We start from the raw sequence: 109,485 nt of genomic DNA, 5'->3' as shown, positions 1-109,485 counted from the left end.
GTCGGGGGGCCCGGCGGGGGGGGGGGGGGGGGGGGGGGGGGGGCCCCGGCGCCCCGCCCCCGCGCCCCCGCGCCCCCCCCCCCCCCGACCGTGTTCTCGGAATCTTGTGGCGGCAGTGGCGCGGGGCTTGTCCGGGGCAGCCCGAGACGGTCGGCGGCCGCACCGACCTCGGAGGTTCTGGTACTGCTGGGGCGTTCCGCGGCCGGAGTGACTGAGGGGGCGGCCGAGGCGATGGATTGCCGGCCGGCGGGGACGTCTGCGGTACAGGCCCGTGACTGCGCGGGGTGGGCAGTGTTAGAAAGGCCGGATGGCAGACCGTTTCGCCCGAGTTCGGCATATATCGCCGTGGTCGCTGGTGCGAAGGAACACGCGAAGCGTCGCGGGGCAGATATTCCTCCTGCAGGTGGCGCTGGTGGTGCTGCTCGTGGCATTCGCCGTCTTCGCCCTCGTCCTGCAGTCACGGCGGCACACCAATGCCGAGGCCGAACGGCGCTCCATAGCCGTCGCGCAGACATTCGCGCACTCCCCGGGCGTGCTGAACGCACTGCAAGCCCCCGATCCCTCGAAGGTCCTTCAGCCGCTGACCGAGGCGGGACGCAAGTCCGCGGGCGTCGACTTCGTCGTGGTGATGGACACGAACGGGACCCGCTACACCCATCCCCTGCCAGACCGGATCGGGAAGCGGTTCGTAGGAGAGATCGAGCCGTCGCTGGCGGGGAGGGTCTATACCGAAAGCGTGCGCGGCCCCCTCGGCCAGGAAGTCCAGGCGACCGTGCCCATCCGAGATTCCCGGGGCGAGGTGGCGGCCCTCGTCTCCGCCGGGCTGAAGGTCAAGAACGTGACCAGCCTGGTGGACCGGCAGATTCCGATCATCCTGACCGCCGGGGCGGGCGCACTCGGGGCGGCCACCGCCGCAACGGTGCTGGTGGGCAGACGGCTGCGACGGCAGACGCACAGCCTGGCCCCCAACGAGATGACCCGCATGTACACGCACCACGACGCGGTGCTGCACTCCGTGCGCGAAGGGGTGCTCATCGTCAATGGTGAGGGGCGACTGCTGCTGGCGAACGACGAGGCGAAGCGGCTCCTGGAGCTGCCCCCTGACGCAGAGGGGAAGCATGTGTCCCAGATGCCGACCCTGGAACCTGAGATGGCGTCGTTGCTCGGCTCCGGCCGCGAGGCCGCCGACGAGGTGCACCTGGCCGGGCCGCGGCTGCTGGTGGTCAACCAGAGGCCCACGGACTGCGGCGGAGGCCCCAAGGGCACCGTGGTGACGCTGCGGGATTCCACGGAGCTCCAGGCGGTCTCCGGCAGGGCCGCGATCACCGGTGAGCGGCTGAAACTCCTCTACGACGCCGGACTGGGCATCGGCACCACCCTGGACGTGGTCCGGACAGCCGACGAACTCGCCCGGATCGCTGTCCCTCGTTTCGCCGACTTCGTCACCGTGGACCTGGCCGACGCGGTACTGCACGGCGAGGAACCGGCGACCACGGCACAGGGCATGAGACGCGTCGCCGTATGCGGCATCCGCGACGACCAACCGCTCTACGAGAAGGGCCGGCTGATCGACTTCCTGCCGTCCACGCCCCAGGCACGCGGCTACGGCACCGGCCGCTCGGAACTGGTGACCGACTTGTCCGCCGAGACGGGCTGGCACCTGCAGGACCCCCAGCGCACCGAGCAGATAGTGGACTACGGCATCCATTCGCTGATATCGGCTCCGATCCAGGCCCGCGGTGTCGTGCTGGGCATGGTCAACTTCTGGCGCTCCAAGGAGCACGAACCCTTCGACCAGGAGGAGCTCTCACTGGCGGAGGAGCTGGTGGCTCGTGCCGCGGTCAGCATCGACAACGCCCGCCGGTACACGCGCGAGCACGCCCTGGCGGTCACGCTCCAGCGCAGCCTGCTGCCGCGAGGTCTGCCCGAGCAGAGCGCCCTCGATGTCGGTTACCGGTACCTCCCGGCCCAGTCGGGTGTGAGCGGGGACTGGTTCGATGTGATCCCTCTGCCGGGCAGCCGCGTGGCGCTGGTCGTCGGTGACGTGGTCGGCCACGGCCTGCACGCCGCCGCGACCATGGGGCGGCTGCGGACCGCGGTGCACAACTTCTCCTCGCTCGATCTGCCGCCCGACGAGCTGCTGAGCCATCTGGACGACCTGGTCGGGCGCATCGACCAGGACGAGACGTCCACGGACAGCCCCGCCGCCGTCGTGGGCGCCACCTGCCTGTACGCGATCTACGACCCCGTGACGTGCCGCTGCACCATGGCACGAGCGGGGCACCTGGCGCCTGCGCTGGTCCAGCCCGACGGGAACGTCACCTTCGTCGACCTCCCGCCGGGTCCGCCCCTGGGTCTCGGCGGCATGCCCTTCCAGGCCGCTGAGCTGGACATCGCCGAGGGCTCCCGGCTCGTCCTCTACACCGACGGCCTCATCGAGGACCGGACCCGCGACCTCGACGAGGGAATGGAACTCCTGCGCAAAGCACTGGCGGGTCACCCGGAGCGCTCGCCGGAGGAGAGCTGCAAGGCCGTGCTGAAGTCGCTGCTGCCCGGACGCCCCACGGATGACGTGGCTCTGCTCATCGCCCGTACCCGTGCGCTGCCGCCGGATCGGATCGCCGAGTGGGACGTGCCACCCGATCCGGCCGCCGTCGCGGGGGTGCGCGCGGCGGCGACCGCCAAGCTCGACGAGTGGGGCCTGTCCGAGCTGGGCTTCAGCATGGAACTGGTGCTGAGCGAGCTCGTCACCAACGCCGTTCGCTACGGCTGCGAGCCGATCCGCATGAGGCTCATCCGCGACCGCACGCTGATCTGCGAGGTGGCCGACGGCAGCAGCACCTCGCCCCATCTGCGGTATGCCGCGACGACCGACGAGGGGGGCCGGGGCCTGTTCCTGGTGTCGCAGCTGACCGAGCGCTGGGGAACCCGGTACACGCCCCAGGGCAAGGTGATCTGGGCCGAGCAGGCGCTACCGGACGACGGGGCGGTGCGCGGAGAGGCCCCGGGCCTGTGACGGTGCCGGGGGTCGCCTGCCGCATCCCGTCCCGCACCCCTGCCGGCCGTGCCCTTCGTCCGGTCCGGAACCAAGATCGATTGTCAGTGGTGGGTGGGACGATAGGAGCATCGAGTCGGAACGAGGGGGGCTGTCATGTCCGGAAGCCAGAACTACATCAACCACGTCGCTCTTGTGCTGGATGCCAGTTCGTCGATGTCGCACCTGAGCCGCAAGGTCGTCGAGGTCGCCGACCAGCAGATCGCCTATCTCGCCCGCCGGTCGCGGGAGCTGGACCAGGAGACCCGCGTCACGGTGTACGTCTTCGCGGACAAGGTGGAGTGCGTCATCTACGACAAGGACGTGCTGCGGATGCCGTCGCTGAAGCAGCTGTACCGGGTCGGTGGAATGACGGCTCTGCTGGCGGCCGCACTGAAGTCGCAGCGGGAGCTGGCCCAGACCGCTCAGCTGTACGGCGACCACAGCTTCCTGACGTTCGTGCTCACCGACGGTCAGGAGAACGCGAGTCATCGCTGCCCGGACGCCCCTACCAGGGATGCGCGTGCACTGGTCGCGGCCGTGGCCGAGATGATCGAGACGCAGGACGACAACTGGACGCTGGCCGTTCTCGTGCCGGACCAGATGGGCAAGCGCGAGGCCATGCAGTGCGGTTTCCCGAAGGACAACATCGCCATCTGGGACGCCACGAGCACGCAGGGTCTGGAGGAGGCCGGACAGGTCATCCAGCAGGCCACCGAGAAGTTCATGGTGGGCCGCACGAAGGGCATCCGGGGATCGCGGGCGGTGTTCTCCACGGGTGCGGAGGCGGTCAACGAGGACACCATCAAGGCGGCCGGCCTCACGCCGGTGAACCCGTCGGAGTACCAGCTGATACCGGTGGCTCGTGACGCGTCGATCCGGGACTGGGTCGTCGAATCCGGGCACACCTACCGGACCGGTGGTGCGTTCTACCAGCTGAGCAAGTCGGAGAAGATTCAGGCGCGGAAGCAGATCGCGGTGCTGGAGAAGAAGACGGACCGGGTGTACACGGGTCCCGAGGCCCGGACGCTGCTCGGCCTTCCGGATGTGGAAGTTCGCGTCAGGCCGGACCACAACGACGACTTCACGATCTTCGTGCAGAGCACCAGCGTGAACCGGAAGCTCGTGCCGAACACGCGGCTGCTGCTCATGGTGCCCAAGCCCGCCCCGCAGCCGTAGCCGTAGCCGTAGCGCCCATGCGCCAGGTGCCGCGTGACGTGCGGAAACCGTGACCTTGAAGATCTTGACGTGGGTCAGTGCGGTGGACCATCGTGCGGCATCTGGACGACCGGGGTGGGATGTGGAAGCGAAGCAATACGCGGATCAGTGTTCGGAGCTCTTCGCGGCGGGCGGCTACGCGGCCGTGCGCCGTACCGCGCAGGCCGGACTCGACGAGGTCGGGCCGGATGCGGCGCTGTACCGCTGGCTCGGTCAGGCGCACGCCGCCGAGGACGAGGACGATCACGACGCCGAGGCGGAGCGTGCGTACAGGCAGGGCCTGGCGCTGGCTCCCGATAATCTCGGACTGTTGGTGTGCTACCTCGAGCTCTGTGTCCGAGCCGACGCCTTCGACCATCCTGCCCGGGCCGCTCGCGCCCGCTCCCTCCAGGCCAGGGTCGACGAACTGGCACCGCCGGGCTCGCCGGCCCGTGAACGAGTGGACGCGGTCCTGGGCTGGGCCGGCCGCGGCTACTGGGACGACGTCGCGGCCGCCGTCACCGCGCGCCGGACACAGTACGAAGAGAATGCCGAACTGAGTCGGCACGTCACCGACGCACTGCGCACGGGCGGCGGCAGCCACGTCCCGTCGGGCGCGGCCGACGAGGACATGCGGGCCGCGGAACTCGCGGCAGCGCTCGAGATTCTGCAGGGTCCGGCCAACGCGCCTCTGCGTTTCCTATTGGCCCACCGCTTCGGCGCGTACGTCACCGCGGGTCTGGCAGCCTTCGCGACGAACCGCTTGCTGGTCGAGACCGGTACGGTCTCCTTCAGTCTCTGGGGCTGGCTGCTGTGGATCCCGCTGCTCGCCGCCGACGCCAAGCTGAGCGCGGCTCGCCGACTGGCCCGTCGGCGGGTGATCGCCCGCATCGAGGAACGCCATGCCCGCGAAGCCGCCGCGTCGGCGGCCGACTGACCGGCGGAACTCGTAGCGCACGTCGATACGGTGGTGTCCCTCGCGTAGTTCGGCAAGGGCTGCCCTGTCGGTGCCGTGGATCCGGGCGGGCCGGCGAAGGCTCCCGGTGGAACACCTCGGCTGTCCCCGCACGCAGGTAAGCGTGATCAGGTCGATCTGCTCGTTGCCGCCGTGCTGGTGACGGCTGTGGGCCCGGATGGAGCCGAGAGAGCAGCCGGGTGGATCTTCCGTCGGGCTTCGGCGAAGTTCTGCGTCGCCCGCCGCCCCGAGAGGGCGGCGCAGAACGACGCCCCTGCCGTCTTCGGGAGCCGGGGTGCGTTCCGCACAGCCGCGTGAGCGGACGGCTCGAACCGAGGAACGAACGAGGAGAACAGCGGTGGACTGGTTGACGGGAGTCCTCGGTTTCGCCGCAGGTGTGCTGATCGCGCTCGTCACCGCACCGGTGGGAGTCTCCGGCGCCGTGCTCCTGCTGCCCGTCCAGCTGAGTGTGCTCGGCGTGCCCAGCCCGCCGTCACACCGACGAAGCTGCTGCTCTACAACGTCGTCGCCGGGCCCGGAGCCCTCCTGCGCTACCGACGCGGCGGCCTCCTGTACTGCCCGCTGACCCGTCGTCTGATCGTCGGCACACTCCCAGGAGTCGTCCTGGGCGCGTTGATCCGCGTCTTCGCCGTTCCGGGGCCGGCTGTCTTCCGCTTTTTTGGTCGCCGCCCTGCTGCTCCCCCTCGGCCTTGGCTCGTCGCCCGCACCCTGCGTCCCACCTCCACCGACCCACCGGCCGCGCCGTCACCGCGGACGGCCACCGCGCTCGCGGTGGCGATCGGCGCGGTCGGCGGCGTCTACGGCGTCGGCGGCGGCTCGATCCTCGGGCCCATCCTCGTGGGCCGTGGCGTCCCCGTCGCCCAGGTCGCCCCCGCCGCGCTCGCCTCCACCTTCCTGACCTCACTGGTGGGCGCCGGTACCTACGGACTGCTGTCCCTCACCGGGGGAGACGACATCGCCCCCGACCGGCTCCTCGGGCTGGCCTGCGGACTCGGCGGGCTGACCGGCGGCTACCTCGGCGCTCGCCTCCAGCCTCACCTGCCCGAACGGCTGCTGCGGCTACTGCTGGGCACCCTCGCCACTTCCATGGGCGCTCTCTATGCGGCGCTGGCTTTGTCCACGAGAACGGACAGCAGATGTTCACCACTTCGGGAGGCATCAGAGTACGCCGAGGATTCGAACGGTGATGCTCAACGTCGTGGCTGTGCTTCGGTCCCCGCAGTGGATCAAAACACGTTGGCCAGTCTGCCACGAAGCTGCGACGATGCCCTCTGTTGCTAGCGGAGGGCATTTGTTCGTTTTCGTGTGTGTGGGGTGCGGCGCTGAGCTGACCAACCCGCTGTCCCGGGTCGCCCTGCCGGCCCACGCCCATCAGAAGTACGGGAACGGGATTCAGCTCCCGGTGCTGATGGAATCGGGCACGTTCGCCGTGGACCCGGAGCCCTGGGGGCCGCCGTGGCGGAGATGGGAGGAGATCCATCCGGACGAGGCTGTGGCCCGCGGCATCTACGCGCCGGTCCACGCCCTCTCCGACGGCGCCCCCGGCTCGATCGTCATCGCACCTGGCGACGCCCGCGGCACCCTGCTGATCCCGGAGCGGGCCGGCGGCTACTGTTGCGGCCTCGACGGAGCAGACGGTCCCAACATGGCATGCGAGGGGTGCGGCCTGCCCGTGGCGAGCCGGATCGACGACTGCTCACTCTGGCAGGCGGTATGGCTTGCCCCCAACGCCGTGCGCCGCCTCCTCGTCGACGGCGCCGACTCCGCACCACTCTCCTGGGCAGAGCTGTTGGAGGAAGGGAAGAGCACGCCTCCGTTCGAGCCGGTCGCCACATGGGGGTCGCGGCTCGGGCCGAACCACTTCTGGTCGTGGAGCCCGCAGTGGGAGGCCGCAGTCGGCCAGGCACTCGCTCACCTGCTAGCGGCCTCGGAGGGCCGGCCGGTGACCGTCCCGGACGGTCTGAGTAAGGAAGTGTTCCAGCGCGCCCTCGACGCCCTGTTGCCCGCGGGTCCGCCGGCACGGCGCGCTGTCCTAGCCGGACCAGGACGGCCCACCCCCAACGCGGACGCTGACATCGTCCTCGTGCCGACCCATCCGCAGACCGGAGAGACTTGGGAGCCGGCCGGCCCTGCCACTACGGCCTACCCGGTACCTGTGCCGTTCGGGGTGTGGCTGTGGCTGGCCTTCCCCAAGCCGCACCTGCCAGTTCCCGCGTCGGGCGGCATGCCCGATGGCGTCCTCCGCGACGACCCACCCGCACCGCGTCCACGGTACTTGTTCCGGGCCGATCCGGGCGCGTTTCAGCACACCCTGGTCCGGCTGCCAGCCGTCCGCAGTCCGTGGTTGCGCGAGATCCTCGAAAACCTCACGCAGCACATGCACGCTGGCCTCTTCTAGCGGACTGCCCAAGGTGCCGGTAGCCGGTCTCCGACTTGCTCCGCAATCGAACAGCGCCGGACAGCGGTGCCTCCCGAAGTAGTGAACATCTGCTGTCCGTTCTCATGAACAAAGCCACGGCGCAGACCCTCATGTGAAGAGGGCGTCGTCCGATGCCCGCCCCTCCGTCTGGCGGCGTGGTGGCAGCAGCGCAGATCCGTGTCCGTGGGGTGCCATGGCCGGCGGGGCGGCAGGTGTCATGGTCGGCGTGGCGCCGCGTGCGGGCAGGGCGGGACCGCGACCGACCCCCCGATCCGGTCGCAGCCCCGCCCGCGGGCTTGAGGAACGTCACGAGCCGCAGCAGCCCCCGGCCGCGGGGGCCTCGCCGACGGCTACCGCGGCGGGTGCGCCGATCTGGACCAGTTGCGGTGCCGGGGCGCAGCAGCCGCCCGCTGCCTGGTCGGCCTCGGGGGCGTCGAACAGCCCGGCCCCGCCGCACACCCCGGTCTCCGGGAGGGTGAGTTCGACGCGGTCGGCGGATTCGAGGTCACCGGCGATCGCGGCGACGACGGAGCGGACCTGCTCGTAGCCGGTCATCGCCAGGAACGTCGGGGCACGGCCGTAGGACTTCATGCCGACCAGGTAGACGCCCTGCTCCGGGTGGGCGAGCTCCCGGTGGCCGTGGGGGTAGACGGTGCCGCAGGAGTGCTGGTTGGGGTCGATCAGGGGGGCGAGCGCGACCGGGGCCTGGAGGCGCTCGTCCAGGCCGAGGCGGATCTCCGAGAGGAAGGACAGGTCCGGGCGGAACCCGGTGAGGACGATGGCCTCGTCGACCGCGTCCAGGCGGCGGCCGTCCTCGGCGATGAGGACCAGGCGGCCGTCGGCGTCGCGCTCGACGGTCTCGGTGCGGAACCCGGTGACGGCGTCGACGTAGCCGTCGTCGACAGCGGCCTTCGCCGCCAGTCCGAGTGCCCCGCGGGCGGGCAGTTGGTCGGCTTCGCCGCCGCCGAAGGTGGAGCCGGAGATGCCCCGGCGGAGGACCCACACCGCCTTCGTTCCAGCGTCGTCGGCGCCCTTGGCGAGGTCGGCGAGGTAGGCGAGCGCGGTGAAGGCGGAGGCTCCGGAGCCGATGACGGCGGTGCGCTTGCCCGCGTAGCGGGTTCGTACGGCCGGGTTCTTCAGGTCCGGGACGCGGTAGGTGATCCGGTCGGCGGCGGCGCGCTCGCCGAGGGCGGGCAGGCCGCTGCCGCCGGCGGGGCCGGGCGTGGCCCAGGTGCCGGAGGCGTCGATGACCGCGCGGGCGAACAGGCGCTCCTGCCGGCCGTCGGCGTGAGCGACGTGGACGACGAACGGCTGGGTCTCGCGGTCGGCGTCGACGATGCGGTCGCGCCCGGCGCGGGAGACGCCGGTCACCAGGGCGCCGAAGCGCACGTGGTCGGCGAGGACGTCGGCGAGCGGCTGGAGGTAGTGCTCGGCCCAGTCACCGCCGGAGGGGTAGGTCGCCGGGTCGGGCTTGATCCAGCCGGTGGGGGCGAGGAGCTTCTCGGCCACGGGGTCGGTGAGCTCGCCCCAGGTGGAGAACAGCCGGACGTGCGACCACTCGCGTACCGCCGCCCCGGCGGCCGGGCCGGATTCCAGGACGAGCGGGGTGAGGCCGCGGCCCGTCAGGTGGGCGGCGGCGGCCAGACCGGTGGGGCCGGCTCCGATCACGACGACGGGCAGCTCGGTGGTGGGCGCGTTCACGGCGACTCCTAGCGTGTTTCGACATGTGTCGATGGCTTGCCCGCCCAGCATGACGCCTGTTTCGACAAGCGTCAACATAGACATCCATCGAACTCAGTTCGGAGCGGAGATGGGAACCGCTACCCGCGCCGTGACGAGGTCGCCGCCTGCCTGACCGCGCACGCCGCCCGACTGGACGCGGACGTCCGTATCGGCCGGCCGCCGGGTGGTCGCTGTCCGGCGCGCCAGGCGGGCTCGGGGTGGCCGTGAAGGGCGGTGAGCAGATGGCGGCACGGGGCGTTGTCGCGGCATCCGGCACGTTCGGGCGCCCGTACGGGCCCGCCCTGCCCGGCGAGCTCATCGGCGCGGCGCTGCACGTAACGCGCGCAGTACCGGAACCCGGCACGTTCGTCGGACTGGAGTGGCACCGCAGCCTGGCGGCCGACTCCCTGCGCGGCGTCGGCCGGGACGCCGACCGCGCGGCGCGGCGCCTGGCAGCCCACCTCGCGCACGGCAGAGTCATCCGCCCCTCGCCCACTGGTTCGACGTATGTCAACATAGACGCATGTCGAACGTCGAGGTGCTGCCGCTGCTCGAGACCGCGTCGGATGCCGTGACGCCGTGCTGCCCGCCCCTCACCGAACGCCCGTTCACCGCGGAGGAGGCCGAGACGGCCGCGCGGATGTTCAAGGCGTTGGGCGATCCGGTGCGGCTGCGGCTGTTCTCCGCCGTCGCCTCGCACGAGGGCGGCGAGGCGTGCGTGTGCGACATCTCCGACGTCGGCGTCTCCCAGCCGACCGTCTCCCACCACTTGAAGAAGCTCAAGGAGGCCGGCCTGCTGACCTCCGAGCGGCGCGGCACCTGGGTCTACTACCGGGTCGAGCCGTCAGTGCTGGCCGCGATGGGCAAGCTGCTGACCAGCGCGCCCGGCGCGGCCTGACGGCGACCGGCACGCGCCCCGCGGCCGCGTCATTCGTGCGCAGGCTCCAGGACGAGCCGCTTACGCGAGCAGGCCGGCGATCGCACAGGCCGCTTCGCGTGCGGGCCGGCCGACGCCGATGAGAGTGGCGGAGGCGGGGCCGGTCCAGTCTCCGTAGCCGAGCAGATGCAGTCGTGGCTCGTCCACCGCCCGCGTGCCGGCGGTGGCGATGTGGCCGCGTCGGCCGCGAAGCCGGAGCGGCGCGAGGTGGGACAGGGCGGGCCGGAATCCGGTGCACCAGATGACCGCGTCCGCCTCGGCGCGGGTGCCGTCGGCCCATTCGACACCGCCGGGTACGAGGCGGGCGAACATCGGGCTCGCCTTGAGCAGGCCGCGGTCCCGGGCCTCCCGGACAGGCTCCACGGCGACGATGTCGCCCAGGGCGGCGACGCCGCCGGTGTCGGTGCCGCCCCGGTCGAGGGCGCGGCGGCGGGCGGTGGCCGCGCCGAAGAGGGCACGGCCGTCGACGTCGTCGGCGAGGAAGCGGGGCGGGCGCCGGGCGACCCAGGTCAGCTCGGTGTCGTACGCCAAATCCGCGGCGATCTGGGCGCCGGAGTTGCCGCCGCCGACCACGATCACACGGCGGCCGGCGAAGTCCTGAGGCCGCCGGTACTCGACCGTGTGCAGTTGCTGTCCGGCGAAGTCCCCGCCTCCGGGGACGGCGGGCAGGAATGGACGCCAGGTGCCGGTCGCACTGATCACCGCGCGGCCGTGCCAGGTACCGGAGTCGGTCTCCACGCGCAGGAGTCCGCCGTCCCGGTACACCCCGAGTGCGCGGACCGGCCGCCGCACGGGCAGCTCATACCGCTTCTCGTACTCCCGCAGGTACGCCACCACGTGCGCTGCGTCCGGGTGCTCCTCCCCGGTCTGAGGCGGCATGAGCCGTCCGGGCAGCGAGGAGTAGGCGGCCGGGGAGAACAGGTGCAGGGAGTCCCAGGTGTGCTGCCATGCGCCGCCGGGTTCGGTCCGGGCGTCGAGGATGACGAACTCCAGGCCGAGACGGCGCAGGTGGTAACCGGCGGCGAGCCCGGCCTGTCCGCCGCCGATCACCACCACCTGGGCCGTCCGGGTCACTCGGCTGTTTCCCGGCCCGGCATGAAGATCAGCGCCACCAGCGCCAGCCCGACCACCGCGCCGAGCAGTTGCATGCCGATGAAACCCGCCACCGAGCCGGGCGCGATGCCCGCGAAGGTGTCGGTGAAGGCGCGGCCGATGGTCACCGCCGGGTTGGCGAAGGACGTGGAGGACGTGAACCAGTACGCGGCCCCGATGTACGAGGCGACGGCGACGGGCGCGAAGCGGAGCCGGTCGGTGCGGGCCAAGCCGAAGATCAGCAGGATCAGGCCGGCGGTCGCCACGACCTCGCCGAGCAGGAGATGGCCCGCCGACCGGTCATGGGTGGACCACTTCACCAGCGGTTCGCCGAACATGGCGTCGGCCAGGACCGCGCCCGCGATCGCGCCCACGACCTGGGACGGGACGTACACGGCCGCCTCGCGCAGGCTGACCCCGGCGCCGCCACGGCGGGCGGTCCACCACTCGGCCAAGGTCACGGCCGGGTTGAAGTGCGCACCCGAGACCGGACCCAGCAGGGTGATCAGCACGCCCAGGCCGAAGACCGTGGCGGTGGAGTTGGCCAGCAGTTGCAGCCCGACGTCCTCGGTGAGGTCGGTGGCCTGGATTCCGGAGCCGACCACCACCGCGACCAGGGCCGCGCTGCCCACCAGTTCGGCCGCGGCCCTGGCGAGCAGCGGAGGAGCCTGGGGCGGGGTAGCACCCGGAGCGGGCTCCGGCTCCGCGCCGGGGGCGCCGGGGGCCAGGTCGGACTCCCCGGTCCTGTCGTGCTCGGTGGCCTCGCTGGCCTCGGTGGCGGACAAACGGCACTCCTCGGGTGCGGGTGGAAGGCGACAGGCGCCACATCAGGGGCAGGACCGCTTGACGTTGTTCTCGGCGGTGACGCGCGCGGTCTCCGCGAGGGCGGCGACCTGACCGGCAAGCGAGGCGATGACGTCGGGCTTGAGCCGGTAGTAGGTGAACCGGCCGCACGGCTCCGTCTCCACGACCCCCGCCTCGCGCAGCACCTTCAGATGGTTGGAGAGGTTGGTCTGCCGGGCCCCCGTCTCCTCGATCAGGTGCGTGCTGCAGAGCGTCTCCTGGGCGAGCAGGGTGACGATCCGGAGCCGGAGCGGGTCCGCGAGCACCCGCAGCAGATCAGTGTCGACCGACGTCATCATGGACTGATACTGTCACATCAGTCGGAGCTGATACCAGCCCGGACTGATCCTTGGGACCGCATCTCCACTCCCGTCAGGACCAGGCCGCGAGTGGGTTCCATGACCGCATCCCCACCCCCCCTGCCCAGCCGCATCACCTGCTTGATCCACTGACGAAGGAAGAACCGATGTCCCCCAGCCCCGTCGCCTCCGTCCTGTTCGTCTGTGTCCACAACGCCGGCCGTTCGCAGATGGCCGCCGGCTTCCTCAGCCACCTCGCGGGCGACCGCATCGAGGTCCGCTCCGCCGGCTCCCTCCCGGGCGACCAGGTCAACCCCGCCGCCGTCGAGGCCATGAAGGAAGTCGGCGTCGACATCTCCGCGGCCACGCCGAAGGTCCTCACCACCGAGGCCGTCCAGGCGTCCGACTACGTCATCACCATGGGCTGCGGCGACGCCTGCCCGGTCTTCCCCGGCAAGCAGTACCTCGACTGGACCCTCGAGGACCCGGCGGGCAAGGGCGTCGAGGCCGTACGCCCGATCCGCGACGAGATCAGGACCCGCGTCGAGGCGCTCGTCGCAGAGATCGACGCCAAGCAGCAGGCGTGACTCCGGTTGGGACGCCTTCTTCTTCGGCGTCGTCGCCGTCGCGAGGTCACTGATCACCGGCGCCACCGGGGACCGAGCCCTGCGCCGCAGTACCGAGGCCGATGCCGCCCGCCTGGGATCGTCGGTCAGTCGCTCTCCCGGTAGTTCATGAACCAGTGGGTGTCGAAGTAGCGGGCCATCGTGAACGGGTGATGCGGGTCGACGAGGATGCGGCAGACGAACTCCGCGGCCTGGCAGTCGAAGGGGACGTACTCGCCGTCGAAGGTCCGCACCACCACGGGCCAGCGGTCGGGGTCGTCGCCTGCGACCCGCCAGCAGTACAGGTCCTCGTGCTCCGTGCCCGCCCAGCTCAGCAGGCCGTCCTCCCTGGAATCCGCCCACGGCTCCTGGTGCAGGTCCAGCCATGCGTCGAAGGCGCCCTCGCCGAAGGTTTCGACCATGCGCTTGTAGTCGCTCGGCAGCGCGGTGCCCAGGCGCGACTCCACCTCCGCCCAGTCCACGTCCGGCCGCTGGGCGGGCTGCGTCCAGCCCGTGATCCGCTTGAGTCGCTCCGTCCAGTCGACGTCCCCGTCCTCCTCCGGAGTGACCGCCAAGGGTTCCGGCACAGCCCGGTGAGCGACCACCAGCACCGGCCGCTCGATCCCTTCGGCGTCCCGCGCCGTACCGGTGCCGACCCACCGGTCCCCGTACGCCCACGCCCGTATCTTCACGGCCCGGTCCTCGAAGGGGACGAGGAGAGCCGCGCCTCCGGCCTCGTCGACGGTCGGATCGGTGAAGCCGTCGAGGACGAGGGTGCGCGGTGCGCCGTACCTGCCGCCGAGCAGGTCGGTCAGGTCCTGCGGATCCAGGTCGTCGGGCAGGTACATGTAGCCGTTGCCCGGGCCGAGTCGGGCCAGCAGGTCGGTGACGGTCGCTTGCGTGAGCTCCATGGCGGACAGTGAAGCGCACGGCACTGACAATGACGTGCTGACAGACGTCCTGGAGTCACCTCGCGCTCGTAGCCGCGGTGGGGACGCCGAGGGCACGCCGACAGCACGCCGTCAGGACCGACGTAACGCGGCCACCTGCCCACAAGCCTGCGCCGCGGCTGGTTCGCGCTGAACGTCGCCCATGACACGCACCGGCGGTAATTCCCTCGCGTCGTGGTCGGAAGAGGCCCAGACTCGGCTCATGGCTGACATGGGGGCGTTCCGGGACGCGGTCACCGCGTGGGCGGCGGGTGGCCCCGGCGGTCCCGCGCACGAGCTGGCCGAGCGGCTGTCCGTCCGGGCGGCCGTCCTGCTCGAAGGGCCGAGCGACGTCGCCGCGGTCGACGCGCTGGCAGAGCGCCGCGGCCGGAACCTGGCGGCCGAGGGGGTCTGCGTCCTGCCGATCGGCGGTGCGATGAGCATCGGACGCTACGCCCGGCTCCTCGGCTCCCCCGGCCTCGGCCTCCGCCTCACGGGACTGTGCGACGAGGCGGAGCGCCCCTACTACGCCCGCGGCTTCGAGCGGGCCGGTGCGGCACAGCAAGGCTTCTTCGTCTGCGCGGCGGATCTCGAGGACGAGCTCATCCGCGCGCTGGGCATGACACGGGTGGAGGAGCTCGTCCGGGCGGAGGGCGATCTGCGTGCCCTGCAGACCTTCCTGCGCCAGCCCGCACAGCAGGGCCGCGCCCCACAGCGGCAGTACAGGCGCTTCTTCGGAACGAAGAAGGGGCGCAAGATCCACTACGGCCGCGTCCTCGTCGAGGCCCTCGACCCCGACCACGTCCCGGCCCCGCTCGACGGTCTGCTCACCAGCCTCTGACCGCCGGGCGACGCCGGTCCGGGCGGACACGACACGCATGCCCGCCACGGGGGTCTCCGGTCAGGCGTTCAGCCCGCGGCGACGGGCTGACGATGCGGTGGCCCGCCTCGACGTCCGCTCTGCACACAGCAGTTCAGCCCCGCCAGGTGGTGTCACCGAGCGGGGCTGACCCGTGTGCGCGGTCGTGAAGGGCGGTCGCCTACGCGGCGAAAGGCTCTGCAGGGCTTCAGCCGAACGATCGTACCTGCAGGCTGTAGATGAGGCCCCGGGACACTGTCCCCTCCACAACCACGTACCTCCCAACACAGCCGGCCCTGTCCGCAATCCCGGCGGTGCGCCGCGTTCTTCTGCCCGGCCGGCCGGGGCCGCGCGGGATCTTTTGCGGATCAGACCTTGGGGACGCGCAGGGCAAGGAGGGCGACGTCGTCGTCGTTCCCGGCGGGGCGGACACGGCGGAGCAACTGGTCGGTGAACGAGGCGAGGGGGCGGTGGGCGAGGGCTGCGGCGTGCTGGCGCAGTTGGTCCAGGCCCGTGTCGAGGGTGTGCCCGGGTGCTTCGATGAGGCCGTCGGTGTACAGCAGCAGCGTGGATCCGGGCGGGAGCAAGGCTGTGGCGTCAGGGCGCGGAATGCCCGTCTGGGTGCCCAGGAGGATGCCGTGGCCGTCGGTGAGGTAGCCGGCCAGCCCGTCCCGGCTGATCAGGAGGGGCGGAGGATGGCCGGCGTTGGTCCAGGACAGCTTCCAGTGACCGTTGTCGGCCGCTTCGGCCCGGGCGAAGATCATCGTGGCCATGGTGACGTCGGTGATGTGCTGGATCGCCTCGTCGAGCCGTTCGACGATCCGGCTGGGGGGTTCCTTCTGGGACCAGGCGTAGGCGCGGAGCATGTTGCGGACCTGCGCCATTCCGGCCGCCGCCTCCAGGTCGTGCCCGACGACGTCTCCGATGGCCAGGGCTGTGGACGCGTCGGACAGAGGGAAGGCGTCGTACCAGTCGCCGCCGACCTGCGAGGCGTGGGGTGCGGGCACGTAGCGGACGGTCAACTGCAGGCCCGGAACGCCCGGCATCTGGGGCAGCAGATGGTTCTGCATGGTCTCGGCCACCTTGCGCTGGCGCTGGTAGAGGCGGGCGTTGTCCAGGGCGAGACCGGCGCGGCGTGCGATGTCCTCGATCAGGGGAAGGTCGGCGGGGGTGAAGTCCGCCGGATTGTCGGCGCGGCCCAGGGTCAGGGCCCCCAGGACTTCGCGGGTGCTGCGGATGGGGGCGATGGCCGCGGAGTGCATCCCCGTGGCGTCGAAGAGGCGGCGCTGCTCCACCGCGATCCCGGAATCCGGTGTTCCCTGGTAGGTCTTCGGGCCCGCCAGGGTGGAGGCGACGCCGCGCAGGGCTCTGGACAGCGGCATGGGTGATTCCTCGGGGACCGGCGGCATCGGTCCCTGCAGGTCCTCGTGGGGTACGAGCGTGTCACCGTCGGCGTGGACCACGACGGCACGCCACACCTCGTCGCGCTCGGTGATGAGGTCGACGACCGCCCAGTCCGCCAGTCGGGGCACGACAAGGCTCACCAGCCGCTGCAGCGCCTCGTCGACGTCGAGGGTGGACGTCAGCTGCGCGGTGGTCTCGGCCAGCAGAGCGAGCCGTTGCAGTTCCGACAGATGCTGGGCCATCGGCTCCGGTCGCGGACCGGCCTCCAGCGGGTGCTCGGGGGTGTGGAAGACGACGAGCGTGCCGACCTGGCGGTCGCCGATGTCGTACGGGGTGATCAGCCAGGAGATGTGCAGCAGGGAACCGTCGGCGCGTGCGAAGTAGTCCTCGTCGGCCTGGGCTGTGCGCCCGGCGTGGAACGCCTGCCGCATGGCGCACTGGGTCCTCGGCAGCGGCTCCCCCTGCGGACCGCGGTGCAGCAGGTCGTGCGCGTCGTGGCCGAGGATTTCCGCGGCGGGCCGGTCCAGCAGGTACTCGGCGTGGGCGTTGACGGCGACGATGCAACCTTGCTCGTCGACGACGTAGGCGCCGGCGCCGATGGCGTCCAGCGCCCCGGTCAGCGCGGCGGAGGCTGTCCGTACGGACGCCCCGTGGGCGGTCTCCGCATGCTCCGACCCCGCCATCGCGGCCTCCTTTGTCGATCGGGCCGGCACCGCGTTCGCCGTCGGCGCGTCTGCCCGTGTCCGCTTCTCTGCTTGCCTGCCTCCCGTATGCCCCTGCGCCTGCGAATTCCACGTCGGGGGCACCGAGGATCGCCGCTGCGGGGCCTCCGGGGGTGCCTGTGAACTGGCTCCGTGATCGCCGTCAGGCCGTCACCGGTTGTCGGGCGCGGCCCAGGAGACGAGTTGGAGGACCACACCGTTCGGGTCGGTGACCTGGAAGAGGCGCTCGCCCCACGGCTCTTCGCGCAGCGGCAGGGTGATGGAGACGCCTTCGTCCTGCAGTCGCTCGTACTCGGCCTCCAGGTCGTCCACGGTGAAGGCGATGATCACACCCGCGGCGTGCTGGTCCCTGAAGCCGTCGGGCAGGACCTCGATGCCGCGCTGCAGAAAGATCACGTTGGCGGCGTCCTCCCGGACCAGTGAGGCGAAGCCTTCGGCGGCCATGGCCTCCTGGAAACCGAAGTGCCTGGTCAGGAATGCGGCGGAGGCGGGAACGTCATCGACGGTCAGGGAGACGGCGGTGGAAGCGATCTTCATGGTTCTCCTGAGGTCGGAAACAATCTCTGTACGTTGTACAGTATACGTCGTACAGAGTAAAGGGTTCGCGCAGAACCAGAGCCCTCGCGGAGAGGATGGGGCGCATGGCGAAGGAACGAAGCGGCGCGGTCGACCCGGCCCGCACCCTGGAACTGCTGTGGCGCGAGCCGGGACAGGGCGGCCCCCGGCGCGGCCCCAGGCAAGGTCTGACGGTCGACGCCGTCGTCCAGGCCGCCGTCGACCTCGCCGACTCCGGGGGACTGGACGCCCTGACCATGCGCAGCGTCGCCCAGCGACTGGGCGTCACTCCGATGACGCTCTACACGTATGTCCCGGGCAAGGCAGAGCTGCTCGACCTCATGGTGGACGCCGTCTATCTGCGGATGCCGCGCACCGATCACGCAGCCGCTCCGTGGCGTACGAGGGTGGAGGCCGTCGCGCACGAGAACCGCGACCTCTGTCGGCGCCACCCGTGGGTGGCGACTCTGCCCACCACACGCCCTCCGCTCGGCCCCGGACTCATGACCAAGTACGAACACGAACTGGCCGCATTCGACGGCCTCGGGCTCGATGACGTCGAGATGGATGCCGCCCTCACCTTCTTGCTCGGCTTCGTCCAGTCCGTCGCACGTGCCGACCTCGACACCCAGGCCGCCCCCCGCGACAGCGCCATGTCCGACGAGCAGTGGTGGGCCGTCAACGCGCCGCTTCTGGACAGGGTCTTCGATCCCGCCCGGTTCCCTCTCGCAGCCCGGGTCGGAAGCGCCGCGGGCGCGGCTCACCAAGGCGTGTACAACCCTGAACACGCCTTCGACTTCGGGCTGCAGCGCATCCTGGACGGCCTTGCCCACCTCATCGAGAGCCGGTCCCGATAGCTATCTCATCGGCCGACCCGCCAACGTTCTCGTTCACACCCAATGGCCGCCGACGGCGACCCCATGTGCGGTCCCGAGCTGGCCGGTTCGCACCCACGACCCTGACCTGCGGTCGATCGACCCCGGCCTCCGGTCGACTCGGTCGGTGGCTCCAGGGCCTCGCCGATGCCGGACCCCACGATCACCGGATCTGTGAAGGCCAGCCTCAAGAAATGTCGTTTCTGCAGGTCAGGGGCCCGCCTTCACCCGCGCGGGCGATCCCCGACGGGAGGGAACCGCGATTGAATCACATGAGCCGCGGGCGACGTCCCGCGACTCCCAGAGGAAGGGGCAACTCTCCCATGACCCTGCCGATTCGACAGCGCATCGTCGGCCTCTGCGCCGCGGTCGCGGCGCTGGCCGGCCTCACCCTCAGCAATCCCGCCCAGGCGGCGCCCGCCGCTCCCGCCGCCCCCTCGGGCCCCGTGGTCGTCACCAGCGTGGCCCACACCAACTACCTCATCCCCGACGACGGTTCAGGCGGCAAGGACACCTACCTGCAGGTGTACTACCGGGCGGACCACCCGTTCCCGCGCACCTTCCGCTTCGCCCCCACGCGGACAGCCCAGGGCGAAAGCGTCTACGAGTGGACGATCACCACCACCGGCAACTGCGCGGAGGTCCGAGGTGACGCAGGCTCCTACGTCTACCTGGCCCCGTGCCAGTCCACCAAGAAGGCTCAGTGGTGGCGGCTGCGGCCGACCGTCGACGGTAACGCCTGGGCCCTGGTGCCCTACCTCAACGAGGACCTCGCCGTCACCGCTACTTATGGCGACGACAACGTTGCGCCCCTGCGGGAGATGCCCGGCGGACACGCCACCGCTTCTCAGCTGTGGTTCCTGACGGGCTGACACATTCGCAGGACTCACTCCAGCCCCGCCGCACTTCCCGCCGCGGGGCTGAACGGTGCCCGGTCGCTGAACGGTGCCCGGCCGCTGTCAGCGCGGGATCCCGTCGAACACAGCCACCCCATACCGACCGCCGTCCTGAGCGGCGGGCGCATCGGGATGCCGGACGGCCCGTCCGAATCCCCCAACATCCGGCACTTTCTTCGTAAAGATGTGTGAATCGCCTCAAAGCAGACACTCGGGCTGAGCAGGGTCCCATGAGGTCCATGGGACTGCGTGGCTAGGAGGGTTGCCGATGAGCGAGTCCGTACATGACAGGGGCGGAAGGATCCAGCAGACCGGAGAGACGGTCAAAGCTGAGACGGCGGCCACCACCGGTCAGACACGACAGGCCGCGGGCCAGGTGACGGCCACGGCGGCGCAGCAGGTGAAGGCGGTCGCGGGAGAGGCTCGGCAGCAGGCCGGCTCGGTCGTCGGCGAACTGCGCGGCCGTGCCATGGACGAGGCCGAAGGACAGACCAGACGAGCCGCCGGGGTGCTGCGGCAGTGGGCACAGGACCTGGCCGAGCTCGCGGACAACGCTCCGGGCGACTCGCCCGCCCGCAGCCTCGCGTCCCAGGTGGCCGACCGCGGGCACCGGGCGGCCGACTACGTGGACAAGCAAGGCATCGACGGCATGGTCGACGACCTGCAGCGCTTCGCTCGTCGGCGCCCAGGGCTCTTCCTGGGCGGGGCGTTGCTGGCCGGGCTCGCTGTCGGGCGCCTTGGGAAGACGGCGGGCAAGGCCGCGCAATCCACCGAGGCCGGACAGGAGCAGTCCCCGGGAGCCGTGGGGCCACAGGGCTCGATCGAGCCCGACATGCCGACGCCCGCGCCCGGGACCGGTCAGTGGACACCGCCGCAGCCGCCGGTGTCCCCACCGGCCGCGTCGTCGGCCCCGCCGCCCGGCCCGCCCACAAGTGCGGCTCCCGGTGACATGCCGGAGCCTCCGCGTCCGGGGGTGTGAGGTGTCGTCGTTCCAGCCGAACCAGGGCAGCTCCTACGGGCAGGACCCATCCATGGGTGAGCTGCTGTCGCATGTGACCTCGGACATCCAGACCCTCTTCCGTCAGGAGGTCGAGCTGGCCAAGACCGAGGTCAGGCAGGAAGCCACCAAGGCGGGCAAGGCGGCGGGAATGTACGGCGGCGCAGGGTTCGCCGGCTACATGGCCCTGCTGTTCCTGTCGCTGGCCGCCGTCCTCGGCCTGGCCAACGTGATGGACGGCGGCTGGGCCGCCGTGATCGTCACTGCCGTGTGGGCCGTGGTGGCAGCCGTCCTCTATGCGCGGGGCCGCAGCCGGATGCGCACCGTCACTCCGAAGCCCGAACAGACCGTCGAATCGATGAAGGAGAACACGCGATGGGCACGTCACCCGACCAGATGAGGGCGGAGATCGACGCCACCCGCGACCGTCTGTCCACCGACGTCAACCGGCTCGCCGACCGGGCCAGCCCCCGGCACGCGGTGCGCCGTCGCACCGACCGGGTGCGGGGCAGGGTCATCGGCCTCCGCGAGCGGATCATGGGCTCCGCCTCCGACACCGCGCACAGTCTCGCCGACAGCACCCGGTCGGCGGCCGGTTCGGTGCAGGAAGGCGCCGGACAGGTGACCGACACCGCCCGCGACGCCGCCCAACAGGCCGGTGAAGCGGTCAGGCGGACGCCCGAACAAACGATGCGGAAGACGCAGGGCCATCCGCTGGCAGCCGGCCTGATCGCCTTCGGCACCGGGGTGCTGGCGTCCTCCCTGCTGCCGACGTCGCAGACCGAGCAGCAGGCTGCCTCCGGTCTGGTGCAACAGGGCCAAGAGGCCCTCGAACCGGTGAAGCAGGCCGCGCTCGAGTCCGCGCAGAGCCTCAAGGAAGGCGCGAAAGAGGCGACACAGAGCGCGGCCGAAGAGGTGAAGGGCACCGCCGAACAGGCCGTCCGCACCACCCAGGACGAAGCCCGCGATCAGGCCGGCACCGTGGCGGACCAGGCCCGCGGCTCCGCTCAGCACATCACCGACAAGAGCCGGGGACAGTGAATGCTCCGTTCAGCCCCGCGTGGCCGGTCCGTCCCGGCGGCGAGCGCCGCCGACGGGCGAAAGGCCTTCTCTTGGGTACTCGCCGCGGTGTGGGAGACCCGTGGCGGGCGCGCAGCCGTACCGCGGCGGGTCGAACAGCGAGAAAGGTGAGGTCATGAGCACGGTGAAGGAAGCAGTCGAAGTCGAGGTCCCCGTCCACACCGCGTACGACCAGTGGACCCAGTTCGAGGAATTCCCGAACTTCATGGAGGGTGTGGAGGAGGTCCGGCAGCTCGACGACCGCCACAACCACTGGGTCACCAAGATCGGCGGCGTACGGCGCGAGTTCGACACCGAGATCGTCGACCAGCTCCCCGACGAGCGGATCACCTGGCGTAGCACCACCGGAGAGACGCAGCAGAAGGGCATGGTCCGCTTCCAGCGCGTGGACGACACGCACACCCGGGTGGAACTCGTGATGGACGTCGAGCCCAGCGGCGCCGCGGAGAAGGCGGGGGACATGCTGGGGATGATCGACCGACGCGTCAAGGGGGACATGCGACGGTTCAAGGAGTTCATCGAACAGCGCGGGGACGAGTCCGGCGCGTGGCGCGGCCGCATCAAGCCCGGATGACCTGAGGGGCACGGTTCACCGGCCGCGCGTTCTCCGTCGCCCGCGGCCGGTGACCGGCCCGCCGCCCGGCGCCGGTCCGCCTTCGCCACCTCCTGGACCGGACGGCCCCGCACGCCGATCTCCGGCGCTGGGAGTCGTCCGGGCACCGGGCGGTGTGCAGGCGCAGGGCGCCCATGCGGAGAGAACCGGCCTCGCGGCGTCCGTCCGCGGGCCGGTTTTCGGCGCACGGCCCCGGGAACGTGGACGGTGTCCGCGCGTCATGACGCACGGAGGTGAGGTCCCATGCCCGGACGAGAGGAACTCCCCTCGACTCTGGAGCGCTCCGCCGAGGACGCCCAGCGCACCTGGATCAAGGCGCACGACTCGGCAGTGGAGCAGTACGGCGAGGGAGAGCGCGCCCACCGGGTGGCCTACGGCGCGCTGAAGCACAAGTACGAGAAGGTCGGCGACCACTGGGAGCGCAAGGAGGGCGGCCGTATGGGGCCCTCGGACCCGCGGTCGGCGCGGCCCCGGGGACGCGGCGGCCGCAGTGGCGAGGGTGTCGACGAGAGCGCCTCGAAGGAGCACCTGTACGACATCGCGAAGCGGCTGGACATCGGCGGACGGTCGCGGATGACCAAGGGGGAGCTGATGGAGGCGATCCGCAAGGCCAACCGTTCGAGGACGCGGGCCGCTCGCGGGTGAGTCGGTCACCGACCGGACGCGCGGCGGGCTCCTCTCCGTGGGGGCGGCGTCATGCGCCCCCGCGCAGGACGCACGGGCTGCGTCGCGCCGAGCAGCCACCGATCGGCGCAACATCGGGTTTCCTCCGCCCAGTCCCGCATACGGCGACCCGCGAACCGGATCGGTCCTGTGCCGCGGTCGGGTCGCCGAACCGGAGCCTCGGCGTCCAGCAGCGTACTGTCTGATATGTGCGAGATATCCCCTACGGCAGTTTGGACGGCGAAGAGGCCCTGGACGAGGCGCTGAGCGCCACGGTGCGCCGTACGGGGGCTCTGGCAGGGGGCGTGTACCTGCTGTCCGTGAGCGAGCCGGTGCTCGGCCTGGCGGCGGTGTGCGGAGTGCCGGTGGTGGCCATCACGCTGCCGCATCGGACGGCACTGTCGGCCGGGGGTCCGCTGACCGAGGCGGTGCGGGAGGACCGTCTGGTGTGGGTGGGACGGCAGGAGGACATGGCCCGCCTGTATCCGAACATGGCGGCGGCGTTCCCCTACCAGCTCGCGCTCGCCTGCGCCCCGCTGCACGGCGTCCGCAGGTGGGGCGCGCTGGGGCTGCTGTGGTCCGGAAACCACCCGCCGTCCCTGACCCGCCGTGAGCACAACCTGCTCATGTCCAGCGCGCGCAGCCTGACCCGGGCGCTGGACGACTCCCCCGCTCCCCCGGCGATCCCCGAGACACCCCGTGCCGTGACCCTGGGCCGGCGGCCCGGCCCGGATCCGGCCCAGACCGGGCTCGCCGCCGCCGACCTGGTTCAGCGGCTGCCCGTGGGAGCCCTCAGCCTGGATCTGGAAGGGCGCATCACCTACCTCAACGACGCCGCGGCCCGGCTGCTGGGCAGCACCGTCGACCGCCTCATGGGCACCGTGCCGTGGCAGGCCCTGCCCTGGCTCGACCACCCCGTCCACGAGGACAACTACCGCACCGCCGTCTTCAGCCGTGAGCCTGTGGCCTACACCGCGTTGCGCCCACCCGACAGATGGCTCGACTTCCGGCTCTACCCGGACGACAGCGGCATCAGCGCTCTCATCGTCCCCAACCAACAACGGGATCCGGCCGATGCGCCGCCGCCCCACATCACCGCGCACCTGGACAGCGCGCCCGAGGGGCTTCGCGCGGGGCGGATCCACCAGTTGGTCCACCTGGCGGCCGCCCTGAGCCAGACCGTCACCGTGGCCGACGTGATCAACGTGGTGGCCGACCAGGTGCTGCCCGCCTTCGGCGCCCAAGGCATGGTCGTCTCCGTGGCCGACGCCGGACGCCTGAAAATCATCGGGCACCGCGGCTACGACCCGCGCATCATCGCCCGCCTGGACGGTCTGCCGCTGGACACCCGGCTCACCCCGGCGGGCCAGGTCCTCCAGGGCGGCGTCCCGGCCTTCTACGCCGACCCCGCCGAGCTGGCCCGCGCCCACCCCCGTGCACCCGCACTCAGCGGCAAACAGGCATGGGCCTTCCTGCCCCTGGTCGTCTCCGACCGGCACGTCGGGTGCTGCGTGCTCTCCTACGAGCACCCGCACGTCTTCAGCGCCGGCGACCGCGCCGTCCTCGTCTCGCTGGCCGGCATCATCGCCCAGGCCATGGACCGCGCGCTGCTCTACGACGCCAAGCACCGGCTCGCTCACGGGCTCCAGCAAGCCCTGCTGCCCCACACCCTGCCGACCATCCCGAAGCTGAACGTCACCGCCCGCTACCTGCCGGCCGCCCAGGGGATGGACGTCGGCGGCGACTTCTACGACCTGATCCGCCTCAGCGACACCACCGCGGCCGCCGTCATCGGGGACGTGCAGGGGCACAACATCACCGCCGCCGCGCTCATGGGCCAGGTCCGCACCGCCGTCCACGCCAACGCCACCGTCGGCGCGCTGCCCGGTGAAGTCCTGGCCCGCACCAACCGGGTCCTGGTGGACCTCGACAACGACCTGTTCGTCTCCTGCCTCTACGTCCACATCGACCTGGCCGAACGGCGCATCTACCTGGCCAGCGCGGGACATCCGCCCGCGCTGCTGCGGGACCCTCACCCCGAACTCGCAACCCGTGTGCTCGACGTGGAGCCCGGGCCTCTGCTGGGCATCGGCATGAGCGTCGAGTCCGTCTATCGGGTCACGACCGCGGCGCTGCCCGTGGGTTCGGTCCTGGCCCTCTACACCGACGGCCTCGTGGAAACCCCTGACGCCGACATCACCGAGTCCATCACCACCCTGGCGCACCACCTCACCCTCGGCGGCGACCGACCGCTCGACGACCTGGCCGACCACCTCATCCACCACGCCGTCCCCCACCACACGCACACGGACGACACCGCCCTGCTCCTGCTGCAGAGCCGGTGACGGACCGGCGCGCACCCCGCCCGCCGTCGGCTTCGCACCGGGGCGCCCGGGGCCGCCGGGCGACCGGCCGCAACAGTGGCGGAGCCGGCAAGATCCTGTCACCAAGCTGTGAAGCATCTGGGAGACGCTTGTGCGCAGTCCGGCACACTTCGTGCCTCTCGATCGGGGGAACACCACCATGAGCACCGTTCACAGAGCTGCCGTCGTCCTCGCCGCCGTCTCCGCTCTGGCGCTGACCGCCTGCGAGCCTGCCGAAGACGGCGCGGCGAGCGGGGCCGGGACGGCACCGGCGGCGAGTCCGTCCGTGTCGGCCGCACCGGCGACGCCGTCCACGCCGCCCGGTTCCTCTGGGGCGTCGGGCGAGGGCCCGTCCGGCACGGAGGACCGCTCGTCGGCCGATCACGACGTCTTCCCGTGCAGCACGTACGACGTGAAGTTCACCGCGACCATGGCGGAACCCACGACCAGCAGCTACCTCCTGAAGATCACCAACAAGAGCACGAAGGCGTGCCGGGTACTGGGCCATCCGGTCGTGACCTTCGGCGACCTGGACGGACAGGCCACGGAGCGGGGCGAGGCCCCCGGGATCGAGGAGGCGCTCAGGCTCGAGCCGGGGGCGTCGGCCTACGCCGGTCTCATGGGCGGCGCCGACGACGGCAAGGGGAAGACCGTGCAGTTCATCGCGATGACCATGAACACCGAGTCCGATCTGGAACAGCCGCCGCTCAAGGCCAAGACCCCCGACCTGTACGTCTCGCCCGACACCAACTCCGTGACCGCCTGGGTGAACAACGTGGAGGACGCGCTCAGCCTGTAGGCGGGCTCGCTCGGCCGGGTCCCCGCCGACATCGGCCGGCCGGGCAACACCGCTGCCCCTGCCCCTGCCCCTGCCCCTGTCACTGTCACTGTGGGTAGCGATCGTCCCGCAGGCGGAAGCGCGCCTCGGAACCTACGGTGGTCGGAAGAAGGCCGGTAGGCCGGACCGCATGGAGGAGGCCGCGGTGGAGGAGCATTTCGTGTGGGTGACGACGCGCCGCATTCGGCCGGGCGCCCTGGAGGAGTTCGAGCGGGCATGGCGTCCTGACCCCTCGCCGCAGGGCATGCGCCGCGCGTTCGCGTACTGGTCGGAGGACGCGCAGGAGGTCACCGGAGTGTCCTTCTGGGACTCGAAGGAGGCATGCGACTCGTGGCGGACCTCCGAAGCGGAGGCGCAGCGGCGCGCGAACATGGCCGCGTACGTCGTGGAGGAGCGGGAGGGCTTCTACCGCGGCCGTGAACTCGCCGTCCCGCAGCGGTAGGCAGGGCTCCGGATCAGGTGCGGCGGGTGGCGGGCCCTCGGCAGGTGCCGGCGGGTTCTGGCGGGGGTGCGATGGACGTACCGCCGTGGTACGGCTGCGCGGGTACGGCCCGCGCAGCCGTGCACACCGCTGAAGCCCAGGCCGGGAGAGAGGCGCCCGACGTTCTGCGCGAGGCGGCTGCCGTCAGGTGTGCTCGTGCACCCTTTCCGCCGCTGCCTGTCCCCCGTCGGCCCGGGCGTCCCGGCGAAGACGGACTTCGACGTGTCCGTCGAGGACGCGGGTGTCGAAGGCGGGCTGGGGTGCGGTGGCGGGTCCGCGGACGTTCCATCCGTCCGAGAGCCGGAAGACGCTGCCGTGCCACGGGCACTGGACACACCCGTCGGCGACCGTTCCCTCGGACAGCGGGCCCGCGAGGTGGCTGCATCGTTCGGCCAGTGCGTGGATGGTTCCGCCGGATGCGCGGTACACCAGGACCGGCACGTCGTCCACGAGGCGCCGTACGGGCTGCCCGACCGGGAACTCGGCCACCCCACCGATCCGGTGCCAGCCCTCACGGACCACGTGCGGGACCTCTTCCGCATGGTTGGCGCCGGAGGCCTGACGGTAGGCCAGGTGACCGCCCAGCATCCCGCCGAGCCCCACCGCCGTCAGGCCCAGGAAGCCGTACACCCGGCCGGCCGCCGTACGCCCCTTGAGACGGCAGGCGAGCGAGGTCGCGTACAGCCCCACAGCCGCCCAGTTCGCCGCCGCGTGCACGAGTCCGACACGCGCCTGCTCACGGTGCAGCTCCGCCCAGTCGACCGCGCCCGCCAGCGCGGACGGCGCGGCGGCGGCCAGCCCGACCCCGACGAGCAGGCCCGCCTCCCGCGAGCGGCCGGGCCGCGTGTCCAGCACGGCCGCGGAAAGCCAGCTTCCGATCGGGACCTGCACCATCAGCGGATGGACGGGGTGTCCCAGCCACCTGCCGTGCAGCACATCCCGTACGGGCCCCAGTGGCAGGGACCGTACCCCCGCCTGAAGGCGGTCGATCACCGGGTCGGCCTGGGGCATGCGCTCCAGACGGTCCAGGAGCCACAGGACCCGGTTCTGCTGAAGGCGACGGCGACGCGGCGTTGCACTCATGGGCGCCGAGTCCCCGCCCGGTCACAGGACAAACGACGCGCGAAGGCCCCCCGCAGGTCGTCATCACGGGCCGGGCCCACGCAGGGTCGTCCTCACGACAGGTCCTCCTTGCGACAGGTGTGGACGAACCCCCACCACCCGGCCTTCGCGCGTGCGGCAGCGGGCATCCGCGGAACCTCCGTACCCCCCGGTGGCAGGTGTCCGGGCCGGGTGAGAGCGTGCATGTCCGGGGGCCGTTCGCCGCTGGACCTGCCCGGCTTTCCGGCGCGTCCCCGGGCGCCCCCTGGCGGCCCCGTCGGCGCCCCCGGAAGGAGGCAGGCATGTCGTCCTCCTCGGACCCTCGCGGCTCCGCGCCGCGAAGGCGGACGTGCACCGGCCCGGGGCCGACCCGAGCACGGATGCGGCGACCGCGACCGAAGCTGCGGCTGCGCTTCGACGGCCGGATCGCCGGAATGGGCACCTCGTCCGGGACGCGCATCGTCGTCGGCCACTGGCAACGGTCGCCGTTCGGGCCGTTCAGTGACGTGATGCTCGAACGCGCCGACGGAGAGCGCCTGCTGCTGGCCCGTTCGCGGGAGACGGCGGACTTCATCAGCGACACCTACGCCTTCGACGCCGTGCACGTCGTTCCGGTCGACGTGCGGGTCATCGGTGACACCTGGACCGTCTCCGCCGGGCCACTCGACCTGCGCTTCACCACCGGTCGTCGAGGACTCCTCGGACTCCTGCTGTGCGCCGTGCCCGCCACGCGCGCCCGCCGCCCCGCGTGGTGCGCGCTGACGGACTGGCCCGCCCGCCTGCTGCTGCGCGGCGTGCGCACCCGAAGCCCTGTCGGCGACGGCCGTAGGGAGTGGTACGGCGCCCGGGACCTGCGGCCGGTCCGCACGGTGACCGCGGCCTACGAGGGCACCGACCTGGGTGCGGCGGCCCAGGTGGAGCCGCCGGTGCGCTTTGGGTTCGGCTCGGTGCCCCGGAAACCGTCCGTCACACGGGTCACGACGACGGTGGCACTGGCCCCGGAGTGAACCCATCCTGCCGGGGTACCCGGCCGGCCGCCGAAGGGGACGGCTGACGCGGCCGTCGCCGAGGCCCCGGCCGGAAGGCGCCTACCCGCACGACCGCTTCGCAGCGGAGTGCAACGGCCCCGGAGCCGAGGACGAGGCGGAGGAGAGGAGCCGGGAATGGCGGTGAGGTCCGTCCGGTCCTTGAGCGGTCTCGTCCGGCCGCGTCACGGTGCCCCGGCCGGGGAACGACGACGCGGGCCGACGACCAAGTCCCGGCTCCTGACGACGACCGAAGCCGGTTTCCGCCTGATGAGCAGGCTGCGCCGGGCCCCGGCTCTGCATCCGCAGGGCCTGACGTGCACGGCCGACCTGGAGATCCTCGCCGACCCGGGCGAGCCCTGGAACGCGGCGTGGCTGGACACGCCCCGGCGGTACACCGCGACCGTGCGCCTGTCGCGCGCGGCCGGCCTTCCTCGACGCCTGCCCGACGGGCTGGGCCTGGCCATCCGCGTGGAGCAGGCCGACGGCTTTGACCGGATCCTCGACCTGCTCCTCACGAGCAGCGGCCCGGGCCGGCTCACCCGGCATCTGCCACTGCCCCGCGCCGACGCCCTGGCAGGCCCCTACTCCAGCCTCCTCTCCTACCGGGTCGGTGGCCGAACGCGCCTCCTCGCCGCTTTCCCTCGGCGCTCCGGTCGGGCACCGGTGTCCGGCGATCCCGCGAGTCTGCGCAAGGCCCTCGCCGCCGCCCCGCTCGTGTTCGACCTGTGCGCCGAAACCTCGGACCGAACGTGGCGTGCGTTCGGCGTCCTCACGGTACGGACGCCTCTGCCCCGCGGGCAGGAGGACGGCATCGCCTTCGACATCTATGGACACAGCGCTCCCGGCCTCACTCCGGGCGGCACCCTGGCCGCGACACGCCGCGCCGCTTATCGGGGCTCCCGGGCAGGCCGTCGATAAGCCTCCCGTCCCCACATCCCGACCTGCCACTCGGGCGGGCGGATGAATCCGCCGTTCAGCCGAAAAAACCAGGGAAACCAACGAGCGGCGGCCCATCACCAGGCTTAGTTTCCGCTGAGTCGGCTACACACTGGCCAGCACTCCATTTCTGCCGATTTGAGGAATCGATGGCAACACACACCGAGCCCGTCGCCCCGGTACCGACGGCAGAGCGCCGCAGCCGCGGTCAGGTGATCGTCACCTGGCTGACCACGACCGATCACAAGAAGATCGGCCACCTCTACCTGATCACGTCGTTCGGGTTCTTCCTGGTCGGCGGAGTGCTGGCGATGGCCATCAGAGCGGAGCTGGCCCGGCCTGGGCTGCAGCTGCTGTCCAACGAGCAGTACAACCAGGCGTTCACCATGCACGGCACAGTCATGCTGCTGCTGTTCGCGACGCCGACGTTCGCCGGATTCGCCAACGCGATCATGCCGTTGCAGATCGGCTCCCCCGACGTCGCCTTCCCGCGCCTCAACATGTTCTCCTACTGGCTGTTCCTCTTCGGCGGCCTGATGGTGATCAGCAGCCTGACGGTTCCCGAGGGCGCAGCCGACTTCGGCTGGACCGCCTACACGCCCCTCAGTGGCGGCGAGCGCACCACTCAGCTGGGCGGCGACCTGTGGGTCATGGGGCTGGCACTTGCTGGCTTCGGCACGATTCTCGGCGCCGTCAACTTCATCACCACGATCATCTGTATGCGCGCCCCCGGCATGACCATGTTCCGGATGCCGATCTTCACGTGGAACGTGCTGCTCACCTCGGTGCTGGTGCTGCTCGCCTTCCCGGTCCTGGCCGCCGCGCTGTTCGCCCTGGAGGCGGACCGCAAGTTCGGCGCGCACATCTTCGACCCGGAGAATGGCGGAGCGATCCTCTGGCAGCACCTGTTCTGGTTCTTCGGCCACCCCGAGGTCTACATCCTCGCCCTGCCCTTCTTCGGCGTGGTCACCGAGATTCTTCCGGTGTTCTCCCGCAAGCCGATCTTCGGCTACATGGGCCTGGTCGGCGCCACCATCGCCATCACCGGCCTTTCCGTGACCGTGTGGGCCCACCACATGTTCGCCACCCAGGCGGTGCTGCTGCCGTTCTTCTCCTTCATGAGCTTCCTGATCGCCGTGCCGACCGGCGTGAAGTTCTTCAACTGGATCGGCACGATGTGGAAGGGCTCGATCTCCTTCGAACCACCGATGCTGTGGGCGGCCGGCTTCCTGGTCACGTTCCTCTTCGGCGGCCTGACCGGCGTGCTGCTGGCCTCGCCGCCCATGGACTTCCACGTCACCGACAGCTACTTCGTCGTGGCCCACTTCCACTACGTGCTCTTCGGCACGATCGTCTTCGCCATGTTCGGAGGATTCAGCTTCTGGTGGCCGAAGATGACAGGAACCATGCTCGACCACCGTCTGGAGAAGATCCACTTCTGGACGTTGTTCGTCGGCTTCCACACCACCTTCCTCGTCCAGCACTGGCTCGGCGCGGAGGGCATGCCCCGCCGCTACGTCGACTATCTCGCCGCCGACGGCTTCACCGCGCTCAACACCATCTCCTCCATCGGCTCCTTCCTCCTCGGCCTGTCCACCCTGCCCTTCCTCTACAACGTCTGGAGGACCGCCAAGGAGGGCAAGCGGATCGAGGTCGACGATCCCTGGGGCTACGGCCGGTCCCTGGAGTGGGCCACATCCTGTCCGCCACCCCGCCACAACTTCGTCAGCCTGCCCCGCATCCGCTCCGAATCCCCCGCCTTCGACCTGCACCACCCGGACCTGGCGGAAATCGAGTACCGCGAGCACGCCGGCAGGCGCGACGCACTGGACGCGGAGAGCCACAGGGGCGAACCGCAGTGAGACACGGCAGACACCGCACCGCGCACGACGACACCGACGCGCCGACCCACACGGTCGAGGGCTAACGCACTTCGGGAGGCCAGGGCCCTGTGCGCCCGGAAGCCCTGGTTGGCCACCGCTCCCTCACGCCACCTGCTCAGTCGTCAGGGCCGTGGGCATCTGTGCGAGGAAGGGGCCCACGCCGGTGCGGCGGCCCGGCCGGAGGACGGCGTGGCGTTGCCCGGAGCCCGGTCCGCCGCGGGCAGCGAGAGCGTCGGCCACGACGCCGGTGGTGAAGGCGTAGACGGCCTGGTGGACCAGGTCCACGACGAGTTCGGTGCGGAGCCGGGTGGAGGGCGGGGCTCCCCCACCGGCCGCGTTCTCGAGGATCCGGTCGCTGGTCAGCCGCACGACGGTGCATTTGGCCGAGGCGACCGGTCCCCGCGGTCCGATCTGTGCAATGGCCGAGCGCAGCACGCCGAGAACGGCCGCCTGGCCGTAGTGCATGGCCCAGTTGACCATGAGTGGCTGGGTGGCGGGGCGTTCGGGCGGGCCGGTCAGCCGCTGGAGGACCTGCGCGGGCACATGGGAGTCGGGCCGGCGGTCCCGGCCTGCTCGACCTTCTCGCCGAGGGTCATCACGACACCTCCGGCCGTACCGGCGCCCGTCCCTTCCCCAAAGCACGCTTGATCATGCCCCGACAAGTACCCTCTGCCGGTCCCGCCACCCGCGTGAGCTCGTGACAGGACCATCATTCACCGGTGGTCTTTGCCACCAGCGCGCCGTACGTCAGTTGCAGAGCGTCCGCCCCGGCCAGGGCGGCCAGCGCGCCCATCACCGTGCGCGTGGCGCGCGGCCAGAGAAGCTGCCCGGCGGTCAAAGTCGATGCCACCCACACGCTCATGCAGAAGGGGCAGGTCAGCAGCTCCCCCACGGTGTCCTTGCCGGGCTCGGACCGCGCTTCCTCATGCAGTTCCGACGGCCCCTGAGGCCCCACGTACCGTGTGAAGGGAGCCCGCAGCGGGCTGGTCACCGATGCTTTGCTCAGCAGTCGGCTGAGTCGGAAGGTGGCCACCGAGGTGAGCGCCACGTCCCAGGGCTCCGGCCGGTCGGGCAGCGGCCGCCCGCGGACTCGGACAGCCGTCGCCCATGCGGCCGTGTACAGACCGAACCCCGCCATCGCTCCGAGATAGCCTCCCAGGGGCCGCTCCTGCCCTGCCGAGTAGTTTCGTCGCGTACGTCGCAGTAGCCCGTTCACTCGTGGTGCGAGCCGGCTGCCGGCTGAAGTGCCCATGGGCGAGCTCCGTTCCCTTCTGCGCCCTCGGCGGTTCTGATCCGTTCTGCGGCGTGCTGCCGTGCCCACGGCGCCGGCGCGCGCTTCTGCGACGGTGCCGTCGCCTTGCTTCGTTCGTGAGCCGCCGGGTTCCCCCTGCTCATCTGGATAACCGCGAAGTCGGCCCGCCCCGGGGCGCCGCCCCTCGTCGTCGGACGCACGTGAGGCCCACAGGCCACGTGAGGCCCACAGCCCACGTGAGGCCCACATGCGGAGCGAGGGCGGCACCCTGCGACGGACACTTAACACTTTGCCCGCTTTGTTGCAGTTTGCCATGAAACGGGCACGGCACTCGGTCATCCACGAGCCTGCGCTCCTTCCCGAGAGGACAGTGGGGACCCATGACGACGATCGGTGTGGAGGAGGAGTACCTGCTGGTCGACCCGGTCACGGGTCTGCCCGTGCCGCATGCGGACAAGGTGCGCGCCGCGGCGGGACTGGCGTCTCTCGCGACCGACCAGGAGGTGCAGTGCGAGCTGCTGCAGGCGCAGGTGGAGGTGGCCACCCCGGTGTGCGGCACGCTGGAGGAGGTCGGGGGGCATCTGCTGCGCCTGCGCCACGCCGTCGGCGCCGCCGCCGAGACGCACGGCTGCCGGATCGCCACCTGCGCGACCCCGCCGCTGCGTCACGGTCGTCCCGTTGCCATCACCGACCGGGCCCGTTACCGGGCCATGGCCGTTCAGGCGCCGCAACTGGTGGCGGAGCAGATGGTCAACGGCATGCACGTCCACGTCGCCGTACCCAGCCGTGATGCGGGTGTGCAGGCCCTGAACCGGATCCGGGTGTGGCTGCCGACGCTGACGGCGATCTCGGCGAACTCCCCGCTGTGGGACGGCCACGACACCGGCTTCGCCAGTTGGCGCACGGTGATCTTCAGCCGCTGGCCGGTCAGCGGTATGCCGCCGTCCTTCCGGGACGCCGCGGATTACGACCGGCGGGTGGGGCAGCTCCTGGAGAGCGGTCTGATCTCGGACACCGGTCAGTTGTACTGGCAGGCCCGCCTCTCGGACCGGTACCCCACTCTCGAGGTGCGCTGCCTGGACGTGCAGCTGCGCGCGGACGAGGCGGTCATGCTCGCCGGGATCGTCCGGGCCCTCGTCGAGATCGTCCTCGCGGACGCGACTGCCGGGGCTCCCGTGCCGCACTGCGCCCCGGAACTGCTGCAGGCTGCCATGTGGCACGCGGCCCGCCACGGCCTGAGCGACACCTTGATCGATCCCAGAGGCGGTCGGCGGCGGGCCGGCGACGTGCTGTACGAGCTCCAGCGGCACATCGCTCCCTCACTCGAGACCACCGGCGACAGCCGGCAGGTCACCGCTCTGGTCCACCGGCTCCTGCAGAACGGCACCGGGGCGGACCGGCAGCGCGCCGCCCTCGCCCGGGGCGGAATCCGGGCGGTCACCGACCTGGTCACCGTCGAGAGCACCACGCCGTGACCCGGCTGCCGGCGAGCCGGCAGGAGCCCGTGCCGGTGTCGATGGTGACGGCGCCGTTCCTCCCGAGGCTCAGCCGCGAAGGTGCTCCTGCGCGACCGCCAGCGCCGCCGCCATGATGCTCAGCTGCGGATTCACCTGGGGGCAGCTGGGCAGGACCGAGGCGTCCGCGACCAGTACTCCCCGCACCCCGCGGAGCCGGCCCGCCGGGTCGGCCGGGCAGTGCTGCGGGTTCGCCCCCGCGGCGACCGTGCCGGTGGGGTGGTAGGCCGAGAGGTGCAGCTGCCGGGCGCTCGTGCCGGCCAGGACGGCGTCCAGTTCGGCGAGGTCCCGCACGCGCGGGGTGCGGGGGATTCCGGTGAGCACCTCCTCCGCGCCCGCGGCGAACAGCAGCTCCCCCATGGCGCGCACGGCCCGCATCAGCCGGGCCGCGTCGCGGCGGTGCACGTCGTAGCGGAGCAGCATGCGGTCGCGGCCGAGGACACGCCCGGAGGGACGGTCGGCGATCATGGCGCCGAGCGTGGCGAGCCGGTCGGCGCACTCCAGTTCGCGACGCAGCTCGCCGCCCAGTCCGGGGAGGACGAAGGAGCCCATGCCGGGCGGGGTGGCGGTGGCCTCGATGAGGACGCCGTCCCTGTGGTGCTCCTCCACTCCGACGCTCTGCAGCACGCCCTCCCAGGCGGTGACCGGATCCGCGAAGCGGCCTGCGACGCTCGTCGCCGGGTGGACGCTGAGGTTGCGACCGAGACGCGGATGGCCGCCGAGGCCGGAGCGCCGCAGCAGCGGCGGGGACTGCAGGGCGCCCGCCGCGACGACGACCAGAGGGGCGAGGATCTCGAAGCCGCCGCCGGGCCGGCGTACGCGCACGCCTGAGGCGCGCGCGCCTCCGGGGTGGTCCGGGTCGACGAGGACGCGTTCCACCCGCGCTCCGGTGACGATGCGGGCGCCCGCCGCGCAGGCGTCGGGCAGCACGGAGAGCTGCACGCTCTGCTTGGCGCCGGTGGGACAGCCCACCACGCACTGGCAGGAGCCCCGGCAGCCGGGCGCGTTGCGCCGCAGGGGCGCGGCCTGCCATCCGAGTGCGCGGGCACCGGCGAGCGCGAGCCGGCCGTTGCCGCCGAGCACGTCCAAGGGCTGGGTGGCCACGCGCAGGGTGCGTTCCACCTCGTCCAGATGCCGGTCGAAGCCGTCGGCGAGGGTGAAGCCGAAGTCCTTGCTCCACTGGGCGAGGACGTGGCCCGGGGTGCGGTAGCAGGTACCGGAGTTGACGACCGTGGTGCCGCCGACGGCTCGGCCCACCGGCAGCAGCAGGGGTGGTGCGCCCACCGCGACCGTGGCCCCGCCGTCCCGGTAGAGCTCGGTGAACCGCTCGAGGGGCGCGCGCCGGCCGAACGACTCGGTCGCATGGTGCTGTCCCTCTTCGAGGACGACGACGTCCAGCCCGGCCCGTGCCAGGGTTCGCGCCGCCATCGCCCCGCCGGCGCCGGAGCCGATGACCACGGCGTCGGCGGTGGAGCGGGCGGGCCAGGCGTGGGCGGGCGTCAGGTCGAGCGGCGGGTCCTTTCGTATCGGTCCACGCGGGGCCGAGCCGCCCTCCTGGAGCATCCGCTCCGTCCCGGCCGACAGGAGGACGGGGACTTTGATCAGGTCCAGGAGCGGGAGGAGTGCGGGCCGTGCGGCCAGTGCGCCGAGTACGGACTCCCGTTCGCGCGGGGTGAGCGCGGCCAGGGTGCGCCCGGTGCGCGCCATGGCGTAGGCGTCGATTCCGTGGGCCGCCGCGCGCAGGCCGGCGCGGGCGGCGAGCGGCATCGTGGCGAGGAGCGTGTCCAGTCGGGTGGGAACGCGCCGGGGCCAGTCGGCGGTGCCGTCGTCGGCGAGGAGGGCGGCCACCAGGCCGTCGAGGCTCATCGGGTGCCCACCTCCGCGTGGGCCGTGCCGTCCAGTGTCCAGGCGGCCTCGGTGCGCCAGCCCCCGAACCACCACCGCTCCACCAGGACGTGGGCGTCGGCGCGTTCGCTGTTGCGGCACGTCGCGTGCCCGCCGTCGGGGTCGGTGTAGTCCAGGGCTAGGGTGCGGTCCTCGGGCTGGGTGACCTCGACCCGGATCCGGCGCAGACCGCAGCGGCCGGTGACCGTCCACGTGGGCAGAGCGATGTCGGCCCGGAATCGGCCCGCTCCCGCCCACCCGACGGCCGACCGCTCGGGGCGGCGGGGCCAGGTGCGGCCGCTGCGGCGCAACCGGAGGAAGACCAGGGGCGGAAGCCTGCGCAGCCCCGGACGCGTGGAGACGGCGGCGACGATCTCCAGGACGTCCCCGCCGCCCAGGTCGGCGTGCAGCCAGGCCCAGCGGCGGGCGTTGCCGTGGCCGTAGATCCGGGCCGACGCGCCGGACGCGGCGGTGAGGGTCAGCGTGCTGCCGTCATGGGTGACGGTGCCGTCGTACGAGGCCCGCGCGGCCGGGAGCATCTGGGCGGCCGGCAGCAGCGGTCGGCGCCAGGCCCAGCGGGGGAAGGTGAACAAGGGCTGGTCCGTGGGTACTTCGGAGAGGTCCCAGCGCAGGGCTCCGTCCCCGGCCGAGCCGGTCAGGCGGCCGGGCCGGACCGCTGTCCCGTCGCCGCTGAAGCCGGACTCGTCACCAGTCCACGGGGCGGGACCGAAGCGAGCGTGGCGCACGGGACCGTCCTTGGGGAACACAGCGGCCCAGCCGTGCCCGTACGGTGCGGATCCGTCGGCAGGGGCGGTCAGTTCGTGGTGCAGCCACAGGCCGGTTCCGGTGGCCGGGTCGGTGACGGTGGTGTACCACACCTCGGTACGGCCCGGCTCGCCGCGCCAGCGTGGCGCGAGGTGGGCACCGGCCTCCTCCTGCCGCGGGAAACGGAAACTCGCGAGGAACGGCAGGAGTTGCGTGCCGAGCGCGAACCGCAGGGTGCCGGTGCCGATCCGCGCGCCGTCCTCCCAGAGGGTGTACGGCAGCACGGTCATCGAGGCGACGGGTCTGCGCGAGGTGACGGACTTCCAGCCGTCGAGGGTCAGCCGCCGGCCGTCGGCGGTGAACCTGATGCGGTAGCGGATACGGCGTCGCGCCCACGGCGAGATCTCCAACTCGCCTTCCGCGCGAGGATCGTCGGCCCACCCGGCGATCCGCATCCGGCCGGCGCCACGGGCCTCGGTCGTGCCGGACAGCCGCAGGAGGCGGTCGGCGGAGACCGTCAGATCGAGACGGACGCGGCGCGTGCGGTCCTCGGCGTCGAGCCGCAGTGCGCCGAGCATCGTCTCGCGGAAGACGGTGCCGCGAGCGGGGGCGACGTCCGCGCTCATGCGAGGCCCTCCAGCATGATCCGCTCGGTCGCCGTCAGATACCCCTCGGCGGCCCGCCGGGCGCCCGCCTCGTCACCGGACACCACCGCGTCGACCACCGGCTCAAGTCGCCCGCGGGCGACCTGGGGATCCGTGAACGGCGCCCTGAGTGCGGCGCGTACCGGCAGGTAGGCGTTGAAGAGCGTGTTGGTCAGCAGGACGTAGACGCGGTTGCCTGTGGCCCGTGCCAGGGCCCGGTGGACCTCGATGTCCGCGAGCTGCACGGCGTCGGCGTCCGTTGCGTCCCCGACGGCCGTCAGCAGCGTCCGCAGCTCGGCTCGTTGCCGGTCGGTCGCCCGGGCCGCGGCACGCTCGGCGATCAGCGCTCCGATACCGCGCCGCACTTCGAATACCTCCCTGATCCAGTCGGGGCTGTGCCGTACGAGCATCGGCAGCAGGTCGGCTCCGCCCAGCCGGAGGTAGTCGCGCACGCGGGTGCCGACGCCGTGCCGGGTCTCCAACAGACCGGCCTGCATGAGCCGCCCGAAGGCGTGCTTGAGGGTGGTGCGGGTGACGCTGTATCCGTCGGCGAGCGTGCGCTCGGGCGGCAGGTAGCTGCCGACCGGGTGGCGTCCGCTGAGGATGTCCTCACGCAGCCGGCTCTCCAGAACATCGACGATCGTCTCGCGGGGCAGTGCCTCCACGCCGTCCTCCCAGTGGCTCAGTGGATGAGCCACTCAACCAACACACGTGCGCGCAGTCAACGGGTTCGGCACGCCCAACTCCCTTTTCACGTTGCCGAATTGCCCACGCCATCGTTCCGGCACCCATGGCGCCCGCCCGCTCGCCGCCCGGCAGTTGGCGCCGACTCGCAGGCAGCCGGCGGCCGGGGCTGCCTGCCACCGCGAGCGGAACCCCACCTCGACACCCGAAAGTTGAACGTGTTCAATTGGCGTGCCGGGGTGCGTGAGGGAGGGGGCCGGAGATGGGGAAGCCGAGGACGGGCAGGTGGGGCGTCGCCCTGGGGAGCACCGCCATCGCGCTGACCGTGACGAGCGGGTGCAGTCCGTACGGGTTCTACTCGGGTACCGGCGTGCACGACGCGACGGTCGCGGAGCTCGCGGGCACATGGAACTGCATCGAGGGCACACAGGTCACCCTCCGCCGCGACGGCACGGCGGTCTTCCAGCGGCTCGACGGAGCGGACTTCGCCTTCGACGACGGCTGGCGCCTGTCGGGCAACGGGACCTGGAGACTCACCGATGGCGACGACGGCCAGGAGATCCGCCTTGCCTTGAACGACCGGACCGGCATCGAATACCGCACGGACCACACGAGGGACGCCACGTCGGTCTCCGTGCCGCCGCCCACGACGTACACCTGGGACCTCTACGTGGACCGGGACAAGGACAGAAGACTGTGGTTGTTCTTCTTCTACAGCGACCCGGACGCCGGAAACAGATACGTCCTCTCCCGCCCCCGCGCGTGACCCGGCTCCCGGCAGTGCCCCGCGCCGCCCCTCCCGAGAGAGACGGCACCCGGGGCCGGCCCCGGCGGCACCGCAGCCGGCCGGGGCGGGCCCTGGGGACGGTCACTTGCGCCAGAAGAGGTGGTGTGTCACGCCGCTCGGGCTGGGCACGACCTCCAGGTGGAACCGGTCGAGCAGTTCATCGGGGGATTCCCAGAGCCGCAGTCCAGAGCCGAGCTTCACCGGCGAGACCGCCACGTGCAGGGTGTCGACGAGGTCGGCGTCGAGGAACTCCCGGATGGTGGTGACCCCGCCGCCGAGGCGGACGTCCTTGCCCTGCGCTGCCTCGCGCGCCTGCTCGAGGACCGTGGCCGGGTCGCCGTCGACGAAGTGGAACGTGGTGTCGGAGAGGGTGAACGAAGGCCGCTTGTGGTGGGTCATGACGAACACCGGGGTGCGGAACGGGGGTTCCTCACCCCACCAGCCGCGCCACTCGTGGTCGTGCCAGGGCCCGCGCTGGGGCCCGAACTTGTTGCGGCCCATGATCTCGGCGCCGATGTTGCGGGCGTAGTCCCGGGTGAAGTAGTCGTCGAGGCCCCGGCTGCCGCCGGGGTCGGTGCGCATGGGCCAGCTCGCCGTGGCGCCGGCCCAGGCGAACAACCTCTCGGGATGGTCGTGACCGAACGGCCGCTCGAAGCTCTGGTCCTCGCCGGCGGCGATGCCGTCACTCGAGACGTTGAAGTTCTGGACTCTCAAGAGTTGAGCCACATGTTCCTCCAGTGGTGATCTGACAACGACGGGGTGACTCTCCGGGCCGGCAAAACTCACCGCTACGCCTTGACCGATCGGAGAACGGGCTACCCCATGAGGACCTCGTTCCTCCGGATCCGCGACTCGGGCCCGGCCTCCCTGCCCTAACCTGACGTGCATGAACGTACCGGGGGACGTGATCGACGCACGCTTCGAGCTGATCGAGCGGCTCGGCAGTGGGGGGATGGGCACGGTGTGGCGGGCCCGCGACACCGTGCTGGGCCGGGAGGTCGCCCTCAAAGCCGTACGCCCCGACGCGGAGGCCTCCCCCGCCGTGCGTGAGCGGGTCATGCGTGAGGCGAGGGCGCTGGCCCGGCTCAACGACCCGCACGTGGTGACCGTCCATCAGATCGTCGAGGCGCATCCGCACCCGTGGATCGTGATGGAGCTGGTGCCCGGCCGGTCACTCCAACAGCGGTTGTCCGAAGGCTCGTTGAGTCCGGCCGAGGCCGCGGCGGTCGGACGTCAGGTCCTCACCGCGCTGCGCGCCGCCCATGCGGCCGGCGTCCAGCACCGGGACGTCAAGCCGGCGAACGTCCTGCTGCGCCCGGACGGCACGGCGGTGCTCACCGACTTCGGCATCGCGGCTTTGCAGGGGACCTCCGCGCTCACCGCCACGGGTGAACTCGTCGGCTCTCCCGAGTACATGGCCCCCGAGCGCATCCGTGGCCACGACGACCCGGCCTCCGACCTGTGGTCCCTCGGGCTGGTGCTGTACGTGTGCGTGGAGGGCGTGAGTCCGCTGCGCCGGGAGACCACACTCGCCACTCTCGCCGCCGTCCTCGACGACCCCGTTCCACCGCCCGTACGCTCCGGCCCCCTGGCACCGGTCCTGCAGGCCCTGCTCGTACGCGATCCCGCCGCCCGTCCGGACGCCGTCCGGCTGGACGCTCTGCTGGCCCAGGTCGAGAGGGGCGCCCAGCCGAGGTGGGACCGGCCGACACTGACCGCGGCACCGGTCCCGGCTCCGACGGCGCCGCCGGCGCCGCCTGTGCCGGGGCCGCCGACGCGGACCGACAGCGCCCTCCCGGGATCTGACCACCGCCGTCGCAGCCCGGCTCTCACCGCCGCGCTCGCCGTCCTGGCCGTCGTCGGGGTTGCCGGCCTCGTCCTCAGCCTGCGCCCGTTCGACGACGGCGCGTCCGCCGACCGGGCGGGCGGTCCCCCGGCGAGCACGTCGGCCACGCCCGTCACTCCGCCCCGGAGCACGGCAGCGGAGGAGAGCCCCAGCGCGTCCGCGCGTTCCCGCCGGCCCTCGCCCTCCACGCCGGTCACGGCCGAGTCCACGCCGTCTCCGGCCGCGAACGGCCGCTGGATCGCCCAGCTCTACTCGGAGCCGGTCTCCTCGGGCACCGCGGCCCGCGACCGGCGCCTCGAACGCATCCGCGCCACCGTGCCCGAGGCACTGGTCCTGCGCAGCGACGACTACGCCTCGCTCCGCCCCGGCTTCTGGGTGATCTACGCACCCGGCCCCTTCACCGACGGCCGAGCGGCCCTGTCGTTCTGCGCCGAACGTGGCCACACGACGGCGGTCAGCTGTATCGGGCGTTTTCTCAGCGTCAGCTCGGACGACTTCGCGCTCCAGTGCCGCCCTCCGGCGTCGAGTCCGACGGGCCGGTGCACTCGAGGAACGTAGGGGTGCGTGCCGGGGCGGGCAGCGGGCTGCCCCGGTCGAGCGATGCCCCCCGCAGCCGGCACCGGACGTGGCCGCACCGGGACGGGCCCTGGTGCCGGGCGTTCAGCACAGCACCGGCAGCGAGGCCGGCAGCACCCTCGCGGTGACGGGGAGGACGGCGTCGACCTCGCCGTCGGTGCCGTAGGGCACCGGCTGTTCGGCCTCGATGCGGATCTCGCGGCCCCGCAGGGTCCGCACTTCCGGCCGGCGGATGTGCGCGCCCGTCGTCAGCTCGTTCATCAGGGTGAAGAAGAGGCGCCGTGGCGCGTGACGGATCATCACCACCTCGAGGAGTCCGTCGTCGATCCGCGCGTCGGGGGCGATGATGCGGCCGGAGCCGTAGTAGGCGGAGTTCGCGGCCACGACGGTGTAGCCGCGGTGGGTGTGCTCCTCGCCGTCGACGGTGACCCGGTAGTCGGCCGGGCGCCATGTGGCCACCGCGCGCAGTCCGCCCATGTAGTAGGAGGCGGCTCCGCGCAGTACTCGGGCGTGGTTGGCGTGGCGGTTGGCGAGGGCGTCCACGCCCGCGTACACGCTGCCGAGTGCGACGGTGCGGCCGTGGGCGGACTCCACCTCGATCGTGTCGACGAGGCGGGGGGCGTGGTCGAGCAGGATCCGGGCCAGCGCGGCGGGGTCGGTGGGCAGTTCCAGCGCTCGGGCGAAGTCGTTGCCGCGGCCGGCCGGGACCAGTCCGAGGACGGTGTCGGTTCCGCTGAGGGTCCCGCCGATGCCGCCGGCGATGCCGTCGCCGCCGACGGCGAGGACGACGCGGTCCCGTGCCCCGGCCTGCCGGGCGAGGTCCTGCGCGTGGGTCAGGCTGCGGCTGTACTCGGTCTCCAGCCCGGCCCCGGCCTCCCGCAGCAGCCGGGCCACCCGCAGCAGTGCCGCCACCCCGGTGGATCCGCCGGCGGTGGGGTTGACGATGGCGGTGAACTGTCGCATCGGTGTGCCTCCGAGGGCGGCTGACGGGATCGTGCACGGAGTGGGGAGGGGGTGGCTGAGGCGGGGATCGGCCGGGGGGTGGGTGGACGGGCCGGTCAGTCGGTGGGCAGGAGGATGCCCGGGTTGAGCAGGCCCGCGGGGTCGAGCTGTCGCTTGACGGCCTGGAGGGCGCTGATGCCGAGTGGGCCGGCTTCCCGGACGTACCAGTCCCGGTGGTCGCTGCCCACGCCGTGGTGGTGGCTGATCGTGCCGCCCGCGGCCATGATCGCCTCGTTCGCGGCGTGCTTGGCGGGCTCCCAGTGCGCCACCGGGTCGTCGCCCTGGGCCGACACGACGGTGAAGTACAGCGAGGCGCCGTTCTCGTAGACGTGGGAGATGTGGCACATCACGAGCGGCGGGGTGCCGGACTCCGTGAGGGTGGTGGTGAGCGCCGCGCGGACGGAGGCGTACAGCTCGGGCAGGCGGGACCAGAAGCCGGCGGTCTCCAGCGTCTCGGCGAACGCCCCCGCGTCCAGCAGCGCGTCCCGCAGGTAGGGCGCCGAGTAGCGGCCGTGGGCCCAGCGTTCGCCCGGCTCCTCGCCCAGCCAGGTGCCGCCGCAGTCGCGCAGTACGGCGGCGGCCCGCTCACGGCGGTGGGCGGTGTCCTCCTCCGTGCCCTCGTAGCCCGCGATCGCCACGCATCCCGCGGGCTGGGAGAAGCCGGAGGAGCCGATGGCGTCGGGCTGGGCGAGGCCGATGAGCGTCTCCGTCTCGTCCGACAGCCGCAGGACGGTCGGACGCGGCCCGTCCTGGGCCAGGCGGCGCAGGGCGGCGGCGCCCTCTTCGAAGGAGGCGAAGCGCCACCCTTCGTACACACGGGTCTCGGGGAGGGGGCGGATCCGTACGGTCACCGAGGTGATGACGCCGAACGCCCCCTCGGAGCCGAGGACGAGCTGGCGCAGGTCGGGGCCGGCGGCCGAGCGCGGTGCGCGGCCGACGTCGAGGGTGCCGGCGGGGGTGGCGAGGGTGAGGCCGAGGACCATCTCGTCGAAGCGGCCGTAGCCGGCGGACGCCTGTCCGCTGGAGCGTGCGGCGGCGAATCCGCCGATGGTGGCCCACTCGTAGGACTGGGGGAAGTGGCCGAGGGTGTAGCCGTGTTCGGCCAGGAGCGCCTCCGCGTGCGGGGCTCGCAGTCCGGGCTGCAGGGTGGCGGTACGGGAGACCGGGTCGAGGGCGAGCATGCCGTCCATGCGGGCCAGGTCCAGCGCGACGAAGGGCCGTCGCGGCTGCGGGGAGAGTCCCCCGACCACGGAGGTGCCGCCGCCGAACGGGACGACGGCGAGGCCGTGTTCGGCACACGTCCGCAGGACGGCGAGGACGTCGTCGTGACCGGCGGGGAGGACCACGGCGGCCGGGACGGCCGCCACGTCCCCGGTACGGATGCGCAGCAGGTCGGGGGTGGACTTGCCGCGGGTGTGCCGGATGCGGGTCTCTGCGTCGGTGCGGACGTGGGCTTCGCCGCCGACGACGTCGGCGAGGGCCTGGAGTGCGGCGGTGTCCAGCGCCGGCTCGGGGACGGTGATCTCTTCCAGGGCGACCGGCTCGGCGCTGCGGGGCTTGACCCCGAGCAGGTCGCGCAGCAGCCCGGTCACCGTGTCGGGCAGCGGCGTCGCCCTGGCCGGGTCGCCCCAGCCGCTCCACAGCATGTCCATGCGCTTGTCCTCACCGGTCGTCGCGGAAGAGTGCTCTCTCCTGCACTGCCGTGCAGGCGTTACACTGTGACACATGACGCCTATTCGTCACAACGCCTCGGACAGCGATCCGGTGCTCGACGCGGTGCGCGACTGTGTCCTGGCCGTCGGTGTCCGGCGTACGACTCTCACCGACGTGGCCCGCCGTGCGGGCGTCTCCCGGATGACGCTGTACCGCCGCTGGCCCGATGTGCGATCCCTGGTCGGCGACCTGATGACCCGTGAGTGGATCGACGCGGCCACCGGGGCGATGCCCCCACCGGTACCGGGCAGCGGCGCGCGCGCCCGCATCGTCGACGGCCTGGTGAGCGGAGTGGACGCCTTCCGCGCCCATCCGCTCTTCCGCAAGATCGTCGACGTCGACCCCGAGTTGCTCCTGCCCTATGTGCTGGACCGGCGCGGCGCGAGCCAGGACGCCCTGCTCGGCCTGCTCGCCGAGGCCCTGCGGGAGGGGCACGCCGACGGCTCGGTGCGCCCCGGCCACCCCGAACGACAGGCGCGGTCCCTGCTCCTGGTCGCCCAGGCCTTCACCCTGTCACTGCGCACCATGACCGACGAGGACGACCCCGACCTGACGAGCGAGGCCTTCTCCGCGGAACTGCGCACCATCCTCGAGAGGACCCTGACGCCATGAGCCCCAGCAGCACGGCCTCCTCCCCCACGGCACCGGGCTCGTCGCTGTCCGCCGCCCGCCGCCGCAGCGAACTGGCCCGGACCGTCGGCGGTCCGACCGTGGACGTGCTGGTCGTGGGTCTCGGCGCGACCGGCGCCGGAGCCGCGCTGGACGCCGCCGCCCGAGGACTGACGGTGGTCGCCGTCGACGCCCACGACCTGGCTTTCGGCACCTCGCGCTGGAGCTCCAAGCTCATTCACGGCGGACTGCGCTACCTCGCGTCCGCCCAACTCGACGTCGCCCACGAGAGCGCCCGCGAACGCGGCATCCTCATGGAGCGCAGCGCGCCCCATCTGGTGCGCGCCCAGCCCTTCGTACTGCCCCTCACCCCGCTGGTCTCCCGCGGACAGGCCGCCCTGGCCTGGGCCGGCTTCCGCGCCGGAGACACCCTGCGCCTGGCGGCCCGCACCGGGCGGGCCACCCTGCCCGCACCCCGCAGGCTGTCCGCGGCCGAGACACGCCGGCTCGCTCCCGCGCTGCGCGGCGCCGGACTGCGCGGAGGCCTGCTGTCCTGGGACGGCCGCGTCACCGACGACGCCCGACTGGTCACCGCGATAGCCCGTACGGCCGCGGCCCACGGCGCGCGGATCCTCACCCGCGTACGGGCGCTGGAGCTGACTCGCTCCGGCGCCCGGGTACGGGACGAACTCACCGGCGAGGAAGGCGAGATCAGGGCCCGGGCCGTCATCAACGCATCCGGGGTGTGGGCGGGCGGTCTGGTGGACGGCGTCCGCATCCGCCCCTCGCGCGGAACCCACCTCGTACTGCGCTCGCAGCACCTCGGCACCCTCCCCGCCGGTCTGCACATCCCGATCCCCGGCGAGACCAACCGGTTCGTTCTCGTCCTGCCGCAGGGGGACGGCCGGACCTACGTCGGCCTGACCGACGAACCCGTCGACGACGACATCCCGGACACCCCCGAGGCGCCCGAGACCGACATCGGCTTCCTCCTCGACGTCCTGGGCTCGGCCCTGGACATCCCCGTCCACCGCCACGACGTGGTGGGCGCCTTCGCAGGCCTGCGCCCCCTGCTGGACACCACGCCGGGCGCGGGTTCCGGCGCGGCGGCCCGCACCGCGGACATCTCCCGCAGACACGCGGTGATCACCTCGCCCGACGGCGTGGTCACGGTGGTCGGCGGCAAGCTCACCACCTACCGGCGGATGGCCGAGGACGCCGTCGACGCCGCCGTCGCCACCCACCGCCTGTCCGCGCGGCCCTCCCCCACCGCGTCACTCCCCCTGATCGGCGCCGCACCGCCCTCCGTCCTCACCACCCTCCCCGCCCCTCGCCGCCTGGTCCACCGCTACGGCACCGAAGCGCCGGCCGTCCACGCGCTCAGCACCCAGGATCCCCGGCTCGCCGAACCCGTCCTGGCCGGTCACCCGGTCACCCGCGCCGAACTCCTGTGGGCCGTACGCCATGAAGGCGCCCTCGACACGGCGGATCTCCTCGACCGCCGCACCCGCATCGGACTCGTCCCCGACGACCGCGCCACGGCGCTCGACACCGCCCAGGAGCTGTTGGCGGAGGGAGGGGCGACAGGCTGACGATCGGTCCCGGCGACAAGCCGGTACCGTGCGGGTCGGACGTGGTTCCTCATGGCTGAGGGACGGCCCGCGACACGGTCGGCAGAGAGTGACGTCGGTTCGGACGGGGGCAGCGCCCAGGGCTCCAGCGTGCCGTCGCAGTACTCGGGGAGGAACTGGACGGCGCCGCCCTCATGGTGCCACCAGTCGCCGTTGCGAGAGGCGACCGTGACGAGCCACTGCTCCGGGTCGTCCCCGGACGTGCTCCAGGGGAACTTGTCGCCCTCGTCGGACTCCGCCAGGGCAGGAGGCCGCCCGGTGCCGGATGTGGACGCAGGCCTATCTCGAAAGGGCCGGACTCCTGGAGGCGACCGCCGCGCTCTTCATCGGGTTGTGGGTCGGAGAGGGAGCGGACGTCCAGGCCGTCGCACCTCCGCCGGCCTGTGCGGCCGGACCGGGCCGTGAGCCAAGGAGAAGGCCGCGAGAGGGCGTCCTCCCCTGCCGGCGACGGGGCCTCCCAAGGGCTGCTCCCGCACGGAAGGGAGGCACGGGCTCCCCGTGCAGCTCAGGCCGGGAGCGCGTGGGCGTCGTCGGCGGGCAGCCAGACGTGCGGGGCGTGGAGGCCGAGGTCGCCGACGCCGTCGCACAGGGCGTCGACGACGGCGAGAACGGCGGTGCGGTCCTCCTTCTCACGCCGGACCAGGGACCAGGTCCAGTAGACCTTCGGCCCGACGATCTCCCGGCGCACCAGGTCGGGCGGGAGCGGTGTGGTCTGCCCCTTAGGCGAGTTGACGATCGGGCGGCGGCAGCGGCGGACGTGGTCGAAGAAGGCGGGGCCCGTGATGGCGCCGTCGGAGATGCGCACCGCACGCGCCCCGGTGGTCCGCGCCAGTTCTTCGGCGTACACGTTCCAGGACTGCCAGGAGGTGATGTCGTCGTCGATGAGGACGTCGGTGTGGGCGGCCGGCACGTCACCGGTGTCGGTCCCGGTGGCGACGGCGTAGAGCCGGTCGGCGCCGACCAGCCGGGCCCGCAGTCCGTGACGGTTCAGGTCCTCGTTCCGCACCCAGCACACGGCGAGGTCCAGGCTGCCGTCGGCGACCCGGGCGGCCTGGGTGTGGGAGGGGGCGACCCAGGCGTCGACGTGCACCCTGGCCACCGCGGCCGTACGTGAGATCAGGTCCCGGGGAAGCCAGTTGACGTAGCCCAGCCGTACCGATTCCGAGCCCGCCAGCCGGCCGGCCCTGCGCTGCAGGTCGTCGGCCTGCTCCAGCAGGGCACGGGTGTGCTCGAGCAGGGCGGCGCCGGCCGGGGTGAGGGAGACCGAGCGGCGGTCCCGGTCGAACAGCCGGACGCCCAGGTCCCGCTCGAGCGCCTTGATCTGCTGGGACAGCGAGGGTCCCGCGATGAGCAGCCGCTCGGCGGCCCGGCCGAAGCTCAGTTCCTCGGCGACCGCGACGAAGTACCGCAGCTGACGCAGTTCCACGCTGGTCATGCTACGCGGGCTGGGAGGCTGCGCCTATCAGCGGCGAGGACGCCGGCCGTGGCATCGGCGCTGGTCATGGGCGCGCACTGGGTCCCGGCGCAGCGGGACGGCCCGGCACCGCGACCGGCGGTTGAACGGAGAGCGGGCATGCGGAAGTTCCTCGCACGGCAGGCGTCGGGCGCCCTCGTGGTCCTCGCCGCGACCGCGGCCGCCGCGGTGCTGCGGATCCGCTTCCCGCACCACATGCTCGTAGCACGACGCACAGCTCCCGAACGGCGGCGAGAATGCACGGGGAACACCCCCTTGCGTACCCGCCCCTCCCCCGGCCGACCGACGTGGAGCCGCTCATGACCACCGCACAGGATCTCGCCATCGTCGCCCTGAGCGCGGCAGCCCGCCGCCCGCTGGAACAGGGCGACCTGTCGCTCGCGCTCGCCGGGGCCGAGATGCTCGACCTGATCCAGGCGCGGGCCCTGGTCGTGGAGGGCGACCGCATCCTGCCCAGTGCGCAGTCACCGACGGGCGAGCGCATGTTGGACGAGGCCGCCTCCTCTCTCGTACGACAGGAGCCGTACGAGTCCGTCGAGGACTGGTTGTGGCGCCGGGGACGCGGGCTGTTCTCCGCCTATGTCGCGGATCTGGAGCGGGTGGGGCTGGCTACCCGGCCGCGCGGTCGCCTGATCCCGTTGAGGACCGGGCGGCCGGTGCCGGTCGACTCGCCGGCCCGGCGCAGTGCCGAAGAGCGCCGGGCGTCGGGCGAACCGGTCCTCGCCACTTTGGCCGCGGCGGCCGGGATCCAGGAGGTGTCGGACGACGCTGCGGCGGACCTCGACGACGAGAAGGTCGCTACGGTCCTGGCCGCCGTCGGCGGCGCGGTGATGGAGCTGGAGGCACTGCGGCAGCGACGGGCGATCGAGAACGCCGCGTTCGACAACGTCTGGCGCGGCCAGTAAGGGCTGCGGCGGTCAGCGGGCGCCCAGCAGGGCCAGGCAGTTGTCCCACAGGGGGGTGAGCCGCTGCGGGCTGTTGTAGAGCTTGGCGAACATCACCTGGCCCTCCAGCTGCGCCACCACGGCCCGGGCCGCCTCCCGCGTGTCTGTCACGGTGACGTCGCCGCGCTCCGGCGCCTCGGTGACGACCGCGTGGACCATCTCCACCTGCGCATCGAAGATGTCCTGCAGGCGCTCGCGGACGGGCTCCGTCTGGTTGCTCAGTTCAAGGGCGAGGTTCCCGAACAGGCAGCCCGACACGGTGCCGCAGCCGTCGTGCACGGCGCGCTGGCCGGCCTCCGTCTCCTCGAACAGATGCCGAATCCGCTGCAGCGGTGACCCCTCGCCGTCCAGGACACGCACCCAGTCGCGCCGCTGCGCCGCCCAGTGCTCGTCGACGACGGCGAGCGCGAGGGCCTCCTTGGACTCGAAGAAGTAGTAGAACTGCCCTTGGGCACTCCGGCCGCCTTGCATATGTCGGCCACACCCAGGGCCGAGTAGCCGCGCCCCTCGATGAGCGAGCGTGCGGCACCGAGGATCTTCTGCCTCGCGTCACTGGTGCGTCCCACCCGGCAGTGCAGCAAGCATTCGACCGGTCGACTAGTAGCCACGACCGAGCGGGCCCCAACGGTCGCCGGCACAGCCGCAGGGCTCATCGGCGTCGCCGTCTTCGCAGTGCGCCGACGCACGTCCCCACACCACCGCGCTCAGCACACCACCGCACGTCAGTGCGCCGAGTCCGCGGCTATGACGGCCGGGATCAGGCCCGGAAAGCGGCGGTCCAGGTCGTCCTTGCGGAGGCGCATGTACAGCCCGTTCCCGGCGTCGCGCTGGTACACCAGACCCGCCTCACGCAGCACTCGCCAGTGACGGGTGCGGCTGGACTTGCTCACCGGCAGGTCGAAGGAAGCGCACAGCCGCTCTTCGTCCGGCCGTTCCGCCAGTTCGGCCACGACCCGACGCCTGTTCGCGTCGGCGAGCGCCAAAAGGATGGGCCCGACCTCGAGCTCGTCGGCGCGGGGGTGTTCCAACTCGCCTGCCGCCATCACTCCACCTCTCGACAAGGTACGCCTGGATGCGTACCTTACTGGAGGTACGCATCCAGGCGTACCTTACCGCTGTTGGGGGAGCCATGCCCGCACCTGCATCGCCACGCCGCCGCGTTCTGTCCCGCATCCGCACGGCGCTGCGCAAGCTCCTGCGCATCGAGCATTCACCCTTCATGACTCTCTGACCCCCCGCTGGGGCCGATCGCGAAGCAGCCGTCGACTGTGACGCCGACCCGTCCACCGGTTCCACGTCGGGCTTGTCATGGCGGGATGCCTCGGCTCGGCTTACGGTGCCTCAGCACGCGTTCTTCCGCGGGCGCTTCCGATTCCTTGCCCGTGGGGGACCATCGTCATGTCCGCATCCAGTGAGCTGCGCCCGCGTCCTTTGCTGCCCGGCGGGGCGCCGCGCTCCTCGCGCGTCCTCCTGGCCGCCGTCGCGGCGCTGCTGGCAGTCGTGACCCTCAGCGATCTGTTCGCCGTGTTCGCCGGAGTCCGGATCCACCTGCTGATCGATGGGGACCACGGCTTCGCCACTGCTCCCCAGCAGGAACTGGACAACGCGTACTCGCTGTACGAAACGGCCGGGAACCTCCAGGGCATGACGTACGTGCCCTGCGCGGTGCTCTTCGTCGTCTGGTTCTTCCGGATGCGCCGCAACACCGGGCTGCTGGCGCCCGACCGGTTCCGAAACGGACCCGGCTGGGCCGTCGCGGCCTGGGTGATCCCGCTGGCGCATTTCTGGATGCCGTACCGTGTCGCCGTCGACATGTGGGGGGCGAGCACACCCCTGCCGGATGACGACGAGCCGTACCGGACGTCGATCTGGCCGGTGAACCTGTGGTGGGGCCTGTTCGTCTTCAGCACCCTGTTCGGCCGGTACGCCGGATCACGCTATGAGGACGCCGAAACACTCGGTCAGGTCCGGGACCGTGGTGCAGTACGTAGCGGCCGACGTCCTGGACATCGCCGCCGCCGCGGCCGCGGTGTACTTCGCCGTCCGGCTGACGACCATGCAGCGGCTGAAGGCGTCCGAGGGACCGTACCGCACGGCGGTTCCGGGATGACCAGGCACCGTCCAGGGGGCACGCCGGGAGCAGTCACGTCACGTGGCCGACAAGCATGGAATCAGTCGTGGCGACCGGTGTTTCCCTGCGCGAAGCGCTCCCCCGAGACAAGTACGTCCGGGATCATGAGACATGCTCTCGGACGACTGGCAACTCACCCAAGACGTCGACGACTTCCTCGCCCGGGCCGGAGACTTCCTGCGCTCGCGGCCCGCTCTGCACAACACGCCGCTGACGGACATCGAGAAACTGCGCACACGCACGGCGGACGCACGCGGCGCCGAAGACACCTTCTTCGGCCGACTCGAGTCAGGAGGCGAAATCCGCGCCCTCTGCTATCGCACTCCGCGCGGATACCTGAGCGCCACCCCCCTCTCCGCCGAGGAGGCCGGCACCCTCGCCGCCCACCTTGCCGGCCTCGGCCACTCCCCCTCCGGCGTCATCGCGGACCACGACACCGCCACCGCCTTCGCCGAGACATGGCAGCGGCACACCGGCGCGACGCCCGTACCCTTCTGGCGAACCCATCTTTACCGTCTCGGCACGCTCACCCCGCCGCAGCCGCACCCGGAGGGCCGGGGTCGCCTCGTGGGCTCGAAGGATCGCGAGCAAGTGGTGCGCTGGTGCCGTGAGTTCTGCGTCGACGTCGGCGAGCAGTCCTCCATCGACCTGATCGACTCCGGCGCCTGGGCCGACTCACGCTTCGGCGACAGACACTTCACGTTCTGGGAGACACCGGACGGCACCCCCGTCTCCATGGCGGCCGCGACCTCGCTCGTGGGCGGAATGATCCGGGTGGACCCCGTCTACACCCCCGCCCATCTCCGGGGCCGCGGCTACGCGGGCGCCGTGACGGTCGAGGTGAGCCGTGCCGCGCTGGCCGCGGGCGCGACGGACGTCGTCCTGTTCGCGGACCCGGCCAACCCCACCAGCAACGCCCTCTACCAGCGCATCGGATACGTCCGCATCGCCGACTTCACCGGCTACAAGTTCTCCTGACGGCGCTCCGGAAGCCGGTGAGGAACATGACCGACGCGAGACGGAATCAGCCGTCAGGAAGCTGATCCCTGACACCGCCCCACCGGTTACCGCAGTAGGGGAAGAGCAGCACCCTCTCAGTCGTCCATCACGCGCACGATCGCCAGCGTGATGTTGTCGGGGCCGCCCGCCTCCATGGCCGCCTTCCACAGTTCGAAGGCAGCCCGGCCGTCGTCGTACTCCCGCAGCACCTCGGTGAGCACGTCCGTCGTCACCGGATCGGTCAGGCCGTCGGTGCAGATGAGGTAGCGGTCGCCGGGCGCCAGTGACGTGGCCGTCACGTGCGGGTCGATGGCGCGCCGACCAGGAGTGCCGCCCAGGCACTGGGTGAGGACGGATGTGGTGCGCTGCCCGGGCCGGAGCGGAGGATTGTCGTCGACGCTCACCTGGCGCAGCCCCTCGTGGGACACCGCGAAGACCTCGCTGTCGCCCACGTTGAACACCAGCAGCGACCCGGGCCGCAGGACGACGCCGGCGATCGTCGTCCCCATGGTGGCGAGCTCGCTCGCCTCGTCGCCGGCGGCTTCGTACACGGCGCGGTTACAGGCGCCCAGGGCGTCGCGGACGGCGTCCTCGCTGGTCAGGCCAGGACCGATGGACGCGATCCCGCGGACGACCAGGGCACTGGCCACGTCACCGTGAGGGTGCCCGCCGAGCCCGTCGGCGACCGCGACGACGAGAGGGGTTCCGAGCGGGAAGAGCAGGCTCTGCGGATTCTCGGTCACCGTGGCGCACAGCGTCCACGGTCCCGCGACGAGGCTGTCCTCGTTCCGCTGGCGGACCAGCCCCGGATGGCTGAGCGCGCTCACGGCAACGTACGGCATGGAAAGCCACCGCCCTCCGAAGGGCCGACGGGGTCCTGCCCCAGCCACCAGGGTAGGCGCTGTGGTGCATCCCCGCCCCAGCGCTTCCCTCCCGCCACCGGATGCCGTCCCTCGCGCTCGGGACCGCCGTGCAGCCGCTCGGACAGCCGTGCAGCCACTCGGAACGGCGGTACGGGGCGTCGACAGGTACTGTGCCCCCTAGGCAAATAAGTTGCCCCACTGTCACAACCGTCGGAGCTCCCCGGTCTTCCCGAAGGTCCAGGTGTCCAACGCCAGGCACTACAAGGCGCGGGGCACCACCACCGAGGTCAAGGTGTTTCCCGGACGCTCCCACCTGATGGCCGTCCAGGACGGCTGGCAGGAGATCGCCGACCACGCCCTCGACTGGGCGCTCGCCCACTCCTAGGGGCTGCTTCGGTCGTGGTCGGACCAGGGTTTCCGCCTGGGGCGGGGTGACGGTCCGGGCGGACCTCGGGGCCGGATCGGCAGCAGACGCGCCGGGTTTCCTGCCAGGAATCCGGCAACCGGCGGTCCCTACCGGGCGTCGCACGCCGGAGCCCGGCTCAGTGGGCGACGACGACGGCGGAGAGAAGCGTCGCGGTGGCGAGGCTGCCCCAGAGGGCGGCCGGCCCGTGGGGTGCGAGGGCGGTGATGACCGCCGGGGAGACGGCGAGGCCCAGGCCCGTGGAGAGTTCGAAGCGGGCGAGGGCGCGCCCCAGGACGTGGGCCGGGGCGAGGACGGTGACGAGCGCGGTGGCGCTGCCGGCATAGACGATCTCGCCGAGAGTGCAGACCACGGAGACCACGGCGACGGCCGGGGCACCCCAGCCGTGTCCCAGTGAGGTGGCCACGAGGAAGCCGAGGTAGGAGGCGGTGAGCACGACGCCGGCGAGAGCCAGCACGGTCTGCCGGGAGAAGCGGGACATCAGGACGGTGACCGGGACCTGCAGGGTGACCACCAGCACCGTGTTGGCCACGAAGATGGCAGCCGACCACACCGGCGATGCGTGCAACTGCGTCACCAGGACCAGAGGCAGCGCGATCTCGGGGACGTTGAGGCAGAAGACGTAGACCACGTTGGCGGCCAGCAGCGCGCGCATCCGGGGAGCGGGCCCGCCGGCCCCGTCCCCCGCAGGGGTGGCAGCCGGATGCGCGTGCAGGTGGACCGACCACGCCAAGGCCGCCGCGGCCAGATAGGCGAGCCCGGTGACGGCCGCCAGCACCTGCAAGGCGGTGGCGCCGCCCGCCAGGCACACGGTGGCGATGAGCGCGCCCACGCCCAGACCCGCGTTGCGCAGGGCGCGGCCTCCCGCGAGAGCGGCGTCGCGCTCCCGGCCGTGGGCGACCGTGGCCACGAGGGCAGCGTGGGCGGCCGGCCATGCCTGGTTGCCGATGCCGAGGAAGAGCGCCGCCGCAGCGAACAGCCAGACGTGTTGCGCCGGGGTGGCCAGGAGCAGCGTCACACCCAGCACCCGCACCAGCATCGAGGCTGCCACGACCGTGCTGCGTGCGCCCCGGTCCAGCCATCGGCCCACCGCGGGCATGCACGCCAGCCCCGCGACGACGGCGACCGTCATGGCGATGCCGGTGACCGGCGCGGACAGCCGCAGCACCGTCACCCCGTAGAGCAGCAGAAAGGGACGCAGCAGGCCGGTGCCGAGCGCGTCCACGGCCAGGGCGACGGCATAGCGCGGGCCTCCGAAGGCACGGACGAGGGCGCGGGGCCGGAGCTTGGTGGTGGTTGCCATGGCGTCAGACGGTGCGTGCTGCCGTGGGGTGGGGCACGTCGGTTGACGGACACCGTCAACCGACGCCGTCGCGGGCCGTCCGGGCGGTGATGATGAGCGGATGACGTTGAGGATCGACATCAGCGGCCTGCCGCCCGGCCGACTGCGGTTCGCCGCCTCCCCGCTGGCCGAGCTGACCGCGATGCTGCACGTGCTGGCCGAACCCGGGCATCATCCGCAGCTCGCCGGGTGGGCCGGGGATGTCCGGGTCGGGCTGCGGCCGGAGCTGGCCGAGCGGTTGCGCGAGGCGGAGTTCCTCTGGCGTTCCTCACAGGCCGACTTCCTGATCCCCGCCCGACCGCGGCCGACGCTCGCCGAGGAGCTGGACGACGTGGACGGGATCGACGACGAGACGTATGTGACCGCCGCGCTGGTCACCACGTGCGGCGGCAACCGGGTGCCCCAGGCCTCGCCGTCGCCGCTCACCGACGCGAGCGCGCGCGAGCGGGCCCTGGAGCTGGCCCAGGCCCGCGGGGCGCGGCAAGAGGCCTTCGCGGAACGGCTGCTCGCGGATCCGGCCGCTGTGCGGGCGCGGGTGCGCCACACCCTCGAGCAGTGCGCCGAGGCCTTCTTCGACGCCGCCTGGGCGGGCGTCGCCGTGCGGCTCGCCACCGACCTGCGCCTGAAGAACGAGCTGCTGAAGCGCCATGGCGCCGGGCCGGCACTCGCGTCGGTCTCCGCCGCGGTCGCCCTGGCGCCGGGCGGCGACTGCATCGTCGTCGACAAGCTGCAGGACAAGGCGACCGCCGCCCACGGCGCCGGGGTCACCTTCATACCCACAGTCTTCGGCAGCCCGCACCTGGTGGTGGTCCACGCACCCGGGTGGCAGCCGGTGGTGCAGTACCCCGTGGCCGAGCCGAGTCCGACCGAGCCGGTACCGCTGGAAACGGTCACCCTACGGCTGGAGGCGCTCGCGCATCCGGTACGGCTGCGGCTGCTGCGCACCCTGGCCCGCGGCCCGCACACCACCGGTGAGCTGGCCCACACCTGGGAACTGTCGCCCCGGAGGTTTCCCGCCACCTCGCCGTCCTGCGCCGCGCGGGCCTGCTCACGGCCCGGCGGCACGGTCGTTACGTCCGGCACACGCTCAATCTGCCCGAACTGACGGCGCTGGGCACCGACCTGCTGGCGGCCGTACTGCGCTGAGCGGCCACGGTCTGCCGGAGTACGGACGGCTGCCGCCTAGCGGCGGCAGGGTCCGCTCCGGTGTCACATCGGACCGATGACCTTCTTGCGCATGTGCCCGTACACCACCGACGTCCGCACGTCGGCGAGTTCCGGACGCTTGGTCAGCTTGTCCAGGACCACCGCGTGCAGATGGTCGGTGTCCCGGACGGCGACGTGCACGAGGAAGTCGTCATTGCCGGTGAGGACGAAGACCGAGATGACCTCGGGCATCCGCTCCAGGAAGGTCTGGAAGGCCTCGATCACGGCACGTGTCGGCGGGCGGACCCGTACGGCGATCACCGCCTGCAGCCCGCGGCCGATCGCCGCGAGGTCTGCCTCGGCGTGAAATCCCGTCAGGACCCCGCTTCTGCGCAGCGAGCGGATGCGCTCCAGACACGTGGACGGGGCGATACCGAGTTCCTGGGCCATGTCCCGGTTGGTGCGCCGACCGTCCTCCTGGAGCATCCGCACCAACGCCGAATCTAGTTCGTCCATGCTCGCCTCACCCCGCCGGATTCCGAAGGTAATTCGGACAGTTCCCATCACCTTCGATGATCTTGTTAGCCTCCAGCCTAGTTGACTGACGTTCGTTCGGTCACGGCGCGGTCGGCGGGAATCGGCGGTCGGGAAGGGCGAGTTGGCATGCGTGAACGGGGACCCTCGGTGTGGGCGGTGTGTGCGGTCATGGCGGCCGCGCTGTTGTGGAGCAGTTCGTACGCGGTGACCAAGGTGGTCCTGGAGGACGTCGGCCCGCTCAGTATCGGCGCCATCAGGTTCGGTCTCGCGGCGTTGGTCCTGGGCGTGCTGGTACGGCTCGGCCGGCAGCGTCCCGTCCGGCCGGACGCGCGGCAGCGGCGACAGCTCCACCTGAGCGGGTTCCTCGGCATCACCGTGTACTTCGTCCTGGAGAACGTCGGTGTCGACCTGTCCACGGCGTCCGACGCGTCGCTGATCGTGGCCACGTACCCGCTGATGACGATGCTGGTGGAACTGGTCGTCCACCGCACCCGGATGCCGCTGCCGAGGGTGACGGGCGTGCTGCTGGCCACCGTCGGCGCCTTCCTCGTCGTACGCAACGGGGCCGAGGTCGGCGGCAGTTCGCGCTGGCTGGGGGACATCCTGCTGCTGCTCGGCGGGCTGGCCTGGGCCGGCTACAACGTGCTCGGCAAGCGCGCGAGTGCCGGCCAGGACGCCGTGAGCGTCACCTACCACCAGACCCTGGCGGGCGCGGCCGGTTTCCTGCTCGCGTCCCTGCTGGAGGCCGACGACTGGCGGATGCCGGACGCGACCGCCTCGTCACTGCTGGTCTACCTGGCCGTGGCGTGCTCGGTGGGCGGCTTCCTGCTCTACAACTACGGCCTGCGCAGGATGGCGTCGAGCGTCGCCGTCAACATCCTCAACCTCGTCCCGGTCTTCGGCGTCGTCGGCGCCGTCGTGATCAACGGAGAGTCGATCCGGCTCACCCAGGTCATGGGCGGCGTCGTCATTATCGTCGGAGTGGCGCTGGGCATGATCGAGCGGGCACAGGGAGCCGTGGCGACGCCGGAGGCGGGGAAGAGCGGGCTCAGCGGGACGGCGACCGCTCGGACGGCGGCGGAGGCGGCGCCGGCCCCGCGCGGCAGATGACGTCGATGTCGGGCCGCGTCACGCCGACCCCGCTCCGACCCGGGGCAGCCCGGTCGCCTCGGCCGGGCACCCTTCGCCGATCCGGCGGTCCCCTCATCCGCTCGGGCGACCGGATCCGCGGCGCGGCCCTGGGCAGGTCCGCCGCGCGGATCTGTCACAGACGAGGAGGCCGTCCTGTCTCTCCTGCAGACAGTCCCCGTTCGGAGGAACCACATGAGCGCTGAGCACGCACACCTGCCCCCAGGCGTCGAGGTACTCACGACCCTGCCCGAGGCGGCGGCCCGGATCCCGGCCGGCGCCGAGGCCCGGACCATCCGGGTCACCCTGCCGCCCGGCGACCCCGGCGCCCCGCCGCACCGGCACCCCGGGCCGATCTTCGGCTACGTGACCCAGGGCGAGATCCTCTTCGAGCTGGAAGGGCAGCCGCCCCGGGTTCTGAGGGCCGGTGACGCCCTGTTCGAACCCGGAGGCGACGTGATCCACTACCAAGGCGCCAACAACCTTCCGGACGCGCAGTCGCAGCTGGTGGTGACCATGTTCGCGCCGCCGGGCACCCCGGTTCTGACCGTGGTCGGCGCGGAGGAGCTGGCCGAACGGCGACACCTGCGAGTCACCCGGTCATGATGCGCACCGGTGTTCCGGCTCTCCGGCCGGACCACCGGATCAAGCCGGGGCGGCCCACCGTCAGGTTGGAGTGCTCGAGCCACCGGCGGCGGCCCCACGTGTGGACCAGGGCGAACGGCCCGCGCGTAGGGGCCGTCGTAGACCGGGGGTTTCGAGGAGTTCCCCGCGGTGCCGGGCGACCGCGGCCATGGGCACGCCGTAGTCCCTTCGGCGCCCGGGTCACGGTGACCGGCCCGCTCGGCGACCTCGAAAGTCCGGGACTCGTCGAGGTGCAGGATCACGCGGCGGCGCCCGGCTGCTCCCGACCGTACGGGCCGCAAGGCAGCAGGGTGGTAGCAGGCGGTGGAACCTCGCACGAGGAGCGGCACGGCGCCATTGTCAGTGGTGGCGTGCAGGATGACGCCCATGACAACACCTGCTGCAGTGATCGTGGACGCCGCCGCCTACGCGCAGGCGGTGGAGGACGCGGTGAAGGCGTCCGCCGCCTACTACTCCGGGGGCACGTCGGTGCTGGACGACGACGCCTACGACCGCCTGGTGCGCGGCATCGCGGCGTGGGAAGCCGAGCACCCCGGGCAGGTGCTGCCCGACTCGCCGACAGGGAAGGTCGCCGGCGGCGCGGTGGAGGGAGACGTCCCGCACACGGTGGCGATGCTGAGCCTGGACAACGTGTTCTCTCCGGAGGAGTTCACCGCCTGGACCGCGTCGATGGCCCGGCGCATCGGCCGCGACGTGGAGCGCTTCAGCGTGGAGCCGAAGCTCGACGGCCTCGCCGTCGCAGCGCGCTACACCCGCGGCCGTCTGACGAGGCTGATCACCCGGGGCGACGGGACGGCCGGGGAGGACGTCTCGCACGCGATCGGCAGCATCGAGGGCCTGCCCGAGCAGCTGACCGAGCCGGTCACGGTCGAGATGCGCGGTGAAGTCCTCATGACCACCGCCCAGTTCGAGTACGCCAACGAGATACGTACCGCGCACGGCGGGCAGCCGTTCGCCAACCCGCGCAACGCCGCGGCGGGCACCCTGCGCGCCAAGGACCGGGCCTACACGGTGCCCATGACCTTCTTCGGCTACGGCCTGCTGCCCCTGGCCGACACCGGGACCGTGCTCGCCGCCCGGCCGGCCGAGGGCGCGCACAGCGAGCTGATGGCCCGGGCCGCGAGCCTCGGCGTGAACACCACCGCCGCGACCGCCGTGCCCGGCGTCACCGCCACGGGCGTCGAGCAGGTTCTGGCCCGGGTGCGGGAGATCGCCGCGCTGCGGCCGGCGCTGCCGTTCGGGATCGACGGCATCGTCGTCAAGGCCGACCTGGCCGCGGACCAGCAGGCCGCCGGATCCGGCTCGCGGGCGCCACGCTGGGCCATCGCCTACAAGCTGCCCGCCGTCGAGAAGATCACCCGCCTGCTCGAGGTGGAGTGGAACGTCGGCCGCACCGGCATCATCGCCCCGCGCGCCGTCCTGGAACCGGTCGAGATCGACGGCTCCACCATCACCTACGCCACCCTGCACAACCCCGCCGACATCACCCGCCGCGACCTGCGCCTGGGCGACCACGTCATGGTCCACCGCGCCGGCGACGTCATCCCCCGTATCGAAGCGCCCGTCGCCCATCTGCGCACCGGCGACGAACAGCCGATCGTCTTCCCGGAGAGCTGCCCGCGCTGCGGGTCCGGCATCGACACCAGCGAGCAGCGCTGGCGCTGTGAGAACGGCCGCAACTGCCACCTCGTGGCCTCCCTCTCCTACGCCGCCGGCCGCGACCAGCTCGACATCGAGGGCCTCGGCCACACCCGCGTGGTCCAGCTCGTGGAGGCCGGCCTCGTCGCGGATCTCGCCGACCTGTTCACCCTCACCCGTGATCAACTGCTCGGCCTGGAGCGGATGGGCGAGACCAGCACGGACAACCTCCTGGCCGCCCTCACCGCAGCCAGGAACCAGCCGCTGTCGCGGGTGCTGTGCGCGCTCGGCATCCGCGGCACCGGCCGCTCCATGTCCCGCCGCATCGCCCGGCACTTCGTCACCATGGACCGTCTCCGCGCCGCCGACGCCGAGGCCATCCAACAGGTCGACGGCATCGGCACCGAGAAGGCCCCGTCCATCGTCGCCGAACTGGCCGAACTCGCCCCGCTCATCGACAAGCTCGCCGCAGCCGGCGTCAACATGACCGAGCCCGGTGTCACCGCGCCCACCGCGGAGGACAGCACCGCCGAAGGCAGCACGGCGACTGCACAACAGCCGACCGGTCCCCTGACCGGCATGACGGTGGTGGTCACCGGCGCCATGACCGGCCCCCTGGAGAAGCTCAGCCGCAACCAGATGAACGAGCTGATCGAGCGCGCCGGCGGCCGCTCCTCCTCCAGCGTCTCCAAGAAGACCACCCTGGTCGTCGCCGGAGGCAACGCCGGCTCCAAGCGCGCCAAGGCCGAAGCACTCGGCGTCCGCCTGGCCACCCCCGACGAGTTCGCCACACTCATAGCCGACCACCTCACCTGAGCACTCCAGTCCCCGCGCAGGCGCCGGGGGCTCCGGGAGCACCGGGGCACCGGACCACCGGAAGCACTGGCGGAAAGCGTCCACCGCGCGGTCGACGGGCCTGCCGGACTCGGCCGGCTTGCACCGTGGCCGGCCCCGGCGGCCCGCCTGCCAGTTCCTTCGGGGTACGGGTCACCTCGCGAGCGAGGCTGCATCGCCGGGCCTCAACGGAGCGGAGGTCCGGCCCCGTTCGCCCTCTCCACAAGGCGCCGCGCGCTGCTGTTCGGCTCCCTGGCAAAGAAGTCGCACCAGCTCTTGAGAAGAAATCTGCGCATGCTATCTGCTCGTCATGCCTGAGTGGCAACCGCGCGTGCTCTCCGACATCGACGCGCTCAAAGCACTCGCTCACCCGCTGCGCCAGCAACTGCTCACCTGGCTGCAGCGCCATGTCCCGGCCACCTCTGCCGATCTGGCCGTCGAGGTCGGTCAGGGTCGCGGGGCGACCAGTTATCACCTGCGGTAGCTGGCCCGGTTCGGGTTCATCGAAGAGGACACGGACCGCTCGTCCGGGCGCCCCAAGTACTGGCCAGCCATCCCACAGGACGTTCGGTTGCCGCGCCGTTCGACGGATCCCGAGGTCGCTGTCGCCGCGGAGGAGATCGGCCGGCAGTGGATGGAGCGTGCCGATCGCGAGTTGTCCGCCCACCTGTCCGGCAGGGAGGCGTTCGGCGAGTTCGCCGCCGCCGCGATGCACTCCTTCGGCGGCACGAATGCTCACCGCCGAGGAGTTGGCCGAGTTCGGCGAGGAGTACATCGCCTTCCTCTCGCGCTGGCACCGGGACCCCGCACAGGCAGCTCCCGGCAGCCGGCACGTCTCCGTGATGTTCCACCCCTTCCCACCCCGGACAGCGGGGACGCGTCGTGACCGCCCCGACCACGGAGGGGGCCGCCGAACAGCCTTCGTTATGGCGCAACCGCAATCTCGTCGCCCTGTGGAGCGGTCAGGTCGTCTCGACCCTGGGCGCCCAGATCAGCGGGACGGCGATGCCGTTGCTCGTGCCGGCAACCACCGGATCGCCCTCCGACACCAGGATCGTCGGAGCCGCCGGCGCGGCCCCCTTCCTCATCGCCAATCTGCCTGCCGGAGCGCTGGTGAACCGGTGGAATCGCCGCAGGATCCTGCTGATCAGCGAAAGCGTCGCAGGACTGGCGCACGCCACCGTCCCGATGGTCATGTGGTGGGACGTCCTCACGGTCGCGCACCTTGCCGTGGTCGTCTTCGTGCAGGGACTGCGCTTCGTCTTCTTCGGGCTGGCCGAACGCGCCGCCCTCCCCACCATCCTCACCCTCGCGCTCCTGTCCACGGCGGTCGCCCACAACGAGGCCAGGAGTCGCGGCGCCGGCTCTGGCCGGTCCTCCTCTGGGCGGCATGCTCTTCGGCATCGACCGTGCCGCGCCCTTCCTGGCCGACGCGGTCTCCTATGTCGTCGCCTCCGTCGGGCTGCTGTTCGTCCGCGGCAACCTGCGGAACCGGTCGAGTCCGCCGTCGGAACCGCTGTGGCAGGCGACCCACCACGGGTGTGCGCTGGGTCTGGCGCCACCCCCTCATCCGCGCGGCGATCCTGTTGATCACCGTCAGCAATCTGGTCTTCCAGATCCTCGTACTGACGCTTGTCGTCCTCGCCCAGCACCGAGGCGCCACATCCACGACCATCGGCATGATGCTCGGCATCTACAGCGGTGGCGGCCTGATCGGCGCCCTCGCGGCGAGCACGCTCCATCGTCGCTTCAGACCCAGGACCGTCATCGTCGGCGTCAACCGGATCTGGGCCGCGCTTCTGCCTCTCCTCAACCCTCACCTCGAGCCCTCTGCTGATCGGCGCCATCGGCGCCGCCTGCGCGTTCGTCGGTCCGATGTGGAGCGTCGTGATCACCACGTACGCAACCGTCCTGGTACCCGACGAGCTACTGGGGCGGGTCACCAGCGCGGCCATGACGCTGTCCTCGGAAGTCATGCCGGTGGCTTCCCTCGGTGCCGGCTACCTGCTCACCGGTGTCGGCCCCATCGGCTCCGTGACCACGGTGATGCTCATCGCCGCGATCGCCTCCTCCGTCAGCCCGGACGTCCGTCACGCCCCGCCCCTTCCCTCGCACGACGTCGGCCTGACCCGGCGGACACGCCTCCTGGCGCTGCGGCAGGCGTTCGCAGCAGCACACGAAGGGGCGGACCCGCTTGATCCGCACTTCGTCGCCACACTCGATACCCATCCCTTTTGCCCCATTGACGGCAGGGGGCGGACGGCTCGGTTGCGCCCACAGGACGCGAGATGACTCACAACGCGATCAGACGGAGAGCACTCCGAAGCAGGCTTACGGGCCTGCATACACAGCATTTAGCTGCAGTCTGCAATGAAGTGCACACGACCCGTAAAAGGCATAGATCCCTCTATGGTCGTTTTCTGGCCTGCCGCCGGCGCCGTCGAGCAGACCCGTTCCTGCCCCCGACGAAAGTAGGCGAGCTCAGTTTTGCCGACTGCAATGACCACCTCTCCCCCCACGACTCATCCGACCGTCCCGAAGAACGCCACCGTCACCGACCCCGCACTCGTGAAGCGCGCCGTGAAGGCCGCCGCGCTGGGCAACGCGATGGAATGGTTCGACTTCGGCGTCTACAGCTACATCGCGGTCACCCTGGGCAAGGTCTTCTTCCCCTCCGGGAACCCGACCGCCCAGCTGCTCTCCACCTTCGGCGCCTTCGCCGCCGCCTTCCTGGTCCGCCCCCTCGGCGGCATGGTCTTCGGGCCGCTCGGCGACCGCGTCGGCCGCCAGAAGGTGCTCGCCCTCACCATGATCATGATGGCCGCGGGCACCTTCGCCATCGGCCTCATCCCGTCGTACGCCTCGATCGGCGTCGGCGCCCCGCTGCTCCTGCTGGCCGCCCGCCTGGTGCAGGGCTTCTCCACCGGCGGCGAGTACGCGGGCGCCTCCACCTTCATCGCCGAGTACGCGCCCGACAGGCGGCGCGGCTTCCTCGGCAGCTGGCTGGAGTTCGGCACGCTCGCCGGGTACATCGGCGGCGCGGGCCTGGTCACGGTGATGACCGCCCTGCTGTCCACCGAAGACCTGATCGGCTGGGGCTGGCGGATCCCGTTCCTGATCGCGGGCCCGATGGGCATCATCGGCCTGTATCTGCGGATGCGCCTGGAGGAGACCCCCGCGTTCGCGGCCGAGCTCGAGAAGGCCGAGTCCAGCCGCCCGAAGGTGCCGCTGCGCCAGATGATCACGGGCCAGTGGCGGGCGCTGCTGCTCTGCGTCGGCCTGGTGCTGGTCTTCAACGTCACGGACTACATGCTGCTGTCGTACATGCCGAGCTATCTGACCAGTGAGCTCAAGTACGACGAGACGCACGGCCTGCTCGTCGTCCTCGGCGTGATGGCCCTGATGATGGTCGTCCAGCCCTTCGCGGGCGCCCTGACCGACCGTGTGGGCCGCCGACCCGTGATCGCCGCGGGGTGTGCGGGCTTCCTGCTGCTGTCCGTCCCGGCCCTGCTGCTGATCCGACAGGGCAGCCTGCTCGCGGTCGCGCTCGGCATGGGCGCGCTGGGCCTGCTGCTGGTCTGCTTCACGGCGGCCATGCCGGCCGCGTTGCCGGCGCTGTTCCCGACGAAGGTCCGCTACGGATCGCTGTCGATCGGCTTCAACGTCTCCGTCTCGCTCTTCGGCGGCACCACCCCGCTGGTGGTGACGGCCCTGATCGGGGCGACCGGGAACATGATGATGCCCGCGTACTACATGATGGCCGCGGCCGTGATCGGTGGTGTCGCCGTGTGGTTCATGGCGGAGTCGGCGGGGCGCCCGCTGCCCGGCTCGGCACCCTCGCTGGAGGGCTGAGGACGCCCGGACCGATGGACTGGGCCGCGGGACGCGGCCACCGAGAAAGCGGGGCGCGGCGACCGTGGTCACCGCGCCCCGGGTGCGCGGTCCCGGCTCCTCACGGGTCAGGTCGCGCTGCAGGAGACCGTCGGCCAGGTCCAGTTGCCGTTGTGCTGGATCGTGACGCCCCAGTTGTTGCCGCTGCCGTTGGGTTTCGCCGTCAGCACCTGAGCGCTGGGGTAGCCGGCGCTGACGTTCCACGTGGAGAGGATCTTCGCCGGTGAGGGCACGTTCATCGTCACGGTCCAGTTGCTGGAGCCGGTGACCGAGACGTTGAGGTTGTACCGATCGCTCCACTGCTGACCGGCGGACAGGGTCGCCGAGCAACCACTGCTGCCGCCACCACCCCCACCGGAGCCGCCGCCCGAACCGACCGTGATGTTGGAGTTGCCGCTGCTCTGGTAGCCCTCGGTCGCCATGATCATGTAGTAGTTGAAGCTGCCCAGGGTCATTCCGGCGCGGGCCCAGGCGTCGAAGTGGTTGCCGGTGGTGATGGTGCCGCCCGTCCTCTTGGCCTGCCGGACGCTCCAGTACTGGTCGAAGGTGCGAGTGCCTTCGACGGACGGGGCGTTGTACCGCGTCGTCTTGTAGATGTCGTAGGTACCGCCGTCGCTCGTAACGGTGCCCATGAACGTCCCCGTGGGCCGGTACGTGCCCCAGTTGTCGACGATGTAGTACTCCACGAGCGGGTTCGACGTCCATCCGTAGAGCGCCAGGTAGGCGTTGCCGGACGGGTTGAAGGTGCCCGAGTAGGTCACGGTCCTGCGTCCGCCGTTGCTCCAGCCCTTGCCGGCCACGAAATTGCCGGTGTTGCTCCAGGAGGTCCTGTAGTTGCCTCCGGAGCTCAGGGTCATGGAGACCGTGCCCGGGGCGTCGGTCCAGAACGAGTAGTAGTAGCCGTTGTCGGTACCGGTCTGGTTGGTGGTGACCACCGTGTCGGCGTGGGCGGTACCGGGCAGGGTCATCGCGGCCAGGGCGACCAGCAGCAGGGTGCAGACGCTGCTGATCAGCAGCCTGAAGCGGCTGAGCGGCCGGTACCGACCGCGTGCTCGGCTCGCCGGGGGTGCGGGTGCGTCGTTCATGTGCGTCCTTCCTCCTCGTCCTCAGGGGGCCGATGGGGGCCGGGCAGCCCGACGCGACCTTGCGGGTCGTCGGTGACCAGTTGACGAAGGCGACCGCGCAGGGCGTCGCGCAACGCGGCCGGACCTGGCCGGTTGCGGTGGCTTGAGCGACCGGAGCCGGATCACTGGGCGACCCGGATCGGCAGCGACTGAGCCCTGCCGACGCCCGACAGTTTTGGTCTGCCCCTGTCAACTGTCAATGGTTTCGCCTTTTCATACGAAAGATTCGAACGCGTTAGGCGTGCCCGTTGAGGAGATCCGTGCTGTTCAACGGGCACGTGTGAGCGATTGAGCCATCATGGCGTGGCGAAGCTTTGGGTCGCCAGATCACGTAGCCGGTCTGACGCTTCGAAAGTTTCGACCTGATTACCGTTAGGAATCCGCGAGAGGCAGGCATGGGAGTGCGGGGGCGTGAAGGCCTCCCGGTGGTACGGAGCCTCCGACACACTCACGGCACGGTGACCACGGCCTTGCCGCGGGCGTGGCCCTCCTCCACATGGCGTACGCCTTCGGCCGCGTCCGCCAGGGGGTAGGTCCGGCCGACCACCGGGGCGAGGCGGCCGGCCTCGATGAGCGCGGTGACGGCGAGCAGGTCCTCGCGGGTCGACCCGGCCGGGGCCGTCGGGATGATCACGCGGAGGTGCTGCCGGGCGAACGCGTCAGCCGCGATGAGCCGCAGCGTATGGCCCACCACCCCGAACACACGGCCGGGCGATCCACCGCCGTTGGCCACCAGGGTCCCCGCCGGGGTCAGCACCCGACGCAGCCGGTCCAGCGGGTGATGGCCGACGTTGTCCAGGATCAGGTCGTAGTGCTCGCGCCCCGCGGTGAAATCCTCCCGGATGTAGTCGACGACGTGCGCGGCGCCCAGTGAGCGCACCAGTTCGGCGTTGCGCGCACTGCACACCCCGGTGACCTCCGCGCCGAGGGCCGCGGCGATCTGCACGGCGAACGTGCCCACGCCACCGCCGGCCCCGTTGATCAACACCCGATGCCCGGCCTGCGCCTTGCCGACGGTGCGGATACCGCGCAGGGCGGTCACCGCTCCCATGGGCACGGCCGCGGCCTGCTCGAAGGTCAGACGCGCGGGCTTGGGCACCAGCAGATCCGCGGTGGTGCGCGCGTACTCGGCGAACGAGCCCGGGCAGAAACCGAGCACCTCGTCGCCGGGCTGGAATGCGCGCACGTCGGCACCCACCGCCACCACCTCCCCGGCCGCGTCGATCCCGGCCACCCGGCATTTCGGCCGGGTCAGCCCCACCCCACCCATCAGCCGCGCCACGTACGGGTCGCCGCGCAGCATGTGCCAGTCGTAGGGGTTGAGCGAGGCGGCACGCACCCGCACCAGCACCTGGCCCGTTCCGGCCTCCGGCCGGTCGATATCCGCCAGTCGCAGGGTCTCCGGCGGGCCGAACCGTTCCTGAAGCATCGCCTTCATCGATTTCCCCCGTCACTCGGTGAACGATGACCTGCTCGCCGACTTCTCCGGGAAATGCACCGACCGGTTGGGCGAGCGGAGTCGGGTGTACGGCGTACACCACTCACTGCTCGAGAAGGTAGGTGTACGGCGTACACCCGTCAAGGGCCGCAGCTCGTCGAGTCCTCGGCGCGCTGCGCCCGAGGCGGCGCGAAACAGGGAAGGGCAGGTCGCGGCAACGGGTGAGGGCGGACGACTTCAAGCGAGTGCTGTCGTCGGGCCGTTCGCCGCTGGGTCAGGCCGAGCGTCGGAGCCGTTCGAGACCGTCCAGCATCAGATCCAGAGCGAACTCGAACTCGAACTGGTCGTCACAACCCGCGCCGACGACGGACCCCCGGTCATGGGTGACCGCCATGGCCAGTTCGGTGATGTGCGGGTAGCGCGCGGCCATCTCCTCCGGCGGCATCGCGTCCGGATCCGGCTCGCGGTCCGATGCGTCCTCGAACAACTCCTGGGAGAAACCGAGCAGACGGCTCCCCATGACGTGCATCGCGTGGTGGACCAGGTCGACCGAGAAGCCCCCGGCCCGGAAGATGCCGATCATCGAGTCCAGGTACTCCATCACCGCAGGGGTCGGGGTGGTCCTCGCCTTGATCCGCGACTCGATGACCTCGGGCGCCCACGGGTGACGCAGCAGCATGCGGCGGGCCGACAGCACCCGCAGGCGGACGGCGGTCTTCCAGTCGGTGTCGGCGGCCGGCGGGTCGATCTCGCCGACGAGCACATCGACCATACCGTCCAGCAACTCGTTCTTGTTGGCCACGTGCTTGTACAGCGCCATGGGGACGACACCCAGTGCCTGCGCGATCCTGCGCATGCTGAGCGCGTCGACTCCGCCTTCGTCGGCCAGAGCGACGGCGGTGTCCAGAACCCGCTCCTTGCTCAACGGCGCGCGAACCTGCGCCGATGCGCGGGCCTGCCTGGCGATCTCCACCAACCCCTCTCACACGGGCAAGGCCGCAGCCGGCCGCCCTTCCCCCGGCGGGTGTGCAGCGCCCACTCACTCTACCCACCTGATCACGTCCGGTACCCGAGAGCCCTCTCTGGTCACCCTGCCCTCACGGCTCTGCCGACGTTCGCGCTCACGACGCCGGCGACGTTCGTGGGCCGGCGCTGCGACCCGGCGGCGGTAGGGCGGTTCGCACCTGCGGTCCGGCCGGCATCCCGGCAGCCACGACCGGCCTGGCGTGCCCTTCCCCACGAGCGCAAGCTGGAAGGTGAGTGAGCGAAGGGAGCCAGAGCCGTGATCACCGATCCCAATGGTCTCCTCGTCATCGGCCCCGGCGAGGGGGAGAAGACCGACCTCGGCGGGCTGGGCGTCGACTTCAAGGTCTGGGGGGACGCCACCCGTGGCAGTCTGTCCATCGTGGAGCACCCGATGGAGCCCGGGCGCCTGGTGCCTCCCCATGTGCACGAGAACGAGGACGAACTGTCGTACGTCCTGGAGGGAACGTTCGGCGTGAGGGTCGGCGACCGGGTCGCCACCGCCGAGGCGGGCACATACGTGTTCAAGCCACGCCGCGTCCCGCACACGTTTTGGAACGCGGGCAGCGAGCCCGGGAGGCTCCTCGAGATCATCTGGCCCGCCGGGTTCGAGCGGTTCTTCGAGACGCTGGGCAAGGTGGCGCAGACGGCGAGCGGACAGGAGGATTTCGAAGCGCAGCGCGCCGAGTTGGCGGCCCGCTTCAACCTCGGGCTCATCCCCGACTGGGCCGACGAGCTCAAGAAGCAGTACGGGCTCAAGCTCCTCGGTGAGCCGTGAAGCCGCGCGACCGCTTGCGCACGCCGAGGGCGTAGGAGGTGTGCCACCGCCCCGGGGAGGTCGGAACCGAGGGTTCCGGTGAGGCGGTGGGGCGACCACAATGCGCCGCGCTGGCTTGAAATCGCAAGACGTCGGACGCATTCTTTCGGACGCGTCGGACGTATTTCGAGGGCGACCTGGCGGCTGCCGCGTCCAGCCGGAAACCTGCGACGGCTTTGAACAGCCCTCGGGCACCCTCGTGCGTCGGCCAACCCCGCGCGGCGCGGCGGCCCACCCCACCGAGGCGCACGCGGCGATCCCCACCCAGGCGGGCGCGGCGATCAGGGGATGTCGGTCCGCTGTGCCGCCGCGCCGCCCCGTCGTGTCAGGTGACCAACAGGCGGTTGAAGAACGAACGGTAGTGGCGCAGCGCCAGGCGCAGGTCCTCGGTGTTCGCCTGTTCGCCCCGGTTCCACTGTCCTTCCAGTTCCTGTTTGTGGTCGGCGAATGTGGCGGCCAGCCGCTGCATCACGTCGGCGACAAGGGCGTCGGCGGTGTGCACGGCGCCGCGGGGGTCGTCCAGGAACCTGTCCTGCACCTCCCGCCAGCGTGTACGGAACCCTTCCTGGTCCTGCGGGGTGAGGAGCTGTATGGCCTCGTCCTCGGCGTCGGAGCTTGAGGCGGCCGCCTTGTCCGAGCCGCCGGCGTCGGCTTCCGCGGTCTCGCCCTGGGCGCCCAGGCCGGCCTTCCCGGTCGTCCCTTCGGCGGGCGCACTCGGCGTTTCCGTACTCTCGCCGGGGAAGGTCGGAACTTCGGCCTGCGTGTCCGCCACGCTCTCCTCGCCGGACCGGTCGCGAGGCTGGGCGAGGTCGTCGGTGGACAGGCCGCTCGCGGCGGCGGTGCCGGGTATGTCTTCGCGTTTCATGTCTCCTCCGTTCCCGGACACCTGGTTCTCCCGGCTCTCCCGGATCGGGGCGCCGGCTGTTCGCCGAGTCGGTCAGGCCGGAGCGCGGCGGGGTTGGCCGCCGTCGGAGAGCAGCTCGTCGAACAGTGCCCGGTAGTGCACCATGGCGCCCCGCAGCTGTTCGGTGGTCGCCTCGTGGCGGGTGCTGAGCTCCTCGACGTCGTGGGCGGCCCGGTAGTGCTCGAGCGTGCGGCCGTGCTCGACCGAGAGGTCCCTGAGCTGTTGGTCGAAGTCCTGGGTCGGGTAACCGCGCTCGTGCATCAAGGAGGTCACCAGACGGTCCGCGTCGTGCACGGCGTCCTCCGGCCGGTCCACGAACTCGTCCTGCACGCTGGACCAGTCCCGGGCGTAACGTTCCCTGGCGCCGCTGTCCAATGGCTTGATGTCCAGCGCGTCATGCCGCTTCTCGCGGGCCCTGAGCTCACGCTCTCCGGCCATGCGGTTGCCGGCGTCCTCCACCGTGCGTTCGTATTCCGGGCCGAAGCGCTCGCGCAGCTGCCGGCGACGCATGAGCAGGGTAGCCGCCACGGCCGCCAGGGCGATCACGACCACGATGGGAATGATGATCGCTAGAAGTGTCCCTGTTGACATCGGGCAGTACCCCCTCATGGGCGTGTGCCATATGTCTTCTTTATGTAATTTACCCCGACTTTTCCATGGAATCGAGATTGGCCTGGTCGACGGTGTTCACGAAGTTGTTCGGCGTGGAGCATCCGATCGCTTCGGCACCGATGGGCGGGTCGGCCGGCGGTGCCCTCGCGGCGGCCGTCTCTCGCGGGGGCGGACTCGGGTCGCTGGGCGGCGGGTGCGGGGACGCGGACTGGCCGGCCCGTGAACTGCCGGTCGTGGCGGGTGCGGGGAAGCCGTGGGGTGTGGTTGGAGGAAGCCCGGCAGGCCGTCGACCCGGGCGCCGACGTCATCGGGGCGCAGGGCACCGAGAGCGGTGGGCACGGCGCACGGCACGGTCGGTCCAGGCTGCCGTTCGTGCCGGTTCGTGGTGGATCTGGCGGCCCCGGTGCCCGTACTCGCGGCCGGTGGGATCGCCGAGGGCCGCGGTGTGGCCGCCGCCCTGGGCCTGGCGCCGCAGGGGCGCTCCTCGGCACCCGCTTCCAGGTCACTGCCGAGGCCCTGGCCGATCCCTCGACCGCCCAGGCGCTCGTCGAGGGGCGCGGGGAGGACACCGAGCGCAGCGGCGTCTCCGACATCGCCCGCGGGGCCCGATGGCCGTCGTCGACATACACGGCTCGCACCCTCGGCCATCCCTCCCTCGACCAATGGCGGGGCTGGGAAGCGGAACTCGCTGCGACCCCCGAGGCCCAGGTCGCCCACCAGGCCGCCGTGGCACGAGGCGAAGCGCCGCCCTTGCCGGTATGGGCGAGGAGGCCATCGACCTCGTCAACCGACCTGCCGTCCCCGCCGACCTCGTCACCGCCCTCGCCGCTCAGGCCGACACCGCCCCGGCCCGCGCGGGACGAGACTGACGGAGACGGTTCACCGAGGGCGGCCACGGCCGAGCCGGATGCGCCGCGACCGGCGGGCGAAGAGGCCGCCGAACCGCGGATGCGCACCCATGGTCACATCCGTCATCGGGCGTCCGCGAAGGACTTGTCGTCACGTCAGCACGACGCATCCCCGCCGCTCCAACTCGGTCAGCAGCCGTGGTGACGGGTCGCACGGGTTCCAGCGCAGGTCCAGCTTCTCCAACGAGGGCATCTCGACGACCCAGTCCGGCACGTGGGTGAGGTGGTTGCTGCGCACGTCGAGATGGCGCAGTCGGGGCAAACCGGCCAGCATCTGCGGCAGTTCGCCGAGCGCGTTCTCCCGCAGGTCGAGGTGGCGTAGTTCGTGCAGGTCGGCTACGGACCGCGGCAGGTTCTCGATCACGTTCCCCCGGACCCAGAGTTCGCGCAGGTTCCGCAGGCGGCCGATGCTGTCGGGGAGTGTGGTCAGCCGGTTGTGCTGTGCACGGAGTTCGATCAGGTCGGTCATCCGGCCGATGGCCTCGGGCAGGGCGGTGAGGGCGTTCTCGCCCACGTTGAGGTAGCGCAGCCGCGTCAGCTCCCCCAAGGCGTCGGGGATCTCGGTCAAGGCGTTGTCGTGCAGGTAGAGGCAGCCGTCGAGGCCGGCGAGGGAGCCGAGTTCGTCGGGCACCGAGACGAGACGGTTGTGACCGGCGTCCAGGGTGGTCAGCCGGCGCAGACGGCCGATCTCGGGCGGGAGGTCCGTCAGCCCGTTGTCCGCGAGGATCAGCACTTGCACCTCGCTGTCGTCCCAGACCGACTCGGGTATCTTTCCCAGCTGTTGACGCCAGAGGTTCAGCACGCGCGGCACGGCCTGATCCCTTCCTCGGAATGCCGACGGGTCAGACGAAAGCATCGCAGCAGTCCGCGGCGACAGTGGGACGCGGCATGGGGAAGCCGGCCGATCCCCCGGTCCGCCGCCCGGTCATGGCCAGGAAGGCTCGTTGCGCGGGATGACCACCATCTCCGGCACCACGCTGCTGGGCACGACGGACAGAGCGGACAGTACGGCGTCGGCGACCACGTCGGGGCTCTGGAGCTTCGACGTGTCGGCGTCGGGGAAGCGCTCGAGGATGAACGGCGTCTCCATACCACCGGCGATGATGCCGGTCACGCCGATGCCCGGGCAGTCGCGCTGGGCTTCCTGGAACAGCGTGTGGGTGAACGCCCGCAGGCCTGTCTTGCTCGCCGCGTACGGGGCGGCCTCCGTCCAGGTGCGGTTGGAGGCGGTGGAGAGGATGTTGACGATGTGGCCCCCACCGCGTGCCACCATGCGGCGGTACATCTCCAGGCACATGTACATCGGGCCGAGCAGGTTGGTGGTCACGACCCGGGTGACTTCCTCCGCGGTCAGGTGCTCGATCGGCTTGGTGACGTCGACGGCCGCGTTGTTGACCAGGATGTCCGCCTGCCACGCGGTCCGCTCGAGCTCCCGCACGAGGGCGGCGACGGAGTCCGCGTCCCGGACATCGAGCTCCATGAACCGTGCCTGGTGTCCCTCCACGGTCAGCGCCGCGCACACCTTCTCGCCCTCGTCACGGCGTACGTCGGCGACGCACACGTCGGCTCCCGCGCGGGCCAGGTGGTGGACGATCGACGCCCCCAGGCCCCGGGATCCGCCGGTGACCAGGGCACGTCGTCCGGAAAGGTCTGCCGAGGTGTTCAGTGCCAACGTCTTGCCCTTCGGTCGCTGCGCGGGTCCGGATCCTGCACGAAGCCGGCCGACTCGGTCGGCGGCTTCTTCTTCCATGCCCACGGCTACGGCACGTGGGACGGTGCTCGGCCCGGACAGCACTCGTACGGAGCATGAGGAGGACTGCGGCAACGCGTGGAACGGGACGTCACGGCACCGCTGCGTGCATGCCGGCGGCCGAAGCCCGGGCTCAGCCTTCGACGCCGGTGGCGCCGTGCGCCGCACCGACGGGCTTCGATTCCGGTGAGCCGCGCTGCCTCAGGTAGATGGCGAGAACGGCCATGGAGCCGACCGCCAGAAGTTCGGACTGCCAGTTCTGCAGCGTGCGGCTCCAGAAGTCCGCGGAGGACAGGTACGCGGCCCAGGTGGTGGGGGCCTGGAGCTGCCGCAGCTGCTGTTCGTTGTAGGCGGCGACACCGGCGACGGACTGGGTCAGCCAGGACAGCAGGAAAATGCAGCCCATGACCAGCCCCAGGGAGCGCGAGTAGAGGAATCCGCGCCAGTCCGTCGCCGCGGCCCAGCGCGGGGACTCCTCCTTGGCGTGTTTGCCGACCATCTGGTCCTCGTCCGACTCGACACCGGCCTTGTCGAGTTCCTTCGATTCCGGTGAACCGCGCTGCAGCAGCCAGACGGTGGCGAAAATGTAGAGGAAGAACTGCAGGTACTCCGACTGCCAGTTCTCCGTGACGTCGACGGCGAAGTCCGACGACGTCACATAGGCGCCGAGACCGATGGGTTCCATGCCGTCGGTGACGAGCTGGTTGTTGAACTCCGCGTGGCCGGCGACGGCCTGGCCGATCAAGCACAGCAGGAAGGTCGTCAGAAAGAACAGACCGAGACTGTTGTGGAGGAGGAAACGCCGCACGCGGTGCCGGGCCGGTGCCTGGCTCGTGCCCTGGTCCGGTGCGCGGCTCATCGGTGCATCAGTCCCAACGTCATGAAGTAGGCCAGGCCGACGGCGATCACCAGCAGGGTTCCGACGAACAACGTCCTCATGGCCTGTCACCCGCCTTCGATCTCGCACTGGTACGGCCGCTGCGGACGCGGCAGGCACCCGGCGGCCGTCACCTTCCACCCGGCGGGGAAATGCGCCAGGAACAGGGTATCGTGCTCCAGAACGACCCGCGCCTGGTCGCCGTAGACGTCCACGCCGCGTATCGCACCGGCCGCCGGAAGCTGCTGCTCGCCGATCGCCTGCTCGCACCGCATCTTGGCCGACTGCTCCAGTTCCTCCCTGGTGGCGGGCGCGAGAGCGGCACACAGCCGTTCGTGCTGTCCCGCATCGAGCGCCTGCTCGAACCGGGCGACCTCCTGGGTGACTCCGTCACGCCGCTCGGAGAGCGTGCCGCACGCACTGACGGAGAGAAGGGCCACCGCCACCGCGATGCCCGACCGGAACCACCGTCCTGACATCGTGCCTCCCGCGCGCCCCCGACTGATCGGGCAGCGCCCGGTCGTACATGTGCAATGCGGTTACCCGCTCATGGGACCTTCAGCCCTCTCTGTTCGCAACCGGAACGGAAACCGGCTCCGCAGCCGCGTGGGCCGTACAGGGCTCTTCGCTGCACCGTTCGGCGTCGGGATGTTGCGTGTGTGGCGACGGCCGGGGAAAGCGGGGTAGTCGGACGACATGAGCGACGACAATCCGCGCAAGGACGTTGAGGACTGGGTGACCGGCGACGAACCGGCCACCGGCCCGCAGCTGAGCTACCTGCACACTCTGGCCCGTGAGGCGGGTGAGGAGGTCCCCCACGGTCTCACCAAGGCGGAGGCGTCACGGATGATCGACCGCTTGCAGCAGGCTTCGCCGCGCACGGGCCGACCGGCGGACCCGCAGCACGGGCCCGCCGACGGCGAGGGCGCCTGAGCGGCGTCGCCCACCCGCCGCGGCGAGGGTCGACTCCCCTGGCGCCAAGAGAAACGGAGGCGGACGGGGAGCGCTGGGGCAGGGCGACAAGGCGTGCATGTCCTGGTCCACGCGTACGTCGTCCGCGCATGCAGGTCCTCTGGCCCCGCCCCTGCTCCGGTGGCCGGAATCAGCCGAGCGCTCCGAGGAGTTCGTTGCACGCCTGCTCGCACGAGCGGCAGGCTTCGGCGCACATGCGGCAGTGCTCGTGCTGGTCGGCGTGTGCCCCGCATTCCGCGGCGCCGGCTTTGCACGCGACGGCACACGCGGTGACGATCGCGCGGGTGATGTTGGCGTCGTAGCCGGTGTGGCGGGACAGTACGGACGCGGTGGCGTTGCAGATGTCGGCACAGTCCATGTCGGTGCGGATGCACTTGGTGAGATCACCGACCATGCCCTCGGACAGGCATGCGTCGGCGCACGCCGTACACGCCTGGGCGCAGGCGATGCATTCCTCGATGCACTTGGTGAGCTTCTCGCGATCGACGCCGCCGAGATCGGCCGGGTACGTGGCGAGCATGTCCTTGACGGTGGCCATGAGGGAGCGCCTCCTCTCGACCGCCGAAGACCGGCGGGCCCGGCGGGCTCATCTCCTCGGCCTCCGGCGTTGCACTGCCCGATTAGCCACGGACAAGCGGCACAAACCTGGCTGGGTCCTTGCAGGGGCCAGGCGTCCGGCCGTGGTGAGCGACCGCGGAGTATGTCAGGGCGCGGAGCAGGGGGCGACGCGCCGGTGAGGCCACGTGCGGGGCGTCGGGAGATCTCGTCGGCCGGGTCAGTCGTCGGTGGTGTCGTCCGCGGCGGAGGGAGAGAGGCTGCACGCGGTGACAGCGACCGGGCGCCCGCTGACAAGGGTGCGGCCGGCGGAGGGACCATCAGGGGGCTCCCCGTCCGTGTCGGACCCCCGACGCGGGACCGGTCGGCCATGCTGGGCAGCAAGCGGCACCCTTCCCGGCGACAAGGAGCACGGTATGCCGACGGACCCGGTCGGACGATTCCTGGCGGCCCTGGACCCTGATCACCGGGAGGCCGTCGGCGCCAAACCGCGCGAGGAACAAGAACGGCTCGCGGCGGCCTGGGAGGAGGAGCTGGAAGAGGACGTCGAACTCGACACCCTCGACGAGCTGTCACCGCAAGCGGCGGAGGCCGAGGCGGCCCGCCGCGTCCTGGACCGCGAATCCAGCTAGGGACAGCCGTCCGCCGCGCCCTCGCCCCGGAAGGGGCAGTTGAACGGCCGTGCTGCGGGCGGTGGGCGGGGGCGCGGATGTTCGAGCCGCCCGGACGTTAGTCTGATGATCGTGGGGGACTGGAGGCTTCGGCCGGCTTCGGTGGCGGACGTCGAGGCGGTGGCCGAGTTGCGGGCCGTAGTGCTGCGGGCGGATCTGGAGCGGCTCGGGCGGTACGACGAGCAGCGGGTGCGGCAACGGCTCAGAGACGGGTTCGCACCCGCGCACACCTGGGTGATCGAGGTGGGCGGCACCTTCGCAGGCTGCGTGTCGCTGCGGCCGGCCGAGGACGCCCACTGGCTGGAGCACTTCTACCTCACCCCGCACCTGCAGGGCAGCGGCATCGGCGCGGCCGTGCTGCGTGGGCTGCTCGAGCAGTGCGACCACGACGGCACCCGTGTCCGGCTCAACGTGCTGCGGGGCAGTCCGGCCCGTCGACTGTACGAGCGGCACGGGTTCACCCTCGAGGCCGAGGACCCCGTAGACGTGTTCATGGTGCGCGAGCCGGCCTCGGCGGTGCGCGGCCGCTGATCATCTCGCGGATCGGCGGAGGCAGCGGGGGCCTGCGGAGGCAGCGGGGTGTCATGCGGCGGCGGCCGTGTTCCGGGCGTTCGCTCCTCTCGGTCGGTCAGGAGCCTCGTCGCCCGTACTCCACGCCCGGCCCGTCTCGACGCCCCCACGCCGCCCCGCTCCCCCAAACGCCGCCACGCGCTCACCGGCAAGAGTGGCGTGCTCGGGCCACATCACCCGGGGCCGGGGTGCGGCGTCGTACGGCATCGGGGCGCGGGGCAGGTGCACAGGGCCTGGACAGACGGGCTTTCGCTTCCTTTCCAAGGGGCCGTCAGGGGATGTCCGGTGGGCGCGTGTTGCGCCACTCGGGGGAAACCCTTCCGGGATGCGGCGCGCCTCACCCCGCAAAAAACTGTGGGCATGCTCTTCCGTTCCGGCTGTCGCCCGCTTGTGCGAGTGAGGTTCCCGATGCGACCGAATCACGCTGCCTGTCCGCCCCAGGGCACGGGACACGAGTCCGTCCCGCCCCTTGCGAGCGGTCACGGCACGGTCTGCGCGCGTCGGGAGCGGATACGGGTGGCGCTGGCATGGTCGGCGGCGGGCATGCTGCTCACGGGCTGCTTCGCGGCCGGTCACGGTCAGGGCCAGAACGGTGACCGGGTCGTACGCCCGGCGCACAGGCAGGCGCCTTCGGCGCCGGGGAACAGCAGGCCGGCCCCAGCACCGCCGGGCAGCCCCGGCTCGCGGGAGCCGGCCCCGCCGGATGTCGACGACGTGCTCGCTCGTGCGCTCGAACCGGTCCGGGACCGGAGCGGCACCCAGGTTTCGGTCGCCGTTCTGGAGCCCAGGAACGGCCGACGGGCGGTGTACGGCTCACAGGAGCACATCACCGCGAGCCTGGCCAAGGTGAACATCCTGGCGGCCCTGCTGCTGCGTGCCCAGCGCGAGGAACGGTCGCTCACCCTCTGGGAGACGTCGGCCGCCGCCGAGATGATCCGGAGCAGCGACAACGACGCCGCGAACGCCCTGTGGCGGCGTATCGGCGGCGGCGAAGGGCTCACCGAGGCCAACAGGATTCTGGGGTTGACGTCGACGCAAGCAGGACCAGGAGCCCACTGGGGCCTCACCCGAACCACCGCGGCGGATCAACTGGCCCTGCTGAGCGCCGTGTTCGCCGGCCCTTCGCCGCTCAGCGAGGACTCACGCCGCCTGATCCAGACCCTCATGGGCCAGATCGACGCCGACCAGGACTGGGGGGTGTCCGCGGCGGGCACCCGTTGGCAGCTCAAGAACGGCTGGCTGCAACGCCGCGTCTCCCAACGCTGGGCGATCAACAGCATGGGGCGCGTCAGAGCACACGGACACACGTTCTACCTCGTCGTCCTCACTCACGGCAGCCGGAGCATGTCCCACGGCATATCCACCGTGGAGCGAGCGGCGGAGTCAGCCGTACACGCCCTTCGCGGCACTCCGCTTCCCGTGGCGCCGATCATCCCCTGACCCGTCCCCGACCGACGCCGGCGCCTCGGCCCCGGCCTCGCGGCTCCGGCACTCGCGGCCCCCACCACCGCCCGGACCGGCGCCGAAGCGCCCCTCGCCGTCTCCCGCGGGCGGGCCGCGAGGTCAGAGCGGCGTGCCGCCGAAGCCGATCTCGTTCCCGTCCGGATCCATGTAGGTGACCTTCCGGACGCCGTTGGCGTACGTTTCGCGGCAGCTGGGCTCCAGTCCCCGCTCGGTGATGCCGGCCACGCGGTCGTCGAGGTCGTCGACGAAGACGGTGTGGAGGGCGTGGCCGGCGTGCCCGGGTCGGTGCTCGATGTACACGTACCGGTGTTCCGCCAGCTCCCACACGGCCTCCGTGTCGTTCGGGACGAACGTCGGCGGGGAGCCGAGCAGCCGCTCGTACCAGGCCAGAGCCGCTGCGTAGTCCTTCACGGGGATTCCTGCGAACAGCTCGACGGGCATGACGCCATCGTAGGCCCGGTACCTCCCGTCGGGCCGGTGACGGCTCCCGCCGGCGCCGGGCCCGCTGGGCCGGGATCCGGCGGGCGGCCATGGTCGGCCCGATCGGCGACCGGGGCCGTCGCCGGCGCCGTCGCCGGAGGACCGACGGCGCGAGGGCCGGCGCCCTTCCGGGACGCCGGCCCTCCTCCCCCCTGCCAGGGCCTCTACGCCGCGTTCGCTCGCGCGGTCAGCCAGGTCCGGGTCGGGTGGCACACCAGCTTGCCGTCCACGACACGGCACCAGGTCTGGTATCCGTCGGAGTACAGGCGCTCGCCGAGCCAGTCGTAGTCCTCGTCGTGAGCGTCAACGATCTGCGCAACATTGCTTGGGCGGGTGGAGGCGGTAACCGCGCTCGGAGAAGATGCCTCATCGGGCGCGCTTTCCGCCCCGGCGTGGGATGTACGGGGGCCGCAGCCTTGGGTGATGCGGTCGAAGCGGTCGGCGACCTGTTCACGGGCCTGCGTCCGGCGGGCGGGGCGCCGATCCGGCGACGTGACGGCGGCACCGCACGCGAGGGGCGCCGCCGGATCCCACGCCGTCCGGGGTCGGTGTCAACGGCGCGGGACGGGGCTCACCGCCGTCGCCGACGCCCGGCGGGCGCCCCGCCGGGGTCAGTCGCGCCGGGCCCAGTCCAGGCGGTCGGCCAGGCCCGCGGCGGTGAAGGCCGCCTCCAAGTCGTCACGGCCCTCGGTGAAGTGAGCCCAGCCGTCGTAGTGGACGGGCACCACACGGCGGGCGCCGAGAATGCGGGCGGCCTCGGCGGCCTGGGCGCTGTCGAGGACGAGGCACTGGCCGTCGAAGAGCACGGGAAAGCGCGGGGCGCCGGCGAAAAGGACGGCGGTGTCCACCGGGGCGAAACGCTCGGCGACCTGCTTGACCAGGTCGAGCGAGGCGTTGTCGCCGCTGACGTAGACGGTGGGCAGGCCGTCGCCCGTCAGGACGAAGCCGACGACCTGCCCGACGATCGGCTCGATCGCCTCCCGCACGCCGGGCCCGTGCAGGGCAGGCACTCCGGTCACGGTGATGGTGCCGCCGCCGGGGCGATCCAGTTCGACGGACTCCCAGTCGGCCAGGCCCCTGGCCTTGCCCCCGAGCCGCTCCCCACCGCCGGGGGTGGTGAGGGTGAGGGGGACGTCGGCGAGCAGAGCGCGGCCGGAACGGTCGAGGTTGTCGGCGTGCTCGTCGTGGGAGAGCAGGACCACGTCGACGGGGCCGAGGTCGGCGGGCGTGCCCGCGGAGGGCGCGGTCTTGGTCAGGACCGGGCCGCCGGGGACCGGGTAGTCGCCGGGGTCGTCGAAGGTCGGGTCGGTCAGGAAACGCAGGCCACCGTACTCGAGCAGGGCGGTCGGGCCGCCGAGGACCCGGACGGGGAACTGCACGGTCGCCGCAGCGGAAGAAGACATGACGATGCACCTCACGGATGAAGTCGATTGAACCGTGAGACGACCCTAACCCTCCCTCACGGATAAGAACAAGGCAAAACGTGAGACTCATGGATCGGCGCAAGCCCTACCATGAGAGCCATGGATGAGATCGTGACGGCCGAGCCCGGCCCGCCGCCCGCGCCGGGCGCGGAGCAGTACCCGTCTCTCGCGCTCGCCAACAGCGCCATCGCGCTGCCGGGCGGTCACTACATCGACCAGCTCGGCACCCCCGCGGCCGCGAACCAGTGGCTCACGGAACGCGGTCTGGCCCCGGTCGACGCCGGCATGCGGGACATGTGTGCGGCGCAGCTGCGCTCCCTGCGCGAACAGATCAGGGCGCTCTTCGCCTCCCGCGTCGCCGGACTGCCCGCCCTCCCCGCCGCCCTGGCGGCCGTCAACGACACGCTGACCCGCGTCCCGACCGCCCCACTGCTGCAGTGGGACGACAAGACCGGCCCCTACCGCGCCGCACCCCACCCCACCACCCAGATCGTCGACCACGCCCTCGCGACCCTCGCGGCCGACGCAGCCGATCTGCTCACCTCCCCCGACGCCGAACGCCTCACCGCCTGCGGCTCCGCCCCCTGCAACCGCTACCTGCTCCGCCACGGCCGCCGCCACTGGTGCTCCACCCGCTGCGGCGACCGCGCCCGCGCCGCCCGCGCCTACGCCCGCCGCACGCAGTCCGAGGGCCGCTGAGGACGCCGCTTCACCGCACGGCCGACACCTTCGGCTGTCGCAGGCTGCCCCAGGACGGACGTGGCACCGGTGTCTGTCGGAGTCCGGGCGAGCCGAGAGGAGTGGTGACGCGAGACGCGAGCGGTGGCGGCGCAAGCGGGGCATCCGCAGGGCGGACGTGGCTCCGGCACCTGTCGGAGTCCGGGCGAGCCGGCAGGGGCGGCGGGCGCGAGGGTGGCGGGCGCGAGGGGTGGGCTTCAGGGGCTCGATCGGACGGCCGGCTCGTGTCCTGTGCCCGTTCTACTTCTGGCAGTCCGCTGTGGCGATGCCGTGCACCGGGTCAGGGCCGGGAGAACCCGCCGCGCTCCGCCACCGCAGGTAGCACAGCGCGCTCGCCGTGACGATCAGCGGCCAGAGCAGGTACCAGCCCGTCATGACGAGGAGCAGGACGACCGCGACGAGCGCGAAGAGCGCGCAGAGGTGGGGCAGGCTGCCACGTGGCAGGAGGCGGAGGGCGGCCGCTGCGCCGAGGGCGTACACGGTCACGAACGATCCCGTGGTGAGCAGTACGAGCGGCTGGGGACCGACGTCGGCGACCGTGGTGACGGCGAGGGCGAGGCCCGACAGCCCCGACACTACGGCCAGGCTGCGTCGTGGCACCTCGCCGGCGTTGCTGCCCTGCGCGAGCCAGGCGGGCAGTGCGCCGTCCCTGCCGAGTGCGGCGCCCAGTTTGGCCGCGCCGGCGAAGTAGGCGTTCATCGTGCCGAGGGTGAGCAGGAGCGCGGCGGCCGCAGCCAGCACCTGGACCGTTCCGCCGATGCCGAGGGCGAGCAGCTCGGCCAGCGGAGCCTCGGCGGTGCCGGCGGCCGGGCCCAGCACGAGCACGCTGGTGGCGGCGACAGCGAGGTAGAGGAGGCCGACGACGGCGACCGCCAGGCCGGCGGCTCGGGGCAGGTCCCGCGCCGGGCGGCGGAAGTCGGCGGCGAGGTGGGTGATGGCTTCCCAGCCCGCGAAGCTCCACACCAGCAGCGCCGCGGCCGAGCCGATCGCGGGCCAGCCGTGCGGAGCGAACGGCCGCAGGTTCTCCAGGCGGGCGTGCGGCAGCGCGGCGACCACAGCGGCCAGCAACAGCGCGACGAGGAGTACGGCGAGCACGAGTTGCAGTCGGCCCGACACGGTCAGACCGAACGCGTTGGCCACCGCGACGAGGATCAGCAGCGCCGCCGCCGTGACGGCCACCGTGCGTTGGCCGCCGCCGAGCGCGCTCGCCACGTAGGCGCCGGCGAACGTCCCCGCCGCCGGGGCCCCCGCGGGCACGGCGAAGTAGAAGCACCAGCCGACCACCGCCGCCGCCCGTGCGCCGAAGGCGTGCCGAACGTAGGTGGAGACACCGCCACCGTCCGGGAACCGGGCGCCCAGCGCCGAGAACGTGGCCGCCAGTGGCACCGACAACAGGACCAGCCCCAGCCAGGCCAGCAGTGACGCGGGCCCGGCCGCCTGCGCGGCCAGCGCCGGAAGGGCGATCACCCCGGTGCCGAGGACCGCGCCGACATACAGCGCGGTCCCCTGCCAGATCGTCAGCCGCCCCACCGGCTGCGCCGGGATGTCGCCGATGCCGGGCCCTTGGGTGGATGAGGTGCTCATACGCGCATGTCCTTCGCCGGGTCTCGAGTCGTGTGCGCTGGTGTGCGCCCGGCCGGAAAGTTAGCCCCGATCCCCTGACAACCCGTGTCAGTGAACCGGGGCAGACTTCTGTCATGCGCGCGAGTCGACTGCTGTCCGTCCTGTTGCTGCTCCAGACCCGCGGCCGGATGACCGCCCAGCAGTTGGCCGACGAACTGGAGGTGTCCGTCCGCACCGTGTACCGGGACGTGGAGTCGCTCGCGGCAGCCGGCGTCCCCCTCTACGGGGACGCCGGCCACGACGGCGGTTACCGGCTGGTCGACGGGTACCGGACCCGGCTGACCGGGCTGACCCGCGACGAGGCGGAAGCGCTGTTCCTGGCCGGATTGCCCGGGCCGGCCGCGGATCTCGGCCTGGGCGCCGTGCTGGCCACCGCCCAGCTGAAGCTGACGGCCGCGCTCCCCGACGACCTGCGCGACCGGACGAGCGTGCTGCGTCAGCGGTTCCACTTGGACACGTCCGCCTGGTACGCCGAAACGGATCCCGTCCCGCACCTGGCGGCCGTGACCGACGCGGTGTGGCGGCAGCGCCGCATCCGGATCCGCTACCGGCGGTGGAAGGCTCCCCAGGAGGTGACCCGGACGCTGGAGCCCTACGGGCTGGTACTCAAGGCCGGTCGCTGGTACCTGGTGGCGGGCCGGCCGGAACGCGTCCGCACCTTCCGCGTCTCCCAGATCCTCCGGGTCCGGGTACTGGAGGACCGCTTCGACCGGCCCCACGGCTTCGACCTCGCCGCACACTGGCGGTCGTATCTCGAAGAGTTCGACGCCCGACGCCACCAGGGCGAAGCGGTGGTACGACTGTCGCCCCGGGTCCTGCAGCACCTGCCGGACCTCATGGAACCGGCGGTGGCACACGCCGCCCGGCGCAGCGCCGGGCCACCCGACCCCGACGGCCGGGTCCGGGTCGTCGTGCCGATCGAGTCCGTCGCACACGCCGCCGGCATGCTGCTGCGGCTCGGTGCGGAGGCCGAGGTGCTGGAGCCCGCCGAGTTGCGGGCGCTGATGGCGGAGACGGTTGCCGCGCTGGCCGAGACCTACCGGCACCCGCCCACCTCGGGATGAGAGCGCGGCGCCCGGGAGCCGCGGGCTCACCGCTCGGGCCGGTCGACGCGGATCAGCGTCTGCTGCCCGTTGGCGACGAGCTTCCGCTCTCCGTCGGCCTGGACGCCGAACACCTCCAGCCGGCACACGGTCAGGGTGCGCCCGGACCTCAGGACCGTGCCGACCGCCTCGTTGCGGTCGCCGACGGCGGGCACGAGGAGGTGCCTTTCGGCGGCGCGGTGCGCCGGCTGCCCCGGATGCGCTTCTGCACGTCGGGGCGCGCCTGTTCCTCCCGCGTCGGGTCTGTCGGGTCTTCCCCGTGCTCTCCTTCGTCAGGTTGTCTCTCGACGGCCGTGGGCTGTTTCTCGACGGCCTGGGGGGTCTTTCGACGCGCCCGGGCCCCCCTGGACACGAATGCCGGACCTTGCCCGGCCGGGACCGCTCGCGTCCCTCTCGGCGCGGTCACGCGGGGACGAAGCTCGGCCACCAGGGCGGGACGTTGTTCGGGCACCAGGGGTCGGGGGAGGAGTCCGGCATCCCGAGCCAGGTCACGAGGAACCACGTGAACCACAGGGTGAAGACCAGCCCTGCGGTCAGTGCTGCCCCTCGATGGCGTCTTCCGAGGGTGGCATACAGAATCACCCAGGGAACGGCAGCGGCGACCCAGACCAGAGGGGCGAGAAAGAGCAGAGTCGCGCCGTTGGCCCCCGCGTTCACGCCGATGTCACAAGCCGCCCAGGCCTGCCCGATGGCGGTGATGGAGACGAGTGCGGTCAGAGCCCCGAAGAGGACGCCCAGGCGAACTCCGCTGGACCGGCGGCTCGGAGGGCTCGACGGCCCCTCACTCGACGGCTGCACATCCACGATCGCCCACCTTTCCTCGCCGCGGATGCGGACACTACAGCGGTCACGCACCCGACGGTTCTGGATCCGAGGTGGCCCGAGCCCCCCCGGGGCCGGCCGGCCGACCACGAGGCGTCGGTGGAGAGTCCTCTCTCCGTCCTCGACGCCCGCCAGGACTTCCGCTGTGTCCGCATGGCCTGGGCAAGCGGGCTGCTCATGGCGGTGCGGTCGTCGCCCCGGTGATCCGGCGGCATCACGCCGTTCTGGACTTCGCCGGCACGCACAGCCACGCGAGACCCGCGGCGGCCAGGCAGGCGAGGGCGCCGATGGCCATGCTGGTGCGCAGCCCGGTGGTGTAGTCGGTGGCCGTGGCGAGCAGGCTGCCGCCGAGCGCCACGCCGGTCGCGCTGCCGATCTGGCGGGTGGTGTTGAACAGGGCGGAGGCGGCCCCCGAGTACGCCGGTGGTGCGGCGCCCATCACGGTGGCGGTCGAGCCGGTGAGGGCGAAGGAGGTGCCGAATCCCGCGGCCATCATCGGGGCCACCAGCAGCACGTAGGCGGGGTCGGCTCCCGCCGCGGCCCAGCCGGCCAGCCCCAGGCCGGCCAGGAGCATGCCGGAGATCACCAGCGGACGGTCGCCCGTGCGGCGGGTCAGCCGCCCGGACAGGACGGAGGCGAACATGGTCATCGCCACCGCCGGGAACAGCGCCAACCCGGTGCCGAGGGCACTGAAGCCGCGCTGGTGCTGGAACTCCAGGCTGGCGGTGAACACCATGCCGTAGAAGCCGAAGTTGAACAGCAGGCCGATGACGGATCCGCCGCTCATCGCACGAGAGCGCAGCAGGCTCAGCGGGAGGACGGGCGACCGGGCCAGCCGCTCGCGCACCGCGAACGCCGCGGCGGCCAGCACGGCCAGGCCCACCCCGGCGAGAACGGCCGGATCGGCCCAGCCCCGCCGTCCGGCCTCGTTGAGCGCGGCGGTCAGCAGCGCAACCGCCGCCACGACCGCGCACTGCGCCGGCCAGTCCAGGGCCCGGTCGGCGCGCCGGGGCGAGGGTGCCACGTGCCGCCGCGTCAGCATCAGGCAGGCCGCGCCGACCGGCAGGTTGATGAGGAACACCCAGCGCCAGCCCACCGTGGAGACGAGCAGCCCGCCCAGCAGCGGGCCGGCGGAGGCCGCGATGCCCGCCATCGACCCCCACAGTCCGAAGGCCCGCGAGCGTGCGGCCGGCGCCGGGTAGGCCTGCTGCAACAGGGCCAGGGAACCGGGCACGATCAGCGCCGCGCCGAGCCCCTCCACCAGCCGGGCCACGACCAGGAAGCCGGCGCTCGGCGCGAGCGCGCACGCGGCCGAGGCCGCGGTGAACACCGCCACGCCCCAGCAGAAGACCCGGCGGTTGCCCAGCCGGTCCCCCAGCGCGCCACCGGTCAGCAGGAACCCGGCGAAGACCAGGGTGTACCCGTCGGTGATCCACTGGATGCCGGTCAGTGAGGCCGACAGTTCCCGTCCGATCACCGGTACGGCGACGTTGATGACGGTCACGTCCAGGATCACCATGAAGTAACCGGCACACACCGCCAGGAGAGGTGCCCAGGACCGCCGCCCGGACTCCGGGGCCGACTCGGGAGAGGGCAGGGACCCAGCGCCACCGGCCGACTCCTCGGACGCCACGGCCCCAACCCCCATCACGGACACGCCGAAACTGCAACAAACGCCACATTAGGCGACATGTGCGTCACATCGCGGCATCCATGCTGCTCACTGCTCCTCGGGAGCGGATCCGACCGCAGGATCCCTCTGCCACCCGGGTGCACGTCCGCGCACCGACGCGACGTACGAGTGTGCGGGACCCACCCCTACCGGCCGTGCTGGGCCTCCCCCAGCACCGTGCTGCCGAGGCACGCGGCGAGTCTCTCGGCGCGGGGCAGGTCGCCCCGCTTGTCGACGTGGTCGGTCCAGGCACCGGCGTAGTGGAATTCGGCCCTTCCGCAGCACCGCCGCCATCCGCCACGCGTCCTCGACGGTCACCAGGTCGGCCAGCAGGGTCACTTCGTCGTCCCGCTCCTCCAGCAGGGCGTACAGGCGCAGTGTCCTCCGCGGCGTCGGTGGTGCGGAAGACGGGATACGCCCGTGAGTCGCCCCCTCCTCCGGGCTGTGCCGGGCAGCGCCGCACTGCCCGGCAGCCACGGGTCACCGGTCACCGGTCACCGCAGCGTGGGAACGGCTCCGCCCTCGACGTGCGCCACGTCGACGCCGGGGAGGCCCGTGACCCAGCGGCCGGCGATGTCCGCGAGCCGCTCCGCGCCCGGTGGCGTACGCCCCAGGCCGACGGCGTACCGCACGCTCGCCGGACCGTCGGCACACGCCGGCGCGGACGCGGAGACCAGCGCCCGCGGCCAGGGGTGCGCGTCCTGCACGCCCGCTTCCTCCAACGCGCCGAGCAGCGCGCGCATACGCCCACGCACGCGCCCGTTCAGCTCGTCGAAGTCCTCCGCTCGCCGGGGCAGGACGGTCACCACGGCCCAGGCCGCGTGCCTGCGGTGCAGGGGCGGCGGGGACAGCAGCTCGGGCCACGGATCCGTAGCGGAGGCGGCCGCGCCCTCCACTGTTTCCCAGGCCCGGTAGAGCTCCTGGCTCAGCAGGTCCCGCCCGCCCTCGCCGACCTGTTCGGTGCAGGACCGCACGGGCGCGCTGGGCGTCATCACGGTCAGGGCCCCGCGGGCCTCGTGCCCGTCACCGGTGAGGGTGACGGGTTCGCGCCAGTCCCACGCGGCCCACGTGCCGAAGAACCGCCGCAGCAGCTCACCGGCGTCCGCGACGTCCGGCGACTCCCGGACCGTACGGGCCGCGAGCACGGCCCACGCCACCCCGGGCAGTCCGCCGAACGGCGCCGCGTCCAGGCCGCGCGCCCTCGCCCACGTCTTCACGCCCCGTGCCAGCGCCGCGAACCGCGACGCCCCTTCCGTGCCTGTGGCCGGCGTGCTCACGGCCGCCAGGACCGCGTCCGCGTCGGACACCGCGCTCAGCGCGACGGCCGCGGCCTCGCCCAGGTCGGCCCGCCGCGCCACCGCGTCCTTCACCGGCACCGGTCCCGTGGCCCCCACCACCAGGTCCACGTCGAGCCCTTCGACGTGGAACCGCAGCCCCGGCACGCGCGCGCCGACGACCTCCCGCATCCGCTCGGCGCCCGGCAGCGCGGCCGTGACCCGCTCGCGTACGGAGGTGAGGTCCACCGTGCCCGGCAGCGCCGCGACGACGTCCAGGTCGGCCCCGGCGATCACGCAGCCCATGCGCCGTGATCCGGCGAGGTGGACGACACCCTCGCCGAGCGCGTCCGACAGGAGCCGCACGACGTGTTCGGCCGCCGCGTCGTCGGCGGCGGGCCGCACGCCCGTGCCGGCCGCGGGCGCGGCCCACTCCTCCCATCCCCGGTCGGGCCGTCCGAGGGCCGGCTCCGGAAGCCACCGCACCTCGCCGGTGCCGAGGGCGACCGTGGCCCGCGGCCGCATCGGTTCGTCACCGCGCCGGGACAGCAGGACCAGCTCGCCGACCGGCGCGGTCATGGGGCGGAGGCGGGCCGCGCAGTCGACGGTGACGGTGTGCGGGTCGCTGGTCCGGCCGAGACTCAGGTGCGGGGTGAACCCGTCATGGCGTCCGCGGCAGCGCGGGAAGCGCCGCAGCAGCGCCTGCCACAGCTCCGCCCACGGCGTCTCGCCGCCGGCCGCGGGGTCCAGCCACACGGTGGCGCCGTGCCGGTGCCCGAAGGTGTCCAGTCCCTCGAGCCGTGCCGTGAACGGCGCGACCTGCGCGGCCGCCGCGGCGAGCAGCGGTGCCGCCCGCTCGAAGTCCGACTCGGGGACGAACCCGAACAGCACGTTGACGTGCGGCGGCCAGCGCCGGATCTGCACGTCGTGGTCCCGGCGCACGTCCTGGATCGCGGGCCACAGCTCGCGCGGCGGAACCCACGCCAGCGCCGTGCGGGGTGTCGGCGCGACGTCGAGCACGTCGACGGGCGTGCCGGTGCCGCAGTGCAGGTCGGTGGCGAGGCCGTAGTGGTCGGAGGGGTACAGCCCTTCCGTAGTGGGTGTGTCGCCGAGCAGCGCCGCGCCGGTCACGCGCGGACCGTCGACCGGGCGGACGAAGACGCGGTCGAGGCGGGAGGCGCGGCCGGTCAGGGACGAGACGGCGGCCAGCGGGTTGCGGCCGGGGTCGAAGGTGGGGCGGTGGTCGTCCGGCCCGTGCGTCTCGGTCCAGGCGTCGAGCATGCCGAGCGTGCGTGCGGGGCCGGGGCCGCCGTCGTTGAAGTCGCCGACCAGGACCAGGCCGCCCGCCACGCCCGCGAGCCCCTCGGCTAGCCGGGTCAGTTCGGCGTCGCGCCGGGCCGGACCGTCCTCGGAGTGGTCGCTCGTCAGGTGGGTGGCGGCCACGGTCACCGGTCCGGACGCGGTGTCGACGACGACGGCGGTGACGGCCTTGTGGGGGCCGAGGACGTGCAGGGCCGCCTCCCGCACGGGGAGCCGGCTGAGCAGGAGCTGCCCGCAGTCGTCGACGTCCTTCCCGTAGGGGTCGGTTCCGACGGTGTAGCTGGCCCGGACCCAGGCCGCGTCCAGCAGCATGGCCAGCAGCCCCGCCTCGACCTCCTGCAGGGCGATGACGTCCGCGTCGGCGTGCTCCAGTGCCCGGAGCAGCAGCGGGCGGCGCAGGGCGGTGCCGATGCGGTGGCTGTCGTAGCGGTCCCACAGCGTGTTCCAGGTCAGCACCCGCACCCGGTCGCGCCCCGCCGCCTCCCGCGCGGTGGGCGGCGCGGGCATCCACCGCCCGGCGGACGTGTCCCACGCGTGGGGCGTGCGCGCCGAGAAGAAGGGCGCCCGTAGCCGCCGCGGGTCGCGCACCCGGCCGGCTCCTGACTCGTCGATGCGGTCCACGCCCGTGGCGCGGTCCCACACGAGCTCGCCGTCCGCCTCCACGAAGAGCACCCGGTGCCACGGGATCTCGCCGCCCGGCACGAACGTCGGCAGGGGCACCCGCGCGGGCGCGGCGCCGCGCTGGTTGATGCCGAGCACGAAACGCGCGGGGTCGAAACGCGGGTCCCAGCGCACCCGGTGGTAGATCTCCTCGCTGGTTCGCATCAGGATGCCTCCCCGTCCAGTGTGCCGTCGCGGTCCCCCACGGTCCCGTCCGCGCCCACGTACCAGGTGCGGTGGGCCTGGCCGGGATACGGCGGCACGAACCTGCGCAGCTGTCCCGTCAGCACGTCCGGCGGCACCGGATGCGCACGGGTGGCGTTGCGCCGTAGGAGCTCGTCGTGGTCCGCGAGCATCACGGCGTGCGTGATCAGCGCGTCGCGCCGACGGGCCACGGCGTGCACGAGGGACCGCTGGTGCGGGTTGAGCGACGTGGCCTCCCACACCACCGTGCCACCGGCCGTGAGCGCCTTGTCCAGGCGCTCCAGGCCCTCCCGCAGCACTTCCCCGTTGGCCTTCTGGTCCGCCCGCGCGCCGCGCGCCGCGCGCAGGTCGTCCAGCGCCACGCACGCCGAGACGCCCTCGAGCCGCGCCGCGAAGGAGCTCTTGCCGCTGCCGGACGGCCCGACCAGGTGCACCAGCCGTGGAAAGTCTCCGCCGCGCCGACGCCATGTCGCCGCGACGGCCTCCTCCACCGTGGAGACCCGCCCCTGGGCGTAGGCCTCCCGCGCCTCGGCCCAGCAACGGTCGGCTGCCTCGCCGCCGACTCCGTCGCGCCGCAGCGCCTCGCGCAGTCCGGCCCTCAGCGACCCGAGCGGAGTCTCGCCGTACAGCCCGGCCTCCTGGGCGTGCAGCGCGGACCACTCCACCTGTTCGCGCGCCTCGTCGTCCCCGGCGACGGCCCCCGCGACGGCGTGCAGCACCCCCTGATCGGCCGCGAAGGACATCCGTACGAGCCCGGCCCGCCGCTCGGCGTCCGGATACGGCCGGTGCAGTGCGGCGTGCAGCCCCACCAGGTCGGCGACCCGCCGCGCGAGCGGCACGCCCAGGGGTCCGGCGGCCCGGCCCATCAGCCAGGCCCGTGGCGTGCGGTGCAGCAGGGCGGCGAGCACCCCCGCGAGCCGTGCGTCGCCGTGCCGCCCCAGTGCGTCCAGTCGCGCGCAGGCCTCGGCGGCCGCGCCCGCGTCGTGGTCCGTCGCGCCCAAGAGGGCGGCCAGCGCCGGGGCGTCCGGGGCGGCCCCGGATCGCACGGCCCACACGGCGGCTGCCGGGGCGAGCCCGTTGGCGACGACGGCGGCGTGCATCCAGTGCGTCCCCGTCGTGACGTGCCCGTGCCGCACCCACTTGGCGACCCGGCCGGCGAAGTCCTCGCGCGCGATGCCCTCGGCGGTCCGTACGACGTAGCCCTCCTGCCGCCCGGTCTCCACCTTCAGCCGCCGCAGCGCCCGCTCGTCGAACACCCCGCGCCACAGCACCGCCGGGACCGGGATGCCCAGCCCGCGCAGGAACCGCACGGTGTCGTCCCAGTCCAGGCACCGGTCGTGTTCGTCCCACACGGAGAATCCGTAGAAGTAGCCCTCCAGGGCGTCGTAGGGGATCGAGTGCCGCGCGTACATGTTCTCCCCGCACACCCGCCATCCCGCCGGGATCCGCGCGCCCACACGGCCCTGCAGCGCCTTGACCCACGCCCGCGACGGGTGGTGCGCGGAATCGACGGACCGCGCGTGCAGTCCGTCCGGGTACAGCGTCGTGTTCTCCCCGTCGAGTTTCTCGGTGACGACGATCTCCCGGCCGACGAACCCGCTCAGGCTTCCGGCCCGCACGTCATCGGCGGAAGCACCCGGTGACCAGGGGACATGGGGGGTTCGGGGGTAGGGGGTGCGCATCCGGGCACTATAGGAGCGCGGTAAGCGGCCCCTCCAGCGGATTACCGGCGGCGCGGGGCCAGAGGCTGGACGGGACCGCACGGCGGCAGCCGGCTCCCGCGGGCCGGTCGTACCGCTCACGAAGGTCGTACGGCTCAGGAAGCTCGGGCCGCGGCGAGCGTGAGGAGCCGGACAACCGAGCCTGCTGCCCCTTGACCTCCGCATTGGTCCATACCAAAATCCTGCACACCCGTTCGAGCCGTTGTGCTCGTGTCCCCCACGCCGGGCCCCTTGCCCCTGTCCACCAGGCAGAACAGGACCCCCGTGAGACGTCACCTCGCCCTCCTCTGCGTGTCCGCCTCCCTCCTCACCGCCTGCGGCCTCGTACCCGGCACGGGTGGGACCGACCGCCACACCGTCACGGTGTGGCTGATGAAGGACAGCGCATCCCAGGACTTCCTGGACCGGTTCGCCGAGGACTTCGAACGCGACCACCCGAACCTGGACCTCGACGTGCGCATCCAGGAGTGGACGGGGATCGGCGAGAAGGTGCAGACGGCTCTGGAGGGTGACGGTGAGGACGGACCCGACGTCATCGAGGTCGGCAACACCCAGGTCCCGCGGTACGTCGACGGCAACCGGCTGCTCGACCTGACCCTGGAGTCCGTGACCAAGTGGGGCAAGGACGAGTGGCTGCCCGGCCTGGCCGACCCGGGACAGCGCCGCTTCCACCAGTACGGCATCCCCTGGTACGCGGCGAACCGGGTCGTGATCTACCGCAAGGACCTCTTCGAGCAGGCGGGCGTCACCGCCCCGCCCCGTACCCGCGAGGAATGGCTCAGCGTCACCGAGAAGCTCAACTCGGACGGGAACCAGGGCATTTACCTGGCCGGTCAGGACTGGTACACCCTCGCCGGTTTCGTCTGGGACGAGGGCGGCGACCTCGCCACGGAGTCCGGCGGCCGCTGGGAGGGGGCCCTGGACACGCCGGCCGCCCTGCGCGGCATGGAGTTCTACCGGCGGCTGCAGTCCCTCGGCGAGGGTCCGGTCGACGCGGACGAGGAACACCCGCCCCAGGCCGGCGTGTTCGCCGGAGGCAAGGTGGCTCAGATCATCGCCGTGCCCGGCCTCGCTCAGGCCGTGGTGCGGCAGAACCCCGGCCTCGCGGACAAACTGGGCTTCTTCCCCGTGCCGGGAAAGACCGAGGCCCGGCCGGGCACCGTCTTCATCGGAGGCTCGGACCTCGTCGTCCCGCGCAACACCGACCAGCGCGAGGGAGCGATCGACGTGGTCGCCGCCCTGACCGGCGCCGAGTGGAACACCGACCTGGCCCGCACCATGAACTACGTGCCGAACAAGGCGAAGCTCGCCTCGGCGGTCGCGGGCGAGGACGGGGTCGCGGCCATGGCGGCGGGGGCCGCGCAGGGCCGGGCGACCCCCAGCACGCCCGAGTGGGCCGCCGTCGAGGCGGACAACCCGATCAAGGCCTACATGACCAAGGTGCTCGGCGGGGCCGACCCGGCCACGGAGGCCCGTCGTGCCTCCCGGAGCATCACGAAGGCACTGACGGTCTCCGTCGGCTGACGCCCGGCCGCCGCGGCACCGCCGAACGCCCGTCGGCCCCGCCGGCCGGACGGCGGGGAACCGCGATGTCGGACCCTCCGGTTAGGGTCGGCCGGTGCACCCGACGAGCGTACGCAGACGCAGTGTCGTCCTCGCCGCCCTGGCCGCGACGACGACCGTCGCCGCGTGCGGCGACCGGCAGCACCAGCGCCGTACGCCGCAGTCCGGCCGACCGGCAGAAGGGCAGACAGTGGACTCACGATCACGGGTCGTACAGCACTGGGGGCGCATCACCTCCTGGCTGGGCCGGCACGCCCCCGCGACGTACGCACGCCTGCGTCCGCCGGTGTCGCCGGAGGCGCTCGCCTGGTACGAGCGGCGCATCGGGGCGCCGGTGCACGACGACCTCAAGGCGTGGTGGGAGATGAACGAGGGCACCTACCTGTTCGCCTTCCCCGGCTTCCTCGACGGCCACGCGCCGCTGAGCATCGACGGGTCGTTCTTCTGCCATCCGCTGGAGGACGCGGAGGAACGCGGGTGGGAGCGGTCGTGGGTACCGTTCGCCTGCAACGACCCCACCGACCCGTACTCCGGCATGTTCCACGACGCGAAGACAGGCTTCGTCGGGCACTGGGCGGAGGCGGAGCTGCCGACGGTGTCGCACGGCACCACCCTGGCCGACTACCTCGAGAAGCAGGAGGCGGCCTTGTACGAGACGTCCGGACGGCGGCCCGGCCAGGACGTCCCCGGCCTCTGGAACGGGCTCCTCGTCTGGGACGACCCCGACCACCCCCTCCACGACGATCTGGACGGGTGGCAGCCTTTCCACCGCACGCACCGCGAGAGCCAGGGGGACACGTGATGACGGACGAACAGGCCGTGCGGCAGGCGTGGAGCCGTATCCAGCAGGCGATCTCACGGCATCCGGCCGCGTACCCGCCGCTGCGCCCCCCGGCTCCCCAGGCGGCTCTCCGCGCGCTCGAGGAGGAGGTGGACACACGGGTGCCGCCGGCCCTGCGGACGCTCTGGGGGATCCACGAGGGTGCCTACGGCGTGCACGCCCGCGGCCTGCGACGGGACTTCATGGACGGTCACGCCTTCATCAACCTGGACGACGTCCAGCAGATCCACCACATGTTCACCGTGCCCCTCAACCACGGGCTCTTCATGGACAAGTGGGGACGCGCGTGGGACCCCGCCTGGATACCGGTCACCTCCCGCACCGACCGGACCGTGCACGCGTCCGGACACTTCGTGGACGCCGACGGTCGCGTCGGCTCATGGGACGACCGCACCCTCACGTCGGCGAAACACCCCACGCTGGCCCACTACTTGCACCACGTCGCCGACCGGATGACGTGACGTGCGTGCTCGGCGCCGGGCGGCTCTGCGACCCGTCCGGACACACCGCCGTCCCCGGACGGCCCGGCGACCGAGGTGACGCCCGGCTGTCGCGGCGCACCGGCCGGGCCGGCCCGGCGACAGGTCAGCTCGTGGCGAGGAGTTCGAGCGTGTCGATCACCCGGTTCGAGAAGCCCCACTCGTTGTCGTACCAGGCGACCACCTTGACGTGGCGGCCGTCGACACGGGTGAGGGCCGAGTCGAAGATCGACGAGGCCGGATTGCCCGTGATGTCGGACGAGACGAGCGGGTCGTCCGAGTACTCGAGGATGCCGGCGAGCGGCCCCTCCGCCGCGGCGCGGTACGCGGCCAGCACGTCCTCGCGCGTCACGTCGCGGGCCACGGTGGTGTTGAGTTCGACGATCGAGCCCACGGGCACCGGCACCCGGATCGAGTCACCCGACAGCTTGCCGTCGAGGTTCGGCAGCACGAGACCGATCGCCTTGGCGGCGCCCGTCGTGGTCGGCACGATGTTGACGGCGGCGGCGCGGGCGCGGCGGGCGTCGCGGTGCGGACCGTCCTGCAGGTTCTGCTCCTGCGTGTAGGCGTGCACCGTCGTCATGAAGCCGTGCTCGATGCCGGCGAGCTGGTCCAGGACCGCCGCCAGTGGCGCCAGCGCGTTGGTCGTGCACGAGGCGTTCGAGACGATCGTGTGCACGGCGGGGTCGTAGGCGGCGGTGTTGACACCGTACGCGAGCGTGACGTCGGCGCCGTCCGACGGCGCACCGACGAGCACCTTCTTCGCGCCCGCGTCGAGGTGCGCGCGGGCGGCCTTGGCGGAGGTGAAGCGGCCCGTCGCCTCGAGCACGATGTCCACGCCGAGCTCGGCCCACGGCAGCTTCTCCGGTTCCCGCTCGGCGAGCACCTTGATGCGACGGCCGTCGACGACGAGGGCGTCACCGTCGACGGTCACCGGGCGGCCGAGGCGGCCGGCCGTCGTGTCGTACGCGAGCAGCCGCGCGAGGGTGGCGGGCTCCGTGAGGTCGTTGACGGCGACGATCTCCAGGTCGCTGTCGCGTTCCAGGAGCGCGCGCAGCACGTTGCGTCCGATGCGGCCGAATCCGTTGATGGCGATGCGAGTCATGAATGCTGTCCCTTCGGTTCGCCACCAGCGTCGCGCGCCGCGGTCGCCCGTGACCTCGGCGAGAGCGCCACGGTTCGAAAGGATCTCGCCAGGCGGCCCGGCGCGGCCGGCTACTCGCCCCGGGCGAATGTGCGCCGGTACTCGCTCGGGGTGGTGCCGAGGATCCGCTGGAAGTGCAGCCGCAGGTTCGCACCCGTGCCGAGACCGACCTCGACGGCGATCCGCTCGACGCTCCGCTCGGAACGCTCGAGCAGCTCACGGGCCATGTCGATGCGGGCGCGCATCACCCACTGCATCGGCGTGTACCCCGTGTCCTCGACGAAGCGCCTCGACAACGTGCGCGGCGAGACCGCCGCGTGCCGGGCCAGCACCTGGAGGGTGAGGGGCTCGCCGAGCCGGTGCAGCGCCCACTCACGGGTGGCGGCGAACCGCTCGCCGAGCGGCTCGGGCACGCTGCGCGGCACGTACTGGGCCTGACCGCCGCTGCGGTACGGGGCCGCGACCAGGCGCCGGGCAGCGTGGTTCGACGCCGCCACGCCGAGATCGCTCCGCAGGATGTGCAGGCACAGGTCGATGCCCGAGGCCGCGCCGGCCGACGTCAGCACGCTGCCCTCGTCGACGAAGAGAACGTTCTCGTCGACCCGGACGAGCGGATGCTTCGCCGTGAGCGCCCGCGCGTAGTGCCAGTGCGTCGTCGCGCGCCTGCCGTCGAGCAGGCCCGTGGCGGCGAGCGCGAAGGCGCCCGTCGAGATGGCGGCGAGCCGCGCGCCTCGGCCGTGGGCGGCGAGCAGCGCGTCGACGACGGCCTGCGGCGGGTCGTCGCGGTCCGGGAACCGGTAGCCCGGGATGAAGACGATGTCGGCCCACGCCAGCGCGTCGAGGCCGTGCGACACGTGGTACGACAGGCCGTCGCCGCCCGTCACGAGACCGGGCGCCGCGCCGCACACCCGCACCTCGTACGGCATGCTCGCGCGGGTCGTGAACACCTGCGCGGGGATTCCGACGTCGAGCGGCTTGGCACCCTCGAGCACCAGGACGGCGACGCGATGCAGGCGGGAGGACGGCACGGGAACAGGGTACGAGGCGCCGGGCCGTCCGTTCGTCCACCGACGGCGCCGGGCACCGGGGCGTCCCGAGGTACGCGACGCACCGGGCCGGTGCCGCAGGCCAGGTCGCCGAAAAATGCGATTGACGTTCCGGCGCCGGTCGGCGGACGATCCCTGACCGTGACGACAAGCGCCGATCAAGACCAGCACGCCCAGGAACGGGTCCCTTCCGCTGACCGCCCGCTCGCCCTCGTCACCGGCGTGGGCCGGACCGTCGGCATCGGCGCCGGCATCGCTCGCGGGCTGGCGGCGTCGGGCTGGGACATCGCCTTCACCTACTGGACCCCCTACGACGACCGTATGGCCTGGGGCAGGGAACCGGGCGCGACCGAGGCGATCAGCCGGGCTCTGGCCGAACACGGTGCCTCCACCGCGGCGGTCGAGGCGGATCTCGCCGACCCGGACGCCCCGGCACGCGTCTTCGACGAGGTCGAACGACAACTGGGCACGGTCACCGCGCTGGTGATGTGCCACTGCGAGTCCGTCGACTCCGGTCTGCTCGACACCACCGTCGAGAGTTTCGACCGGCACTTCGCCGTCAACGCGCGCGCCACCTGGCTGCTCATCCGCGAGTTCGGGCGTCGCTTCGCCGGAGTTCCGGGAACCGGACGCATCATCAGCCTCACCAGCGATCACACGGTCGGCAACCTGCCCTACGGAGCGAGCAAGGGAGCCCTGGACCGCATCACCCTGGCCGCCGCCCGCGAACTCGCCCACCTCGGCGTGACCGCCAACGCGATCAACCCCGGGCCGATAGACACCGGCTGGATGTCCGAGGAGATCCGGGAGCACTGCGTCCGCAGCACTCCGCTCGGCCGCCTGGGCACCCCGCAGGACACCGCGCACCTCGTGGACTTCCTGTGCTCCAGGGAAGGCGAGTGGATCAACGGCCAGCTGCTGATGAGCAACGGTGGCTTGGCATAGCGCACCGCGCCACTGATCCGCGCCTCGGCCTCACCGACCTGCCCGCGTACACGTAGGGCGCTGCGCGTGTGCCGGATCAACGGCTGCGCCGTCTGCGGCGACATGCGCACCAAGGAGGCCGCCGCGGGCGGGACCGCGGTGCGGCTGCACCTGATCGCGGCGTGGCGCGAGGTCACGGTCTCCACCGAGGCCGAGCGTGCCGCGCCGTCCCGGCGGAGGACGACATACGGGCGGCGGACGCGGTCGGCACGGCGCCGGCGAGGTGTGGGCGTACGCCGCCGACCACCATGACGCGGAGCAGCTCACCGCCTGGTGATGCTGGTGTCCTTCATGAGCACGGTGAGCCGGCTGCACGTCGTCACCCCGGCAGCCGGCCGGCGACTAGGAGCCCGGACGGTTCCACCGAACGGCGTCAGCGACTGGTGCACGGCGCCACCGACCGGCTCGGGGCCCGGTTGCGGGTGCCCGGGCCCCTCCCCCGGGGACGGTTGCACGGTGGCGCGTCCCCTCGCCGAAGTCCGCCGCCTGGGGCGGCGAGCAGGATGTCGGCCGGCTCTCGCCCTCAGAGACCGGCGACCTTCGCGCTCGCCGACAGTTCGTAGACCAGGGTGACCGTGCGGCGGCCGCCGGGCGGGAGGGTGAGGTCCCAGCGGGCGATGCCCTCCGCGTCGAGCCCGTCGGGCGCCGGGGAGCAGGCGTCCCTGCGCAGACGGACCTCCACCGCCGAGACCTCGGAGACCGGGATCCGCTCCCGGAGGACGACCACCTGGTCCGTGGTCTCCCCTGGAGCGGAGAAGCGGGACAGGTACAGGCGGACGGTGCGGGTGACGACGGTCCGCTGCGTCAGTCCGGCGGTGTCGCGGGACTCCTCGGCATGCCGGACCACCCGGTAGTCGTCGCGGCTGCCGAAGGCGAGCTCGACGGAGGTGCCGGGAGCCGTGAAGTCCAGCGTGCCGCGGCCGCTGAACCCGCTGCCGCGCACCAGGTCCACGGGCCCGGCGAGCAGCGCGTGGCCGGACAGGTTGTCGAACCGCACCACCTGGGTGACCAGCGGGGACACCTCGGGTGAGCAGGCGTACTCGCTGCTCGCGGCCGTGGTGAAGGCGGAGAGCGGCACCCGGTGGGCGCGGCCGTCCGAGGGCACGGAGACCGGGGCGGGGGCGTTCAGCACCCGCGCCTCGCCGCCGTCGTCCACGCCCGGAAGGCCGAGCACCGGGGCGGGGCCGAGGTCCCCGATCTCCTCCTCGCGCACCTCGACGTCGACCGTGCGGCGCTCCGCGGCGGTGCGCTCCTTGAGCGTCAGCCGGTCCTCTCCGAGCCGTGGCGGATCGGTGGCCAGCGCCGACCGGGCCGTCGACAGCGTCAGCCGTACGTCCGACCAGTCCTCGCCGGTGCGCTGCCAGACCATCGCGTCGGTCTCCAGCGTCAGGGAGTCCCCGTCGAGCACGGCCCGGTAGGCGGGCCGCCACAGGGCGCACGGGGTGAGGTGGCTCAGGCGCAGCCGGGCCGGTCCGGCGGCCGCGGCCTCCACGGTCAGCTCGATGTGGCCGACCAGCTCGGCGGGCTGCTCGTCGCTGACGTCCAAGGCGTGCTGGGCCTGCGCCAGTTCGGCGGCGAGGGCGGTCAGCCGGGCCTCAGCGGTGCGGAGCTGCTCGCCGTACGCCTCGCGTGCGCCGTCCACCCGGTCCAGTTCGCGGGCCCAGCGGGGCCCTTCGGTCTGTCCGGAGCCGGCGCCCTCGCCGATCTCACGGAGCAGATCGGCGGCGAGGCGGCCGAGCAGGTCGAGACGGGCACGGAGCCGGTCGCGCAGCTGCCCCAGGGCGAGCCGCTCCTCCTCGAGGCTGTGCACGCGGTGGCGCAGGGCCGGGTCATCGGTGGTCGGCAGCGGCCCGCGCGGGGTCCAGCCGCGGACCATCCGCACGTCGAGCACGGTCGCGGGGTGTGCGGCGGTCAGCTCGGCGTGGAGAGTGCGGTCGACGGCGAGCGCGCTGACCGGACCGAGACGCAGCCGCTGGATTCCCGCCTCCAGGTCGAGCTCGACGGCGCGCTCGATGTGGGCGCGGTCCTCCAGGCAGGTGACGGCGGTGACGGGGAGGGCGATCGGCTTGGGGGCCGTGGACATGTGCGTCAGCTCCTGCGGTTGCCGCCGACCAGGGCCTTGCCGGCCGGGATGCGGATCTCGTAGCCGCCGTCGAGGGCGGCGGTGCCGCCGGCGGGCAGGTCCACCCGCCAGACGCGGGTGCCCGGGGCGTGGTGCTCGGGCCCGGCGCCGTCCTCGGGTGCCGTCCAGTCGGCCCGTTCCTCGATCCGGACGTCCGGTTCGGAGGTGACCGGCACCCGCTCGCGGACCTCGACGGTGACGGGCCTCGCGAGCCGGTTGGCCAGCTCCACGTGGACGCGGTGGTCGAGCACGGTGATGTTGTTGCGCAGGCCCGAGGTCGACTCGTGCAGGTTCGTGCGGCGGGTCACCCGGATGCTCTCGGCCGGCCCGAGCCCCACCCGGCGGACACCGCCGGGGGCCAGGGTGGGCAGCGCGGCGGTCAGCAGGAAGTCGTCGTCGACGGTGACCTCCACCGGGCCGGCCAGCAGCGCCTGGTCGGTGGCGTTGGTGAGCACCAGCGTCGCGTACACGGTCTGCTCCACGGACGGCACGCACAGGTACTCGGTGCGCAGACCGACCGCGATCTCGGTCACGGTGACGGTGTGCCAGGTGCCGTCCGAGGGAATGTCGGCGCGGGCGGTGGCGTCGAAGCGGTGGTCGAAGGAGCCCGCCGACTCGCGGGGCCGCACGGCGTGGCCGGGCAGGGGCAGCGCGGCCACCGCCTCGGCGCGGCGGCGGTACTCGGCCGCCACCAGGTCGGAGGGGGAGTCGGGAAACAGCCGGCCCCTGCGACCGCCCTGCTCGTCGGGGCCGGACAGGACGAGGGCGGCGTAGTCGAGCTCGGCGCCGCTCGGCTGCGGCGGACCGGCCACCGGGGCCGGTGCCGGGGGTTGGGGCGGTGGCGCGGCACGGCCAGGCGCCGCGGGGGCCATCGCGGCGGGGGCCGCGGGTGCCATGCCGGCGGGGGCCGCCGGGAGGGGCCTGCCTCCGGTACGGGCCCGGCCCGGTCGCGCCATCACCGGCTGCGCGACATCGGGCCGTGCGCCGCCGAAGACCTCCGGGGAGGCGCCGGCCGTGCCGCCGGGCACCGGGAGCGCAGGGGGGCCGCCGTAGGCCTGCGGCAGCGGCGGCGGGGGCGGAACAGGCCCGGGCGGGAAGCCGCCACCGGCCACGGGCGCGGCTCCGGGTCCCGCGGCCGCGGACGGGGTGGTCGTGGCGGGGCGAGGGCCCGCCGCGTCGTACCCGGTGAACAGGTCGGCCAGGCCCACCGGTGGCTCGCGCCAGCCGGAGGGCGTGGGGGCGGGCTGACGGCGTCCGATCCGCATCGACCGGAGCTTCGGCAGGTCGGTGCGGCGCCGCAGGTCGGCGGTGGCCAGGGCGATGCGTACGCCGCTCCAGTCCTCGCCGGTGCGCTGGGCGACCGAGGCGCGCAGCACCAGGCGGCCGCTGTCGTCGCCCTGACGGTGAGTGAGACGGTAGGTCGGGACCCAGACGGCGCCCGGCACCCCGTACTCCAGCTCCACCTCCACGTCGCCGGTACCGTCGAGAGACAGGACCGCGCAGACCGTGGTCCGCACGTGCGCCGGCGGGGTGTCGGTGGAGGCGCGGGCGAGCCTGTCCTCGGCGACGGCGAGCTCGTGCTCGACCTGCCGCAGTGCCTCCTCCAGCTCGACCAGGCGGGTGTGCAGTCCCGTCAGCCGCTCGTCGACGAAGTCGGCGAGCTCCAGCCACGCGTCGACCGGAGTGGAGCGGTGCGGGTCGTCGCGTTTGCGGGGCGGCGGGACCGGGTGCAGGGCCCTGATCTCCTCGATCCGGCTCAGATGCCGGTCCCGGCGTCCGCGCGCCGCCGCGCACTCGTCGTGCAGCCGTTCGACCTCGCGCTGCAACTCGTCGGGCGTGCCGGGGCCGATCGGTTCGGCCTCGATCTCCACCCGGGCCTCGGTGACGCGCACCCCCGAGCCGTCCACGACCCGGGCCCGCAGCGAGCCGTGGTCCAGCGAGCGAGGCAGTCCCGTCACCCGCACCCGGCCGTCCGGCGGCACGCTGCCCCGGGCCAGGCGGCGGCACAGGGCGCCCTGCGCGTACACCACGACCGCGTCGAGGGTCGACCCCCAACTCCGTGCTCGTTCAGCCCTCATGTGCTCCGCCCCCCACCGTGTCCGTGCCGAGTGAAGCCTACGCCCGGCTGGCGGGCGCATCCGTGCGGAGTCCCGAAGGCCGTGGCCCGTTCCGGGTCGGTGCGCCTGCAGGTTCCACGAGGCCCGTGCCCTCGCCTTGCCTCGCCCTGCCCTCGCCCTGCCCTCGCGGGAGACGGACGGCACAGCCCGGGCGCTCGGTTCCCGCGCACGACCTCGCCGACGCTCACTTCTTCGGCTGCCCGCGAACGCCGGTGCCGCCTCTCCGGGCGGTCGGCAGGGTGAGGGCCATGAGGATCACCAAGTTCGGTCACGCGTGCGTACGGCTGGAGAAGAGCGGCGCGGCCATCGTCATCGACCCGGGCAGGATGACTCCCGAGCCCGATGCGCTGACGGGAGCCGAGGCCGTCCTGATCACGCACGAACACTTCGACCACTTTGATCCGGAACGCCTGCGCGGGTCCCGGTCGGCCGTCTACACCTGCGCCGGGGCCGCCCGGCACCTGAGCGAGTTCGGCGACCGGGTGCACGTGGTCCGCGGCGGCGACCACTTCTCCGTCGCCGGCTTCGAGGTCTCCGTGGTCGGCGACAAGCACCACTTCAGCCACCCGGACGTCCCCCCGGTCGACAACGTGGGGTTCCTCGTCGACGGGGAGGTCCTCCACCCCGGTGACGCGCTGACGGTGGTCGACGCCCCCACGCTCCTGCTTCCCGGCCAAGCCCCCTGGCTGACGGTGCCCGACATGATCGGCTACCTGCGCCGGATGGCACCGCACCGCGCCTACGCCGTTCATGACGGGCTCCTCAACGAGTGGGGGCTGAAGGTGCTGGACGACGTCCTGGCCAGGGAGGCCGAGCGGGCGGGTGCCGACGTCCGGCGCCTTCGCCCCGGCGAAAGCGTCGAGGTTCCGAGGGAAACCCGGCTGCTGCGGGGGGATCCGGTCGGGTAGCGTGCGGGACATGTCGAGCCCCGAGTCAGCCAAGGTGGGGGCTTTCGGTCACGCCGTCAGCCCCCTGAACCACTGAGTTCGTAGTCCTGCCGTCCCGCCGCGCCTGCGGCCGGACGCGTGCGCCCTTGGGTGCTGACCGCGGTGACGAGATGACCTCCTCGTGCTTCTCCTCACCTCGGAGCCACTCGATGCCTCTCCCGCTGTACCTGCTCGCCCTGGCGGTCTTCGCCATGGGCACCTCGGAGTTCATGCTCGCCGGCCTCCTGCCGGACATCGCCTCGGACCTCGACGTCACCGTCGGGACAGCAGGCCTGCTCACCTCGGCCTTCGCGATCGGGATGATCGCCGGCGCCCCGCTCATGGCGGGGCTCGCCCGCCACTGGCCCGGCCGGTCCAGCCTGCTCGGGTTCGTCCTCGTGTTCTCGGCAGCCCACGCCGCGGGCGCCACCACGTCGAGTTTCCCGGTCCTGTTCGCGACGCGGGTGGTCGCGGCGCTCGCGAACGCGGGATTCCTCGCCGTGGCCCTGACGACCGCCGCCTCCCTGGTCTCCGCCGACAGGAAGGGACGTGCGCTCGCGGTGCTGCTGTCGGGCACCACGGTGGCGACGATCGCCGGTGTCCCGGGGGGAGCGGCGCTCGGCGCACTGCTCGGCTGGCGAGCCACTTTCTGGGCCGTCGCCGCCCTCAGCCTGCCCGCGGCCGTCGGCATCCTCAAGGGAATCCCAGCGCGCCCCGGGCAGGAGGACCCTGCTGCCGGGCCGGCCTTGCCAGCGGTGCGGACGGAGCCTGCCGGGCCGGCCCTGCGGGCGGAGCTCGCGCAGCTCACCAGGCCGCGACTGCTGCTGGTGATGCTGCTCGGAGCGCTGGTGAACGCCGCGACGTTCGCGGGCTTCACCTTTCTCGCCCCCATCGTGACCGGCGCCGCGGGGTTGGGCGAGCTGTGGATCCCGGTCGTCCTGGTGCTCTTCGGCGCCGGCTCCCTCGTCGGCGTCACCGTCGCCGGACGGCTGTCCGACCAGCGGCCGGGCCTGGTCCTCACCACCGCCGGCCCGCTGCTGCTCCTCGGCTGGCCGGCCCTGGCCGTGGGGGCCGAGGAGCCGGTCGCTCTGTTCGTCCTCGTGTTCTTCCAGGGCGCGCTGTCGTTCGCGCTCGGCAGCACGCTGATCACGCGGGTCCTGTACGAGGCGGCGGGCGCCCCCACCATGGCCGGCTCCTACGCGACCGCAGCACTCAACGTCGGCGCAGCCGTCGGACCCCTCATCGCCGCGACCACCCTCGGCACCTCGGTCGGGACCCTCGGTCCTCTCTGGGCGAGCGCACTCCTCGTCGCGCTCGCCCTGCTCATCTCGCTCCCCTGCCGCCGGGTGATCGAGGCCGGCCGGAACACCGAGGTGGTCGAGTGACGCGTGTGGACGCCCGCTCGAGCATCGTGATCGAGGGGCGTCGCCGGTGGCCCCCACCGCCGCCTGCGCGCGGCGGAGACTCGCCGCGTCTAGGGCTTCCACACCCGGGGCCCACCGCCCCGCCACTCGATGAGCTCGGACGCCTCCACAGACGCCTCGTCGGCGTCCTCCATGCCGGCGAGGCGCAGGAAATCGGCGACGTCCAGGAGCCCGTACGCCATCCCCAGGAACTGGCCGCCGACGCGCACCCGGCGCCCGCCGTCCGCGGCGGGCGGGTAGACGACGACGGGCTGCGCGGAGGTCATGAGGCCAGGGTGCGGCCTGCGCCGGCCGTACGCATGCGGGGCGTTCGGGGCGCTCGTAGGCTGGTGCTGCTCGGGGCCGTCACGGAGGTCTGCCATGACCCGGTCCATCTGTCCGGTCCGGCTCCTCCGCCTCACGTGCGGCCGTCGACGCCTGATCAGTGCCCGGAGCAGGCGCTGTCTCGTGATCGATTCGGGGACCTCCGTGTTCCCGGCTCGATCCCGTGACGTCGGGGCGGCGGCTCGCCGTGCGTGACGTGCGACAGGCGGAGGGTGGGAGCGGTGTCCGTGTCGGCGGGAGGAGCCGGGCCGTGGAACTCACCGACTGGCTGCTCACCTCCGGCGAACGGGGCAACGTCGCGACACGGCTGGACAGCCGCCGACCGGACGGGGCGGCGTGGTCGCACGGGAACCTGGTGCGGCCCCTGATCGACGGCGCGACGTACTACCGGGAACTCCTCAGCGCGGTCGGGGCGCAGCGCGCCGGAGACCTGCTCCTCTTCAGCGACTGGCGGGGCGACCCCGACGAGCGGCTCGTCGGTCCCGGCAGCGAGATCGGCACCGTCCTCTGCGAGGCGGCCGAGCGCGGCGTGATCGTGAAAGGGCTGGTCTGGCGCTCCCACCTCGACCGGTTGCAGTTCAGCGAGACCGAGAACCGTCACCTCGGTGAGGAGGTGGAAGCGGCGGGCGGCGAGTGTCTGCTCGACATGCGGGTGCGCCCGGGCGGCTCCCACCACCAGAAGTTCGTCGTGCTCCGGCACCCCGGCCGCCCCGAGCTCGACCTGGCCTTCGTCGGCGGCATCGACCTGTGTCACAACCGCCACGACGACGCGAGCCACCGTGGCGACCCCCAGTCGCAGCCCATCGCCGCCGCGTACGGACCGCATCCGCCGTGGCACGACGTGCAGCTCGCGATACGCGGACCGGCCGTCGGCGACATCGAGACCTGCTTCCGCGAGCGCTGGGAGGACCCGGCGCCGCTCACCCGCAGCCCGGTCGTCCGCCTGCGGGAGCTCGCCCATCGCGAGGACACGGAGGCGGACCCGCTGCCGCACCAGGCACCGGACCCCGAGCCGTGCGGTACCTGTACCGTCCAGGTCCTGCGCACCTACCCCAACCGGCTGCTCCGCGGCTACGACTTCGCCCCCGACGGCGAGCGCAGCATCGCGCGCGGCTACCGCAAGGCGCTGCGGCGGGCCCGGGCGCTGATCTACCTGGAGGACCAGTACCTGTGGTCCCCGCACGTGGTGGAGTTCTTCGCCGAGGCACTGGCCGCCCACCCCGGACTGCGTCTGATCGCGGTGATCCCCTCCGTCCCGGAGCAGGACGGCCGGATCACACTGCCGATGAACCTCATCGGCCGGATCACGGCCCTGGACAGGCTGCGGCGCGCCGCCGGCGGGAGGGTCGCGGTGTACGGGCTGGAGAACCACGAGGGGACACCGGTGTACGTGCACGCCAAGGTCTGCGTGATCGACGACGTGTGGGCCTCGGTCGGATCCGACAACATCAACCTCCGCTCCTGGACCCACGACTCCGAACTCAGCTGTGCCGTCGTGGACGAGAGCAGGGACCCGCGGGACCCGCGTGACCCCGGCGGTCTCGGGGACGGCGCGCGCGGCTACGCCAGGAACCTGCGCCTGGAGCTCGCGCGCGAGCACCTGGACCGGGGGGCACCCCTGACTCCGCACGCGCCCGACCCGCTCTGTGACCCCCGGAGCGCTTTCGACGCCTTCGCGGCGAGCGCCGCCGCACTGGACTCGTGGCACGACGGCGGCCGCCACGGCCCCAGGCCGCCCGGGCGCCTGCGCACCTACCGTCCGCCGAGCCTTCCGCGCGCGACCAAGGCGCTCTGCACACCACTGCATCGCCTTCTCGTCGACCCGGACGGGCGACCCCACAGGTTGCGGCGCCGCAGAACGTTCTGACGCCGAGCGGGCGAACCGCGCGCCCGCGGGCCGGGGGCCCATTACCTGCCAGGTCATCGACCCCCGGCGCCTGCGGATGCCACGATCATCCGCGTACGGAGCCCGACCGACCGGAGGACGCCATGCCCGCCTACGTCATAGCTCACCTGCAAGAGGCCGCCCCGCACCCGGAGGTCGCCGAGTACGTCGAGCGCATCGGCGCCACCTTCGAGCCGTACGGCGGCCGTTTCCTCGTGCACGTCACGCAGCACGAGGTGAAGGAGGGCAGTTGGCCCGGGCACGTCGTGGTGATCGGCTTCCCGGGGATCGCCGAGGCGCGGGCCTGGTGGGACTCACCGGCCTACCAGGAGATCGCGCCGCTGCGCTCACGCCACATCGCCGGCGACATCATCATGGTCGAAGGCGTCCCCGAGGACTACGACCCGGCCGCCACCGCACAGGCCATGCGGGAGGCCCTGCCCGCCGATTGAGGCCGACTCCTGCGTGCCCGGGCCGCGTACGACGGAGAGGCCCTGGAGCCGATGGCGGCCGGCCAAGGTCCGGCTCCCGTCGAAAATACCCGGGTGCGGGTGACGCCGGATCACCTCTAGGCTTCGGCTCGGGGGTCTGTGAGGCGCCCTGTCGACAACGGTCGGTCAGCGGATCGGAGATGCGCAGGGTGATGACCTGTCAACTGTTCGCCCTCTGCTTCGATGCGAGCCGGCCCCTGCGTCTCGCGCGGTTCTGGTCCGGGCTCCTGGGCTGGGAGACGACCGAGGATCCGCGCGACGGCATCACGCTCCTGCCCGGTGACGACACCGGGTTCCGCATGCGTTTCCTTCCGTCCCAGGAGCGCAAGGTCGGCCAGAACAGGATGCACTTCGATCTGACGAGCACCTCTGTGGAGGACCAGCAGCGGACGGTGGCCAGGGCGCTGGCACTCGGCGCACGGCACATCGACGTCGGCCAGCGTCCGGAGGAAGGTCATGTGGTGCTGGCCGATCCCGAGGGCAACGAGTTCTGCGTCATCGAACCCGGCAACGGCTTCCTGGCCGACTGCGGCTTCATCGGGGCGCTGGCCTGCGACGGTTCGCAGGAAGTCGGTTACTTCTGGAGCGCAGCGCTGGGGTGGCCGTTGGTCTGGGACCAGAACGAGGAGACGGCGATCCGCTCGCCGCACGGCGGCCCGAAGGTCACGTGGGGTGGCCCGCCCCTGATGCCGAGGACGGGCAAGGAGCGGCTGCACTTCGACCTCGCGCCGCCCGTCGACGGTGATCTGCGGGCGGAGGTCGACCGTCTGCTCTCCCTCGGGGCGACTCGCCTCGACCCCGGCCGGGACGAGGCCGGCCGGGTGCCGATGGCCGACCCCGACGGCAACGAGTTCTGTGTGCTGACGCCGCGGTAGCCGACCGGGGCCGGGGTCCGGCGGGAGGCGTTCCGCGGGCGCGACGCGGAACCCGATGCGCCGGGCGACGCGGCCGCCGCCCCGCGGAGGCGGGTGTGCCTGCCGGTGGTCACCACGACCACCGGCACCGGATGCCACGCGTGTGCCCGCGGAAACGGGAAACTCCGACAGCGTGGATCCGCTTCTGCTCACTTTCGGGCACAGCACCGCCGGCCGGGATCAGATCACCGCTCTGTTGCGCCACGCGGGCATCGAGGCCGTGGTGGACGTGCGCACCGCTCCCGGCAGCCGCCGCGACCCCGACCTGTCCCGGCAGCGACTCGCCGAGTGGATGCCGCGCGGTGGGATCGTCTACCGGTGGGAGCCCGCGCTCGGTGGATTCCGCCGACCACCTCCCGACAGCCCGGACACCGTGTGGCGCAACGCCTCCTTCCGTGGCTACGCCGCCCACACGCGCTCCCCCGAGTTCGTCACCGCCATGGACCGTGTGCTGCGGGAAGCCGCTCGCGCCCGCACCGCGGTGATGTGCAGCGAGGCCGTCTGGTGGCGCTGTCACCGCCGCCTGATCGCCGACTTCGCGGTACTCGCCCGCGGCACACCGGTCCACCACCTGATGCACGACGGTCGCATCGGCGCCCACGCCCCCACGGCCGGTGCTCGGCTGCGGGAGGACGGGCTCCTGGTCTACGACGGCGTCGCAGGAACGATCGTCGAACCCGGGCCGGCCTCGGCCACCGGAGACGGGCCCCGGCACAGGACCGGCTGATGAGCGCACCGGCCGCCTCCGTGTCGACCGGGCGTGCGGCCGGTGGCGTCAGCGAGGACCGCCAGGTCCCGCTCAGATGAGATGTAGGTCTCTCGGCGGAGCGGGCGGCGATTATCGCTGGGACGTGTGGGAACTCCGAGTGGGAAGCTCGCCGCCGTGCGACTCCGGCGGAATCCCTCGGGACCGGGGCGGCGAAGTGTCCGTCCGTCGTCTCTAGGAGTGGCCGTGACCGTTCGTATCGGAGTGGAGGAGGAGTTCCATCTCGTCGAGATGGAGACCGGTCTGCTGGTGCCCCGCGCCGACACGGTGCTGCAGGGGCTCCCCAGAGACACCTTCACGACCGAGTTGCAGCAGGCCACCGTGGAGACGAACAGTGGCGTGCACGGGTCGCTGGACGGCCTGTACGCCGACGTGGTCGGCACCAGGCGGCGGCTGGACGTGGCCGCCTCCGCGCACGGGCTGGCCGTGGCGGCCGCCGGGACGGTGCCGCTGGCGTACACGGCGGCCATCCACCCCACCGCCGGCGACCGCTACCGCCACATGGTGGACGAGTACCGGATGGTCGCCGACGAGCAGCTCATCTGCGGACTCCACATCCACGTGGACGTCGCCGACCGCGACATGGCCGTACGGATCATGTGCGAGGTGTCGCCGTGGCTGCACGTACTCCTCGCCCTGTCCGCGAGTTCCCCGTTCTGGCTGGGCGCCGACACCGGCTATGCGAGCTGGCGGACGATGCTGTGGCAGCGCTGGCCGACCGCGGGGCCGATCGGATGTTTCGCGAACGCCGCCGAGTACGACGCGGCCGTGCGCGACCTCATCGGCTCCGGCGTCATCAGCGACGCGGGGATGATCTATTACGACATCCGCCCCTCCGCGCACCAGAAGACCCTCGAGCTGCGCATCTGCGACGCCTGCCCGCGCGCGGAGACGGTCGTGCTGATCGCCGGACTTTACCGCGCCCTCGTGACCGAAGCCCGTCAACGGCTGGAAAGCCCCCGCGCTCCCGTCTGCGAGGGCCGGCACGAGTGGCTGCGGGCCGCGGTCTGGCGGGCCGCCCGCTCCGGCCTTGAGGGAGCCCTGGTCGATCCGGTGACCCACCATGAGGCGCCCGCGGCACAGGTCGTCCGAAGCCTGCTCGATCGGTTGCGCCCGGCGCTCGAGGCCGCGGGAGACTGGCAGACCGTCGAAGCGCTCGCCGAGAAGGCGCTCGTGGACGGCAGCGCCGCCCATCGCATGCGCCGCACGGCCGAGGAAGAGGATCTGCTGGCCTGTACCGATCTGGTCATCGCGGAGACCCGTGGCGACGACGCCAGGCGCTGCCGCCCGGCTCGGGCCAAGACTCCGACGCCGACACCGACTCCGGCCGCCACTCCGACTCCGGCTGCTGGTCCGGCTCCCGCTCCGGCTGCGGCTCCGACCAGGCGGATCCCGCCCCGCGGGCTGAACGTGGAGGACGCCTTCGGCACCGGCCCGGTCCGGATTCCCGGCCGCTGACGGAGGCGCACGCCATGCATGCCGG

The 109,485-nt window shown here is 72.1% G+C and carries 99 protein-coding genes and 6 pseudogenes; 60 read left to right on the top strand and 45 right to left on the bottom strand.

What is annotated here, in order from left to right; all coding sequences use genetic code 11:
- Positions 1-307: 307 nt before the first annotated feature.
- The 5 genes from ACIHAR_RS28170 (at position 308) to ACIHAR_RS28150 (ending at position 7,605) form a co-directional block, all read left to right on the top strand.
- Positions 308-3,016 carry a SpoIIE family protein phosphatase gene (locus ACIHAR_RS28170; RefSeq protein WP_400022464.1) on the top strand — a complete coding sequence of 903 codons (2,709 nt, stop codon included), beginning with the start codon at positions 308-310 and terminating at the stop codon, positions 3,014-3,016.
- Positions 3,017-3,151: 135 nt separating this feature from the next.
- The gene (locus ACIHAR_RS28165) at positions 3,152-4,213 is read left to right on the top strand and encodes a vWA domain-containing protein (RefSeq protein WP_400022463.1); all 1,062 of its coding nucleotides are present in this window, start codon (positions 3,152-3,154) and stop codon (positions 4,211-4,213) included.
- Positions 4,214-4,262: 49 nt separating this feature from the next.
- Entirely contained in the window at positions 4,263-5,168 is a 906-nt protein-coding gene (locus ACIHAR_RS28160) for a hypothetical protein (RefSeq protein WP_400022462.1), read from the top strand.
- Between the two features lie 381 nt (positions 5,169-5,549).
- Positions 5,550-6,488, top strand: coding sequence for a TSUP family transporter (locus ACIHAR_RS28155; protein ID WP_400022467.1), 939 nt, complete (start codon positions 5,550-5,552; stop codon positions 6,486-6,488).
- Positions 6,489-6,498: 10 nt separating this feature from the next.
- Positions 6,499-7,605 (top strand): hypothetical protein, encoded by a 1,107-nt coding sequence (locus ACIHAR_RS28150; protein WP_365454060.1) that lies wholly within the window; start codon positions 6,499-6,501, stop codon positions 7,603-7,605.
- A 327-nt stretch (positions 7,606-7,932) separates the two neighbouring features.
- On the opposite strand, the gene ACIHAR_RS28145 is transcribed toward ACIHAR_RS28150, so the two are convergent.
- Positions 7,933-9,327, bottom strand: a complete 1,395-nt coding sequence (locus tag ACIHAR_RS28145) for an NAD(P)-binding domain-containing protein (protein ID WP_400022461.1) — start codon at positions 9,325-9,327, stop codon at positions 7,933-7,935.
- Between the two features lie 544 nt (positions 9,328-9,871).
- On the opposite strand from ACIHAR_RS28145, the gene ACIHAR_RS28140 reads away from it, so the two are divergent.
- Entirely contained in the window at positions 9,872-10,246 is a 375-nt protein-coding gene (locus ACIHAR_RS28140; RefSeq protein WP_400022460.1) for an ArsR/SmtB family transcription factor, read from the top strand.
- 60 nt (positions 10,247-10,306) lie between these two features.
- Here ACIHAR_RS28140 and ACIHAR_RS28135 read toward each other — a convergent pair whose 3' ends face one another.
- The 3 genes from ACIHAR_RS28135 to ACIHAR_RS28125 all read right to left on the bottom strand — a co-directional run bounded on the left by ACIHAR_RS28135 (position 10,307) and on the right by ACIHAR_RS28125 (position 12,519).
- Positions 10,307-11,359 (bottom strand): ArsO family NAD(P)H-dependent flavin-containing monooxygenase, encoded by a 1,053-nt coding sequence (locus tag ACIHAR_RS28135; RefSeq protein WP_400022459.1) that lies wholly within the window; start codon positions 11,357-11,359, stop codon positions 10,307-10,309.
- A complete protein-coding gene (locus tag ACIHAR_RS28130) occupies positions 11,356-12,105 on the bottom strand; it encodes an MIP/aquaporin family protein (protein WP_365454063.1) in 750 nt (249 codons plus the stop codon). Before ACIHAR_RS28130 ends, ACIHAR_RS28135 begins: the two co-directional genes overlap by 4 nt.
- Positions 12,106-12,204: 99 nt before the next feature.
- A complete protein-coding gene (locus ACIHAR_RS28125; RefSeq protein WP_365453621.1) occupies positions 12,205-12,519 on the bottom strand; it encodes a metalloregulator ArsR/SmtB family transcription factor in 315 nt (104 codons plus the stop codon).
- 167 nt (positions 12,520-12,686) lie between these two features.
- Here ACIHAR_RS28125 and ACIHAR_RS28120 point away from each other — a divergent pair, with 167 nt between their 5' ends.
- A complete protein-coding gene (locus ACIHAR_RS28120) occupies positions 12,687-13,106 on the top strand; it encodes an arsenate reductase ArsC (RefSeq protein ID WP_400022458.1) in 420 nt (139 codons plus the stop codon).
- Between the two features lie 125 nt (positions 13,107-13,231).
- Here the strand turns inward: ACIHAR_RS28120 and ACIHAR_RS28115 are convergent, their stop codons facing one another.
- Entirely contained in the window at positions 13,232-14,035 is an 804-nt protein-coding gene (locus ACIHAR_RS28115) for a hypothetical protein (protein ID WP_400022457.1), read from the bottom strand.
- A gap of 241 nt (positions 14,036-14,276) precedes the next feature.
- Between ACIHAR_RS28115 and ACIHAR_RS28110 the strand changes: the two genes are divergently transcribed.
- The gene (locus ACIHAR_RS28110) at positions 14,277-14,894 is read left to right on the top strand and encodes a TOPRIM nucleotidyl transferase/hydrolase domain-containing protein (protein WP_365453630.1); all 618 of its coding nucleotides are present in this window, start codon (positions 14,277-14,279) and stop codon (positions 14,892-14,894) included.
- A 386-nt stretch (positions 14,895-15,280) separates the two neighbouring features.
- Here ACIHAR_RS28110 and ACIHAR_RS28105 read toward each other — a convergent pair whose 3' ends face one another.
- Positions 15,281-16,999 carry a SpoIIE family protein phosphatase gene (locus ACIHAR_RS28105; protein ID WP_365453633.1) on the bottom strand — a complete coding sequence of 573 codons (1,719 nt, stop codon included), beginning with the start codon at positions 16,997-16,999 and terminating at the stop codon, positions 15,281-15,283.
- 189 nt (positions 17,000-17,188) lie between these two features.
- Positions 17,189-17,575 (bottom strand): VOC family protein, encoded by a 387-nt coding sequence (locus ACIHAR_RS28100; protein WP_400022456.1) that lies wholly within the window; start codon positions 17,573-17,575, stop codon positions 17,189-17,191.
- A 104-nt stretch (positions 17,576-17,679) separates the two neighbouring features.
- Here ACIHAR_RS28100 and ACIHAR_RS28095 point away from each other — a divergent pair, with 104 nt between their 5' ends.
- The 10 genes from ACIHAR_RS28095 (at position 17,680) to ACIHAR_RS28050 (ending at position 26,360) form a co-directional block, all read left to right on the top strand.
- Positions 17,680-18,450: a TetR/AcrR family transcriptional regulator gene (locus ACIHAR_RS28095; protein ID WP_400022455.1), complete on the top strand. Its 771-nt coding sequence runs from the start codon at positions 17,680-17,682 to the stop codon at positions 18,448-18,450.
- A gap of 341 nt (positions 18,451-18,791) precedes the next feature.
- Positions 18,792-19,340, top strand: a complete 549-nt coding sequence (locus tag ACIHAR_RS28090; RefSeq protein ID WP_400022454.1) for a hypothetical protein — start codon at positions 18,792-18,794, stop codon at positions 19,338-19,340.
- Between the two features lie 292 nt (positions 19,341-19,632).
- Positions 19,633-20,343, top strand: coding sequence for a hypothetical protein (locus ACIHAR_RS28085; protein ID WP_400022453.1), 711 nt, complete (start codon positions 19,633-19,635; stop codon positions 20,341-20,343).
- A gap of 52 nt (positions 20,344-20,395) precedes the next feature.
- Positions 20,396-20,761, top strand: coding sequence for a phage holin family protein (locus tag ACIHAR_RS28080; RefSeq protein ID WP_400022452.1), 366 nt, complete (start codon positions 20,396-20,398; stop codon positions 20,759-20,761).
- Positions 20,737-21,402 carry a DUF3618 domain-containing protein gene (locus ACIHAR_RS28075; protein ID WP_365453651.1) on the top strand — a complete coding sequence of 222 codons (666 nt, stop codon included), beginning with the start codon at positions 20,737-20,739 and terminating at the stop codon, positions 21,400-21,402. Before ACIHAR_RS28080 ends, ACIHAR_RS28075 begins: the two co-directional genes overlap by 25 nt.
- Positions 21,403-21,556: 154 nt before the next feature.
- On the top strand, positions 21,557-22,015 hold the full coding sequence (locus ACIHAR_RS28070) for an SRPBCC family protein (protein WP_400022451.1): 459 nt from the start codon (positions 21,557-21,559) through the stop codon (positions 22,013-22,015).
- 282 nt (positions 22,016-22,297) lie between these two features.
- Positions 22,298-22,699, top strand: a complete 402-nt coding sequence (locus tag ACIHAR_RS28065; protein WP_365453657.1) for a ChaB family protein — start codon at positions 22,298-22,300, stop codon at positions 22,697-22,699.
- Positions 22,700-22,926: 227 nt separating this feature from the next.
- On the top strand, positions 22,927-25,062 hold the full coding sequence (locus ACIHAR_RS28060) for a SpoIIE family protein phosphatase (protein ID WP_400022450.1): 2,136 nt from the start codon (positions 22,927-22,929) through the stop codon (positions 25,060-25,062).
- 178 nt (positions 25,063-25,240) lie between these two features.
- Positions 25,241-25,879 (top strand): DUF4232 domain-containing protein, encoded by a 639-nt coding sequence (locus ACIHAR_RS28055; RefSeq protein ID WP_400022449.1) that lies wholly within the window; start codon positions 25,241-25,243, stop codon positions 25,877-25,879.
- Between the two features lie 184 nt (positions 25,880-26,063).
- Positions 26,064-26,360: a hypothetical protein gene (locus ACIHAR_RS28050; protein ID WP_365453666.1), complete on the top strand. Its 297-nt coding sequence runs from the start codon at positions 26,064-26,066 to the stop codon at positions 26,358-26,360.
- 183 nt (positions 26,361-26,543) lie between these two features.
- On the opposite strand, the gene ACIHAR_RS28045 is transcribed toward ACIHAR_RS28050, so the two are convergent.
- Positions 26,544-27,482 (bottom strand): Rieske (2Fe-2S) protein, encoded by a 939-nt coding sequence (locus ACIHAR_RS28045; protein ID WP_365453668.1) that lies wholly within the window; start codon positions 27,480-27,482, stop codon positions 26,544-26,546.
- 398 nt (positions 27,483-27,880) lie between these two features.
- On the opposite strand from ACIHAR_RS28045, the gene ACIHAR_RS28040 reads away from it, so the two are divergent.
- From ACIHAR_RS28040 to ctaD, 3 genes are all read left to right on the top strand, one after another.
- Positions 27,881-28,507, top strand: a complete 627-nt coding sequence (locus ACIHAR_RS28040) for a hypothetical protein (protein ID WP_400022448.1) — start codon at positions 27,881-27,883, stop codon at positions 28,505-28,507.
- 156 nt (positions 28,508-28,663) lie between these two features.
- Positions 28,664-29,446, top strand: coding sequence for a phosphodiesterase (locus tag ACIHAR_RS28035; protein ID WP_400022447.1), 783 nt, complete (start codon positions 28,664-28,666; stop codon positions 29,444-29,446).
- A 167-nt stretch (positions 29,447-29,613) separates the two neighbouring features.
- Positions 29,614-31,326, top strand: a complete 1,713-nt coding sequence (gene ctaD, locus ACIHAR_RS28030; RefSeq protein ID WP_400022446.1) for a cytochrome c oxidase subunit I — start codon at positions 29,614-29,616, stop codon at positions 31,324-31,326.
- 123 nt (positions 31,327-31,449) lie between these two features.
- On the opposite strand, the gene ACIHAR_RS28025 is transcribed toward ctaD, so the two are convergent.
- Together ACIHAR_RS28025 and ACIHAR_RS28020 are read right to left on the bottom strand one after the other, a co-directional pair.
- Complete coding sequence (locus tag ACIHAR_RS28025; protein ID WP_400022445.1) at positions 31,450-31,890, bottom strand: hypothetical protein; 441 nt, start codon at positions 31,888-31,890, stop codon at positions 31,450-31,452.
- Between the two features lie 166 nt (positions 31,891-32,056).
- The gene (locus ACIHAR_RS28020; RefSeq protein WP_400022444.1) at positions 32,057-32,599 is read right to left on the bottom strand and encodes a DUF1360 domain-containing protein; all 543 of its coding nucleotides are present in this window, start codon (positions 32,597-32,599) and stop codon (positions 32,057-32,059) included.
- A gap of 380 nt (positions 32,600-32,979) precedes the next feature.
- Here ACIHAR_RS28020 and ACIHAR_RS28015 point away from each other — a divergent pair, with 380 nt between their 5' ends.
- Positions 32,980-34,074, top strand: coding sequence for a glutamate--cysteine ligase (locus tag ACIHAR_RS28015; RefSeq protein WP_365453686.1), 1,095 nt, complete (start codon positions 32,980-32,982; stop codon positions 34,072-34,074).
- A gap of 69 nt (positions 34,075-34,143) precedes the next feature.
- Here the strand turns inward: ACIHAR_RS28015 and ACIHAR_RS28010 are convergent, their stop codons facing one another.
- From ACIHAR_RS28010 to ACIHAR_RS28000, 3 genes are read right to left on the bottom strand one after another with little or no spacing between them, the layout of a single operon-like run.
- Positions 34,144-35,979 (bottom strand): GMC family oxidoreductase, encoded by a 1,836-nt coding sequence (locus ACIHAR_RS28010; protein ID WP_365453689.1) that lies wholly within the window; start codon positions 35,977-35,979, stop codon positions 34,144-34,146.
- Positions 35,976-37,388, bottom strand: a complete 1,413-nt coding sequence (locus tag ACIHAR_RS28005) for a hypothetical protein (RefSeq protein ID WP_365453692.1) — start codon at positions 37,386-37,388, stop codon at positions 35,976-35,978. The genes ACIHAR_RS28010 and ACIHAR_RS28005 overlap by 4 nt, the downstream gene beginning before the upstream one ends.
- Positions 37,385-38,104 carry an FCD domain-containing protein gene (locus ACIHAR_RS28000; RefSeq protein WP_365453695.1) on the bottom strand — a complete coding sequence of 240 codons (720 nt, stop codon included), beginning with the start codon at positions 38,102-38,104 and terminating at the stop codon, positions 37,385-37,387. The genes ACIHAR_RS28005 and ACIHAR_RS28000 overlap by 4 nt, the downstream gene beginning before the upstream one ends.
- 248 nt (positions 38,105-38,352) lie before the next feature.
- Between ACIHAR_RS28000 and ACIHAR_RS27995 the strand changes: the two genes are divergently transcribed.
- A complete protein-coding gene (locus ACIHAR_RS27995; RefSeq protein WP_400022443.1) occupies positions 38,353-38,856 on the top strand; it encodes a hypothetical protein in 504 nt (167 codons plus the stop codon).
- A 102-nt stretch (positions 38,857-38,958) separates the two neighbouring features.
- On the opposite strand, the gene ACIHAR_RS27990 is transcribed toward ACIHAR_RS27995, so the two are convergent.
- Positions 38,959-39,603 carry a dihydrofolate reductase family protein gene (locus tag ACIHAR_RS27990; RefSeq protein WP_365453701.1) on the bottom strand — a complete coding sequence of 215 codons (645 nt, stop codon included), beginning with the start codon at positions 39,601-39,603 and terminating at the stop codon, positions 38,959-38,961.
- 160 nt (positions 39,604-39,763) lie between these two features.
- Here ACIHAR_RS27990 and ACIHAR_RS27985 point away from each other — a divergent pair, with 160 nt between their 5' ends.
- Positions 39,764-41,281 (top strand): serine/threonine-protein kinase, encoded by a 1,518-nt coding sequence (locus ACIHAR_RS27985; RefSeq protein ID WP_400022442.1) that lies wholly within the window; start codon positions 39,764-39,766, stop codon positions 41,279-41,281.
- A 102-nt stretch (positions 41,282-41,383) separates the two neighbouring features.
- Here the strand turns inward: ACIHAR_RS27985 and ACIHAR_RS27980 are convergent, their stop codons facing one another.
- Both ACIHAR_RS27980 and ACIHAR_RS27975 read right to left on the bottom strand, forming a co-directional pair.
- A complete protein-coding gene (locus ACIHAR_RS27980) occupies positions 41,384-42,262 on the bottom strand; it encodes a YegS/Rv2252/BmrU family lipid kinase (RefSeq protein WP_365453707.1) in 879 nt (292 codons plus the stop codon).
- Between the two features lie 95 nt (positions 42,263-42,357).
- A complete protein-coding gene (locus ACIHAR_RS27975) occupies positions 42,358-43,953 on the bottom strand; it encodes an FAD-binding oxidoreductase (protein ID WP_400022441.1) in 1,596 nt (531 codons plus the stop codon).
- Between the two features lie 73 nt (positions 43,954-44,026).
- Between ACIHAR_RS27975 and ACIHAR_RS27970 the strand changes: the two genes are divergently transcribed.
- From ACIHAR_RS27970 to ACIHAR_RS27960, 3 genes and pseudogenes are all read left to right on the top strand, one after another.
- Positions 44,027-44,626, top strand: coding sequence for a TetR/AcrR family transcriptional regulator (locus ACIHAR_RS27970; RefSeq protein ID WP_365453713.1), 600 nt, complete (start codon positions 44,027-44,029; stop codon positions 44,624-44,626).
- A complete protein-coding gene (locus ACIHAR_RS27965; protein ID WP_365453716.1) occupies positions 44,623-46,215 on the top strand; it encodes a glycerol-3-phosphate dehydrogenase/oxidase in 1,593 nt (530 codons plus the stop codon). The genes ACIHAR_RS27970 and ACIHAR_RS27965 overlap by 4 nt, the downstream gene beginning before the upstream one ends.
- 322 nt (positions 46,216-46,537) lie before the next feature.
- Positions 46,538-46,651 (top strand): annotated as a pseudogene (locus tag ACIHAR_RS27960) (NADP oxidoreductase); the annotation flags it as partial.
- 108 nt (positions 46,652-46,759) lie between these two features.
- Here the strand turns inward: ACIHAR_RS27960 and ACIHAR_RS27955 are convergent.
- Complete coding sequence (locus ACIHAR_RS27955; RefSeq protein ID WP_400022440.1) at positions 46,760-47,689, bottom strand: LysR family transcriptional regulator; 930 nt, start codon at positions 47,687-47,689, stop codon at positions 46,760-46,762.
- A 338-nt stretch (positions 47,690-48,027) separates the two neighbouring features.
- On the opposite strand from ACIHAR_RS27955, the gene ACIHAR_RS27950 reads away from it, so the two are divergent.
- A complete protein-coding gene (locus ACIHAR_RS27950) occupies positions 48,028-48,633 on the top strand; it encodes a GPP34 family phosphoprotein (RefSeq protein WP_400022439.1) in 606 nt (201 codons plus the stop codon).
- A gap of 12 nt (positions 48,634-48,645) precedes the next feature.
- Here ACIHAR_RS27950 and ACIHAR_RS27945 read toward each other — a convergent pair.
- Both ACIHAR_RS27945 and ACIHAR_RS27940 read right to left on the bottom strand, forming a co-directional pair.
- Positions 48,646-49,238: pseudogene (locus ACIHAR_RS27945) on the bottom strand (TetR/AcrR family transcriptional regulator).
- Between the two features lie 156 nt (positions 49,239-49,394).
- Positions 49,395-49,715, bottom strand: a complete 321-nt coding sequence (locus ACIHAR_RS27940) for an ArsR/SmtB family transcription factor (RefSeq protein ID WP_400022438.1) — start codon at positions 49,713-49,715, stop codon at positions 49,395-49,397.
- Positions 49,716-49,980: 265 nt separating this feature from the next.
- Here ACIHAR_RS27940 and ACIHAR_RS27935 point away from each other — a divergent pair.
- The 3 genes and pseudogenes from ACIHAR_RS27935 to ACIHAR_RS27925 all read left to right on the top strand — a co-directional run.
- Positions 49,981-50,586: pseudogene (locus ACIHAR_RS27935) on the top strand (DUF4328 domain-containing protein); the annotation flags it as partial.
- A gap of 61 nt (positions 50,587-50,647) precedes the next feature.
- Positions 50,648-50,782, top strand: a complete 135-nt coding sequence (locus ACIHAR_RS27930; RefSeq protein ID WP_365454080.1) for a hypothetical protein — start codon at positions 50,648-50,650, stop codon at positions 50,780-50,782.
- Positions 50,783-50,914: 132 nt separating this feature from the next.
- A complete protein-coding gene (locus ACIHAR_RS27925) occupies positions 50,915-51,781 on the top strand; it encodes a GNAT family N-acetyltransferase (RefSeq protein ID WP_365453728.1) in 867 nt (288 codons plus the stop codon).
- 116 nt (positions 51,782-51,897) lie between these two features.
- Here ACIHAR_RS27925 and ACIHAR_RS27920 read toward each other — a convergent pair whose 3' ends face one another.
- Positions 51,898-52,644: a protein phosphatase 2C domain-containing protein gene (locus ACIHAR_RS27920; RefSeq protein WP_365453731.1), complete on the bottom strand. Its 747-nt coding sequence runs from the start codon at positions 52,642-52,644 to the stop codon at positions 51,898-51,900.
- 262 nt (positions 52,645-52,906) lie between these two features.
- On the opposite strand from ACIHAR_RS27920, the gene ACIHAR_RS27915 reads away from it, so the two are divergent.
- Positions 52,907-53,050, top strand: coding sequence for a hypothetical protein (locus tag ACIHAR_RS27915; RefSeq protein WP_365453734.1), 144 nt, complete (start codon positions 52,907-52,909; stop codon positions 53,048-53,050).
- 157 nt (positions 53,051-53,207) lie between these two features.
- Here ACIHAR_RS27915 and ACIHAR_RS27910 read toward each other — a convergent pair whose 3' ends face one another.
- Entirely contained in the window at positions 53,208-54,392 is a 1,185-nt protein-coding gene (locus ACIHAR_RS27910) for an MFS transporter (RefSeq protein ID WP_365453737.1), read from the bottom strand.
- Between the two features lie 100 nt (positions 54,393-54,492).
- On the opposite strand from ACIHAR_RS27910, the pseudogene ACIHAR_RS27905 reads away from it, so the two are divergent.
- Positions 54,493-55,577 (top strand): annotated as a pseudogene (locus ACIHAR_RS27905) (DUF5937 family protein).
- 63 nt (positions 55,578-55,640) lie between these two features.
- On the opposite strand, the gene ACIHAR_RS27900 reads toward ACIHAR_RS27905, so the two are convergent.
- Positions 55,641-56,093 carry an Lrp/AsnC family transcriptional regulator gene (locus ACIHAR_RS27900; RefSeq protein ID WP_365453743.1) on the bottom strand — a complete coding sequence of 151 codons (453 nt, stop codon included), beginning with the start codon at positions 56,091-56,093 and terminating at the stop codon, positions 55,641-55,643.
- A 147-nt stretch (positions 56,094-56,240) separates the two neighbouring features.
- Between ACIHAR_RS27900 and ACIHAR_RS27895 the strand changes: the two genes are divergently transcribed.
- The 7 genes from ACIHAR_RS27895 (at position 56,241) to proP (ending at position 64,211) form a co-directional block, all read left to right on the top strand.
- Complete coding sequence (locus ACIHAR_RS27895; RefSeq protein ID WP_365453746.1) at positions 56,241-57,224, top strand: DMT family transporter; 984 nt, start codon at positions 56,241-56,243, stop codon at positions 57,222-57,224.
- 213 nt (positions 57,225-57,437) lie between these two features.
- Positions 57,438-57,848: a cupin domain-containing protein gene (locus tag ACIHAR_RS27890; protein ID WP_365453749.1), complete on the top strand. Its 411-nt coding sequence runs from the start codon at positions 57,438-57,440 to the stop codon at positions 57,846-57,848.
- 405 nt (positions 57,849-58,253) lie between these two features.
- Positions 58,254-60,341, top strand: a complete 2,088-nt coding sequence (ligA, locus tag ACIHAR_RS27885; RefSeq protein ID WP_400022437.1) for an NAD-dependent DNA ligase LigA — start codon at positions 58,254-58,256, stop codon at positions 60,339-60,341.
- Between the two features lie 328 nt (positions 60,342-60,669).
- A complete protein-coding gene (locus ACIHAR_RS27880; protein WP_400022436.1) occupies positions 60,670-60,843 on the top strand; it encodes a hypothetical protein in 174 nt (57 codons plus the stop codon).
- A 398-nt stretch (positions 60,844-61,241) separates the two neighbouring features.
- Positions 61,242-61,949 (top strand): MFS transporter, encoded by a 708-nt coding sequence (locus ACIHAR_RS27875; RefSeq protein WP_400022435.1) that lies wholly within the window; start codon positions 61,242-61,244, stop codon positions 61,947-61,949.
- 297 nt (positions 61,950-62,246) lie between these two features.
- Positions 62,247-62,651, top strand: a complete 405-nt coding sequence (locus ACIHAR_RS27870; protein ID WP_400022434.1) for a hypothetical protein — start codon at positions 62,247-62,249, stop codon at positions 62,649-62,651.
- Positions 62,652-62,858: 207 nt separating this feature from the next.
- Entirely contained in the window at positions 62,859-64,211 is a 1,353-nt protein-coding gene (gene proP, locus ACIHAR_RS27865; RefSeq protein ID WP_400022433.1) for a glycine betaine/L-proline transporter ProP, read from the top strand.
- 107 nt (positions 64,212-64,318) lie between these two features.
- Here the strand turns inward: proP and ACIHAR_RS27860 are convergent, their stop codons facing one another.
- The 3 genes from ACIHAR_RS27860 to ACIHAR_RS27850 all read right to left on the bottom strand — a co-directional run bounded on the left by ACIHAR_RS27860 (position 64,319) and on the right by ACIHAR_RS27850 (position 67,737).
- Entirely contained in the window at positions 64,319-65,335 is a 1,017-nt protein-coding gene (locus ACIHAR_RS27860; RefSeq protein ID WP_400022432.1) for a glycoside hydrolase family 11 protein, read from the bottom strand.
- A 487-nt stretch (positions 65,336-65,822) separates the two neighbouring features.
- Entirely contained in the window at positions 65,823-66,812 is a 990-nt protein-coding gene (locus tag ACIHAR_RS27855; RefSeq protein ID WP_400022431.1) for an NAD(P)-dependent alcohol dehydrogenase, read from the bottom strand.
- A 274-nt stretch (positions 66,813-67,086) separates the two neighbouring features.
- Positions 67,087-67,737 (bottom strand): TetR/AcrR family transcriptional regulator C-terminal domain-containing protein, encoded by a 651-nt coding sequence (locus tag ACIHAR_RS27850; RefSeq protein WP_365453776.1) that lies wholly within the window; start codon positions 67,735-67,737, stop codon positions 67,087-67,089.
- A 357-nt stretch (positions 67,738-68,094) separates the two neighbouring features.
- On the opposite strand from ACIHAR_RS27850, the gene ACIHAR_RS27845 reads away from it, so the two are divergent.
- Positions 68,095-68,613 carry a cupin domain-containing protein gene (locus ACIHAR_RS27845; protein ID WP_365453779.1) on the top strand — a complete coding sequence of 173 codons (519 nt, stop codon included), beginning with the start codon at positions 68,095-68,097 and terminating at the stop codon, positions 68,611-68,613.
- A 364-nt stretch (positions 68,614-68,977) separates the two neighbouring features.
- On the opposite strand, the gene ACIHAR_RS27840 is transcribed toward ACIHAR_RS27845, so the two are convergent.
- Both ACIHAR_RS27840 and ACIHAR_RS27835 read right to left on the bottom strand, forming a co-directional pair.
- Positions 68,978-69,517 (bottom strand): hypothetical protein, encoded by a 540-nt coding sequence (locus ACIHAR_RS27840; protein ID WP_400022430.1) that lies wholly within the window; start codon positions 69,515-69,517, stop codon positions 68,978-68,980.
- Between the two features lie 72 nt (positions 69,518-69,589).
- Entirely contained in the window at positions 69,590-70,147 is a 558-nt protein-coding gene (locus ACIHAR_RS27835; protein WP_365453785.1) for a hypothetical protein, read from the bottom strand.
- A 65-nt stretch (positions 70,148-70,212) separates the two neighbouring features.
- On the opposite strand from ACIHAR_RS27835, the pseudogene ACIHAR_RS27830 reads away from it, so the two are divergent.
- Positions 70,213-70,392 (top strand): annotated as a pseudogene (locus ACIHAR_RS27830) (nitronate monooxygenase); the annotation flags it as partial.
- A 775-nt stretch (positions 70,393-71,167) separates the two neighbouring features.
- Here ACIHAR_RS27830 and ACIHAR_RS27825 read toward each other — a convergent pair.
- The 4 genes from ACIHAR_RS27825 to ACIHAR_RS27810 form a co-directional block, all read right to left on the bottom strand.
- Positions 71,168-71,887 (bottom strand): leucine-rich repeat domain-containing protein, encoded by a 720-nt coding sequence (locus ACIHAR_RS27825; protein WP_400022429.1) that lies wholly within the window; start codon positions 71,885-71,887, stop codon positions 71,168-71,170.
- A gap of 114 nt (positions 71,888-72,001) precedes the next feature.
- Positions 72,002-72,748 (bottom strand): SDR family oxidoreductase, encoded by a 747-nt coding sequence (locus ACIHAR_RS27820; protein ID WP_400022428.1) that lies wholly within the window; start codon positions 72,746-72,748, stop codon positions 72,002-72,004.
- A 211-nt stretch (positions 72,749-72,959) separates the two neighbouring features.
- A complete protein-coding gene (locus ACIHAR_RS27815; protein WP_365453793.1) occupies positions 72,960-73,685 on the bottom strand; it encodes a DUF6766 family protein in 726 nt (241 codons plus the stop codon).
- Between the two features lie 86 nt (positions 73,686-73,771).
- Positions 73,772-74,182, bottom strand: a complete 411-nt coding sequence (locus ACIHAR_RS27810; RefSeq protein WP_400022427.1) for a hypothetical protein — start codon at positions 74,180-74,182, stop codon at positions 73,772-73,774.
- Positions 74,183-74,399: 217 nt separating this feature from the next.
- Between ACIHAR_RS27810 and ACIHAR_RS27805 the strand changes: the two genes are divergently transcribed.
- Complete coding sequence (locus tag ACIHAR_RS27805) at positions 74,400-74,636, top strand: DUF3072 domain-containing protein (RefSeq protein WP_365453799.1); 237 nt, start codon at positions 74,400-74,402, stop codon at positions 74,634-74,636.
- Between the two features lie 169 nt (positions 74,637-74,805).
- Here ACIHAR_RS27805 and ACIHAR_RS27800 read toward each other — a convergent pair whose 3' ends face one another.
- Positions 74,806-75,213 (bottom strand): four-helix bundle copper-binding protein, encoded by a 408-nt coding sequence (locus ACIHAR_RS27800; RefSeq protein ID WP_365453802.1) that lies wholly within the window; start codon positions 75,211-75,213, stop codon positions 74,806-74,808.
- A 433-nt stretch (positions 75,214-75,646) separates the two neighbouring features.
- On the opposite strand from ACIHAR_RS27800, the gene ACIHAR_RS27795 reads away from it, so the two are divergent.
- From ACIHAR_RS27795 to ACIHAR_RS27785, 3 genes are all read left to right on the top strand, one after another.
- Entirely contained in the window at positions 75,647-75,862 is a 216-nt protein-coding gene (locus ACIHAR_RS27795; RefSeq protein WP_365453805.1) for a hypothetical protein, read from the top strand.
- 111 nt (positions 75,863-75,973) lie between these two features.
- Positions 75,974-76,432, top strand: coding sequence for a GNAT family N-acetyltransferase (locus ACIHAR_RS27790; RefSeq protein WP_365453808.1), 459 nt, complete (start codon positions 75,974-75,976; stop codon positions 76,430-76,432).
- A 753-nt stretch (positions 76,433-77,185) separates the two neighbouring features.
- The gene (locus ACIHAR_RS27785; RefSeq protein WP_400022426.1) at positions 77,186-77,911 is read left to right on the top strand and encodes a serine hydrolase; all 726 of its coding nucleotides are present in this window, start codon (positions 77,186-77,188) and stop codon (positions 77,909-77,911) included.
- Between the two features lie 123 nt (positions 77,912-78,034).
- Here ACIHAR_RS27785 and ACIHAR_RS27780 read toward each other — a convergent pair whose 3' ends face one another.
- Together ACIHAR_RS27780 and ACIHAR_RS27775 are read right to left on the bottom strand one after the other, a co-directional pair.
- Positions 78,035-78,376, bottom strand: coding sequence for a VOC family protein (locus ACIHAR_RS27780; protein WP_365453814.1), 342 nt, complete (start codon positions 78,374-78,376; stop codon positions 78,035-78,037).
- 650 nt (positions 78,377-79,026) lie between these two features.
- Positions 79,027-79,818, bottom strand: coding sequence for an MBL fold metallo-hydrolase (locus tag ACIHAR_RS27775; RefSeq protein ID WP_400022425.1), 792 nt, complete (start codon positions 79,816-79,818; stop codon positions 79,027-79,029).
- A gap of 120 nt (positions 79,819-79,938) precedes the next feature.
- On the opposite strand from ACIHAR_RS27775, the gene ACIHAR_RS27770 reads away from it, so the two are divergent.
- Positions 79,939-80,538, top strand: coding sequence for an ABATE domain-containing protein (locus ACIHAR_RS27770; protein ID WP_400022424.1), 600 nt, complete (start codon positions 79,939-79,941; stop codon positions 80,536-80,538).
- Positions 80,539-80,817: 279 nt separating this feature from the next.
- Here the strand turns inward: ACIHAR_RS27770 and ACIHAR_RS27765 are convergent, their stop codons facing one another.
- Positions 80,818-82,161 (bottom strand): APC family permease, encoded by a 1,344-nt coding sequence (locus ACIHAR_RS27765; RefSeq protein WP_400022423.1) that lies wholly within the window; start codon positions 82,159-82,161, stop codon positions 80,818-80,820.
- A gap of 113 nt (positions 82,162-82,274) precedes the next feature.
- Here ACIHAR_RS27765 and ACIHAR_RS27760 point away from each other — a divergent pair, with 113 nt between their 5' ends.
- On the top strand, positions 82,275-83,264 hold the full coding sequence (locus tag ACIHAR_RS27760; RefSeq protein WP_400022422.1) for a helix-turn-helix transcriptional regulator: 990 nt from the start codon (positions 82,275-82,277) through the stop codon (positions 83,262-83,264).
- Positions 83,265-83,290: 26 nt separating this feature from the next.
- Here the strand turns inward: ACIHAR_RS27760 and ACIHAR_RS27755 are convergent.
- The 5 genes and pseudogenes from ACIHAR_RS27755 to ACIHAR_RS27735 all read right to left on the bottom strand — a co-directional run.
- Positions 83,291-83,467: pseudogene (locus tag ACIHAR_RS27755) on the bottom strand (DUF4442 domain-containing protein); the annotation flags it as partial.
- A gap of 238 nt (positions 83,468-83,705) precedes the next feature.
- Positions 83,706-84,107, bottom strand: coding sequence for a hypothetical protein (locus ACIHAR_RS27750; protein WP_365453829.1), 402 nt, complete (start codon positions 84,105-84,107; stop codon positions 83,706-83,708).
- A gap of 232 nt (positions 84,108-84,339) precedes the next feature.
- Entirely contained in the window at positions 84,340-85,773 is a 1,434-nt protein-coding gene (locus ACIHAR_RS27745; protein ID WP_400022421.1) for an MFS transporter, read from the bottom strand.
- Between the two features lie 518 nt (positions 85,774-86,291).
- Positions 86,292-89,216, bottom strand: coding sequence for a poly(A) polymerase (locus ACIHAR_RS27740; RefSeq protein ID WP_400022420.1), 2,925 nt, complete (start codon positions 89,214-89,216; stop codon positions 86,292-86,294).
- A complete protein-coding gene (locus ACIHAR_RS27735; protein ID WP_400022419.1) occupies positions 89,216-90,937 on the bottom strand; it encodes an RNA ligase family protein in 1,722 nt (573 codons plus the stop codon). Before ACIHAR_RS27735 ends, ACIHAR_RS27740 begins: the two co-directional genes overlap by 1 nt.
- Before the next feature lie 303 nt (positions 90,938-91,240).
- Here ACIHAR_RS27735 and ACIHAR_RS27730 point away from each other — a divergent pair, with 303 nt between their 5' ends.
- The 3 genes from ACIHAR_RS27730 (at position 91,241) to ACIHAR_RS27720 (ending at position 93,841) form a co-directional block, all read left to right on the top strand.
- The gene (locus ACIHAR_RS27730; RefSeq protein WP_400022418.1) at positions 91,241-92,500 is read left to right on the top strand and encodes an extracellular solute-binding protein; all 1,260 of its coding nucleotides are present in this window, start codon (positions 91,241-91,243) and stop codon (positions 92,498-92,500) included.
- Positions 92,501-92,594: 94 nt separating this feature from the next.
- Entirely contained in the window at positions 92,595-93,341 is a 747-nt protein-coding gene (locus ACIHAR_RS27725) for a hypothetical protein (protein ID WP_400022417.1), read from the top strand.
- Entirely contained in the window at positions 93,341-93,841 is a 501-nt protein-coding gene (locus tag ACIHAR_RS27720; RefSeq protein ID WP_400022416.1) for an SMI1/KNR4 family protein, read from the top strand. The genes ACIHAR_RS27725 and ACIHAR_RS27720 overlap by 1 nt, the downstream gene beginning before the upstream one ends.
- A gap of 124 nt (positions 93,842-93,965) precedes the next feature.
- Here ACIHAR_RS27720 and gap read toward each other — a convergent pair whose 3' ends face one another.
- Both gap and ACIHAR_RS27710 read right to left on the bottom strand, forming a co-directional pair.
- Entirely contained in the window at positions 93,966-94,964 is a 999-nt protein-coding gene (gap, locus tag ACIHAR_RS27715; protein ID WP_365453848.1) for a type I glyceraldehyde-3-phosphate dehydrogenase, read from the bottom strand.
- A gap of 110 nt (positions 94,965-95,074) precedes the next feature.
- Positions 95,075-96,031, bottom strand: coding sequence for a helix-turn-helix domain-containing protein (locus ACIHAR_RS27710; RefSeq protein ID WP_365453851.1), 957 nt, complete (start codon positions 96,029-96,031; stop codon positions 95,075-95,077).
- Positions 96,032-96,190: 159 nt separating this feature from the next.
- Between ACIHAR_RS27710 and ACIHAR_RS27705 the strand changes: the two genes are divergently transcribed.
- Together ACIHAR_RS27705 and ACIHAR_RS27700 are read left to right on the top strand one after the other, a co-directional pair.
- Positions 96,191-96,994: an SDR family oxidoreductase gene (locus ACIHAR_RS27705; RefSeq protein ID WP_365453854.1), complete on the top strand. Its 804-nt coding sequence runs from the start codon at positions 96,191-96,193 to the stop codon at positions 96,992-96,994.
- A gap of 66 nt (positions 96,995-97,060) precedes the next feature.
- Positions 97,061-97,285, top strand: coding sequence for a hypothetical protein (locus ACIHAR_RS27700; RefSeq protein ID WP_400022415.1), 225 nt, complete (start codon positions 97,061-97,063; stop codon positions 97,283-97,285).
- A 271-nt stretch (positions 97,286-97,556) separates the two neighbouring features.
- Here ACIHAR_RS27700 and ACIHAR_RS27695 read toward each other — a convergent pair whose 3' ends face one another.
- Together ACIHAR_RS27695 and ACIHAR_RS27690 are read right to left on the bottom strand one after the other, a co-directional pair.
- Positions 97,557-99,116 carry a mucoidy inhibitor MuiA family protein gene (locus tag ACIHAR_RS27695; protein WP_400022414.1) on the bottom strand — a complete coding sequence of 520 codons (1,560 nt, stop codon included), beginning with the start codon at positions 99,114-99,116 and terminating at the stop codon, positions 97,557-97,559.
- A 5-nt stretch (positions 99,117-99,121) separates the two neighbouring features.
- Entirely contained in the window at positions 99,122-101,233 is a 2,112-nt protein-coding gene (locus ACIHAR_RS27690) for a DUF4139 domain-containing protein (protein ID WP_400022413.1), read from the bottom strand.
- A gap of 287 nt (positions 101,234-101,520) precedes the next feature.
- Here ACIHAR_RS27690 and ACIHAR_RS27685 point away from each other — a divergent pair, with 287 nt between their 5' ends.
- Together ACIHAR_RS27685 and ACIHAR_RS27680 are read left to right on the top strand one after the other, a co-directional pair.
- Positions 101,521-102,180 carry an MBL fold metallo-hydrolase gene (locus tag ACIHAR_RS27685; RefSeq protein WP_365453866.1) on the top strand — a complete coding sequence of 220 codons (660 nt, stop codon included), beginning with the start codon at positions 101,521-101,523 and terminating at the stop codon, positions 102,178-102,180.
- Between the two features lie 188 nt (positions 102,181-102,368).
- Positions 102,369-103,583 (top strand): Cmx/CmrA family chloramphenicol efflux MFS transporter, encoded by a 1,215-nt coding sequence (locus ACIHAR_RS27680; RefSeq protein WP_400022412.1) that lies wholly within the window; start codon positions 102,369-102,371, stop codon positions 103,581-103,583.
- Positions 103,584-103,672: 89 nt separating this feature from the next.
- Here ACIHAR_RS27680 and ACIHAR_RS27675 read toward each other — a convergent pair whose 3' ends face one another.
- Entirely contained in the window at positions 103,673-103,888 is a 216-nt protein-coding gene (locus ACIHAR_RS27675; protein ID WP_365453872.1) for a hypothetical protein, read from the bottom strand.
- Positions 103,889-104,196: 308 nt separating this feature from the next.
- On the opposite strand from ACIHAR_RS27675, the gene ACIHAR_RS27670 reads away from it, so the two are divergent.
- The 5 genes from ACIHAR_RS27670 (at position 104,197) to ACIHAR_RS27650 (ending at position 109,460) form a co-directional block, all read left to right on the top strand.
- On the top strand, positions 104,197-105,813 hold the full coding sequence (locus ACIHAR_RS27670; protein WP_400022411.1) for a phospholipase D family protein: 1,617 nt from the start codon (positions 104,197-104,199) through the stop codon (positions 105,811-105,813).
- 122 nt (positions 105,814-105,935) lie between these two features.
- On the top strand, positions 105,936-106,283 hold the full coding sequence (locus ACIHAR_RS27665) for a DUF1330 domain-containing protein (RefSeq protein ID WP_365453878.1): 348 nt from the start codon (positions 105,936-105,938) through the stop codon (positions 106,281-106,283).
- Between the two features lie 191 nt (positions 106,284-106,474).
- Positions 106,475-107,197, top strand: a complete 723-nt coding sequence (locus ACIHAR_RS27660; RefSeq protein WP_400022410.1) for a VOC family protein — start codon at positions 106,475-106,477, stop codon at positions 107,195-107,197.
- Between the two features lie 172 nt (positions 107,198-107,369).
- Positions 107,370-107,963, top strand: coding sequence for a DUF488 family protein (locus ACIHAR_RS27655; RefSeq protein ID WP_400022409.1), 594 nt, complete (start codon positions 107,370-107,372; stop codon positions 107,961-107,963).
- 225 nt (positions 107,964-108,188) lie between these two features.
- Positions 108,189-109,460, top strand: coding sequence for a glutamate--cysteine ligase (locus ACIHAR_RS27650; RefSeq protein ID WP_365453887.1), 1,272 nt, complete (start codon positions 108,189-108,191; stop codon positions 109,458-109,460).
- Positions 109,461-109,485: the final 25 nt, after the last annotated feature.

It is taken from the genome of Streptomyces sp. NPDC052016, from assembly GCF_044548445.1.
Taxonomy (GTDB): domain Bacteria; phylum Actinomycetota; class Actinomycetes; order Streptomycetales; family Streptomycetaceae; genus Streptomyces.
This window is presented reverse-complemented; position numbering and strand designations above follow the sequence as displayed.

Excerpts from the sequence above, each read along its gene's own strand:
- ACIHAR_RS28040 (WP_400022448.1), top strand. The coding sequence starts at position 27,881 with ATGCGGCGACCGCGACCGAAGCTGCGGCTGCGCTTCGACGGCCGGATC.
- gap (WP_365453848.1), bottom strand. The coding sequence starts at position 94,964 with ATGACTCGCATCGCCATCAACGGATTCGGCCGCATCGGACGCAACGTG.
- ACIHAR_RS27760 (WP_400022422.1), top strand. The coding sequence starts at position 82,275 with ATGCGCGCGAGTCGACTGCTGTCCGTCCTGTTGCTGCTCCAGACCCGC.
- ACIHAR_RS27975 (WP_400022441.1), bottom strand. The coding sequence starts at position 43,953 with ATGGACATGCTGTGGAGCGGCTGGGGCGACCCGGCCAGGGCGACGCCG.
- ACIHAR_RS27775 (WP_400022425.1), bottom strand. The coding sequence starts at position 79,818 with ATGTCTTCTTCCGCTGCGGCGACCGTGCAGTTCCCCGTCCGGGTCCTC.
- ACIHAR_RS27965 (WP_365453716.1), top strand. The coding sequence starts at position 44,623 with ATGAGCCCCAGCAGCACGGCCTCCTCCCCCACGGCACCGGGCTCGTCG.
- ACIHAR_RS27690 (WP_400022413.1), bottom strand. The coding sequence starts at position 101,233 with ATGAGGGCTGAACGAGCACGGAGTTGGGGGTCGACCCTCGACGCGGTC.
- ACIHAR_RS28080 (WP_400022452.1), top strand. The coding sequence starts at position 20,396 with ATGGGTGAGCTGCTGTCGCATGTGACCTCGGACATCCAGACCCTCTTC.
- ACIHAR_RS27900 (WP_365453743.1), bottom strand. The coding sequence starts at position 56,093 with ATGGACGAACTAGATTCGGCGTTGGTGCGGATGCTCCAGGAGGACGGT.
- ACIHAR_RS27985 (WP_400022442.1), top strand. The coding sequence starts at position 39,764 with ATGAACGTACCGGGGGACGTGATCGACGCACGCTTCGAGCTGATCGAG.
- ACIHAR_RS28070 (WP_400022451.1), top strand. The coding sequence starts at position 21,557 with ATGAGCACGGTGAAGGAAGCAGTCGAAGTCGAGGTCCCCGTCCACACC.
- ACIHAR_RS27925 (WP_365453728.1), top strand. The coding sequence starts at position 50,915 with ATGCTCTCGGACGACTGGCAACTCACCCAAGACGTCGACGACTTCCTC.
- ACIHAR_RS27805 (WP_365453799.1), top strand. The coding sequence starts at position 74,400 with ATGAGCGACGACAATCCGCGCAAGGACGTTGAGGACTGGGTGACCGGC.
- ACIHAR_RS27770 (WP_400022424.1), top strand. The coding sequence starts at position 79,939 with ATGGATGAGATCGTGACGGCCGAGCCCGGCCCGCCGCCCGCGCCGGGC.
- ACIHAR_RS27800 (WP_365453802.1), bottom strand. The coding sequence starts at position 75,213 with ATGGCCACCGTCAAGGACATGCTCGCCACGTACCCGGCCGATCTCGGC.
- ACIHAR_RS27835 (WP_365453785.1), bottom strand. The coding sequence starts at position 70,147 with ATGTCAACAGGGACACTTCTAGCGATCATCATTCCCATCGTGGTCGTG.
- ACIHAR_RS27860 (WP_400022432.1), bottom strand. The coding sequence starts at position 65,335 with ATGAACGACGCACCCGCACCCCCGGCGAGCCGAGCACGCGGTCGGTAC.
- ACIHAR_RS28035 (WP_400022447.1), top strand. The coding sequence starts at position 28,664 with ATGGCGGTGAGGTCCGTCCGGTCCTTGAGCGGTCTCGTCCGGCCGCGT.
- ACIHAR_RS28120 (WP_400022458.1), top strand. The coding sequence starts at position 12,687 with ATGTCCCCCAGCCCCGTCGCCTCCGTCCTGTTCGTCTGTGTCCACAAC.
- ACIHAR_RS28045 (WP_365453668.1), bottom strand. The coding sequence starts at position 27,482 with ATGAGTGCAACGCCGCGTCGCCGTCGCCTTCAGCAGAACCGGGTCCTG.
- ACIHAR_RS27910 (WP_365453737.1), bottom strand. The coding sequence starts at position 54,392 with ATGGCAACCACCACCAAGCTCCGGCCCCGCGCCCTCGTCCGTGCCTTC.
- ACIHAR_RS27815 (WP_365453793.1), bottom strand. The coding sequence starts at position 73,685 with ATGAGCCGCGCACCGGACCAGGGCACGAGCCAGGCACCGGCCCGGCAC.
- ACIHAR_RS28015 (WP_365453686.1), top strand. The coding sequence starts at position 32,980 with ATGACGACGATCGGTGTGGAGGAGGAGTACCTGCTGGTCGACCCGGTC.
- ACIHAR_RS28105 (WP_365453633.1), bottom strand. The coding sequence starts at position 16,999 with ATGGCGGGGTCGGAGCATGCGGAGACCGCCCACGGGGCGTCCGTACGG.
- ligA (WP_400022437.1), top strand. The coding sequence starts at position 58,254 with ATGACAACACCTGCTGCAGTGATCGTGGACGCCGCCGCCTACGCGCAG.
- ACIHAR_RS27890 (WP_365453749.1), top strand. The coding sequence starts at position 57,438 with ATGAGCGCTGAGCACGCACACCTGCCCCCAGGCGTCGAGGTACTCACG.
- ACIHAR_RS27680 (WP_400022412.1), top strand. The coding sequence starts at position 102,369 with ATGCCTCTCCCGCTGTACCTGCTCGCCCTGGCGGTCTTCGCCATGGGC.
- ACIHAR_RS27920 (WP_365453731.1), bottom strand. The coding sequence starts at position 52,644 with ATGCCGTACGTTGCCGTGAGCGCGCTCAGCCATCCGGGGCTGGTCCGC.
- ACIHAR_RS27895 (WP_365453746.1), top strand. The coding sequence starts at position 56,241 with ATGCGTGAACGGGGACCCTCGGTGTGGGCGGTGTGTGCGGTCATGGCG.
- ACIHAR_RS28165 (WP_400022463.1), top strand. The coding sequence starts at position 3,152 with ATGTCCGGAAGCCAGAACTACATCAACCACGTCGCTCTTGTGCTGGAT.
- ACIHAR_RS28125 (WP_365453621.1), bottom strand. The coding sequence starts at position 12,519 with ATGATGACGTCGGTCGACACTGATCTGCTGCGGGTGCTCGCGGACCCG.
- ACIHAR_RS27720 (WP_400022416.1), top strand. The coding sequence starts at position 93,341 with ATGACGGACGAACAGGCCGTGCGGCAGGCGTGGAGCCGTATCCAGCAG.
- ACIHAR_RS27840 (WP_400022430.1), bottom strand. The coding sequence starts at position 69,517 with ATGAAACGCGAAGACATACCCGGCACCGCCGCCGCGAGCGGCCTGTCC.
- ACIHAR_RS28075 (WP_365453651.1), top strand. The coding sequence starts at position 20,737 with ATGGGCACGTCACCCGACCAGATGAGGGCGGAGATCGACGCCACCCGC.
- ACIHAR_RS27795 (WP_365453805.1), top strand. The coding sequence starts at position 75,647 with ATGCCGACGGACCCGGTCGGACGATTCCTGGCGGCCCTGGACCCTGAT.
- ACIHAR_RS27660 (WP_400022410.1), top strand. The coding sequence starts at position 106,475 with ATGACCTGTCAACTGTTCGCCCTCTGCTTCGATGCGAGCCGGCCCCTG.
- ACIHAR_RS28055 (WP_400022449.1), top strand. The coding sequence starts at position 25,241 with ATGAGCACCGTTCACAGAGCTGCCGTCGTCCTCGCCGCCGTCTCCGCT.
- ACIHAR_RS27765 (WP_400022423.1), bottom strand. The coding sequence starts at position 82,161 with ATGAGCACCTCATCCACCCAAGGGCCCGGCATCGGCGACATCCCGGCG.
- ACIHAR_RS28100 (WP_400022456.1), bottom strand. The coding sequence starts at position 17,575 with ATGAAGATCGCTTCCACCGCCGTCTCCCTGACCGTCGATGACGTTCCC.
- ACIHAR_RS28010 (WP_365453689.1), bottom strand. The coding sequence starts at position 35,979 with ATGAGCCTCGACGGCCTGGTGGCCGCCCTCCTCGCCGACGACGGCACC.
- ACIHAR_RS27810 (WP_400022427.1), bottom strand. The coding sequence starts at position 74,182 with ATGTCAGGACGGTGGTTCCGGTCGGGCATCGCGGTGGCGGTGGCCCTT.
- ACIHAR_RS27665 (WP_365453878.1), top strand. The coding sequence starts at position 105,936 with ATGCCCGCCTACGTCATAGCTCACCTGCAAGAGGCCGCCCCGCACCCG.
- ACIHAR_RS27685 (WP_365453866.1), top strand. The coding sequence starts at position 101,521 with ATGAGGATCACCAAGTTCGGTCACGCGTGCGTACGGCTGGAGAAGAGC.
- ACIHAR_RS27970 (WP_365453713.1), top strand. The coding sequence starts at position 44,027 with ATGACGCCTATTCGTCACAACGCCTCGGACAGCGATCCGGTGCTCGAC.
- ACIHAR_RS28110 (WP_365453630.1), top strand. The coding sequence starts at position 14,277 with ATGGCTGACATGGGGGCGTTCCGGGACGCGGTCACCGCGTGGGCGGCG.
- ACIHAR_RS28090 (WP_400022454.1), top strand. The coding sequence starts at position 18,792 with ATGACCCTGCCGATTCGACAGCGCATCGTCGGCCTCTGCGCCGCGGTC.
- ACIHAR_RS28085 (WP_400022453.1), top strand. The coding sequence starts at position 19,633 with ATGAGCGAGTCCGTACATGACAGGGGCGGAAGGATCCAGCAGACCGGA.
- ACIHAR_RS27740 (WP_400022420.1), bottom strand. The coding sequence starts at position 89,216 with ATGCGAACCAGCGAGGAGATCTACCACCGGGTGCGCTGGGACCCGCGT.
- ACIHAR_RS28170 (WP_400022464.1), top strand. The coding sequence starts at position 308 with ATGGCAGACCGTTTCGCCCGAGTTCGGCATATATCGCCGTGGTCGCTG.
- ACIHAR_RS28115 (WP_400022457.1), bottom strand. The coding sequence starts at position 14,035 with ATGGAGCTCACGCAAGCGACCGTCACCGACCTGCTGGCCCGACTCGGC.
- proP (WP_400022433.1), top strand. The coding sequence starts at position 62,859 with ATGACCACCTCTCCCCCCACGACTCATCCGACCGTCCCGAAGAACGCC.
- ACIHAR_RS28140 (WP_400022460.1), top strand. The coding sequence starts at position 9,872 with ATGTCGAACGTCGAGGTGCTGCCGCTGCTCGAGACCGCGTCGGATGCC.
- ACIHAR_RS27695 (WP_400022414.1), bottom strand. The coding sequence starts at position 99,116 with ATGTCCACGGCCCCCAAGCCGATCGCCCTCCCCGTCACCGCCGTCACC.
- ACIHAR_RS27940 (WP_400022438.1), bottom strand. The coding sequence starts at position 49,715 with ATGGCGGCAGGCGAGTTGGAACACCCCCGCGCCGACGAGCTCGAGGTC.
- ACIHAR_RS27675 (WP_365453872.1), bottom strand. The coding sequence starts at position 103,888 with ATGACCTCCGCGCAGCCCGTCGTCGTCTACCCGCCCGCCGCGGACGGC.
- ACIHAR_RS27855 (WP_400022431.1), bottom strand. The coding sequence starts at position 66,812 with ATGAAGGCGATGCTTCAGGAACGGTTCGGCCCGCCGGAGACCCTGCGA.
- ACIHAR_RS27995 (WP_400022443.1), top strand. The coding sequence starts at position 38,353 with ATGGGGAAGCCGAGGACGGGCAGGTGGGGCGTCGCCCTGGGGAGCACC.
- ACIHAR_RS28065 (WP_365453657.1), top strand. The coding sequence starts at position 22,298 with ATGCCCGGACGAGAGGAACTCCCCTCGACTCTGGAGCGCTCCGCCGAG.
- ACIHAR_RS27980 (WP_365453707.1), bottom strand. The coding sequence starts at position 42,262 with ATGCGACAGTTCACCGCCATCGTCAACCCCACCGCCGGCGGATCCACC.
- ACIHAR_RS27950 (WP_400022439.1), top strand. The coding sequence starts at position 48,028 with ATGACCACCGCACAGGATCTCGCCATCGTCGCCCTGAGCGCGGCAGCC.
- ACIHAR_RS27780 (WP_365453814.1), bottom strand. The coding sequence starts at position 78,376 with ATGCCCGTCGAGCTGTTCGCAGGAATCCCCGTGAAGGACTACGCAGCG.
- ACIHAR_RS27955 (WP_400022440.1), bottom strand. The coding sequence starts at position 47,689 with ATGACCAGCGTGGAACTGCGTCAGCTGCGGTACTTCGTCGCGGTCGCC.
- ACIHAR_RS28020 (WP_400022444.1), bottom strand. The coding sequence starts at position 32,599 with ATGGGCACTTCAGCCGGCAGCCGGCTCGCACCACGAGTGAACGGGCTA.
- ACIHAR_RS27745 (WP_400022421.1), bottom strand. The coding sequence starts at position 85,773 with ATGGGGGTTGGGGCCGTGGCGTCCGAGGAGTCGGCCGGTGGCGCTGGG.
- ACIHAR_RS27735 (WP_400022419.1), bottom strand. The coding sequence starts at position 90,937 with ATGCGCACCCCCTACCCCCGAACCCCCCATGTCCCCTGGTCACCGGGT.
- ACIHAR_RS28005 (WP_365453692.1), bottom strand. The coding sequence starts at position 37,388 with ATGAGCGCGGACGTCGCCCCCGCTCGCGGCACCGTCTTCCGCGAGACG.
- ACIHAR_RS27880 (WP_400022436.1), top strand. The coding sequence starts at position 60,670 with ATGCCTGAGTGGCAACCGCGCGTGCTCTCCGACATCGACGCGCTCAAA.
- ACIHAR_RS28095 (WP_400022455.1), top strand. The coding sequence starts at position 17,680 with ATGGCGAAGGAACGAAGCGGCGCGGTCGACCCGGCCCGCACCCTGGAA.
- ctaD (WP_400022446.1), top strand. The coding sequence starts at position 29,614 with ATGGCAACACACACCGAGCCCGTCGCCCCGGTACCGACGGCAGAGCGC.